This window comes from Pseudomonas entomophila L48 (assembly GCF_000026105.1).
GTDB classification, from domain to species: domain Bacteria; phylum Pseudomonadota; class Gammaproteobacteria; order Pseudomonadales; family Pseudomonadaceae; genus Aquipseudomonas; species Aquipseudomonas entomophila.
In genome coordinates, this window is sequence record NC_008027.1 from 950833 (window position 1) to 1066175 (window position 115343).

The 115343-nt window shown below is 65.0% G+C and carries 95 protein-coding genes, 1 tRNA gene and 3 pseudogenes (1 of these 99 running past the window's edge); 71 read left to right on the plus strand and 28 right to left on the minus strand.

The annotated features are described in order from the left end of the window. The first annotated feature begins 225 nt into the window (after positions 1-225). Positions 226-870 (plus strand): MBL fold metallo-hydrolase, encoded by a 645-nt coding sequence (locus PSEEN_RS04240; RefSeq protein WP_011532247.1) that lies wholly within the window; start codon positions 226-228, stop codon positions 868-870. A 95-nt stretch (positions 871-965) separates the two neighbouring features. Continuing rightward, a complete protein-coding gene (locus PSEEN_RS04245) occupies positions 966-1685 on the plus strand; it encodes a YiaD family glycine zipper/OmpA-like lipoprotein (protein ID WP_011532248.1) in 720 nt (239 codons plus the stop codon). A 148-nt stretch (positions 1686-1833) separates the two neighbouring features. Here PSEEN_RS04245 and pta read toward each other — a convergent pair whose 3' ends face one another. After that, entirely contained in the window at positions 1834-3924 is a 2091-nt protein-coding gene (gene pta / locus PSEEN_RS04250) for a phosphate acetyltransferase (RefSeq protein ID WP_011532249.1), read from the minus strand. Between the two features lie 32 nt (positions 3925-3956). Continuing rightward, positions 3957-4259 (minus strand): DUF3565 domain-containing protein, encoded by a 303-nt coding sequence (locus PSEEN_RS04255; protein WP_044487693.1) that lies wholly within the window; start codon positions 4257-4259, stop codon positions 3957-3959. Here PSEEN_RS04255 and PSEEN_RS04260 point away from each other — a divergent pair. The 3 genes from PSEEN_RS04260 to PSEEN_RS04270 all read left to right on the plus strand — a co-directional run bounded on the left by PSEEN_RS04260 (position 4258) and on the right by PSEEN_RS04270 (position 6610). Beyond that, on the plus strand, positions 4258-4743 hold the full coding sequence (locus PSEEN_RS04260; protein ID WP_011532250.1) for an FKBP-type peptidyl-prolyl cis-trans isomerase: 486 nt from the start codon (positions 4258-4260) through the stop codon (positions 4741-4743). The genes PSEEN_RS04255 and PSEEN_RS04260 overlap by 2 nt on opposite strands. Before the next feature lie 146 nt (positions 4744-4889). Beyond that, positions 4890-5372, plus strand: coding sequence for a glutathione peroxidase (locus PSEEN_RS04265; RefSeq protein WP_011532251.1), 483 nt, complete (start codon positions 4890-4892; stop codon positions 5370-5372). Positions 5373-5506: 134 nt separating this feature from the next. Continuing rightward, positions 5507-6610 (plus strand): NADH:flavin oxidoreductase, encoded by a 1104-nt coding sequence (locus PSEEN_RS04270; RefSeq protein WP_011532252.1) that lies wholly within the window; start codon positions 5507-5509, stop codon positions 6608-6610. Here the strand turns inward: PSEEN_RS04270 and PSEEN_RS04275 are convergent. Further along, complete coding sequence (locus PSEEN_RS04275; protein WP_011532253.1) at positions 6579-7781, minus strand: glycosyltransferase family 4 protein; 1203 nt, start codon at positions 7779-7781, stop codon at positions 6579-6581. The genes PSEEN_RS04270 and PSEEN_RS04275 overlap by 32 nt on opposite strands. Before the next feature lie 269 nt (positions 7782-8050). Between PSEEN_RS04275 and PSEEN_RS27225 the strand changes: the two are divergent. Next, positions 8051-8683 (plus strand): annotated as a pseudogene (locus tag PSEEN_RS27225) (PAS domain-containing protein); the annotation flags it as partial. Between the two features lie 168 nt (positions 8684-8851). Beyond that, positions 8852-9277: pseudogene (locus tag PSEEN_RS27230) on the plus strand (methyl-accepting chemotaxis protein); the annotation flags it as partial. 96 nt (positions 9278-9373) lie between these two features. Here PSEEN_RS27230 and cysZ read toward each other — a convergent pair. Continuing rightward, the gene (gene cysZ, locus PSEEN_RS04285) at positions 9374-10102 is read right to left on the minus strand and encodes a sulfate transporter CysZ (protein ID WP_011532255.1); all 729 of its coding nucleotides are present in this window, start codon (positions 10100-10102) and stop codon (positions 9374-9376) included. A 328-nt stretch (positions 10103-10430) separates the two neighbouring features. On the opposite strand from cysZ, the gene trxB reads away from it, so the two are divergent. After that, on the plus strand, positions 10431-11393 hold the full coding sequence (gene trxB, locus PSEEN_RS04290; RefSeq protein ID WP_011532256.1) for a thioredoxin-disulfide reductase: 963 nt from the start codon (positions 10431-10433) through the stop codon (positions 11391-11393). 122 nt (positions 11394-11515) lie between these two features. Here the strand turns inward: trxB and nadC are convergent, their stop codons facing one another. Continuing rightward, positions 11516-12364, minus strand: coding sequence for a carboxylating nicotinate-nucleotide diphosphorylase (gene nadC, locus PSEEN_RS04295; protein ID WP_011532257.1), 849 nt, complete (start codon positions 12362-12364; stop codon positions 11516-11518). 242 nt (positions 12365-12606) lie between these two features. Between nadC and PSEEN_RS04300 the strand changes: the two genes are divergently transcribed. From PSEEN_RS04300 to PSEEN_RS04315, 4 genes are all read left to right on the plus strand, one after another. Continuing rightward, complete coding sequence (locus tag PSEEN_RS04300; protein ID WP_011532258.1) at positions 12607-14763, plus strand: DUF1631 domain-containing protein; 2157 nt, start codon at positions 12607-12609, stop codon at positions 14761-14763. A 162-nt stretch (positions 14764-14925) separates the two neighbouring features. Next, positions 14926-15492, plus strand: a complete 567-nt coding sequence (gene ampD / locus PSEEN_RS04305; RefSeq protein WP_011532259.1) for a 1,6-anhydro-N-acetylmuramyl-L-alanine amidase AmpD — start codon at positions 14926-14928, stop codon at positions 15490-15492. After that, positions 15489-16319 carry a regulatory signaling modulator protein AmpE gene (gene ampE / locus PSEEN_RS04310; protein WP_011532260.1) on the plus strand — a complete coding sequence of 277 codons (831 nt, stop codon included), beginning with the start codon at positions 15489-15491 and terminating at the stop codon, positions 16317-16319. Before ampD ends, ampE begins: the two co-directional genes overlap by 4 nt. A gap of 226 nt (positions 16320-16545) precedes the next feature. After that, on the plus strand, positions 16546-18558 hold the full coding sequence (locus PSEEN_RS04315) for a methyl-accepting chemotaxis protein (RefSeq protein WP_011532261.1): 2013 nt from the start codon (positions 16546-16548) through the stop codon (positions 18556-18558). Positions 18559-18655: 97 nt separating this feature from the next. On the opposite strand, the gene PSEEN_RS04320 is transcribed toward PSEEN_RS04315, so the two are convergent. The 3 genes from PSEEN_RS04320 to PSEEN_RS26555 form a co-directional block, all read right to left on the minus strand. Beyond that, positions 18656-19432 carry a TatD family hydrolase gene (locus PSEEN_RS04320; protein WP_011532262.1) on the minus strand — a complete coding sequence of 259 codons (777 nt, stop codon included), beginning with the start codon at positions 19430-19432 and terminating at the stop codon, positions 18656-18658. Between the two features lie 2 nt (positions 19433-19434). Next, positions 19435-20430 (minus strand): catabolite repressor/activator, encoded by a 996-nt coding sequence (cra, locus tag PSEEN_RS04325; protein WP_011532263.1) that lies wholly within the window; start codon positions 20428-20430, stop codon positions 19435-19437. Between the two features lie 151 nt (positions 20431-20581). Continuing rightward, the gene (locus tag PSEEN_RS26555) at positions 20582-20728 is read right to left on the minus strand and encodes a hypothetical protein (protein ID WP_158020229.1); all 147 of its coding nucleotides are present in this window, start codon (positions 20726-20728) and stop codon (positions 20582-20584) included. On the opposite strand from PSEEN_RS26555, the gene ptsP reads away from it, so the two are divergent. From ptsP to PSEEN_RS04340, 3 genes are read left to right on the plus strand one after another with little or no spacing between them, the layout of a single operon-like run. Further along, positions 20727-23579, plus strand: a complete 2853-nt coding sequence (gene ptsP / locus PSEEN_RS04330) for a phosphoenolpyruvate--protein phosphotransferase (RefSeq protein WP_011532264.1) — start codon at positions 20727-20729, stop codon at positions 23577-23579. The two genes, PSEEN_RS26555 and ptsP, sit on opposite strands and share 2 nt — an antisense overlap. 1 nt (position 23580) lies before the next feature. Beyond that, entirely contained in the window at positions 23581-24528 is a 948-nt protein-coding gene (pfkB, locus tag PSEEN_RS04335; protein ID WP_011532265.1) for a 1-phosphofructokinase, read from the plus strand. Continuing rightward, a complete protein-coding gene (locus PSEEN_RS04340; protein WP_011532266.1) occupies positions 24528-26243 on the plus strand; it encodes a PTS fructose-like transporter subunit IIB in 1716 nt (571 codons plus the stop codon). Before pfkB ends, PSEEN_RS04340 begins: the two co-directional genes overlap by 1 nt. 54 nt (positions 26244-26297) lie before the next feature. Here the strand turns inward: PSEEN_RS04340 and PSEEN_RS04345 are convergent, their stop codons facing one another. Then, positions 26298-26519 (minus strand): DUF3820 family protein, encoded by a 222-nt coding sequence (locus PSEEN_RS04345; protein ID WP_011532267.1) that lies wholly within the window; start codon positions 26517-26519, stop codon positions 26298-26300. A 204-nt stretch (positions 26520-26723) separates the two neighbouring features. On the opposite strand from PSEEN_RS04345, the gene PSEEN_RS04350 reads away from it, so the two are divergent. Continuing rightward, the gene (locus PSEEN_RS04350) at positions 26724-27200 is read left to right on the plus strand and encodes a ferritin-like domain-containing protein (protein ID WP_011532268.1); all 477 of its coding nucleotides are present in this window, start codon (positions 26724-26726) and stop codon (positions 27198-27200) included. A gap of 118 nt (positions 27201-27318) precedes the next feature. Here PSEEN_RS04350 and PSEEN_RS04355 read toward each other — a convergent pair whose 3' ends face one another. Beyond that, on the minus strand, positions 27319-28815 hold the full coding sequence (locus PSEEN_RS04355; protein WP_011532269.1) for a sensor domain-containing diguanylate cyclase: 1497 nt from the start codon (positions 28813-28815) through the stop codon (positions 27319-27321). Between the two features lie 572 nt (positions 28816-29387). On the opposite strand from PSEEN_RS04355, the gene PSEEN_RS04360 reads away from it, so the two are divergent. Further along, the gene (locus tag PSEEN_RS04360) at positions 29388-29627 is read left to right on the plus strand and encodes a hypothetical protein (protein WP_044487697.1); all 240 of its coding nucleotides are present in this window, start codon (positions 29388-29390) and stop codon (positions 29625-29627) included. Then, a complete protein-coding gene (locus PSEEN_RS04365; RefSeq protein ID WP_011532271.1) occupies positions 29624-29875 on the plus strand; it encodes a DUF3077 domain-containing protein in 252 nt (83 codons plus the stop codon). The genes PSEEN_RS04360 and PSEEN_RS04365 overlap by 4 nt, the downstream gene beginning before the upstream one ends. Before the next feature lie 224 nt (positions 29876-30099). On the opposite strand, the gene PSEEN_RS04370 is transcribed toward PSEEN_RS04365, so the two are convergent. The 6 genes from PSEEN_RS04370 to PSEEN_RS04395 form a co-directional block, all read right to left on the minus strand. Then, positions 30100-31410 (minus strand): OprD family porin, encoded by a 1311-nt coding sequence (locus tag PSEEN_RS04370; RefSeq protein ID WP_011532272.1) that lies wholly within the window; start codon positions 31408-31410, stop codon positions 30100-30102. A 206-nt stretch (positions 31411-31616) separates the two neighbouring features. Beyond that, positions 31617-31832, minus strand: a complete 216-nt coding sequence (locus PSEEN_RS04375) for a hypothetical protein (RefSeq protein WP_011532273.1) — start codon at positions 31830-31832, stop codon at positions 31617-31619. Positions 31833-31962: 130 nt separating this feature from the next. Continuing rightward, positions 31963-33378 carry a heavy metal sensor histidine kinase gene (locus PSEEN_RS04380; protein ID WP_011532274.1) on the minus strand — a complete coding sequence of 472 codons (1416 nt, stop codon included), beginning with the start codon at positions 33376-33378 and terminating at the stop codon, positions 31963-31965. A gap of 123 nt (positions 33379-33501) precedes the next feature. Further along, positions 33502-34173: a heavy metal response regulator transcription factor gene (locus tag PSEEN_RS04385; RefSeq protein WP_011532275.1), complete on the minus strand. Its 672-nt coding sequence runs from the start codon at positions 34171-34173 to the stop codon at positions 33502-33504. A 9-nt stretch (positions 34174-34182) separates the two neighbouring features. Beyond that, a complete protein-coding gene (locus PSEEN_RS04390) occupies positions 34183-37275 on the minus strand; it encodes a multidrug efflux RND transporter permease subunit (RefSeq protein WP_011532276.1) in 3093 nt (1030 codons plus the stop codon). Beyond that, positions 37272-38435 carry an efflux RND transporter periplasmic adaptor subunit gene (locus PSEEN_RS04395; RefSeq protein WP_011532277.1) on the minus strand — a complete coding sequence of 388 codons (1164 nt, stop codon included), beginning with the start codon at positions 38433-38435 and terminating at the stop codon, positions 37272-37274. Before PSEEN_RS04395 ends, PSEEN_RS04390 begins: the two co-directional genes overlap by 4 nt. A 218-nt stretch (positions 38436-38653) precedes the next feature. Here PSEEN_RS04395 and PSEEN_RS04400 point away from each other — a divergent pair, with 218 nt between their 5' ends. Continuing rightward, complete coding sequence (locus PSEEN_RS04400; RefSeq protein ID WP_011532278.1) at positions 38654-40237, plus strand: methyl-accepting chemotaxis protein; 1584 nt, start codon at positions 38654-38656, stop codon at positions 40235-40237. Between the two features lie 87 nt (positions 40238-40324). On the opposite strand, the gene PSEEN_RS04405 is transcribed toward PSEEN_RS04400, so the two are convergent. Both PSEEN_RS04405 and PSEEN_RS04410 read right to left on the minus strand, forming a co-directional pair. Next, on the minus strand, positions 40325-41059 hold the full coding sequence (locus PSEEN_RS04405; RefSeq protein WP_011532279.1) for a YkgJ family cysteine cluster protein: 735 nt from the start codon (positions 41057-41059) through the stop codon (positions 40325-40327). Beyond that, positions 41056-41367, minus strand: coding sequence for a hypothetical protein (locus PSEEN_RS04410; RefSeq protein ID WP_044487701.1), 312 nt, complete (start codon positions 41365-41367; stop codon positions 41056-41058). Before PSEEN_RS04410 ends, PSEEN_RS04405 begins: the two co-directional genes overlap by 4 nt. Before the next feature lie 180 nt (positions 41368-41547). Here PSEEN_RS04410 and PSEEN_RS04415 point away from each other — a divergent pair, with 180 nt between their 5' ends. Continuing rightward, the gene (locus PSEEN_RS04415) at positions 41548-43275 is read left to right on the plus strand and encodes an anti-phage dCTP deaminase (RefSeq protein ID WP_011532281.1); all 1728 of its coding nucleotides are present in this window, start codon (positions 41548-41550) and stop codon (positions 43273-43275) included. Positions 43276-43496: 221 nt separating this feature from the next. Here the strand turns inward: PSEEN_RS04415 and PSEEN_RS04420 are convergent, their stop codons facing one another. Both PSEEN_RS04420 and norR read right to left on the minus strand, forming a co-directional pair. Then, positions 43497-44396: a chemotaxis protein gene (locus PSEEN_RS04420; RefSeq protein WP_011532282.1), complete on the minus strand. Its 900-nt coding sequence runs from the start codon at positions 44394-44396 to the stop codon at positions 43497-43499. Positions 44397-44558: 162 nt separating this feature from the next. Beyond that, positions 44559-46109: a nitric oxide reductase transcriptional regulator NorR gene (gene norR / locus PSEEN_RS04425; RefSeq protein ID WP_011532283.1), complete on the minus strand. Its 1551-nt coding sequence runs from the start codon at positions 46107-46109 to the stop codon at positions 44559-44561. Between the two features lie 155 nt (positions 46110-46264). On the opposite strand from norR, the gene hmpA reads away from it, so the two are divergent. The 16 genes from hmpA (at position 46265) to PSEEN_RS04505 (ending at position 76234) form a co-directional block, all read left to right on the plus strand. After that, positions 46265-47443: an NO-inducible flavohemoprotein gene (hmpA, locus tag PSEEN_RS04430; protein ID WP_011532284.1), complete on the plus strand. Its 1179-nt coding sequence runs from the start codon at positions 46265-46267 to the stop codon at positions 47441-47443. 512 nt (positions 47444-47955) lie between these two features. Continuing rightward, positions 47956-48462 carry a disulfide bond formation protein B gene (locus PSEEN_RS04435; RefSeq protein WP_011532285.1) on the plus strand — a complete coding sequence of 169 codons (507 nt, stop codon included), beginning with the start codon at positions 47956-47958 and terminating at the stop codon, positions 48460-48462. Between the two features lie 558 nt (positions 48463-49020). Continuing rightward, positions 49021-49965, plus strand: coding sequence for a ubiquinol oxidase subunit II (gene cyoA, locus PSEEN_RS04440; RefSeq protein ID WP_011532287.1), 945 nt, complete (start codon positions 49021-49023; stop codon positions 49963-49965). A gap of 3 nt (positions 49966-49968) precedes the next feature. Next, on the plus strand, positions 49969-51990 hold the full coding sequence (gene cyoB / locus PSEEN_RS04445; protein ID WP_011532288.1) for a cytochrome o ubiquinol oxidase subunit I: 2022 nt from the start codon (positions 49969-49971) through the stop codon (positions 51988-51990). A gap of 3 nt (positions 51991-51993) precedes the next feature. Then, positions 51994-52617, plus strand: a complete 624-nt coding sequence (gene cyoC, locus PSEEN_RS04450; protein WP_011532289.1) for a cytochrome o ubiquinol oxidase subunit III — start codon at positions 51994-51996, stop codon at positions 52615-52617. Continuing rightward, the gene (gene cyoD, locus PSEEN_RS04455) at positions 52617-52949 is read left to right on the plus strand and encodes a cytochrome o ubiquinol oxidase subunit IV (protein ID WP_011532290.1); all 333 of its coding nucleotides are present in this window, start codon (positions 52617-52619) and stop codon (positions 52947-52949) included. The genes cyoC and cyoD overlap by 1 nt, the downstream gene beginning before the upstream one ends. A gap of 11 nt (positions 52950-52960) precedes the next feature. After that, on the plus strand, positions 52961-53848 hold the full coding sequence (gene cyoE, locus PSEEN_RS04460; RefSeq protein ID WP_011532291.1) for a heme o synthase: 888 nt from the start codon (positions 52961-52963) through the stop codon (positions 53846-53848). A 131-nt stretch (positions 53849-53979) separates the two neighbouring features. Then, positions 53980-55107 (plus strand): hypothetical protein, encoded by a 1128-nt coding sequence (locus tag PSEEN_RS04465; protein WP_011532292.1) that lies wholly within the window; start codon positions 53980-53982, stop codon positions 55105-55107. A gap of 199 nt (positions 55108-55306) precedes the next feature. Next, on the plus strand, positions 55307-56293 hold the full coding sequence (locus PSEEN_RS04470) for an isocyanide synthase family protein (protein ID WP_011532293.1): 987 nt from the start codon (positions 55307-55309) through the stop codon (positions 56291-56293). Continuing rightward, positions 56293-56997 (plus strand): HAD family hydrolase, encoded by a 705-nt coding sequence (locus PSEEN_RS04475; RefSeq protein ID WP_011532294.1) that lies wholly within the window; start codon positions 56293-56295, stop codon positions 56995-56997. Before PSEEN_RS04470 ends, PSEEN_RS04475 begins: the two co-directional genes overlap by 1 nt. Before the next feature lie 23 nt (positions 56998-57020). Next, on the plus strand, positions 57021-58781 hold the full coding sequence (locus PSEEN_RS04480) for an isocyanide synthase family protein (protein WP_011532295.1): 1761 nt from the start codon (positions 57021-57023) through the stop codon (positions 58779-58781). Positions 58782-59088: 307 nt separating this feature from the next. Then, positions 59089-60297, plus strand: coding sequence for an alanine transaminase (gene alaC, locus PSEEN_RS04485; RefSeq protein WP_011532296.1), 1209 nt, complete (start codon positions 59089-59091; stop codon positions 60295-60297). A gap of 200 nt (positions 60298-60497) precedes the next feature. Next, positions 60498-60881, plus strand: a complete 384-nt coding sequence (locus tag PSEEN_RS04490; RefSeq protein WP_011532297.1) for a YkgJ family cysteine cluster protein — start codon at positions 60498-60500, stop codon at positions 60879-60881. 427 nt (positions 60882-61308) lie between these two features. After that, positions 61309-75285: an autotransporter-associated beta strand repeat-containing protein gene (locus tag PSEEN_RS04495; protein WP_011532299.1), complete on the plus strand. Its 13977-nt coding sequence runs from the start codon at positions 61309-61311 to the stop codon at positions 75283-75285. Between the two features lie 533 nt (positions 75286-75818). After that, on the plus strand, positions 75819-75986 hold the full coding sequence (locus PSEEN_RS04500) for a hypothetical protein (RefSeq protein ID WP_158020227.1): 168 nt from the start codon (positions 75819-75821) through the stop codon (positions 75984-75986). Next, positions 75983-76234, plus strand: a complete 252-nt coding sequence (locus PSEEN_RS04505) for a DUF3077 domain-containing protein (RefSeq protein ID WP_011532300.1) — start codon at positions 75983-75985, stop codon at positions 76232-76234. The genes PSEEN_RS04500 and PSEEN_RS04505 overlap by 4 nt, the downstream gene beginning before the upstream one ends. Before the next feature lie 144 nt (positions 76235-76378). Here PSEEN_RS04505 and PSEEN_RS04510 read toward each other — a convergent pair whose 3' ends face one another. Next, positions 76379-76696 carry a hypothetical protein gene (locus tag PSEEN_RS04510; RefSeq protein WP_011532301.1) on the minus strand — a complete coding sequence of 106 codons (318 nt, stop codon included), beginning with the start codon at positions 76694-76696 and terminating at the stop codon, positions 76379-76381. A 1203-nt stretch (positions 76697-77899) separates the two neighbouring features. Between PSEEN_RS04510 and PSEEN_RS04515 the strand changes: the two genes are divergently transcribed. The 15 genes from PSEEN_RS04515 to PSEEN_RS04585 all read left to right on the plus strand — a co-directional run bounded on the left by PSEEN_RS04515 (position 77900) and on the right by PSEEN_RS04585 (position 92150). Next, entirely contained in the window at positions 77900-78811 is a 912-nt protein-coding gene (locus tag PSEEN_RS04515; RefSeq protein ID WP_011532303.1) for a dihydrodipicolinate synthase family protein, read from the plus strand. A 14-nt stretch (positions 78812-78825) separates the two neighbouring features. Beyond that, positions 78826-79206 (plus strand): L-rhamnose mutarotase, encoded by a 381-nt coding sequence (locus tag PSEEN_RS04520; protein ID WP_011532304.1) that lies wholly within the window; start codon positions 78826-78828, stop codon positions 79204-79206. Further along, positions 79203-80225: a beta/alpha barrel domain-containing protein gene (locus PSEEN_RS04525; RefSeq protein ID WP_011532305.1), complete on the plus strand. Its 1023-nt coding sequence runs from the start codon at positions 79203-79205 to the stop codon at positions 80223-80225. Before PSEEN_RS04520 ends, PSEEN_RS04525 begins: the two co-directional genes overlap by 4 nt. A gap of 6 nt (positions 80226-80231) precedes the next feature. Continuing rightward, positions 80232-80954 (plus strand): HAD family hydrolase, encoded by a 723-nt coding sequence (locus PSEEN_RS04530; protein WP_011532306.1) that lies wholly within the window; start codon positions 80232-80234, stop codon positions 80952-80954. Next, on the plus strand, positions 80951-81652 hold the full coding sequence (locus PSEEN_RS04535; RefSeq protein WP_011532307.1) for an SDR family oxidoreductase: 702 nt from the start codon (positions 80951-80953) through the stop codon (positions 81650-81652). The genes PSEEN_RS04530 and PSEEN_RS04535 overlap by 4 nt, the downstream gene beginning before the upstream one ends. A gap of 26 nt (positions 81653-81678) precedes the next feature. Further along, positions 81679-82404, plus strand: coding sequence for an SDR family oxidoreductase (locus tag PSEEN_RS04540; protein ID WP_011532308.1), 726 nt, complete (start codon positions 81679-81681; stop codon positions 82402-82404). Then, a complete protein-coding gene (locus PSEEN_RS04545) occupies positions 82404-83399 on the plus strand; it encodes a hypothetical protein (protein WP_011532309.1) in 996 nt (331 codons plus the stop codon). The genes PSEEN_RS04540 and PSEEN_RS04545 overlap by 1 nt, the downstream gene beginning before the upstream one ends. A gap of 107 nt (positions 83400-83506) precedes the next feature. Beyond that, on the plus strand, positions 83507-84826 hold the full coding sequence (locus PSEEN_RS04550) for a lysine N(6)-hydroxylase/L-ornithine N(5)-oxygenase family protein (RefSeq protein WP_011532310.1): 1320 nt from the start codon (positions 83507-83509) through the stop codon (positions 84824-84826). Beyond that, entirely contained in the window at positions 84810-85880 is a 1071-nt protein-coding gene (locus PSEEN_RS04555; protein WP_011532311.1) for an NAD(P)/FAD-dependent oxidoreductase, read from the plus strand. Before PSEEN_RS04550 ends, PSEEN_RS04555 begins: the two co-directional genes overlap by 17 nt. Before the next feature lie 11 nt (positions 85881-85891). Next, a complete protein-coding gene (locus PSEEN_RS04560; RefSeq protein WP_044487711.1) occupies positions 85892-87895 on the plus strand; it encodes a class I tRNA ligase family protein in 2004 nt (667 codons plus the stop codon). Continuing rightward, on the plus strand, positions 87892-88728 hold the full coding sequence (locus PSEEN_RS04565) for an ABC transporter substrate-binding protein (RefSeq protein WP_011532313.1): 837 nt from the start codon (positions 87892-87894) through the stop codon (positions 88726-88728). The genes PSEEN_RS04560 and PSEEN_RS04565 overlap by 4 nt, the downstream gene beginning before the upstream one ends. A gap of 123 nt (positions 88729-88851) precedes the next feature. Next, positions 88852-90264 carry a pyridoxal phosphate-dependent decarboxylase family protein gene (locus PSEEN_RS04570; RefSeq protein WP_158020230.1) on the plus strand — a complete coding sequence of 471 codons (1413 nt, stop codon included), beginning with the start codon at positions 88852-88854 and terminating at the stop codon, positions 90262-90264. Positions 90265-90351: 87 nt separating this feature from the next. Next, the gene (locus tag PSEEN_RS04575) at positions 90352-90915 is read left to right on the plus strand and encodes a GNAT family N-acetyltransferase (RefSeq protein WP_011532315.1); all 564 of its coding nucleotides are present in this window, start codon (positions 90352-90354) and stop codon (positions 90913-90915) included. A gap of 51 nt (positions 90916-90966) precedes the next feature. Continuing rightward, on the plus strand, positions 90967-91512 hold the full coding sequence (locus PSEEN_RS04580) for a hypothetical protein (protein WP_044487713.1): 546 nt from the start codon (positions 90967-90969) through the stop codon (positions 91510-91512). Between the two features lie 98 nt (positions 91513-91610). Beyond that, positions 91611-92150 carry a hypothetical protein gene (locus PSEEN_RS04585; RefSeq protein ID WP_044487715.1) on the plus strand — a complete coding sequence of 180 codons (540 nt, stop codon included), beginning with the start codon at positions 91611-91613 and terminating at the stop codon, positions 92148-92150. A 321-nt stretch (positions 92151-92471) separates the two neighbouring features. Here PSEEN_RS04585 and PSEEN_RS04590 read toward each other — a convergent pair whose 3' ends face one another. Next, positions 92472-92939, minus strand: a complete 468-nt coding sequence (locus tag PSEEN_RS04590; RefSeq protein WP_011532318.1) for a DMT family transporter — start codon at positions 92937-92939, stop codon at positions 92472-92474. A gap of 144 nt (positions 92940-93083) precedes the next feature. On the opposite strand from PSEEN_RS04590, the gene PSEEN_RS04595 reads away from it, so the two are divergent. Further along, entirely contained in the window at positions 93084-93470 is a 387-nt protein-coding gene (locus PSEEN_RS04595) for a lysozyme inhibitor LprI family protein (RefSeq protein ID WP_011532319.1), read from the plus strand. A 103-nt stretch (positions 93471-93573) separates the two neighbouring features. Here the strand turns inward: PSEEN_RS04595 and mnmH are convergent, their stop codons facing one another. Next, a complete protein-coding gene (mnmH, locus tag PSEEN_RS04600; RefSeq protein ID WP_011532320.1) occupies positions 93574-94689 on the minus strand; it encodes a tRNA 2-selenouridine(34) synthase MnmH in 1116 nt (371 codons plus the stop codon). Beyond that, entirely contained in the window at positions 94689-95723 is a 1035-nt protein-coding gene (selD, locus tag PSEEN_RS04605; protein WP_011532321.1) for a selenide, water dikinase SelD, read from the minus strand. Before selD ends, mnmH begins: the two co-directional genes overlap by 1 nt. 166 nt (positions 95724-95889) lie before the next feature. Here selD and PSEEN_RS04610 point away from each other — a divergent pair, with 166 nt between their 5' ends. The 4 genes from PSEEN_RS04610 to phnE are packed head-to-tail and all read left to right on the plus strand — an operon-like array spanning position 95890 to position 99120. Beyond that, positions 95890-96744: a putative selenate ABC transporter substrate-binding protein gene (locus PSEEN_RS04610; protein WP_011532322.1), complete on the plus strand. Its 855-nt coding sequence runs from the start codon at positions 95890-95892 to the stop codon at positions 96742-96744. Beyond that, the gene (locus PSEEN_RS04615; protein ID WP_011532323.1) at positions 96741-97535 is read left to right on the plus strand and encodes a phosphonate ABC transporter ATP-binding protein; all 795 of its coding nucleotides are present in this window, start codon (positions 96741-96743) and stop codon (positions 97533-97535) included. The genes PSEEN_RS04610 and PSEEN_RS04615 overlap by 4 nt, the downstream gene beginning before the upstream one ends. After that, positions 97529-98356 carry a PhnE/PtxC family ABC transporter permease gene (locus tag PSEEN_RS04620; protein ID WP_011532324.1) on the plus strand — a complete coding sequence of 276 codons (828 nt, stop codon included), beginning with the start codon at positions 97529-97531 and terminating at the stop codon, positions 98354-98356. The genes PSEEN_RS04615 and PSEEN_RS04620 overlap by 7 nt, the downstream gene beginning before the upstream one ends. Continuing rightward, entirely contained in the window at positions 98353-99120 is a 768-nt protein-coding gene (gene phnE, locus PSEEN_RS04625) for a phosphonate ABC transporter, permease protein PhnE (protein WP_011532325.1), read from the plus strand. Before PSEEN_RS04620 ends, phnE begins: the two co-directional genes overlap by 4 nt. A 93-nt stretch (positions 99121-99213) precedes the next feature. On the opposite strand, the gene PSEEN_RS04630 is transcribed toward phnE, so the two are convergent. Beyond that, on the minus strand, positions 99214-100110 hold the full coding sequence (locus tag PSEEN_RS04630) for a bestrophin family protein (RefSeq protein WP_011532326.1): 897 nt from the start codon (positions 100108-100110) through the stop codon (positions 99214-99216). Between the two features lie 191 nt (positions 100111-100301). Between PSEEN_RS04630 and PSEEN_RS27160 the strand changes: the two are divergent. After that, positions 100302-100442 (plus strand): annotated as a pseudogene (locus PSEEN_RS27160) (helix-turn-helix domain-containing transcriptional regulator); the annotation flags it as partial. A 118-nt stretch (positions 100443-100560) separates the two neighbouring features. Here PSEEN_RS27160 and PSEEN_RS04635 read toward each other — a convergent pair. Both PSEEN_RS04635 and PSEEN_RS04640 read right to left on the minus strand, forming a co-directional pair. Continuing rightward, positions 100561-101040: a GNAT family N-acetyltransferase gene (locus PSEEN_RS04635; protein ID WP_011532327.1), complete on the minus strand. Its 480-nt coding sequence runs from the start codon at positions 101038-101040 to the stop codon at positions 100561-100563. 283 nt (positions 101041-101323) lie between these two features. Continuing rightward, positions 101324-101408, minus strand: a tRNA-Leu gene (locus PSEEN_RS04640). Positions 101409-101516: 108 nt separating this feature from the next. On the opposite strand from PSEEN_RS04640, the gene queA reads away from it, so the two are divergent. From queA to PSEEN_RS04670, 6 genes are all read left to right on the plus strand, one after another. Then, positions 101517-102566 (plus strand): tRNA preQ1(34) S-adenosylmethionine ribosyltransferase-isomerase QueA, encoded by a 1050-nt coding sequence (queA, locus tag PSEEN_RS04645; protein WP_011532328.1) that lies wholly within the window; start codon positions 101517-101519, stop codon positions 102564-102566. A gap of 14 nt (positions 102567-102580) precedes the next feature. Then, positions 102581-103696: a tRNA guanosine(34) transglycosylase Tgt gene (gene tgt / locus PSEEN_RS04650; protein ID WP_162042942.1), complete on the plus strand. Its 1116-nt coding sequence runs from the start codon at positions 102581-102583 to the stop codon at positions 103694-103696. A gap of 41 nt (positions 103697-103737) precedes the next feature. Next, positions 103738-104073 carry a preprotein translocase subunit YajC gene (gene yajC, locus PSEEN_RS04655; RefSeq protein WP_003259111.1) on the plus strand — a complete coding sequence of 112 codons (336 nt, stop codon included), beginning with the start codon at positions 103738-103740 and terminating at the stop codon, positions 104071-104073. Positions 104074-104137: 64 nt separating this feature from the next. Further along, positions 104138-106000: a protein translocase subunit SecD gene (secD, locus tag PSEEN_RS04660; RefSeq protein WP_011532329.1), complete on the plus strand. Its 1863-nt coding sequence runs from the start codon at positions 104138-104140 to the stop codon at positions 105998-106000. Positions 106001-106010: 10 nt separating this feature from the next. Then, positions 106011-106919, plus strand: coding sequence for a protein translocase subunit SecF (gene secF, locus PSEEN_RS04665; protein WP_044487731.1), 909 nt, complete (start codon positions 106011-106013; stop codon positions 106917-106919). Between the two features lie 121 nt (positions 106920-107040). After that, on the plus strand, positions 107041-107589 hold the full coding sequence (locus tag PSEEN_RS04670) for a glycine zipper 2TM domain-containing protein (protein WP_011532331.1): 549 nt from the start codon (positions 107041-107043) through the stop codon (positions 107587-107589). Between the two features lie 202 nt (positions 107590-107791). Here PSEEN_RS04670 and suhB read toward each other — a convergent pair whose 3' ends face one another. Next, positions 107792-108610 (minus strand): type III secretion system regulator SuhB, encoded by an 819-nt coding sequence (suhB, locus tag PSEEN_RS04675; RefSeq protein WP_011532332.1) that lies wholly within the window; start codon positions 108608-108610, stop codon positions 107792-107794. Between the two features lie 152 nt (positions 108611-108762). Between suhB and trmJ the strand changes: the two genes are divergently transcribed. From trmJ to hscA, 8 genes are all read left to right on the plus strand, one after another. Then, a complete protein-coding gene (gene trmJ, locus PSEEN_RS04680; RefSeq protein ID WP_011532333.1) occupies positions 108763-109518 on the plus strand; it encodes a tRNA (cytosine(32)/uridine(32)-2'-O)-methyltransferase TrmJ in 756 nt (251 codons plus the stop codon). A 4-nt stretch (positions 109519-109522) separates the two neighbouring features. Beyond that, the gene (cysE, locus tag PSEEN_RS04685; protein ID WP_011532334.1) at positions 109523-110308 is read left to right on the plus strand and encodes a serine O-acetyltransferase; all 786 of its coding nucleotides are present in this window, start codon (positions 109523-109525) and stop codon (positions 110306-110308) included. 169 nt (positions 110309-110477) lie between these two features. Beyond that, entirely contained in the window at positions 110478-110969 is a 492-nt protein-coding gene (gene iscR / locus PSEEN_RS04690; protein ID WP_011532335.1) for a Fe-S cluster assembly transcriptional regulator IscR, read from the plus strand. 45 nt (positions 110970-111014) lie between these two features. Beyond that, positions 111015-112229, plus strand: a complete 1215-nt coding sequence (locus tag PSEEN_RS04695) for an IscS subfamily cysteine desulfurase (RefSeq protein WP_011532336.1) — start codon at positions 111015-111017, stop codon at positions 112227-112229. Between the two features lie 46 nt (positions 112230-112275). Continuing rightward, positions 112276-112662, plus strand: a complete 387-nt coding sequence (gene iscU, locus PSEEN_RS04700; RefSeq protein WP_011532337.1) for a Fe-S cluster assembly scaffold IscU — start codon at positions 112276-112278, stop codon at positions 112660-112662. 28 nt (positions 112663-112690) lie between these two features. Further along, complete coding sequence (iscA, locus tag PSEEN_RS04705; RefSeq protein ID WP_011532338.1) at positions 112691-113014, plus strand: iron-sulfur cluster assembly protein IscA; 324 nt, start codon at positions 112691-112693, stop codon at positions 113012-113014. Between the two features lie 8 nt (positions 113015-113022). Then, positions 113023-113544, plus strand: coding sequence for a co-chaperone HscB (gene hscB / locus PSEEN_RS04710; protein WP_011532339.1), 522 nt, complete (start codon positions 113023-113025; stop codon positions 113542-113544). 42 nt (positions 113545-113586) lie between these two features. After that, positions 113587-115343: the 5' portion of a Fe-S protein assembly chaperone HscA gene (hscA, locus tag PSEEN_RS04715; RefSeq protein ID WP_011532340.1), read on the plus strand. The gene runs 106 nt beyond the window's last position; the window shows 1757 of its 1863 coding nt (coding positions 1-1757); its start codon is at positions 113587-113589; its stop codon lies beyond the right edge, outside the window.

Below are 115343 nucleotides of genomic sequence, written 5' to 3' on the forward strand. Positions count from 1 at the left end.
GCGCTTGGCTTGAGCTTGGCGGGGCGGCGGCCGCGCCAGCCAAAAAAACGCGTCGTACCAACAAGGCGAACAACCATGGCCTATCGGTCATGGCCACGTTGCCACCGATGTAGGAGCGGATTCATCCGCGATGCGCCGCGCGGGCGGCGCTCGATCTCACAGGCACTGCAATGCTTTAATCGAGCAAATCTGTGTAAATAAGCGAAATACCCTCCTGGGCCGAACATGAACTCATTACCTGCCTCCCTCATCCGCGAAACCTTCCCCGTAGGTCCGTTGCAGTGCAACTGCACCCTGATCGGCGACCCCGTCAGCAAGAAAGCCATCGTCGTCGACCCGGGCGGTGACGAGCAGAAGATCCTCGCCCGCCTGCAGCACCACGGCCTGACGCTGGTGAGCATCATCCACACCCACGCCCACTTCGATCATTTCCTCGCCTCCGGCAAGCTCAAGGCGCTGACCGGCGCCACGTTGCACCTGCACAAGGCCGACCAGCCGCTGTGGGACAACCTCGAGATGCAGTGCCAGATGTTCGGCATGCCCTACACCCCCGTACCGTCGCCGGACCGCTGGCTGAGCGACGACGAGGAGTTAGCCTGCGGTTGCGGCGTGGCGCTGCACACCCCCGGGCACACACCGGGCTCGATGAGCTTCTGGTTCGCCGAGCACAAGCTGCTGATCGCCGGCGACACCCTGTTCCGCCGGGGCGTGGGCCGTACCGATTTGTGGGGTGGCGATCAGCGGGCTATCGTTCGTTCCATCAAGGAACGCCTGTACCGCCTGGATGAAGAGGCCATCGTGGTGACCGGCCATGGCCCGGACACCCGCCTCGGCGACGAGATGCGCGAGAACCCGTTCGTGCGCGCCTGAGGTTTCATGGAATTTTTCCGCTGCGCTGCAATCCAAGGCTGGCACAGATCCGTGAGTGATCCGCCGCACTTTTGAATTTCAGTAGGAGCTTGTCCATGTTCACCATGCGTCGTCTGATTATCGTCGCTACCGCCGCTGCCCTGATGTCCGGTTGTGCCAGCCCCAACCCATATGACAACCAGGGCCAGTCGCAGGAATCCACAGGGATGAGCAAGACCGCCAAGTACGGTGGGCTGGGCGCGCTGGCCGGCGCCATCGCCGGTGCCGCCATCGACCACAACAACCGTGGCAAGGGCGCGCTGATCGGCGCCGCCGCGGTGGGCGCCGCCGCCGCCGGCTATGGCTACTACGCCGACAAGCAGGAAGCCGAGCTGCGCGCGAAGATGGCCAACACCGGCGTCGAGGTGCAGCGCCAGGGTGACCAGATCAAGCTGATCATGCCGGGCAACATCACCTTCGCCACCGACTCGGCGAACATCTCCCCGAGCTTCTACTCGCCGCTGAACAACCTCGCCAATTCGTTCAAGCAGTTCAACCAGAACACCATCGAGGTGGTCGGCTTCACCGACAGCACCGGCAGCCGCCAGCACAACATGGACCTGTCGCAGCGCCGCGCCCAGGCCGTCAGCACTTATCTGACCTCGCAGGGCGTGGATGCGTCGCGGGTGACTGTTCGCGGCATGGGCCCGGACCAGCCGATTGCCAGCAACGCCGACGCCAATGGCCGCGCGCAGAACCGTCGGGTCGAGGTCAACCTGAAGCCGATTCCAGGCCAGCAGTATGACCAGCAGGGTACCGTTCAGCAGTATCCCTAAGTCGCCAAGACGCTGAGTCGGTGGGGCCGCTACGCAGCCCATCGCGGGTAAACCCACTCCTACAGGTACAGCGCAAGCCTTGAGGTTTGTACTGTACCTGTAGGAGCGGGTTTACCCGCGATGGGGCGCGTAGCGGCCCCATCTGCATTCAGCGCACGGTGCTGGCCTGAATCGCCGTCAACGCGATGGTATGCACGATATCGTCCACCTGGGCCCCGCGCGGCAGGTCGTTGACCGGCTTGCGCAGCCCCTGCAGCATCGGCCCAAGGCTGACGCAATCGGCGCTGCGCTGTACCGCCTTGTGGGTGGTATTGCCGGTGTTCAGGTCGGGGAACACGAACACCGTGGCGCGCCCGGCCACCGGGCTCGACGGCGCCAGCTGGCGGGCGATCTCGGGGTTGGCGGCGGCGTCGTACTGCAGCGGCCCGTCGATCAGCAGGTCATGCTCGGCCTGCTGGGCCAGGCGCGTGGCTTCGCGCACTTTTTCCACTTCTTCGTCACTGGCCGCTGAATCGCTGGAGTAGCTGAGCATCGCCACCCGTGGCGCGATGCCGAACGACTCGGCCGACTCGGCGCTCTGCCGGGCGATTTCGGCCAGTTCCGCGGCGCTGGGGTGCGGGTTCATCACGCAGTCGCCATACACCAGCACCTGGTCGGGGAACAGCATGAAAAACACCGATGAGACCAGGCTTGAGCCCGGCGCGGTCTTGATCAGTTGCAGGGCCGGGCGAATGGTGTTGGCGGTGGAGTGCACCAGGCCCGAGACCAGGCCATCGACTTCGCCCAGGGCGAGCATCATGGTGGCGATCACCACCGGATCCTCGAGTTGCTGTTCGGCCATTGGCGCGTTGAGGTTCTTGCTCTTGCGCAACTCGACCATGGGCTCGACATAACGGCCGCGAATCAGTTCCGGGTCCAGCACCTCCAGGTCGGGCGGCAGGGTGATGCCCTGGGCGCGGGCGACGGCTTCCACCGCCTCCGGCTTGGCCAGCAGCACGCAGCGGGCTATGCCGCGGGCCTGGCACAGCGCGGCGGCCTGGACCAGCAACGGCTCGGCGCCCTCGGGCAGGACGATGCGCTTGTTGGCCTGTTGGGCACGCTGGATCAACTGGTAACGGAACACCGCTGGCGACAGGCGCAGCTCACGCGGCGTGCCGCAGCGCTGATGCAGCCAGTCGGCGTCCAGGTGGCTGGCGACGAAGTCGGTGATGAATTCGGCGCGCTCACGGTCATCCACCGGGATCTCGCGGTTCAGCGAATTGAGCTGGTTGGCGGTGTCGTAGGAGCCGGTGCTCACGGAGAGAATCGGCAAGCCGGCCTGTAAGGCGCCGCGGCACAGGCCGAGGATGCGCGGGTCGGGCTTGCTGTCGCTGGTCAGCAGCAGGCCGGCCAGGGGCACGCCGTTGATCGCCGCCAGGCTCACCGCGAGGATGATGTCGTCGCGATCGCCCGGGGTCACCACCAGCGTGCCGGAGGTCAGCAGCGGTACCGTGTTGGCCACGGTACGGGCGCAGATGATGATCTTGTTCATGCGCCGCTGCTCATAGTCACCGGCATTGAGCACCTGGGCACCGAGCAACTCGGCGACATCGCGGGTGCGCGGGGCGTTGAGGTCGGCCTGGTAGGGGATGCAACCCAGCAGGCGGAAATCGTTGCCGCGCAGCAGCGGTGAATGCTCGCGCAGGCGGGTGGCGAAGTCGGCCATGCTTTCGTCGGTACGCACCTTGTTGAGGATCACCCCCAGCACCTTCGGGTCGCGCGGGCCGCCGAACAGTTGGGCCTGCAGCTCGACCCGGCCGGACAGCTCGCTCAGCACCTCGTTTTCCGGCGCTGATACCAGGATCACCTCGGCATCCAGGCTCTTGGCCAGGTGCAGGTTGACCCGTGCCGCGTAGCTGGCGTGCCGGGTCGGCACCATGCCTTCCACCACCACCACGTCTTTGCCGACGCAGGCTTGCTGGTAGAGGCGAATGATTTCTTCGAGCAGTTCGTCCAGTTGCCCGTCGCCGAGCATGCGCTCGACATGGGCCAGGCTCAGCGGGGTGGGCGGCTTGATGCCATGGGTGCGGGCGACCAGTTCGCTGGAGCGCTCCGGGCCGGTATCGCCGGGATGCGGCTGGGCGATCGGCTTGAAGAAGCCGACCTTGAGCCCGGCGCGTTCCAGGGTGCGGACCAGGCCCAGGCTGATGGAGGTCAGGCCGACACCAAAGTCGGTCGGCGCGATGAAAAATGTCTGCATGCGTGCTTCTCGAAATAAGCGGTGCAAGGAATTCAATGGCCAAGGGTATCGCTAACGGCACCCTGGGCGCACCAGCCGCAGGCAAATGCCTGGCCGACCCGTTGCGCTCGCTGGGCAGGGTCGAGCACCCAGGGGCGCGATTGCCACGGGGGCTGGTGGCGCAGGTGCTGGGTGTGGCCGCAGGACAGATCGGCCACCCAGTGGCCTTCCTCGTCCTGGTGAAAGCCGAGGATCTGACTGACGGGCGACTGTTCGTCCATGGCGCGTTCGCAATCGGACGATGCCTTGGTTACACTTCCCGGTTCTACATTCTTTTGCAAAAGGTCTTGCCCCATGCTGATCGCCGCCAACAAGGCTGTCTCCATCGACTATACCCTGACCAACGACGCTGGTGAGGTCATCGACAGCTCCGCCGGTGGTGCGCCGCTGGTCTACCTGCACGGTGCCGGGAACATCATCCCGGGCCTGGAAAAAGCCCTGGAAGGCAAACAGGCCGGTGACGAACTGACCGTTGCCATCGAGCCGGAAGATGCCTACGGCGAATACTCCGCCGAACTGGTAAGCACCCTGAGCAGCAGCCTGTTCGAAGGCGTCGACAAGCTGGAAGTCGGCATGCAGTTCCACGCCTCGGCGCCGGACGGCCAGATGCAGATCGTCACCATCCGCGACATCGACGGCGACGACGTGACCGTCGACGGCAACCACCCGCTGGCCGGCCAGCGCCTGAACTTCAAGGTGAAAGTGGTCACCGTGCGTGACGCCAGCGAAGAAGAAATCGCTCACCGTCACATCCACGGTGAAGGTGGCCATCACCACTGATTTTCTGCGCTAAGCTCAGAGAGTCGCCAGGCGCTCGGGCAAGCCGGACTTGCCCTCCTCGGGAGGGTAGACGGTTTGACCGCGCGCCTTTTTAGTGGGCGGGATTCGCCCCCAGCGGCACATGGGAACCTGAGAGGGGAATCAACATGAGTGCATTTCACGACCTGACGTTGCAGGCGCTGGATGGCAAGGAGCTGCCCCTTGCACCGTTCAAGGGCCAGGTGGTGCTGGTGGTCAATGTTGCGTCCAAGTGTGGCCTGACGCCGCAGTACGCTTCGCTGGAAAAGCTCCATCAGCAGTTCAAGGGCAAGGGGTTCAACGTGCTCGGCCTGCCGTGCAACCAGTTTGCCGGGCAGGAGCCTGGGAGCGAAAAGGAGATCAACGACTTCTGCCGCCTCAACTATGGCGTGAGCTTCCCGATGGGGGCCAAGCTCGAGGTCAACGGCCCGCATCGTCATTCGTTGTATCGTTTGCTGGCGGGTGAGGGCGCCGAATTCCCGGGTGATATCACCTGGAATTTCGAGAAGTTCCTGGTGGGCAAAGATGGCCGTGTGCTGGCGCGTTTCGCGCCACGGACCGCGCCGGATGATCCGACCGTGCTGCAGGCGATCGAGAAAGCGCTGGCCTGAATAGCCCAGGGGGCCGCCATGCGGCCCCTGCAATCTCTCGCGATACCCCGCAATCACTCAAATCAATGATGCTGTGCCCGCCACCAGGCTCCCCCTACTCTTTGGCGCATTTCCTCACCCGTCGGGAGCGCCGCATGTCCAGCAACCCTCTGTTCCAGCCCTTCACCCTTGGCTCCCTCGACTTGCCGACCCGCGTGGTCATGGCGCCAATGACCCGTACCTTCTCGCCGGGCGGCGTGCCCCATGACGGGGTGGTCGAGTACTACCGCCGCCGCGCCGCCGCCGGTGTTGGGTTGATCATCACCGAAGGCACCACGGTCGGCCACCTGGCCGCCAATGGCTACCCCAACGTGCCGCGTTTTCACGGCGAGGATGCCCTGGCTGGCTGGAAGAAGGTGGTCGACGCGGTGCACGCCGAAGGCGGGCGCATCGTGCCGCAGCTGTGGCATGTAGGCAGCGTGCGCCGCCTGGGCACCGAGCCGGACGGCAGCGTGCCGGGCTATGGCCCGAGCGGCAAGGAGAAGGATGGCAAGGTGATGGTCCATGGCATGACCCACGAGGATATCCGTGACGTCATCGCAGCCTTTGCCCAGGCCGCCCGTGACGCCCAGGCCATCGGCATGGACGGCGTGGAGATCCACGGTGCCCACGGTTATCTGATCGACCAGTTCTTCTGGGAGGCCAGCAACCGCCGTGATGATGAATATGGTGGCGACCTGGCAGGTCGTTCACGTTTCGCCATCGAACTGATCCAGGCCGTGCGCGCTGCAGTCGGCGCGGACTTCCCGATCATCTTCCGTTTCTCGCAATGGAAACAGCAGGACTACAGCGCGCGTCTGGTGGAGACACCCGAAGCCCTGGCGGCGTTCCTCAAGCCGCTGTCCGAGGCGGGTGTGGATATCTTCCATTGCTCCACCCGGCGCTTCTGGGAGCCGGAGTTCGCCGGCAGCGAGCTGAACCTGGCCGGCTGGACCCGCCAGCTCACTGGCAAACCGACCATCACCGTGGGCAGCGTCGGCCTGGACGGCGAGTTCCTGCAGTTCATGGTCGACACCGACAAGGTGGCCAAGCCGGCCAGCCTGGAAGGGCTGCTGCGCAGGCTCGAGGACGAAGAATTCGACCTGGTTGCCGTGGGCCGGGCCCTGCTGGTGGACGCGCAGTGGGCGCAGAAAGTGCGCGACGGGCGTGAAGCCGACGTGCTGCCGTTCAGCCGTGAGGCACTGACGACCCTGGCTTGATCGCCAGCGTGGCGGCAGGAACTCCGCTTCCTGCCATCGCGCCGTGCAGGTACCCCTCGAACTGCTCGACGATGGCCGGCCAGCCCTGGCGGCTGGCATGCTGCCGGGCATTGAGGCGCACCCGGCGCAGGGTTTCGCCTTCTTCGAGCAGCCAGCAGGCGGCATCGATGAAGGCGGCCTGGTCGCCGGGCATGGCCAGGGCGCCGCTGTGGCCGTGGCGGATGTGCTGGGCGGCGGCGGCTTCGTCGTAGGCGACCACCGCGAGCCCCGAGGCCAGGGCTTCCAACACCACGTTGCCGAAGGTCTCGGTGAGGCTGGGGAACAGGAACAGGTCGCCGCTGGCATAGTGTTCGGCCAGCGCCTCGCCACGCTGCGCACCACAGAACACCGCCTGCGGCAGTTGTTGTTCCAGGCTCGCACGCTGTGGTCCGTCGCCCACCACGATCAGGCGCAGGCGCTTTTGTGGATAACTTCTTGCCAACGCTTCCATGCAAGGGCGCAGCAGGGCCAGGTTCTTTTCCGGGGCCAGGCGCCCGACGTGCAGCACGGCAATGTCATCCGCACCCAGGCCCCACTGTTCACGCAGCGTCTGGCTGCGCCGGGCCGGGTTGAACAGGCCGGCATCGACGCCACGGGCCATCAGGCCCAGCCGCTCGAAGCCGCGTCGTTCCAGTTCCAGCCGTTGGCTGGCGCTGGGGACCAGGGTGATGGCGGTGCGCCGGTGGAACCAGCGCAGGTAGTGGGTGAGCATCCGCGCCAGCAGGCCCAGGCCGTATTGCCCGGAGTACTGCGGGAAGTTGGTGTGGAAGCCGCTGACCACGGCGATACCCAGGCGCCGGGCGGCGCGCAGGGCGCTCAGGCCGAGCGGGCCTTCGGTGGCGATGTACAGCACGTCCGGCCGCTGCCGGCGCCAGCGACGCAGCAGGCGGTGCATCGACACTTCGCCCCATTGCAGCCCAGGATAGCCAGGCAACGGCCAGCCCCGGCAAAGTAGCAGCGTTTCATCGGGCGTGACCGTGGCTTCGCCCGTCTGGCGTGGGCGAACGATTTCCACGTGGTGACCCCGTTGCCGCAGCCCATCGCCCAGGCGGCCAAGGGTGTTGGCCACGCCGTTGATTTCGGGTGGAAAGGTTTCACTGACCAGGGTGATGCGCAGGGGCGGTGTATTCATGACAAAAAGTCTCCGATGCCCCGATTGCGCTCATATGACGCCTTTGTGACGTGCAGATGACGCCTGATTTCCGGCGATTTCCGGCACATGAATAATTCCTTGCAGCGAGCTCAAGAACTGCGTGGACGCAGCCGATGCAAAGGCATTCGTCTACGGGAATTCGCTCCAGGAGAGCGGTCATGTTCAACAGCAAACTGAAGAAAGAAATCCAGCAACTGCGCGAAGAGTTGATGTCCATCGAGCAGGTCAAGAACAGCCTCGACAGCGAGATGCTGGTGCTCCAGCTCGACCCCCAAGGGCGTATCGAGTCGGTCAACGGCAATTTCGAGACCGAGATGCTCTACCGCGCCGAACAGCTGATCGGGCGCAACATCGAGGATATCGTCCCGCCCCATGTGAAGAAACTGGACTTCTACCAGCGCATGAAGCACGCGATCACCCGTGGCGAGCACCTCAACGGCGCCTTCCGCCTGCTGCGTGGCAATGGCGAGGAGGCCTGGTTGCGCTCGATCCTGCAACCGGTGAAGAACAGCGAAGGGCGGATCAAGTACTTCTCCCTGCATTCCAGCGACCTGACCCGCACCATCGAGACTTCCCGTGAGCACGAGAGCCTGATCAAGGCGCTGATGCGCTCCACCGCGGTGATCGAATTCAACCTCGATGGCCAGGTGCTCGCGGCCAACGACCGTTTCCTGCAGACCATGGGCTACAACCTGGAGCAGGTGCGTGGCAAGCATCACCGCATGTTCTGCGACCCGGAAGAAGCCAGCTCGGTCGGCTACCAGCAGTTCTGGGACAAACTGCGCCGTGGCGAGTTTGTCGCCGACCGCTTCAAGCGCATCGACGCCCATGGCCGGGTGGTGTGGTTGGAGGCCTCCTACAACCCGATCATCGACGCCCACGATGTGCTCTACAAAGTCGTCAAGTTCGCCACGGTGATCACCGACCAGGTCAACCAGGAGCTGGCCGTGGCCCAGGCCGCGGACATCGCCTACACCACCTCCCTGGAAACCGACAGCAGCGCGCGCAAGGCCACCGACGTGGTGACCCAGACCGTCGAGGTGATGCGCGGCCTGGAGGGCTCCATGCAGGATGCCGCCGACGGTATCCAGGCGCTGGACAAGCAGTCCAAGGTGATCGGCGCGATCATCAAGACCATCAGCGACATTGCCGGCCAGACCAACCTGCTGGCGCTCAACGCCGCCATCGAGGCGGCCCGGGCGGGTGAGCAGGGGCGTGGTTTCGCGGTAGTCGCCGACGAAGTGCGCCAGCTCGCCTCGCGCACCAGCAGTGCTACCGAGGAGATCGCCAAGGTGGTGCAGCAGAACGAGCAGTTGGCCCAGGCGGCGGTGGACATCATCGACACCAGCAAGCGCCAGGCCGAGCAGGGCTTGGCCCTGGCTGCCGACACTGGTGGGGTGATCGTGGAGATTCAGGAAGGGGCGAAGAAGGTGGTGGATGCGGTGGGGCAGTTCTCCAGTCAGCTCAGCTCCTGACTTGAACAGGTAGGAGCCAGCTTGCTGGCGAACCGGAGCGACGCGGTGCGCCCGGTTCGCCAGCAAGCTGGCTCCTACAGGGATAGCGTGTGCGGGTCAGCCGCGCTCACGCACCCAGAACAGCGTGGCGCCCGCCACCGCCGCCGGCATCATCAGCACGTTCACGCCCGGGATCATCAACGCCAGGTACGTGATCCCGCCAAACCCCATCGACTGCCAGCGCTTCTGCCGCAACCAGGCCAGCATGTCCTGCCAGCTCATCTTGTTGTTGTCCGCCGGGTAGTCGATGTACTGGATGGCCATCATCCAGACACCGAACACCAGCCACAGCGGCGCGGCGATTACGTTCACCACCGGAATGAACGACAGGATGAACAGGCCGATGGCCCGTGGCAGGAAGTAGCCGAGCTTGCGCATTTCCCGGCTCAGGGTGCGCGGCACCATGGCCACCAGCTCCGCCCAACTGAAGGGTGGGAAGGTGTCCTGGCCGCGCACCACCACCTCGACCTTCTCCGCGAGAAACCCGTTGAACGGCGCGGCGATCACGTTGGCCAGCAGCGTGAAGGTGAAGAACACCATCAACAGCACCAGGGCGACGAACAGCGGCCAGAGGATGTAGGTGAGGAAGCTCAGCCAGTCGGGCAGGGTGGGCATCAGGCTGTCGACCCACAGGCTGAACTGGTGCCCGGCGAAGTAGATCAGGCCGCCGAACAGCAGCAGGTTGACCGCCAGGGGCAGCAGCACGAACAGCCGCAGGCTCGGGCTCAGGACCAGCTTCAGCCCCTCGCGCAGGTACTGGGGGCCGGAAAGGACGGGGGCTTGCATCGGAATGCTCCGCAGAAGGAAAACGCGCTGACCTTACCGAGTTTGTCGCGGCGACGAAAGGCGCCCGATGGTCGGGAAACGGCCTGTAACAAAGCGCCTGGGCATCGCCTATCGGTTTCTTCCCAGGATAGAGACTGCCTATGAGGTGGATTGTCGAAGGATATTTCCTTACTCTCTGCGGCCTCGCTACAGTGCGCTCAACTTTTTTGGTTTCAGGACCTGCGCGTTGTAGCCTTCCCCAAGTGCTGCGTGGGTCCCTTTTAATTCCAGCTGGCGCAGCCGGTACACAGGTACCGGCCCGGTGCGGCCGGCTCGACAGGAGTTCGACATGTCTGAAGTACGTCATTCGCGCGTCATCATTCTCGGTTCCGGCCCTGCCGGTTACAGCGCCGCGGTCTATGCCGCCCGCGCCAACCTCAAGCCGCTGCTGATCACCGGCATGCAGGCTGGCGGCCAGCTGACCACCACCACCGAGGTTGACAACTGGCCGGGCGACCCCCATGGCCTGACTGGCCCGGCCCTGATGCAGCGCATGCAGGAACACGCCGAGCGTTTCGAGACCGAGATCGTCTTCGACCACATCAACGCCGTGGACCTGGCCAACAAGCCGTTCACCCTGCGTGGTGATAGCGGCACCTACACCTGCGACGCGCTGATCGTCGCCACCGGCGCCAGCGCTCGCTACCTGGGCCTGCCGTCGGAAGAGACCTTCATGGGCAAGGGTGTGTCGGCCTGCGCCACCTGCGACGGTTTCTTCTACCGCAACAAGCCGGTCGCGGTCGTTGGCGGCGGCAACACTGCCGTGGAAGAGGCGCTGTACCTGGCCAACATCGCCAGCAAGGTGACCCTGGTGCACCGTCGCGACACCTTCCGCGCCGAGAAGATCCTGATCGACAAGCTGCACGCCCGTGTGGCCGAAGGCAAGATCGAGCTCAAGCTCAACGCCACCCTGGACGAAGTGCTGGGTGACAACATGGGCGTGACCGGTGCACGCCTGAAGAACAACGACGGCAGCTTCGACGAAATCAAGGTCGACGGCGTGTTCATCGCCATTGGCCACACCCCGAACACCTCGCTGTTCGAAGGCCAGCTGACCTTGAAGGACGGCTACCTGGTGGTCCAGGGCGGCCGTGAAGGCAACGCCACCGCCACCAACGTCGAGGGCGTGTTCGCCGCCGGCGATGTGGCCGACCACGTCTACCGCCAGGCCATCACCTCGGCCGGTGCCGGCTGCATGGCCGCGCTGGACGTCGAGCGCTACCTGGACGGCCTGGCCAACGCCGCGCACTAAGCGTTGCGTTGGTTCGCCGGCAAGCCGGCTCCTACACAACCCTGTAGGAGCCGGCTTGCCGGCGAACAGGATCGACAAAAAAACCGGCCATCTGGCCGGTTTTTTCATACCTGTGATTCAGCTCACAGGCTTAGGCGCATCGACAGGTCCACCGCCTTCACATCCTTGGTCATGGAACCGATGGAGATGTAGTCCACGCCCGTCTCGGCGATCACCCGCAGGGTGGTCTCGTTCACACCGCCGCTGGCTTCGAGCTTGGCCTTGCCGTCGTTGATGCGCACGGCTTCGCGCATCTCGTCGAGGGTCAGTTCGTCGAGCATGACGATATCGGCCCCCGCCGCCAGCGCCTGGCGCAACTCGTCCAGGCTTTCCACCTCGATTTCCACCGGCTTGCCCGGCGCGATGCGGTGCGCCGCCGCCACGGCCTGGGCCACGCCGCCGCTGGCGGCGATATGGTTTTCCTTGATCAGGAAGGCGTCATAAAGGCCGATGCGGTGGTTGTGGCAGCCGCCGCAGGTGACCGCGTACTTCTGCGCCAGGCGCAGGCCGGGCAGGGTCTTGCGGGTGTCGAGCAAGCGCACCTGGGTGCCTTCCACCAGGTCGGCGAGCAAGCGCGCGCGGGTGGCCACGCCCGAGAGCATCTGCAGGAAGTTCAGCGCCGAGCGCTCGCCGCTGAGCAGCGAGCGCGCGGGGCCTTCGAGGTGGAACAGCGCCTGGTTGGCCGTGGCCCGTTCGCCGTCCGCGACCTGCCAGTGCACCGCCACCCGCGGGTCGAGTTGGCGGAATACCGCATCCACCCAGGCGGTGCCGGCAATCACGCAGTCCTCGCGGGTGATGATGGTCGCCTTGGCCAGGCGCTCCGCCGGAATCAGCTGGGCGGTGATGTCGCCGCTGCCGATGTCTTCCAGCAGCGCGCGGCGCACGTTGGCTTCGATTTCGGCGGTCAAGTCGGCGAGGCGTAGGTTCGGCATGGTCGGCTCCACAAGCTAGGTGCCGGCGATTATAGGGCAGGGGGGCAGCCTGTACAGCTGTCGCGCCGACGACCTTTGGTCAGGTGGTGCGAGCAATCGGGCGAATGCACTGTCAGTGAGGCGTGCGAATGGCGTGCTAGCAGCTGTCAGAATTTTCATCGATAATGGCGCCTTGTATTTGGCGTCATAGCTTTGACGACCCCTTCCAGTCGAACAACGTTACATCCAGCAAGGAGTCCGGGATGCATAAAGAAGGCAAGGTGGTGCCCTTGGCGGCCGCCATCGACCGGGGCGCACGCACGCCCTCGCCGAGCCTTCCCGTGTTGCTCCTGCAGGTGCGCGACAAGGCAGCCCTGCAGCTGCGCGAAGGCTTGCAGGCGCTGTTCGACAATGCCGACGACACCCTTTTCGAGATGGCCGACAAGGCTGGCGCCCGGGTCGACCAGAACCTCTACTTCGAAGCCATGCGCGACCTGCGGTTGAAGCGCAAGAGCATTGAGCGCGGCTTCCTCGACCTGTTCTACGAAGCCTTTGCGCTGATCGGCCAGAATAATCTGTTCGATTCGCTGATGCCGACGCCGCTGGCCTGCGGCGAGACCGAGCTCGAGCGTGCCATCGTTGTACAGGGCATGGTCGACCGGGTGCTGTCGCGCGACGGTTTCTTTCTCCAGCAGCTGAATCAGCGCTTTGCCGCGCTGCTCGATCGCGACCTGGACGAGCGGCGCAATCCGCTTGGCCCTGCCAGCCTCTGTGATTATTTCCTGGCGGCCGGGCGCAACCTGGGCGTGGGTACGAGCGTCAAGATGGTCTTGCTCAAACTTTTCGAACGCTATGTGCTGCGTGACCTTGACCTGCTGTATGGCGAGGCCGGTCAACTGCTGGCCAGCGCCGGTGTGCTGCCCGACCTGCAACCTGCACCACGCCGCCGCGCCGAGGACCTGCGCGACATTGCCCGGCGTGTGCCGGCCAACCCCGTGCAGGCTGGCGGGGCCGGGGCGGATGCTGCCGGCCAGGCCTTCTTCGCCTCGGTGCAGGGGCTTCTGGCACCTTCCCGGGGCTGCATCGCGCCGCGCCTGCAGGCCGTGGGCTCGGCGCAGCCGATCGGCACGAGCGACCTGCTGCGCCTGCTCACCCACCTGCAGCATTACGTGCCTGCCGCTGGCGAGCCGGATGACTTCAACCTCGGCCAGCAGCTGGAGCAATTGCTGCTGCGGGTCAGCGTGCGTAGCGGTACACGCCGGCGTATCGCCACCGACGACGAGGACATGATCAACCTGGTGGGCCTGCTGTTCGGCTACATCGAGGTCGACGACAACCTGCCCATCAGCCTGCGTGGGCTGATCGGGCGCCTGCACATTCCTTTGCTCAAGGTGGCCTTGATCGACAAGGCGTTGTTCTGCCGCGCCACCCATCCGGCGCGGCGCCTGCTCAACGAAATCGCCACCACGGCCATCGGCTGGGAGAGCGACGCAGACGGCCTGCGCGACAGCTTGCACCTGCGGGTGGAGCGCATCGTCCAGCGGCTGCTCAACGATTTCTCCGAAGATTGCGGGCTGTTCAGCGAGCTGCTCGACGAGTTCCTGGCCTTCAGCCAGGACGAGCGGCGGCGTAACGAGCTGTTCGAGCAACGCACGCGCGACGCCGAGGAAGGTCGCGCCCGCACGCTGCTGGCCCGCCAGCAGGTGCAGCATGAGCTGAACCTGCGCCTGCGGGGGCGAGTGTTGCCCGAGGGGGTGCTGCGGATGCTGGTGCAGTCCTGGAGCCAGGTGTTGCTGCTGGCCTGGCTCAAGCAGGGCGAGGCCTCAACGGCGTGGACCGAGGGCTTGGCGACCATCGACACCCTGCTCGTCAGCATTGTTCCGGCCCCTGAACCGAGTCGGTTGCTTGAGCAGGTGCCAGGCCTGCTCAAGGCCTTGCGCGAGGGGCTGGCGGGGGTGGCGCTGGACTCGGCGGCCACCCGTGAGTTTTTCCTGCAACTGGAGCGGCTGCACCTGCAGGCGTGCACGGGGCAGGTGGAGCAGACCGATGGGGCGTTGGCCCTGGTACGTGTCGAAGACGATATCGTACTGGCCATCACCGACGAGCCGGCCTGCGGGCCACGCCCGTGCCTGGATGACCAGGAGCCAGCGTTGCGCCAGGTGCAGCGCCTGCGTATCGGCACCTGGGTCGAGGTGCTTGACGATGATGAACCGTTGCGCTGCAAGTTGGTGGCGCGGGTGGACATCAATGACCGCTTTGTCTTTGCCAACCGCACCGGGATGAAGGTGCGTGAATGGAACCGTGCCGGGCTGGCCATGGCGCTGCGTCTGGGGGAGGTTCGCCTGCTCGATGACGGCTTGCTGTTCGAACGGGCGCTGGAGGCGGTGCTTGAGGATCTGCGTCGGCAGCAGGGGCGCTGAAGCCCTAGGAAAGCTCCTGTGGCCCTTTCGCCGGCAAAGCCGGCTCCTACAGGTGGTCCAACCCTTGCGCGCCATTGCAGCCCTTACAATGATTCACATGCAATCGGTCGCCCCCGCGAGGCATACTGCGGTCCTGTACCCGGTGTTATCAGGATCTGCTCCATGCAATTGGACCGTGCGACCGGTTGGTTCTCCGGCGTGAGCCACTGCCCCTCGCCGAACTTCAACGCCCGCCCCGACGGCGAGGCCATCTCGCTGCTGGTCATCCACAACATCAGCCTGCCGCCGGCCTGCTTCGGCACCGGCAAGGTCCAGCAGTTCTTCCAGAACCGCCTGGACCCAGGCGAGCACCCTTACTTCGCCACCATCAACCACCTCACGGTGTCCGCCCACCTGTTCGTCGAGCGCGACGGCCGGGCGACGCAGTTCGTCTCTTTGCTCGACCGCGCCTGGCATGCCGGCGTGTCGCGCTTCGAGGACCGCGAGGGCTGCAACGACTTTTCCATCGGTATCGAACTGGAGGGCACCGACGAGTTGCCCTACACCGATGCCCAGTACGCCACCCTGGAGCAGCTGACCCGCGAGATCCGCAGTGCCTGGCCGGTGATCGGGCCCCAGCGCATCTGCGGGCACAGCGACATCGCCCCGCAGCGCAAGACCGACCCGGGTCCGGCATTCGACTGGCCGCGCTACCGCGCCGCCCTGCAGCGTAACGAGGACAAGGCATGAGTTTCCTGGTGTTGGTGCTGGCGCTGTGGGTCGAGAAGTTTTCCGCCCTGCGCCACCGTGTGCAGCGTGATGGTTTCTTCCTCGGCGAGCTGGTGCGCCTGGAACGTAGCGGCAAGGTCCACCCCTGGTGGACCCTGGCCATCCTGGTACTGGCCCCAGTGGCGGTGCTGGCCCTGCTGCTGCACGTGCTGGAGCCGGTCGCCTATGGCCTGCTAGCCTTGCCGGTGCATTTGCTGGTGCTGGTGTACAGCCTGGGGCGCGGCGATGTGAAGGCGGCCTTGGGGCCGTTTCGCGATGCCTGGCGCCGGGGTGACGACCAGGCCGCGCTACATGTGGCCGAGCGCGACCTGGGCCTGGCAGCCGATGATGCCCAGGGCCTGATCAAGCGGGTCCAGGGGCATCTGCTGTGGCAGGCCTACCAGAGCTTCTTCGCGGTGATCTTCTGGTACTTCCTGCTTGGGCCGGGCGCGGCACTGGCCTACCGCCTGCTCGCCCTGACCACCGACCACAGCCGCCAGCCGGCGCTGCAGACCCTGGCCGGGCAACTGCGCCATGCCCTGGACTGGCTACCGGTGCGGGTCATCGCGGTGAGTTTCGCCCTGGTCGGCAACTTCGTCGCGGTCACCCGGGTGATGCTGCATGAGTTGCTCGACTGGCATATCAGTGCCGGGCACCTGGTGGCCAAGGTCGGGCGGGTGGCCGACGATATTCCCGAGGAAGAAGACCACCAGCGCGGGCTGGAGCGGCTGGACAGCCTGTGGGAGCTGCTGTTGCGTTGCGCGGTGCTGTGGTATGCCTGCTTCGCGCTGTGGACCGTGCTGGTCTGAGGTGACGCGGCGCCTGGTTCGCCTTGTAGGAGCGGCTTCAGCCGCGATCACCCGCGAAGCGGGTGCCACACACCGTATCGCGGCTGAAGCCGCTCCTACAGGCGAACACGCTTCACGCTTAACCATAAGTTACAAACCTTGATTCCAATCTGCGCTATACAAAGCCTTGGGCCATAGATGGCCTAGTGCTACCCCGCAGAACAACAAGAATTCAAGGAGGTGACCTGTGAAGCAGCTGCTCTATCCGGCCATCGCACTGATGAATCGCCTGAGCTTCGGCATGAAGTTCAGCTTGATCAGCGTCCTGTTTTTCCTGCCCATGCTCGCCACCAGCTTCTATCTGGTGCGCGATGCCTATAACCAGTTCCAGACCACCCACGTCGAGCTACAAGGCCTGGGGCCGCTGGGCGACAGCCTGGCCCTGCGTGGCGACCTGGAAACCCTGGGCAATCTCCTGCAGATCAATGCCGTGCTCGGCCAGTCGGGCCAGGCCGGTGATGTGGAGACGCGCATCACCGCCTTGCAGGACAAGGTCCAGGCCCAGCTGGACGCGCTCAAGGGCAGCGACCCAGTGATCGAGGCCAAGCGCGGCGAGCTGGCCGATGCCTTCGCCCAGGCCCGTGGCGAGACGTCGCTGCAGAACAAGGTGGCGCTGTTCGACAAGCTTCTGGCGCAGGCCCAGGTGCTGGGCAAGCAGATCGCCAGCCAGGCGGGCCTGAGCCAGGACAGCCAGGCCTCGGTACGCCAGTTAGGCGAACTGGTCGGCAGCGCCACCGCGCAGGTTACCCAGGCGCTGGGCGAGGGGCGGGCGATGGGATCGGTGGCCCTGGGGCGCGGCTTCATGGATTCCTCCGGCAGTGCTCGTTTCGAAGACCTGCTTCAGCGCCTGGAACGGTTGTCCGCCGACTATGCCATCCGTCTCGACGATGCCCTGGCCAGTGACGCCAGCGCCAAGGCGGCTCTCGCTACTGTTGCCCGGGCCAGCCAGGCCACGGTCAAGCAGGCGTCGACGCTGTTCGAAGATCAGGTGGTGGTGGCTGAAAGCCTGGACACGCCGTGGGCCGGCTTCTACCAGCAGACCAGCGACCTGATGGCCCAGACCTACCGCCTCAACGACGCGGTGCTGACCCACCTGCACGGGCAACTCGAGGAGCGCCTTGGCGAGCATCGTCTGCGCATGGTCGGCCTGGTGGTCGCGTTGGCCTCGGTATTCGTGTTGATCATCTACCTCTACAGCGGTTTCTACGTCTCCACCCGCGAAACCCTCGGCAACCTGGGCAGTGCCATGGACAAGGTGGCGGCCGGCGACATGACGGTCAGCTTCCAGGCTCGCAGCCAGGACGAGCTCGGCGAACTCGGGCGGGGTTTCAACGAAACCGTACGGCGTATCCGCGGGCTGATCGAGCAGGTGGGGCATACCGTGGCCACGGTCGAGGAACAGGCCGGCCAGGTGCTGTCGGTGTCGGCCCGCAGCAACCAGGCGGTCAGCGGCCAGCGCGAGCAGATCGAGCAAGTCGCCACGGCGATGAACCAGATGAGCGCCACTTCGCTGGAGGTCGCGCGTAGCGCGGCGTTGGCTGCCGAGGGCGCACAGCGGGTCAACCATGAAAGTGCCTCCGGCCGGGATCTGGTGGAGAGCCAGCAGGGCAGCATCGCCCGCCTGGCCGGCGAGATCGACCAGAGTGTGGCGGCGGTCAACCAGCTGGCGGGCGACAGCCAGGCGATCGGGCGTGTGCTGGAGGTGATCCGCAGCATCGCCGAGCAGACCAACCTGCTGGCCCTCAACGCCGCCATCGAGGCCGCCCGGGCGGGTGAGCAGGGCAGGGGCTTCGCCGTGGTCGCCGACGAAGTGCGTACCCTGGCCAGGCGTACCCAGGACTCCACCGAGGAGATCGCGCAGATGATCCAGCGTTTGCGCGAGGGTGTCGGGGCGGCGGTCAAGGTGATGGGCAGCAGCCACCAGATGGCTGCTGGCACGGTCGACGAGGCGCGCCAGGTGCAGCAGGCGTTGGGCAACATTCTTGGCGCGGTGGGCGGGATCGTCGAGCAGAACCAGCAGATTGCCGCCGCCGTCGAGCAGCAGACGGCCGTGGCCCATGATATCGACTTGAACATCGTGGCGATCAACCGCGCGGCCCAGGACACTACCGAGGGGGCTTACCAGACCGAGGACGCCAGCCGGGCGCTGTCGGCGCAGGTGGTGGAGCTCAAGCGTCTGATCGGGGCGTTCAGGGTGTAGCCACCCCGGTTCGCCGGCAAGCCGGCTCCTACACGGATTGTGCAACACCTGTAGGAGCCGGCTTGCCGGCGAAGAGGCCGGTACAGACAGCGCCGCCTTACCAGCCAAACACCTCACAGGCATTCCGGCTGCTGGCCTCGGCCAACGCTTCGACCTCGACCCCCATCACCTGCGCCAGTGCCCCGGCAATCTCCGGCAGATGCTCCGGGCTATTGCGCTGCCCGGGGAACATCGCCGGGGCCATGTCCGGCGCGTCGGTCTCCAGCACCACGCTCTCCAGCGGCAAGCGCGGCAGGGTCTTGCGCAGGCGCAGTGCCTGGGGCCAGGTGGCGGCGCCACCAAGCCCCAGCTTGAAACCGAGCTTGATGTACTCCCGCGCTTCTTCGTAACTGCCGGCAAAGGCATGGATGATCCCCGCCCGCGCCGGCTTGTAGCGCTTGAGCGTGGCGATCACCTGGGCATGGCTGCGGCGCACGTGCAGCAGCGAGGGCAGGGCGAAGTCGCAGGCCAGTTGCAGTTGGGCCTCGAACAGCGCCTGCTGGCGCGCCGGGTCCAGCTCCGGCAGGTAGAAGTCCAGGCCGAACTCGCCCACCGCGCAGAGGCGTGGATCACCGTGCAGGCGCTCCAGCCATTCGCGCAGTTGCACCAGGTGCTCGGGGCGATGCTGGTCGAGGTAGATCGGGTGCAGCCCCAGCGCGGCGTAGACACGTTGGTCGCGACAGGCCAGGTCCCATACCCGCTGGAAGTTCTCCTGATACACCCCCAGCACCACCACCCGTTCCACTCCGCGCGCCGCCGCGTTGGCCAGCAACGGCTCGCGGTCGGCGTCGAAGTCGGGGAAGTCGAGGTGGGTGTGGGTGTCGATCAGGCGCATGGTCAGGCCAGGGCGATACGTTGCTTGAAGGTACGGCCGATGGCATGCACGCCGGGTTCGTAGCGCTTGTCCTCGATGGCGGCCAGGGCCAGCTCCAGCGCGGTGGCGGCGATCAGGCCGTGCTGCTGGGCCATGGCGTTGACCGGCAGCGGCAGGAAGTCGAGCAACTGGTTGTCACCGAAGGTGCCCAGCTGCAGCTGGCGCGAATCGGCAGGGCGAGCCTGGAGCGTGTCGAACACCCCTTGCAGCAGCACGTAGGAGGTGGTGACCAAGGCATCCGGCAGGCCACCCAGCTCGTCGATCAGTTGCTGCATCAGGCGCTGCCCGCATTCGCGGCTGAACGCTTCGCCCTGGTAGCGGCGCACGTCACCGGCAAAGCCTTGCAGGGCCTCGTCGAAGCCGCCGGCACGGGCCTGGCTGACCGACAATTCCGGGCGCGCGCCGATCAGGGCGATGCTGCGCGGTTGGGTCTTGAGCAGGCTCTGGGCCAGCTGGCGGCTGGCGTCGCGATCGTCGCTGATCACCGAGCAGAAGTGCGCTGGGTCCAGGCGTCGGTCGATGGCGATCACCGGCAGGCCCTTGGCCTGCAACTCACGGTAGCTGTCGTCCTCCGCTGGCAGGCAGCTGGCGACGAACAGCGCGTCGCAGCGGCGGGCGCGGAACAGCTGCTGCAACTGGCGCTCGCTGTCGGGCTGGTCATCGCTGCTGGCGATCAGCAACTGGTAGCCACGGGCCCGGGCCCCTTGTTCCAGCTGCTTGGCGATACGGGCGTAGCTGGGGTTCTCCAGATCCGGGAGAATGAAGCCCAGTGTGCGCGTGTGCCGGCTGCGCAGGCCGGCGGCCTGGGGGTTGGGGGTGAAGCCATGGGCCTCGACCACCGCGCGCACGCGCTCGACGGTGCTGTTGCTGATGCGCTGCTGTTCGGCCTTGCCATTGATGACGTAGCTGGCGGTGGTCACGGACACACCAGCCAGACGGGCGATATCGCTGAGTTTCACCGAATTTTCCTTGTTATTTCCGGGGCTGACTGCTTGCCTGACCGGGTAGTTTCACCCATCGGCAGGCCCGCGCGCAGACGACCATTGTCGCAATTGTCCGACAGGATGGGGCTTTTTCGTCGGAAGATTATCGAGTAACGTGGCCACTTGGTCAGATTAAACGATTCAGCAGCTTAATTTTTTCTGCCGTGAAAGCGTCGGGTTGCCCGTCATGCTGATCGTTCGAGCGGTATTTGACCGCCAAATCCACAACAATACCTGGGTCGCCGACGTGGGCGCCGCAAAAGGAGAAGGTCATGCTCGAGCTCGCCGTGGAGCAGATTGCCATGGGCCAACAGGCCGCCGACAAGGGCGAGGCGCTGGCCTTGCTGGCCGCGCGGCTGGTGGCTGATGGGCTGGTAGCCGAGGGCTACCTCGAAGGGCTGCGCGCCCGCGAGGTGCAAGGCTCGACCTTTCTCGGCCAGGGCATCGCCATCCCCCATGGCACGCCGCAGACCCGCGACCAGGTATTCGCCACCGGCGTGCGCCTGATGCAGTTTCCCGAGGGGGTGGACTGGGGCGATGGCCAGATCGTTTATCTCGCCATTGCCATCGCTGCGCGCTCCGATGAGCACCTGCGCCTGCTACAACTGCTGACCCGCGCCCTGGGCGAGACCGACCTGGCCGAGGCCCTGCGCCGTGCCAGCTCCGCCGAGGCGCTGCTCAAGCTGCTGCAGGGCGCCCCCCGCGAGCTGGCGCTGGACGCGCAACTGGTCGGCCTGGGCCTTGCGGCCGAGGATTTCGACGAACTGGCCTGGCGCGGCGCCCGCCTGCTGCAACGCGCCGGGTGCGTCGACAGCGGTTTCGCCGCCGTGCTGCAACAAGCCGAACCGCTGCCATTGGGCGAGGGCCTGTGGTGGCTGCACAGCGAGCGCCAGGTGCTGCAACCGGGCCTGGCCTTCATCACCCCGCAACAACCCCTGCGCTACCGCGACCAGCCGCTCAATGGCCTGTTCTGCCTGGCCAGTCTCGGCGCGGCTCACGAAGCGCTGCTCGAGCGCCTGTGCGAAGTGCTGATCGAAGGCCGTGGGCAGACGCTCTACCAGGCCACCAGCAGCCGCGCCGTGCTCGAAGTGCTCGGGGGCGAGGCGCCCGCCGACTGGCCCAGTGCCCGGGTGGTGCTGGCCAACCCCCACGGCCTGCATGCCCGCCCGGCCAAGGTGCTGGCGCAACTGGCCAAGGGCTTCGAAGGCGAAGTGCGGGTGCGCCTGCTCGACAGTGCCCAGCCCGCGGTATCGGTGAAGAGCTTGAGCAAGCTGCTCAGCCTGGGTGCGCGCCGTGGCCAGACACTGGAGCTGATCGCCGAGCCGGCCATCGCCGCCGATGCCTTGCCGGTGCTACTGGCGGCCATCGAGCAAGGCCTGGGCGAGGACGTCGAGCCGCTGCCGGAGACCGTGCCGCCGACCGCCGAGCCAGCGGCCGAAGCCCTTCAGGCACCGGCTCCAGGCAGCCACCTTCCAGGTGTCGCCGCATCGCCGGGCATCGCCAGCGGCCCGGCCCACGTCTGTGTCGAGCGCGAGATCGACTATCCACTGCGCGGCGAATCCCCCGCGCAGGAGCGTCTGAAGCTGCGCCACGCCATCGAAGCCGTGCACGGCGATCTTCAAGCGCTGGTGCAGCGCAGCGACAAGACCATCGGCGAGATCTTCGTCACCCACCAGGAAATGCTCGCCGACCCGGCCCTGACCGACGAAGTCGAGTTGCGCCTGGCCCAAGGCGAGAGCGCTGCCGCAGCCTGGATGGCGGTGATCGAAGCCGCCGCACGCCAGCAGGAGGCACTGCACGACGCCCTGCTGGCCGAGCGCGCCGCCGACCTGCGCGATATCGGCCGCCGGGTGCTGGCGCAGCTGTGCGGCGTGCAGGACACCCCGGCGCCCGAACAACCCTACGTGCTGGTGATGGCCGAGGTCGGCCCGTCGGATGTGGCGCGGCTGGACCCGGCCCGGGTCGCCGGCATCGTCACCGCCCAGGGCGGCGCCACCGCCCACAGCGCCATCGTCGCCCGTGCCCTGGGCATCCCGGCCGTGGTTGGCGCCGGGGCTGCGGTGCTGTTGCTGGGCAGCGGCACCCCCCTGTTGCTCGACGGCCAACGTGGCCGGGTGGTGGTGGCACCGCCTGCCGATGAACTGCAGCGGGCCCTGGCCGAGCGCGATGCCCGCGAGCAGCGCCTGCAAGCCGCCTGGGCCAATCGCCATGAGCCGGCGGTCACCCGTGATGGCCACCGCGTGGAAGTGGTGGCCAACATCGGCGAAAGCAGCGGTATCGACAAGGTGGTGGAGCAGGGCGCCGAAGGCGTCGGCCTGCTGCGCACCGAACTGATCTTCATGGCCCACCCCCAGGCGCCCGACGTGGCCACGCAAGAAGCCGAGTACCGCCGCGTGCTCGATGGCCTGGCCGGTCGGCCGCTGGTGGTGCGCACCCTCGATGTGGGGGGCGACAAGCCCTTGCCCTACTGGCCTATCGCGGCGGAGGACAACCCGTTCCTCGGCGTGCGCGGCGTGCGCCTGACCCTGCAGCGGCCCCAGGTGATGGAAGACCAGCTGCGCGCCCTGTTGCGCGCCGCCGGCGATCGGCCGCTGCGGATCATGTTCCCCATGGTCGGCCAGGTCCACGAGTGGCGCGCGGCCAAGGCCATGGTCGAGCGCCTGCGCCAGGAGATACCTGTTAGCGACCTGCAGGTCGGCATCATGGTCGAGGTGCCCTCGGCGGCCTTGCTGGCGCCGCAACTGGCCCGCGAAGTGGACTTCTTCAGCATCGGCACCAATGACCTCACCCAGTACACCCTGGCCATCGACCGTGGCCACCCGAGCCTGTCGGCCCAGGCCGACGGCCTGCACCCAGCGGTGCTCAACCTGATCGACATGACCGTGCGCGCTGCCCATGCCCAAGGCAAGTGGGTGGGCGTGTGCGGCGAACTGGCGGCCGACCCGCAGGCAGTCGCCGTGCTGCTGGGCCTGGAGGTGGACGAGCTGAGCGTGTCCGCCCGCAGCATCCCTGAAGTCAAGGCACTGGTGCGCCAGGCCGATCATTCTGCGGCCCGCGCCCTGGCGCGCGAGGCCCTGCAACAAGACAGCGCCGAAGCGGTTCGGGCGCTGGTGGAGCGTTACTGAGATGGCCAAGATCCTCACCCTCACCCTCAACCCCGCGCTGGACATCACCGTCAGCCTCGACCACCTGCGCCCCGGCCAGGTCAACCGCAGCCAGGCCCAGCACAGCCACGCCGCCGGCAAGGGCTTGAACGTCGCCCAGGTGCTGGCCGACCTGGGGCACGATGTCACCGTCGGCGGTTTTCTGGGGGGCGACAACCTGCAACCCTTCGAGGCGCTGATCGAGCGACACGGTTTCGCCGATTGTTTCGTGCGCGTGCCGGGCGAGACCCGCAGCAATATCAAGCTGGTGGAAGCCGATGGCCGGGTCACCGACATCAACGGCCAGGGGCCGCAGGTGGACGAAGCCGCCCAGGCACAGCTGCTGCGCAGGCTTGCGCAGATCGCGCCTGGCCATGACGCGGTGGTGGTGGCGGGCAGCCTGCCACGCGGCATCAGCCCGCAGTGGCTGCGCACACTGCTGGATACCCTCAAGGCCCAAGGCCTGAAGGTGGCGCTGGACAGCAGTGGCGAAGCCCTGCGTGCCGGCTTGCAGGCGATGCCGTGGCTGGTGAAGCCGAACACCGAGGAACTGGGTGAGGTGCTGGGGCTGGCGGTGAACACCCTGACCGAACAGCGCGCCGCCGCCCAGCAGTTGCTGGCGACCGGCATCGAACATGTCGTGGTGTCCCAGGGCGAGCAGGGAGTGAACTGGTTCGCCAGTGGCCTGGCGCTGCATGCCCAACCCCCTCAGGTGAGCATCGCCAGCACCGTGGGCGCGGGCGACTCGCTGGTGGCCGGGATGGTCCATGGCCTGCTGCAACGCGAGCCCGTTGTAGATACCTTGCGCCGTGCCACGGCCATCGCCGCCCAGGCGGTGACTCAGGTCGGTTTCGGCATCAACGACCATGACCAGCTGGCGCGCTTGCAAGCCAGCGTCCAGCTGACAGAACAACAAGAAGAGGGCTGCTGATGAACATCGCCATTGTCACCGCCTGCCCCAACGGCCAGGTCTCCAGCGTGCTCAGCGCCCGCCTGCTGGCCGCCGCCGCCCAGCGCCGCGGCTGGAGCACCAGTGTCGAAGTGCAGGACGCCGAACACCCGGAACGCCGCCTGACCCCGGCGCAGATCGCCGAGGCTGACTGGGTGCTGGTGGTCAGCACCGGCCCGGTGGACCTGGCGCGCTTCGCTGGCAAGCGCCTGTACCAGAGCACCCCGGCCCAGGCCCTGGCGGACCGCGAAGGTTTCCTCGACGAGGCGGCGGCCAAGGCGCAGGTTCAGGAAGTGGCCCCGGCTGTGGCCAGCGCTGCTGTGAAGATCGTCGCTGTGACCGCCTGCCCCACGGGCGTGGCGCACACCTTCATGGCCGCCGAGGCCCTGCAGCAGGCCGCCCAGGCACTGGGCTACCAGCTCACCGTCGAGACCCAAGGCTCGGTCGGTGCGCGCAATCCCTTGTCTAGCGAAGCCATCGCCGAAGCCGACGTGGTGCTGCTGGCCGCCGATATCGAGGTGCCCACGGCCCGCTTCGCCGGCAAGCGCATCTACCGCTGCGGCACCGGCATCGCCCTCAAGCAGGCCCGCGCCACCCTGGACAATGCGCTGAACCAGGCCAAGGTCGAGAGCGCCGGCGCCAATACCCCGCAAAAGGCCGAGAAGACGGGCATCTACAAGCACCTGCTGACCGGCGTGTCGTTCATGCTGCCGATGGTGGTGGCCGGCGGCCTGTTGATTGCCCTGTCGTTCGTGTTCGGCATCGAGGCCTACAAAGAGGCTGGCACCTTGCCCGCCGCGCTGATGCAGATCGGCGGCGAGGCGGCATTCAAGCTGATGGTGCCACTGCTGGCGGGCTATATCGCCTGGTCCATCGCCGACCGCCCAGGCCTGGCCCCGGGCATGATCGGCGGCCTGCTGGCCGGCACCCTGGGCGCGGGCTTCATCGGTGGCATCGTCGCCGGCTTCCTCGCCGGTTACAGCGCCAAGGCTATCGCCCGTTGGGTGCGCTTGCCATCGAGCCTGGAGGCGCTCAAGCCGATCCTGATCATCCCACTGCTGGCCAGCCTGTTCACTGGCCTGGTGATGATCTACGTGGTCGGTCAGCCGGTGGCGGCGATGCTCGCAGGGCTCACACAGTTTCTCGACAGCATGGGCACCACCAACGCCATCCTGCTCGGGCTGTTGCTGGGCGGCATGATGTGCGTCGATCTCGGTGGGCCGATCAACAAGGCGGCCTATGCGTTCTCGGTGGGGTTGCTGGCCTCGTCCAGCTACGCGCCGATGGCCGCGACCATGGCCGCCGGCATGGTGCCGCCGATCGGCCTGGGCATCGCCACCTTCCTGGCCCGGCGCAAGTTCGCCCAGAGCGAGCGCGAGGCCGGCAAGGCGGCGCTGGTGCTGGGGTTGTGCTTCATCTCCGAGGGGGCGATCCCGTTTGCTGCCAAGGACCCGTTGCGGGTGATCCCGGCGAGCATTGCCGGGGGCGCGCTGACCGGCGCGCTGTCGATGTATTTCGGCTGCAAGCTGATGGCGCCCCATGGCGGGCTGTTCGTGCTGCTGATCCCCAACGCGATCAACCACGCGCTGCTGTACCTGCTGGCGATCCTGGCGGGGAGCCTGGTGACGGCGGTGGTGTATGCCGTGATCAAGAAGAGCGAGCAGGTGGAAATGGTGGTGGCGCCGGCGAAGGGCTAGGTCGGGCCTGTTCGCCGGCAAGCCGGCTCCTACAGGGAAACTGGACTGCTCCCTTCAACCTCGGGCTTTACTGCGCAACGGCTTCAACAGGTCACCCAGCCCGTTGTGGTCGATCTCATGCATCAACGCCAACAACCCGCCCAGCTCCCCGGGCGGGAACCCCTTGCGGGCAAACCACGCCAGGTAGTCGCCCGGCAGGTCGGCGATCAAGCGGCCCTGGTACTTGCCGAAGGGCATGGTGCGGGTGACCAGCAGTTGCAGCGATTCGGGTTTCATCGGGCTCGGGCCTGGGCAGGATTGGACCGCGAACCATACTGCAATCTGCACGACGACCCAAGCGGCGATCATGCAGAACGCTGCTTTTCGGGTGTTGGTGAGTTCTTCTAAGCAATTGATATTTATTGAATATTTTTACGGGAAAGAGCTGGCATGAAGCCTGCTCCGTTACAGGTGACTTCCACCTGCCAAGGAGTAGTTGCCATGAGCAATCCCAACAAAGACGTGATTGATGTACTCAACGACCTGATCGAATACAGCAAGGATGGCGAGAAAGGCTTCAAGGCGTCCGCCGACGATGTGAAGAACCCCGAGCTCAAGGCGTTCTTCGTCCAGCGCGCGGGCGATTGCGCCAGTGCCGCAGGCGAGCTGCAAGGCGAAGTGCGGCGGCTGGGCGGCGACCCGGAAACCAGCACCAGCATCAGCGGTGACTTGCACCGCGGCTGGGTCAACCTCAAGTCGATGGTCACCGGCAAGGATGAAGCCGCCGTGCTCAATGAAGTGGAGCGGGGCGAGGACCATGCCCTCAAAGCCTACAAGGAAGCGCGCGAGAAATTGGTCAAGCTGGGGCGCACGGCCAACGACCAGAGCTATGTGCTGGTGGAGAAACAGCTGCAGGGGGTACAGCGTAATCATGACCAGGTGAAGGCGCTGCGTAACGCGGCACGTGCTCGGTCTTGAACCTGGGGGCCGCTTTGCGGCCCATCGCGGCTGAAGCCGCTCCTACAGGGGATCCGCGGTGCCTGTAGGAGCGGCTTCAGCCGCGATGGGCTGCACAGCAGCCCCAAAGGCACATGGCCTAATCTCGGGGCCCTTCCACCCGGTTGCGACCATTGGCCTTGGCCCGGTACAACGCCTCGTCCGCATCACCCAGCAGCGCCGCCAGGTCTTGTTGGGTGCCGGGGATATGCAAGCCAATGCCCACACTCACCGTCACCGAACGCTCATCGTCACCGAACGGTGGCATCGCCTCGACGCTGCCACGGATACGCTCGGCCAGGAGCTGGGCGCCAGCCAGGTCGGTTTCCGGCAGCACCACCTGAAATTCCTCCCCGCCATACCGTGCGGCCAGGTCGGCCGGGCGCCTTATACACAGCTCGATGGTCTTGGCCACCTCGCGCAGCACGTTGTCCCCACCCGCATGGCCATGGCGCTGGTTGAATGCCTTGAAGTGATCCACATCCACCATCAACACCGCCAGCGGCCGGCGATTGCGTTGAGCACGCGCCCATTCCTGGCGCAGCACCTGGTCCAGGCGACGGCGGTTGGCCAAGCCCGTGAGGCTGTCGGTGGCGGCCAGGGTGGCGAGGCCTTGCTCGGCCTCATGGCGACGGCGCAGTTCGCGGCCCAGCAGCAGGGTGAGCCAGAGAATGCCGATGCACAGCACGCCGGTGGCCACGCTGACCAGGATCGCCGTGCGCCGCCACGACTGGAACACCTCGTCCGAGGAGTGCACCACCAGCACGATCAGCGGCAGGTCGGCGACCCGGGCGAAGGTGTAGATGCGCTGGACGTCGTGGGTGCTGGAGCGGGCCGTGAAGCTGCCGCTGCGCTCGCTGAGGATGCGCTTGAAGTTGGGGCGCTCGCTGAAGCTGGCGCCGATCAGCGGGTCCTGTGGGCGGGTCGGTTGGCGCGCCAGTAACTGCCCGTCGGTGTTGAGCAGGTTGATGCTGCTGTCCACGCCGATGTCCAGGCGTTCGAACAGCTGGTTGAAGTACGACAGCCGCAAGGCGCCGGCGGCCAGGCCGAGGAATTCGCCGTTGGTGCCGGTGATTCGCCGGCTGAAGCTGATGCACCAGTCCAGGTCGCCCAGGCGCGCCTTGAACGGCGGGCTGATCAGCAGGCCCATGCCGGGGTGGTCGCGGTGGGTCTGGAAGGGCACGGTGTCGGCGAAGTTGGCCTGGCGCGGGATGACGCTGGTGGAGTCGCCGACCACATCGCCTTTGCTGTCGAGCCAGAGGATGTCGCCACGGATGGGCGCGGTGAACGCCTGGTTGAACAGGATCTGCTGGCGCAGCTTGGGCGGCACGTTGAGCAGTTCCGGGTGGCGCACCGCCCAGACCAGGCCCTTGAGCGACTGGTCGTAGAGCTCGACGTTGCGCAGGATGTCGCTTTCGATCAGCTGGACGATGTTGCTCGACGAGCGCATGGCCGATTGCTCGACGCTGTCACGCTCGCGGGCCAGCAGGTAGCTGACGATGGCCACGATGGCGAGCACGGCGAGGCAGCTGCCCAGGTTGAGGATCAGCTCGGGGTGCGACTTGTACAGGGCGGATCGTGGTGATCGGGTGGGCAACGTCATGCTCGCAACTGCATAAGCCCCGGGATCCATGGGGAGTGGGCCGGAAAGCGGCGGGCGATATTCTAGGGAAGCGGGGATTGTCGGACAAGATTAAAGGTGTTCCGCCCGACGGAAATGATTCAGTAGGGCTTGGGACCGCAGGTTTCCTGTAGGAGCGGATTCATCCGCGATGCGCTGCGCGGGCGGCGCTCGATCTCATGCCCGCTGTAAATCTCCCGTCGAACACCTTGAAAGGCCGACGCTGAATCTCCGTCAGACATTTCCGAATCTGCAACCGAATGCTTCAGCCGAACATCGCTTCGGACCTATCCTACGCCACTGCCGGAAGGGTCCGGATATGCCGGGGAATTCATCAGGGCTAACGTCGTCGGGTCGCCAAATGGGTGACCGGGTGTGAGAACCCGACGAGATGACTGTTAGCCATCTTCATGGCAGCCGTGTTCGGGCAGACCTCTGGTCTGGCCGGGTTTCATGTCCTCGGTTTCTCACCCCGTACACGGTTGCCACCCAATCCCGTGAGAAAGGTTCAAGTGGCGATTTCTTTGAATCGACATGAGCGATTCAGAATGAAAAAGCGCGTACCTGACCCACCCATCCCCTACATCTCCATCATCAGCCACCTCACCGTCGACGAAGTCCGCGATCACGCCGCGGTCCTGATGTCGACGATCCACAAGACTGCCGGTGTCTACCTGGCGTTCAAACCCGAAGACCGCCCCGAAGTGCTGGTGGATAACCTCTGCATCCTCGCCCAACTGCTCCAATGCCTGTTCGAACACGCCAGGTCGCAGGAGGTGGCGCCATGAGCGAAAAGCCCGAACCCGCCTTCACCGCAGGCGAGGAGACCTTTCTCGAATGTTTTCGTGTGCAGCCCGGTGTGCCCTTCAGCCGGGCGTTCGATGAAATTTCGGTGTTGCAGGGCTGCATCCTGCACCTGACCACCGAGGCGGAGTTCGAAGGGGATTTGCTGGCGGGGAGTGCGGCGCGGATGCTCAGTGCCATGGCCAAGGCGCTGATCAATGATCTGGAGATCGGGTTGAACAGAAACCGTTGAGGCGGGAAACGCTGTCGATGTGGGAGCGGCCTTGTGTCGCGAAAGGGCTGCGAAGCAGCCCCAACATTCAGTGCATCGCTTTGGAACCTGGGGCCGCGTTGCGGCCCTTTCGCGACGCAAGGCCGCTCCCACATGGACCGCGCTAAGCCTGAGCTTCACTGCAAACTTGTAGGAGCCGGCCTTGCCGGCGAAACGAGGGCGAAGCCCTCGCCCCCGATCCCGGATCAGAACACGTTCAGCGGATAATCCACGATCACCCGGAACTCGTCGTTGTCCGCCGTCGACGAATACGCCGCGTTGGCCCGGTGCGTGGCATAGCGCAGCAGCACCGACAGGTCCTTCAGCTGGCCCTCCTGGAACACGTACTTCACGTCGAAGTCACGCTCCCAGTGCCGGCCGTTCTCGCCCTCGGCGTTGTAGAAGTTGTAGTACTGGGTGTCCTGGCTGGCCTTGGTCAGGTCGGCCTTGCCGCGCGAGTACGACAGCGTCGAAGTCAGGCCAGGGATACCGAGGCCCGCGAAGTCGTAGTTGTACTGCAGCTTCCACGAACGCTCGTTCGGCGCGTTGAAGTCCGAATACATGCGCGAGTTGTCCAGGTAGATGCTGTCGCCCAGGTTGATGTAGTCGAACGGCGTGTCGCCGTTGACCCGCTGGTAGGCGGCGGTGACGCTGTGGTACCCGGCGGCCACGGTGAAGTGCACGCTCCAGGTGTTGTTGTCGATGTCGCCCAGCTTCGACTGGCCGGTGTCCTGGGTGTGGTAGAAGTGCACGCCCGGGTTCAGGCTGACCAGGTCGTTGACCTGGTAGGTGTAGTCGAAGTCGGCGTAGTACTGGTTCCAGATGTCCTTCAGCTCGGCGGCGTAGACGTTGGCGGTGACGCCCTCGGTGCCGCTCCACGACGCGCCGGCCCAGCTCAGGTTCTGGCTGTCCTGCTCCGCGGTCTGCTGGCTGTAGTAGGTGTTGATGCGGCGGTGGCCGCTCTGGTTGTACGGCTTGGTGAAGCTGACCTTGCCGCCTTCGAGCATCAGCCCGTCGATGCTGCGGTTGGTCACGGCGACGCCGCGGAAGGTCTGCGGCAGCATGCGGCTTTCGCCACCGGCGATCACCGGGTTGGTGAGGAACAGGTCACCGGCCTTGAACTCGGTGTCGAAGCCCTTGAGCTTGATCGCGCCACCCGCGGTGGAGAAGGCGTGGCGCGCTTTGTCGCCAGGGGTGCTCGGCAGGATCGAGGTGCCGGCGTGGCCGGAGCCACCGTCCAGCTTCAAACCGACCATGGCGTGGGCGTCGAGGCCGAAACCGATCACGCCCGGCGTGTAGCCGGACTCGAAGCGGGCGACGGCGCCTTGGCCCCACTCGCGCTTGTCCTTGATCTGGGCATTCTTCTCGTTGCGGTTGAAGTAGGCATTACGGAAATGCAGGTTCAGCGTGGAACCTTCAATGAAGCCATCAGCCTTGGCTTCATCGGCCTGTGCGGCCACGGGCATCGTTGCGGTCAATGCAACGAACAACGGGGTGAAGCGAAACACAAAAGACACCGGTACAAACTCCTTTGGTCAAGCGATGAGGCAGATTTTTATTGTCGTGTCTGCAAGTTTCTTATTAGAGACGTAACAGCCGGGCTGATATTTTCGACACATAAAAAAAGCCGCTGCGGGGCAGCGGCTTTGAAAGGCTAACATATCGTCACAGGCGGTGCCCATGGTGTAGCCAAGGGAAATCTGGAGACGCGGGCGTGGCCCGATCAGCTGTCGGCGTTGTCGTCGACCGACACCTTGGAAGCGGTCTGCTGCACGTCTTTGGCAGCGTCGGCCTGGCGTGCGGCGAAGGCATCCTGGTGAACAGTGGCCAGTTCGGCGTTACGGGCGACGAAGGCCGGGGATTCTTCCGCCATGGCCAGGGGCGACAACAACAGGGAAGACAGGACGAACACGCTGGCAATACCCATACTGTTGGACATTTGATGCAACCTTCTTGCGGGGCAAGTGCTAATGGAGACAGGGCTTAAGTTAGTCCCGTAAACACATGGGAAACAGAGGCTGTTTAGATAAGCACTGTTGCGCAAAAAGTAATGATCACGATGAATAACTTCAGATTTTTACCGCAAACGCGCGTAGTTGAGCGTTCGGCAGGTTGATACCAAAGGTATTGGCGCCGGCCTCACTTCGCACGAAAACAGTGCCGCCATGCATCACGGCGATGGCCTTGACGATGGCCAACCCCAACCCATGGTTGCCGCCACCGCTGTTGCTGCGCGCCGCATCCACCCGATAGAACCGCTCGAACAGCATCGGCAGGTGCTCCTCGGCAATTGCCGGCCCCGGGTTGCTCACGGCAATGCTCACCTGCTCCTCACCCGCCTCGATGCGCACCTGGATCACCTGGTGCGGCGCGGTGTGCTGCACGGCGTTGTTCAGCAGGTTGATCAGCGCCCGGCGCAGCTGGGCCTTTTCGAAACAGGCCTGGGCGTCGCCGCTGACGCTGACGCTGACCTGGGCGTCCTCGAGGATGTAGTCGAGGTAGTCGAGGGTGGTGGCCACTTCCTCGGCCAGCGAGGCGCTGGTCAGCGAGGTGGCCTTGCTGCCCTGGTCGGCGCTGGCCAGGAACAGCATGTCGTTGATGATGCTGCGCAGGCGCTCCAGCTCTTCGAGGTTGGATTGCAGCACTTCGAAGTAGTGCTCGGCGCTACGGCCGCGGGTCAGGGCGACTTGGGTCTGGCCGATCAGGTTGGTCAGCGGCGAGCGCAGTTCGTGGGCGACATCGGCGTTGAAGGCTTCAAGCTGTGAATAGGCTTGGGTGACGCGGTCGAGGGCGGCGTTGAAGGCACCGGCGAACTGCGCCAGCTCCGGGGGCAGGTCGCGGGTTGGCAGGCGGCCGTCCAGGCGTGGTGGGGCCAGGGCCTGGGCTTCGTCCGACAGGGCTTGCAGGGGCTTGAGGCCGATGCGCGCCACCCAGTAGCCGAGCAGCGAGGCCAGCAGTACGCCGAAAGCGGCCAGGCCGACGATGGCCACCAGCAGGCTGTGCTGGGCTTGCCAGAAGGTCTCTGTGTCGATGCCGATCAGGAAGCGCAGTGGCGGTCGCTCGCCCAAGGCAGGCAGTTCGCTGACCAGCACTTTGTACGGGTAGGGGCTGCTGGCCAGGCGCAGGTCGCGCATGCCCGGCGCGCCCTCGGCGAAGGCGCGCACCTGTTCGGTGGGGTGGCCGTATTCGAAGGCCGGGTCGCTGCTGACCACCCAGAAGCGGATGCGCCGGTCTTCTTCGCTGAGCAGGTTGAGCTTGTTGTTGACCTTGGCCCAGTGCTCGGGGGTGCCGAAGCGGTTGAGAGTGGATTCGAGCACGCTGAAACGGGCGTCCAGTTCGGCGGCGGGCAGCAGGTCGAGGCTGCGGTCGACCTGGCGGTACAGGGCGCTGCCGATGAGCACGAACACGGCCAGGGCGACCAACGTGAACAGCGCCGAGAGGCGCAGGGCGATGGAGTTGCCGGGCTTGCTTCGGAAAAGGGTCATGGGCTGTCGCTCCCTGGGGCTGCTCTGCAGCCCTTTCGCGACACAAGGCCGCTCCCACAGCAGACCGCGCGTCCCTGTGGGAGCGGCCTTGTGTCGCGAAAGGGGCGCGCAGCGCCCCCAGGGCTACCCACGGTGCTCCAGGACATAACCCATGCCTCGAATGGTATGCAGCAGCTTGTTGTCGAACGGCCCGTCGAGCTTCGCCCGCAGGCGCTTGATCGCCACCTCGACCACATTGGCGTCGCTGTCGAAGTTGATGTCCCAGACCAGCTCGGCAATAGCTGTCTTGGACAAGATCTCGCCCTGGCGCCGCGCCAGCACACTGAGCAGCGAGAACTCCTTGGCGGTCAGGTCCAGGCGCTGCCCCGCACGGGTGGCCTTGCGTGCCATCAGGTCGATCCACAGGTCGGCCACCTGAATCTGCAAGGGTTCGTGAATGGCGCTGCGCCGGGTCAGCGCCTGCAGGCGGGCCACCAGTTCGAGGAACGAGAACGGCTTGCCCAGATAATCGTCGGCGCCTTCGCGCAACCCATGGATGCGGTCCTCGACCCGCTCGCGGGCGGTGAGCATGATCACTGGCGTCTGCTTGCGCGCCCGCAGTGCGCGAAGTACGCCGTAACCGTCCAGGCCTGGCAGCATCACGTCGAGGACGATCACCGCGTAGTCGCCCTCCAGCGCCAGGTGCAGGCCGTCGATGCCGTCACGGGCCAGGTCGACGGTGAAGCCCTGTTCGCTCAGACCGCGATGCAGGTAGTCGGCGGTTTTCTCTTCGTCTTCGATGATCAGCACACGCATGGTCTTGTCTCAACTGGCGCTTGGCGCGGCGGCCGGGGTGGCCCGGCGGCGGTGGAACAGGTGTTCCAGGGCCAAGTATATGACCGGGGTGGTGAACAGCGTCAGGGCCTGGCTCACCAGCAGGCCGCCGACCACGGCGATGCCCAGCGGTTGGCGCAGCTCGGCGCCGGTACCGAAGCCGAACATCAGCGGCACCGCGCCGAGCAAGGCGGCGAGGGTGGTCATGATGATCGGGCGGAAGCGCACCAGGCACGCCTGGCGGATCGCCTGCTCGGGCGTCATGCCCTGGTGGCGCTGGGCCTCGAGGGCGAAGTCGATGAGCAGGATGCCGTTCTTCTTGACGATGCCGATCAGCAGCACCACGCCGATCAACCCCATGATGCTGAAGTCCTGGCCGCTGGCCCAGAGCAGGAGGATCGCGCCCAGGCCAGCGGACGGTAGCGTGGAGATGATGGTCAGCGGGTGGACGAAGCTCTCGTAGAGCACCCCGAGGATGATGTACACCGCCACCAGCGCGGCGAGGATCAGGTACGGCTGGCTCGACAGCGAACTCTGGAACGCCTGGGCCGCGCCCTGGAAGTTGCCGGCGATGGAATCGGGCATGCCCAGCTCGCGCTGGGTGCGTTCGAGGATCTGCACCGCGTCGCCCAGGGCCACGCCCGGGGCCAGGTTGAACGACAGGTTGGCGGCCGGGAACAGGCCGTCGTGGCTGATCGACAGGGGGCCGGTGCTGGGCGGCGCGACATGGGCCAGGGCCGACAGCGGTACCATCTCGCCGGACAGCGGCGAGCGCAGGTAGAAGTAGTTGAGGCTCTCGGCTTTGCCGCGCTGGCGGGCGTCCAGTTCGAGGATCACCTTGTACTGGTTGGTTTCGGTCTGGAACTCGCTGATCTGCCGCTGGCCGAAGGCGTCGTACAGGGCCTGGTCGACGTCGGTGGTGGTCAGGCCGAAGCGCGCGGCGGCCTGGCGGTCGATGTCGATGCGGGTGACGCTGGCGCCCAGTTGCAGGTCGTTGGACAGGTCGCGGAACGCCGGGTTCTCGCGCAGGCGCTCAGTCAGGCGTTGCGTCCACAGGTTCAGCGCCACGCCGTCGTTGCTCTTGAGCACGTACTGGTACTGGGTGCGCGACGGGCCGGAGCTGAGGTTGATGTCCTGGCCGGCGCGCATGTACAGGACGATGCCCGGCACCTGGGCCAGTTTCGGGCGGATCCGGTCGATCCACTCGCTGGCCGATACATCGCGCTCGCCCCGTGGCTTGAGCGAGATCCAGAAGCGGCCATTGGCGATGGTCTGGTTGCTGCCGGTGACCCCGACCGAGTGCGAGTAGGCGCGCACGGCCGGGTCTTCGCCGATGATCTTGGCCAGGGCCAGGTGCTTGTCGATCATCGAGGAGTACGAGACATCCGCCGCCGCTTCGGTGGTGCCGAGGATGAAGCCGGTGTCCTGCAAGGGGAAGAAACCTTTGGGGATCCCCGCATAGCCGGCCACGGCCAGGGCCAGGGTAAGGCCGAACACACCGAGGGTGATGCGCCGATGGGCCAGGGCGCGGTCCAGGCCCTTTTCATACCAGCGCAGCAGGCGCGGGCCGAACCCGCCCTCATGCTCGCCGGGCGGGCGGCGCATGAACAGGGCGGAAAGGGTCGGGGCCAGGGTCAGCGACACCACCACCGAGATCAGGATGGTGGCCGTGGCGGTCAGCGCGAATTCCTTGAACAGCCGGCCCACCACGCCGCCCATGAACAGCAGCGGGATGAACGCGGCGATCAGCGAGAAGCTGATCGACACCACGGTGAAGCCGATCTCGCCGGCGCCCTTGAGCGCGGCGGTGCGGCTGTCGTCGCCGGCTTCCAGGTGGCGGTGGATGTTCTCCACCACGACGATGGCGTCGTCGACCACGAAGCCCACGGCGATGACGATGGCCACCAGGGTCAGGTTGTTGAGGCTGAAGCCGGCCACGTACATCAGTGCGCAGCTGGCGATCAGCGACACGCCCAGCACGCTGGAGACGATGAAGGTTGCCGACCATTGGCGCAGGAACAGCGCCATCACCCCGATCACCAGGGCCACGGCGATCATCAGGGTCAGTTCCACCTCATGCAGCGAGGCGCGGATAGTCTGGGTACGGTCCTGCAGCACCGACACCTCGACCGAGGCCGGCAGCATTTCCTGCAAGCGGGGCAGGGCATCGAGCACCCGGTCCACGGTGTCGACGATGTTGGCGCCGGGCTGGCGGAAGATCACCAGGTTCAGGCCGGGCTGGTCGCCGGACCAGGCTTTCACATAGGCGTTCTCGGCGCCGTTGATCACCTTGGCCACGTCAGCCAGGTGCACCGGTGCGCCGTCGCGGTAGCTGACGATCAGCCTGGCGTAGTCCTCGGGGTGGAACAGCTGGTCGTTGGCGGCAATGGTCGACACGCTGTGCTCGCCATAAAACGCGCCCTTGGCCAGATTGAGGCTGGTCTGCTGGATGGCCTGGCGCACGTCGGCCAGGGTCAGGCCGATGGCGGCGAGTTTTTCGGGTTGGGCCTGCACGCGGATGGCCGGGCGCAACTGGCCGGTGATGTTGACCAGGCCGACCCCGTCGATCTGGCTGAGCTGGCGGGCCAGCAAGGTCTCGGCGTAGTCACTGAGCTCGTTGCCGGGCATCTGCGCGGAACTGACGGTGAGGATCAGTACCGGGCTGTCGGCCGGGTTCACCTTGCGCCAGGTGGGTGGGCTGGGCAGGTCCTGGGGCAGGCGCGCGGTGGCGGTGTTGATCGCCGCCTGGACTTCCTGGGCAGCGGTGTCGATGTTCTTGTCGAGGGTGAACTGCAGGATCAGCGTGGTCGAGCCCAGGGCGCTGCTGCTGGTCATCTGGGTCATGCCGGGGATGGCGCTGAACTGCACCTCCAGCGGCGTGGCCACCGACGAGGCCATGGTCTCGGGGCTGGCGCCGGGCAGCGCGGCGGTGACCTGGATGGTCGGGAAGTCGGCCTCGGGTAGCGGCGCCACGGGCAGCCGCGGGAAGGCGATGGCGCCCAGCAGCACCAGGGCGAAGGTCAGCAGCAGGGTGGCGATGGGGTGGTCGATGCACCAGGCCGAGACGCCGTTGCGGGTGTTCATGGCTGGCTCCTGCGGTCGGCCATCTCGGCTGGCGCCGGCGCATTCGGCGTGACCTCGACCTTCGACCCTGGCTTGAGGCGCGACTGGCCATCGAGCACCAGCTGGTCGCCGGCCTTGACCCCGGCGACGATGTTCAGCGTGCTGTCCTGGTACAGCACCTTGACCGGCACGCTGGTGACCTTGTCACCGTCCACGCGGTAGACGAAGTGGCCGTCGATACTGCGCTGCACCACGGGCGGCGGCACCACCAGGGCGTTTTCATCCACCGCCGTGCGCAGGCGCACGGTGACCAGCTGGCCGGGCCACAGGCGGCCGTCCTGGTTGTCGAACTCGGCCTTGACCCGCACCGTGCCGGTGGTGGCCGACACCTGGTTGTCGATCAGGGTGAGGTGGCCCTTGGCGAGCAGGCTGCGTTCGCCGTCGGCGTCCATATAGGCTTCGACCTCAGCTGGCGTGGGTGTTTTCAGCAGGCTTTGCAGGGTGGGCAGCTGTTGCTGGGGCAGCGAGAACTCCACGGCGATCGGGTCGATCTGGGTGACGCTGAACAGGCCCTGTGTATCGGTAGTGCGCACAAGGTTGCCGGGATCGACGTTGCGGATGCCGACGCGGCCGGTCACCGGCGAGGCGATGCGGGTGTAGGAGAGCTGCACCGCCGCGTTGTCGATGGCGGCCTGGTCGCCGGTAATCGTGGCCTGAAGTTGGTTGACCAGCGCCTGTTGCTGGTCGAGGGTCTGCTTCGACACGCCGTCGTCGGTGCTGAGCAACTGGTAGCGCTTGAGGTTGACCCTGGCCACCTGCAATTGCGCCTGGGTCTGGCCGAGCTGGGCGCGGGCCTGGTCGAGGCTGGCGCGGATCGCCCGGTCGTCGAGGGTGGCCAGCAGGTCGCCCTGCTTCACCCATTGCCCTTCCTTGACCAGAACCTGAGTGAGCACGCCCTCGACCTGGGGGCGCACCTCGACGCTGTGCAGCGACAGCACCGAGCCGATGGCGCCGAGGTAGCGCGGCACGTCCTGCTGGGTGACCGCGACCACCCGCACCGGCACGGCGCTCGCGCCACGGCTGGCGGGGGCCGACGGCCGTTGGGCCAGCCACAGGCCGGCAGCGGTCAAGGCAAGCAGGGCCAGTGCGGCGAGAACGAGGGGGCGGGACGGACGTCGCATCGGGCGGGCACCTTGGCCAGGAGGTGGAAACAGTTTTCGGTTATCCAGGGTTATAGCGCGCCGACCGGGTCGCCAGCGTGACGCCTGGCTGTCACAGCTGTCAGTTTCGAGGCTTGATGGCCAAATGCCAATATCCTGCCGTGGATCAATATTGCCCCGTCATTTGCTTCTAGAGTCGAACGCCCTGCCGATTTCCCGAACAACAACGAGAGCCTCCGATGAAGTGCAATTTGCCCGTTACCGGTCGCGAAGTGGATTACCCCGGCGACGCCAATATTCTCTCCACCACCGACCTGGACAGCCGCATTACCTACGCCAATGACGACTTCCTGCGGGTGAGTGGTTTCACCCGTGATGACTTGTTGGGCCAGCCCCACCATGTGGTGCGCCACCCGGACATGCCGCCCCAGGCCTTCGCCCAGATGTGGCAGGCGCTCAAGGCCGGGCGTTCGTGGATGGGATTGGTGAAGAACCGTTGCAAGAATGGCGATCACTACTGGGTCAGCGCGTTCGTCTCGCCGATCAGCAGCGGCGGGCAGACGTTGGAATACCAGTCGGTGCGGACCAAACCCAGCGCCGCGCAGGTCGAGGCGGCCGAGCGCTGCTATGCAAGGCTGCGCGAGGGGCGGCGTGGTTGGCGCGAGCGGCTACCGGTGCCGGGGCTGGCGATGCGGTTGTCGCTGGGAATCGCGGGGCTGTTGGCGGTGGTGATGGGGGCCGGGCACTGGTGGCTTGAGCGCCCGCTGTTGGCGTCGCTGGTGGAGATCGGCGTCGCGGCGGGCCTCAGCGCCGGGGTGATCCTGCTGTTGCTGCGCCCGTTCGAGCGCCTGCGCCGCCAGGCGCTGGCCATCGCCGACAATCCCTTGAGCCAGCAGCTGTACACCGGTCGCCGCGACGGCCTGGGCCAGATCGAGTTCGCCATGCGCATGCTCAAGGCGCAGCTGGGGGCGGTGGTGGGGCGCATCGGCGACACCTCTTCGCGCCTGGCCGGGCATTCCGGTTCGCTGGTCGATGCGCTGCACAGCAGCCATGCCAACAGCCTGGAGCAGCAGAGCGAGGCCGACCAGGTGGCCACGGCAATCCACCAGATGAGCGCCAGTGTCGCCCAGGTCGCCAGCAGCGCGCAGATGGCGGCCATGGCCGCCGACCAGGCCGAGGACGAGACGCAGTCCGGCCATCAGTTGGTCGACCGCAACCGCTGCGCGATCCAGGATCTGGCCGGGTCGCTGGTGGAAGCCAGCGAAGTGATCCAGCAGTTGGAGAACCACAGCAGCGAGATTTCCGGAGTGCTTGACGTCATTCGCGGCATTGCCGAACAGACCAACCTGCTGGCGCTCAATGCGGCTATCGAAGCGGCGCGGGCCGGTGACCAGGGACGCGGTTTCGCGGTGGTCGCCGACGAGGTGCGCGGCCTGGCCCAGCGTACCGCGCAGTCCACCCACGATATCCAGCGCATGATCGCCGCGTTGCAGGACGGCGCCCGCGCGGCGGTGCAGGTGATGCAACAGAGCAGCGCCCATGCCGGGCACAGTGTCGAGCAGGCGCAACTGGCCAGCGATGCGCTGGACAGCATCAGCGTGCGGGTCAACCAGATCAACGAGATGAGCCTGCAGATCGCCGCGGCGGTGGAGCAGCAGAGCCAGGTGAGCGAGAACATCAACCGCAACATCATCAGCATTCGCCAGGCCAGCGAGGCGACGGTCAGTGTCGGGCAGCGCAGCCACAGCAGCGCCAGTGACGTGGCGGACCTGGCCAAGGACTTGCGGCGGCTGGCGGATGAGTTCTGGCGGCGGTGTCAGTAGGGGCGGCTTTGGCCGCGATGCAGGCGGCGCCGTTCTGGCACCCGCTTCGCGGGTGATCGCGGCTGAAGCCGCTCCTACAGAGATCGCCTAGAAACCGATGAATGCGTAGTAGACCGGTGCTTCGCCGGTCACCTGCAAATGATGATCCGTTAGCTCGGTGGCAAGCACCTCGTCCTGGACATGCACCACCCAGGGGGCATCGACCGTCCGTGGCGCCTGCTCCAGCACCGCGGCAAACGCCGCCATATCCGGCAACCATGCGGTAAACCCATTGCCCTTCAACGCGCTGGTGGTCATCCCCAGCGCCTGGCAGATCGCCACCTTGGCGGCGATATCGTCCCGGTCCGCCTGGCGCGACGCGTCGATCAACGCCCGCAGCCTCGCATCCACCGGCAGGCTGCCATGGATCAGCGCCGGCCCTTGCTCCCAGGCCTCGGGCGGGCAGTCCTTGTTCTCCGGGCGCAGCGGCAGGTGCGGGTTGATCTCGGCCGGGTAGATCCGGCATACCAGCGGACGGGTGTCGTAGATGGTGCACAGGTCGTTGGCGTCGAGGTTGCGGCAACGCCCCGGGTTGAAGGCGGCGAAGGTCACCGAAACACGCAGCTCGCCCGCGCCGCAATGCACGGGGTGGGACCGGCGCAACACATGTTCGCGTTGATCGGCCGGCATGCCGGGCCCATCGACGATGAAACCCTCGATCAACACTACTACTTGGCCACCGGAGGCAGCCCACTGGCGCGATTCATCGAGGGTCAGCGGCACATGGTGGCCGGTGCAGCACTTGCCGCAGCCGGTACAGGCGAAACGAATGCTGTCACTCACGGCTTGCCGGCTTCCCACTCTGTGACGAACGCCTGCTGGCGCTGGCGATCGTACAGGCACAATTCTGTGCCGGTGCGCTGTTGCATGTGCTTCTGTGGGTAGGTGCCTTCGACCAGCAGCGCGCTGTAGCCGACCTGGTCGTCGAACTCGGCGGGCTTGCCCAGCACGTGGGCGTCCTTGAACTGGCTGGCGGCCAGGCAGGCCTTGAGCATGTGCTGGCGCTGGTCGCTCCAGGCCTGGGGCGTCGAGGCTTGGGCGTAAACGGTAATCAACGAAAGGCTGAGCAGTATCGGACGTAGCATGGGCATCACCTCAACAGGAGAGGGAATTATGCCTTTCCATTGAAGCCGCGCAAATTGCGAATTTTCCTACGTTTTCGGCAGGAAGCCGAAGCTTTATGAGCAATCGTTGCTCGCGCTAGAAATCGATTGAATCATGGCTATACCTGTATGGGTTCGAATACCCAGTGGCAACTGTGAGGTCATGGAATGCGTTTCGAGGGATCATTCACGCAGCTGCAGGAGCGCCTGGAATTATTGGCGCAAGTTGGGGCATGGAAAAAACTTAACCCGAACCAGTATGAGTTTCGCACTCGCAGCGGTGGTGTGATGTCCTGGTATCCAGGTACGGGTGAACTGAGCTTTCAGGGGAAGACGGAGTCGTCCCGGGAACTGGAGCAGTTGGTAAGCGTGGTGCTGTCAAAGGACGGTGACGCGACGCCCGATACCGGGCCGCTCATGGAAAGCCTTGCGCATGCTCCAGGCTTTATGAATATGTCGTTCCTGGATGATTCCTATGCGGATTCCGAACTGGTTCTTGGGTTTGTCGGGGCACTGGGAACTGACCTCAAGGTGGTTTGCCAAATTGTCGAGGAGCGGCTCAAGGCGTTTCGCTATACCTCGTACCCCATTCGTATATCCAGCGATGTGATCGCAAAAATCGGAAACATTCCAGACACCGAACATCGCGCTGAGCGTATCGACAGGTACATGCGTGAAGGCAATCGATTAAGGGAGGTATCGGGAGATCATTCGATATTGGCATTAGGCGCTGCTGTCGCCATCAGCCAATTGAGATCCCAGGAAAGTCAGGCGGAGCCTGGTAGAAATGCCTATCTGATCAATTCCTTGAAAACACCTTTTGAGGTGCAGCGGTTACGGAAGATTTATGCCGGGGGGTTCTTCCTGATCGGGGTGCATGCGGACCATGAACGTCGAAGCCGTTATCTTCTCGAAGACCTGCGATTGACCAAGGAGCAGGCGGCGGATCTGATTTCACGGGATGAAAACGAAAAAGAGCCACACGGGCAGCACACACGAGACACCTATCATTTGTCTGATTTCTTTGTCAGCTATGACGGGAATCTTGATGCTCTCAAGAACCAGATCTGGCGGATTCTGGATCTATTGTTCGGGAAGCCTTATGTCACTCCCACCTTCGATGAATACGCGATGTTCATGGCCTTCTCCGCCTCACTGAGGTCCGCTGACCTGTCACGCCAGGTCGGCGCTGTATTGACCAAGCATGACTGTATCATCGCAACGGGGGCTAACGACGTACCCAAGGCAGGTGGCGGCCTGTACTGGCCAACCAAGAACGACGCATATGAAATTGTAGATGAACAGGATGGAAGGGATTACAAACGAGGCGAAGACTCCAACGCCATGCAAAAGAAGGAAATTATAGAGAATATCATTCGCTCATTACCCGAGCACTGCAGGGACGAAGTGGCGCCCTTGATAAAAGATAGCGGCATAAAAGATATCACTGAATATGGGCGGGTTGTCCATGCGGAAATGGAAGCGCTGTTGTCATCTTCCAGGGTTGGGGTAAGTGCAGTCGATAGCACGTTGTATTGTACCACCTACCCTTGCCACAATTGCGCGAAGCACATTATTGCCGCAGGTGTCGAGCGTGTGGTCTATGTCGAGCCCTATCCAAAGAGCAAAGCGCAGAAATTTCATTCGGACTCAATTTCCCTGGAGCGTTCGCGTAAAGGAGTATTTTTTGATGCCTTCATCGGCGTTGGGCCAAGAAGTTTCTTTGATCTATTCTCCATGAATCTAGGCAGTGGCTACGCTGTCATACGTAAGACGGATGATGGGCAAGCGGTTGACTGGACTGAAGCAAATGCTAAATTGCGCACCCAGATGCAGCCTTGCTCGTACATCGATCGCGAATATATGGCTGGGCATACGTTGTCAACGTACTTATAGGGTGATTCCGATGAGCGGAAGTAAAGAGGAATTTCTTCGCTATCTTGATGAGTGCCGCGAAAAGGTCCAGCAATGGCCGGCCTGGAAGCGAGAGGCTGTGAAGGCTCCGAACCGAGAGCCTGTCGTTTCCAAGGCGGCTTCACAGCCCCGCCCTCAGTCGACGAATAGCCGCTGAGTTGTCATGGAGCCATGCACCCGCATGGCTCTTCACTTTCTGGCGTTCAGCGCTCCTCGAACACCACCGCCCGCGCCGCCGTCACCAGGCAGTTGGTCAGCTCCGGCGAGGAGAACTTGGTGAGGATGGCGTTGGCCCCCGCCAGCTTGGCCTTGTCGCCGCTCATCGCGCTGTCCAGCGAGGTGTGCAGCAGGATGTACAGGTGCTGGAAGTCCGGCGTCTCGCGCAGGGTGCGGGTGAAGGCGAAACCGTCCATCTCCGACATCTCGATGTCGGAGACGATGATGTTGATCTCCTTGTCGGTGCCTTGCAGCTCCAGCAGCACGTTGATTGCATCCTTGGCGCTGCGCGCGGTGTGGCACTCGATGCCCAGGTTGCGCAGGGTGTGCACCGACTGTTGCAGCGCCACCTGGCTGTCGTCCACCACCAGGATGTTGGCGGCGGCCAGCAGGCTGGCGTCCTCTTCGCTGACTTCGCCCGGGTGCGGCTCATGCTGCGGCGGGGCGATGCCGTGGATGACCTTTTCGATGTCCAGCACCTGCACCAGGGTGTTGTCGACCCGGGTCACGCCGGTGATGAACGAGCGGTTGCCGGAACCGAACGGCGGCGGCTTGATGTCGGTGCTCAGGCAATGAACGATGCGGCTTACCGCCTGTACATGCAGGCCCTGGCGCGAGCGGCTGATCTCGGTGACGATCAGGCAGCCGCCGTCCGGGTCGGCCAGGGGCATCTCACCAATGGCGCGGGACAGGTCGATCACCGACAGCGAGTTGCCGCGCAGGGTGGCCACGCCTTTGACGTGCGGGTGGGCCTCCGGCAGCTTGGTCAGCGGCGGGCAAGGGATGATCTCGCTGACCTTGAGCAGGTTGATTGCCATCAGCTTGCCGCTGCGCAGGGTGAACAGCAGCAGGGACAGCGAGTCCGCGCGGGCTTTTTGCGTGGCCATGGGCAACCTTTGGTTCGAAATGGGGAGGATGCCGGGTTATCGGCTTTTTGGCGTCGGGCTTTAGCTTAGTTTGCGATTATGGAGTGCGCTTTGCGGCGGGTTCGCCGGCAAGCCGGCTCCTACCTGACGTGTAGGAGCCGGCTTGCCGGCGAACAGGTCCAGTCAACGCAGCCCCAGGCGCTTGGCCAACCGGCTCAGGTTCGCCCGGTCCAGGCCCAGTTCCCGTGCTGCGGCCGCCCAGTTGTCCCCGTGGCGCTTCAGGCACGCTTCGACGATCTGGCGTTGATAATCATCCATGGCTTCGCGCAGCCCGCCCTCCGGCAACGGCGCGTCGACGGGCGGCATCTCTGCCTCGGCACGGATGGCTGGCGCCACATTGCGCAGATCCAGGTCCGCCGCCTCCAGCGTCAGAATCTTCGGTCGCTGCCCATGTTGCCCCAACGCCTTGAGCGCTGAACGGCCGATGAGGTGCTCCAGTTCGCGCACATTGCCCGGCCAGTCGTAGGCCAGCAGCGCGGCCTGGGCGTCGCTCGAAAGCCTCAGGCTGCCCAGCCCGAGCCGTGAACGGTTCTGCTCCAGGAAGTACCCGGCCAGCAACAGCACATCGCGGCCTCGTTCACGCAGGGGCGGTACCTGCAGGGGATAGACACTCAACCGGTGATAGAAGTCGGCGCGGTAGTTACCGTTGCGCACTTCCTCCGCCAGGTCGCGGTTGGTCGCGGCGATCAGGCGCACATCCACCTGGTGCTCGCGGTCCGAACCCAATCGCTGCAGTTGGCCGCTCTGCAGCACCCGCAACAGCTTGGCCTGGACCGCCAGCGGCAATTCGCCGACTTCATCGAGGAACAGCGTGCCGCCGTTGGCCAGCTCGAACTTGCCACGCCGTTCACCATGGGCCCCGGTGAAGGCGCCGCGCACATGGCCGAACAACTCGCTTTCCACCAGGGTGTCGGGCAGCGCGGCGCAGTTCAGGCTGATCATGGGTTTGTCGGCGCGGTTGCTGGCACGGTGCAGTGCCTGGGCCACCAACTCCTTGCCGACGCCGGTCTCGCCGGTGATCAGCACGGTCAGGTCGCTGCCGCCGACCAGGCGGATTTCCTCGACCAGGTGCTTGTGCGCCTTGCTCTGGCCGATCAGCTCCTGGGCCTGGCTGCTGGCCTGGCGGTACACCTCGGCGCGTTGGTGTTCGTCCTCGGCACGCAGGGCCAGGTGCTCGATGCGCTCGGCCACGGTGACGGTGGCGGCGGCCAGGCTGGCGAAGGCTTGCAGGGCATCGAGCTCCAGGCTCTGGAACTGGCCGGGGGTGAGGGCGTCGAGGGTCAGCAGCCCCCAGGGGCGTTCGTCGACCATCAACGGGCAACCCATGCAGTCATGCACTTCAAGGTCGGCGTGGGTGGCGTTGACCAGGCCGTCGTAGGGGTCGGGCAACGGGCTGTCGCTGGCGAAGCGGGTCGGTTCCGGGCGACTGAGCAGCGCCTGGAAGCGTGGGTGTTCGCTGACCCGGAAGCGCCGACCGAGGGTATCTGCTGACAGCCCGTCGACCGCCAGCGGCACCAGCCACTCGCCATCGAGGCGCAGCAACGCCGCGGCGTCGCACGGCAGCAGGCCGCGCATGGCTTGCAGCAGGCGGCGGTAGCGCTCCTGATCGGGCAGGTCACAGGACAGGTCGCTGACCAGGGGGAGGAGGGCGGTGAGCAGGGGTTTTGCAGTCATATGGACTCCTGTTGGTCGGAATGACTATACGCTTGGGTGTGTCCTTATGACACCGCTAATGCTCAAGGCTCTGAATTCATTGGTTTTTAAAGTTGGCACGATTGCTGAAATGACCCTGGCAACTATTCGAAGCCACAGGCTCAGGAGTCGCTGCAATGCTCAATGCCGAACAACGTGCAATCATCAAGGCCACTGTTCCCCTGCTGGAAAGCGGTGGCGAGGCGCTGACCACCCACTTCTACAAGCTGATGCTCAGCGAATACCCCGAAGTACGCCCCCTGTTCAACCAGGCCCACCAGGCCAGTGGCGACCAGCCACGCGCCCTGGCCAACGGCGTGCTGATGTACGCCAAGCACATCGACCAGCTCGAGCAGCTCGGTGGCCTGGTCGGGCAGATCATCAACAAGCATGTGGCCTTGCAGATCCTGCCCGAGCACTACCCGATCGTCGGCGGCTGCCTGCTGCGCGCCATCGAGGAAGTGCTGGGCAAGGACATTGCCACCCCCGAGGTCATCGCCGCCTGGGCGGCGGCCTATGGGCAACTGGCCGATATTCTCATCGGTGCCGAAGAGAGCCTGTACAAGCAGAAAGAAGCAGCTGCCGGTGGCTGGCGCGGTGCCCGCGAGTTCCGGCTGGTGCGCCGTGAGCAGGAAAGCAGCGAGGTGGTCTCGTTCTACTTCGCCCCGGTAGATGGCAAGCCGGTCATCAAGGCCGAACCGGGCCAGTACATCGGTCTGCAACTGTTCATTGGCGGGGCCGAGCAGCGCCGCAACTATTCACTGTCGGCCCTGTGCGATGGTGAGCAGTACCGCATCAGCGTCAAGCGCGAAGCCGAGGGCAAGGTCTCCAACTACCTCCACGACGAACTGATGGTGGGCGCGACGGTGCAACTGTTCCCACCTTCCGGGGACTTCACCCTGGCCGCCAGCGACAAGCCGCTGGTATTGATCAGTGGCGGCGTGGGCATCACCCCGACGTTGGCCATGCTCGAAGCGGCGCTGAAGACCCAGCGCCCGGTGCACTTCATTCATTGCGCGCGCAATGGCGCGGTGCATGCGTTCCGTGACTGGGTCGACGGGCTGGCCGAGAAGCATCCGCAGCTCAAGCGCTTCTATTGCTACGCCGAGGACGACGGTAGCCGTGCTGCCGATGCGGTGGGCCTGCTGGATCAGGATTTGTTGGCCGAATGGATGCCGCGTGAACGCGATGTCGATGCCTATTTCCTCGGGCCCAAGGGCTTCATGGCGGCGATCAAGCGTCAGCTCAAGGGGTTGGGGGTGCCGGAAGGGCAGAGCCGTTATGAGTTCTTCGGGCCAGCGGCGGCATTGGAGTAATCGGTAGCGCTTACTGACGGTTCGCCGGCAAGCCGGCTCCTACAGGTTCCTTAGGGGCCGGCTTGCCGGCGAACGGCACTGCATCCCAATCGCTGCGGTTCGGCGTTCCGCCGTAGCGCTTCCTGCCAGGCTCCCGGCCGTGGGTAATCGAGAACGAAGCGGACGATTGCATTCGCATGGGGCGCTGCGGCCGAGCGCCGAACCGCAGCGATTGGGCCTAGCCCCCTCTCTATATAAGGAAAGATGAAAGCCGCTACAGCGGCCTTCATCTTTAATCCTCCTTTAATCACTGTATCCTTCACTCCCGAGTGTCGAGGGGCCTGGCCCTGGCTGGCGCTTGGGCCTCCGTGTTTTTCACGCACGGTGGTTGAACCGAAACCGACCCGCTCGGTCCTAGGTCAACAGTGGATAGCCGCACGCCCCGCCTCGACACATTCAAAGGTCATCTCCAGCGTGTAGACTTGGCGCCCCCGGGCAGCCAACGCTGCCACTCTCCATCGAAGGAATCGGCAATGAACGAACTCACATCGCGCCTGAATCGGGAACGGCGCTTTCTGGTGCTCCTCGGCGTGATCTGCCTGGCACTGATCGGCGGTGCGCTGTACATGCAGGTGGTGCTGGGCGAGGCGCCGTGCCCGCTGTGCATCCTGCAACGCTACGCGCTGCTGTTCATCGCGATCTTCGCCTTCATCGCCGCCGCCATGCCGGGGCGCAAGAGCCTGACCTTCTTCGAAGTGCTGGTGGTGCTCAGCGCCATCGGTGGCATCGTTGCAGCCGGCAACCATGTGTATATACTCGCCAACCCGATGGTCAGCTGCGGCATCGACACGCTGCAACCGATCGTCGATGACCTGCCGCTGGCCAAGCTCTGGCCGCTGGCTTTCCAGGTCGACGGCTTCTGCTCCACGCCGTACCCGCCGATCCTCGGGCTGTCGCTCGCCCAGTGGGCCCTGGTCGCCTTCGTGCTGACCACCGTGCTGGTCCCCCTGGGAATCTACCGCAACCGTCGTCGCGGTTAGACCAAAGTCCCTATTTGACCCAGGTCTATTGCAGGGCGTGAGAAGGCACAAACCCTGCCGAATGATTGACCAGGGTCAAGCTCGGGACCTTGCGCAATGCGGGTTTCAGGGCTATTCGGCGGGGTGCGACAAACTGTCGCGAAGTTGATTTTTTGAGCAGCATTGTTACGCATTCTGTAAAAGACTGTTGCTCAATAAGTCATAGTCAATGGGGGGCGACCTCACTACAATCGCCCCCAATTTCCGTTCGGCACTGCTTGCGAGTCGCAGGATTGAAGGAAGCCGCAGCGCTCCCTTTTGCTGACTTCGTCAAGTTTCGCCCAACGGCGATACCGGGCGGACCCCCCTCCGCGTTTTCCGCACCAAATGGACTTGGTCTGAAGTACAGGCCTGTTGCCTACGAAACCATAAGCACCGTTAACACGCTTGGCGCCAAGGTCCTGCAGTCGGACCCCGGGCAGGAGCGAGTACGGGCGCGAATTGCCGCACTTGGCAGGACGAAGTGTTGGCTACCAAAACACAAATTGCATTGAAGCAAGCTGATCTAGAGGTCGTGAGATGAGTAAAAAGCGTTACCCCAGACTGTTTGGCATATTGCCCTTTTTAGGCATGCTTTTACTCAGTGGGTGCAACTGGACCCTGCTCGACCCGAAGGGCCAGGTCGGCATTGAGCAGAAGAACCTGATCCTGATCGCCACCGGCCTGATGCTGCTGGTGGTCGTGCCCGTGATCATCATGACCCTGGCGTTCGCCTGGAAGTACCGTGCTTCCAACAAGGCCGCCACCTACACCCCCGACTGGTCGCACTCGACCAAGATCGAAGCCGCGGTGTGGATCATCCCGATCCTGATCATCATCGCCCTGGGTTACTTCACCTACCACTCCACCCACAAGCTGGACCCGTACCGTCCACTGGATTCCGATGTGAAGCCGGTGCAGATCGACGTGGTCGCGCTGGACTGGAAGTGGCTGTTCATCTACCCGGAGCAGGGCATCGCCACGGTCAACAAGATCGTCTTCCCGGCCAACACCCCGGTCAACTTCCGTGTCACCTCCGACGCCGTGATGAACTCCTTCTTCATCCCGGGCCTGGGTGGCCAGATCTACGCCATGGCCGGCATGACCACCAAACTGCACCTGATCGCCAACGAGAACGGTGAGTTCGACGGTATCTCCGCCAACTACAGCGGCGCCGGCTTCACCGGTATGAAATTCAAGGCTGTCGCCACTTCGCAAGCTGACTTCGATGCATGGGTCGCTGAAGTGAAGGCATCGCCGAAGAAACTGGACCAGGCCGAATATGACGCCTTGGCCAAAGCTAGCGAAAACAACCCAGTCGCGCTGTACAGCGAGGCTCCGGCTGACCAGTTCCAGCGCATCGTCGACAAGTACGAAGGCATGAACCGCGGTCGTCCGAACCACGAAGAAGCAGGCAGCAAAGACCTGGCCACTACCAAGGGTGTGGAATCGAGTATGCAACCAGCTGCCGGTGCAGAGGAGTAAGAGATGTTCGGTAAATTAACTCTGGAGGCGATACCGTATCACGAGCCGATAGTCATGGTGACGCTTGCCATGATCGCGCTCGGTGGTATTGCCGTCGTTGGTGCCATCACCTATTTCCGCAAGTGGACCTACTTGTGGACCGAGTGGTTGACCACGGTCGACCACAAGAAAATCGGCGTGATGTACATCATCGTCGCTATGGTCATGCTGCTGCGCGGCTTCGCCGACGCCATCATGATGCGTACCCAGCTGGCCGCCGCCACCGGTGGCTCCGAAGGCTACCTGCCGCCTGAACACTATGACCAGATCTTCACCGCCCACGGTGTGATCATGATCATCTTCATGGCGATGCCGTTCTTCACCGGCCTGATGAACCTCGCGGTTCCGCTGCAGATCGGTGCACGTGACGTTGCCTTCCCGTTCCTGAACTCCCTGAGCTTCTACCTGCTGCTGGCAGGCGTGCTGCTGGTCAACATCTCGCTGGGCGTTGGTGAATTCGCCAAGACCGGCTGGGTTGCCTATCCGCCGCTGGCGGGCATCCAGTACAGCCCTGGGGTGGGTGTCGACTACTACATCTGGGCGCTACAGCTCTCAGGCCTGGGTACGACACTGACCGGCGTGAACTTCCTCGTCACCGTGATGAAGATGCGCGCCCCTGGCATGAAGCTGATGGACATGCCGATCTTCACCTGGACCTGCACCTGGGCCAACGTGCTGATCGTCGCTTCCTTCCCGATCCTGACCGCCGCACTCGCCCTGCTGACCGTTGACCGTTATCTGGACTTCCACATCTTCACCAACGAGCTTGGTGGGAACCCGATGATGTACGTCAACCTGTTCTGGGCATGGGGTCACCCTGAGGTGTACATCCTGATCCTGCCGGCCTTCGGCGTGTTCTCGGAAGTTACCTCGACCTTCGCAGGCAAGCGCCTGTTCGGTCACCACTCGATGATCTACGCATCGGGCGCGATCGCCATCCTCGGCTTCGCGGTCTGGCTGCACCACTTCTTCACCATGGGTGCCGGCGCCAGCGTCAACACCTTCTTCGGCCTGGCGACGATGCTGATCTCCATTCCGACCGGTGTGAAGCTGTTCAACTGGCTGTTCACCATCTACCAGGGCCGTCTGCGCTTCACCGCGCCGATCATGTGGACCCTGGGCTTCATGGTCACCTTCTCCATCGGTGGCATGACCGGCGTTCTGCTGGCTGTTCCAGGTGCCGACTTCGTTCTGCACAACAGCCTGTTCGTGATCGCCCACTTCCACAACGTGATCATCGGTGGCGCGGTCTTCGGCTACATCGCCGGCTTCGCCTTCTGGTTCCCGAAAGCCTTCGGTTTCACCCTGAACGAGAAGTGGGGCAAGGCTGCCTTCTGGTTCTGGATCTCCGGCTTCTACGTAGCGTTCATGCCGCTGTACGCCCTGGGCTTCATGGGCATGACCCGTCGTCTGAACCACTCCGACAACCCGCTGTGGGAACCCTACCTGTACGTGGCCGTCGTCGGCGCCGTGCTGATCCTGTTCGGTATCGCCTGCCAGCTGATCCAGATCTACGTCTCGGTTCGCGACCGCAAGGACAACATGGACGTCACTGGCGACCCATGGGGTGGCCGTACGCTCGAGTGGTCGACTTCGTCGCCACCTCCGTTCTACAACTTCGCTCACATGCCTGAGCATGTAGGCCTGGACGCCTGGCACGAAGCCAAGCAAGCCGGTGCCGCGTACAAAGCTCCGGCCAAGTACGAAGCGATCCACATGCCGAGCAACACCTCGACTGGTCTGTTCATGGGCCTGCTGTTGACCGTGTTCGGCTTCGCCTTCATCTGGCACATCTGGTGGCTGGTGGGTGCGAGCCTGGTTGCGACCATCGCTGTCTTCGTTCGCCACGCCGCGCGTGACGACCAGGGCTACATGGTTCCGGCCGAAGAAGTGGCGCGCATCGAAGGCGAGCGCATGAAGGCGCTGGCCAAGGCTGGTGCACTGCCTGCCGGCGGCGCACGTGTCGAATCGTTTGAACGGGTGTAATCAATGTCCAGTCAAGTAATGCACGGTGCTGCTCATGGTCACGACCATGGGCATGATGACCACCACCACGACTCGGGCCAGATGACCGTCCTCGGTTTCTGGCTGTACCTGATGACCGACTGCATCCTGTTTGCGTCGCTCTTCGCCACCTACGCGGTGCTGTCCGGCAGTTTTGCCGGCGGCCCGTCGGGTCACGACATCTTCCAGCTCGACTTCGTGCTGGTTGAAACCGCGTTCCTGCTGCTGTCCTCGATCACCTTCGGCTTCGCCATGCTGAAGATGTTCGACGGCAAGAAGGCAGGTGTACTGGGCTGGTTGGCCGTGACCTTCCTGTTCGGTGCCGGCTTCATCGCGATGGAAATCTATGAATTCCATCACCTGATCGCCGAAGGCTTCGGCCCGCAGCGCAGTGGCTTCCTGTCGGCGTTCTTCGCCCTGGTAGGTACCCACGGTCTGCACGTGACCGCCGGCCTGATCTGGATGGCGATCATGATGTATCAGATCAACAAGCACGGCATCACGCCGACCGCCAAGACCCGCATGAGCTGCCTGAGCCTGTTCTGGCACTTCCTGGACGTGGTCTGGATCTGCGTGTTCACCGTCGTCTACCTGCTGGGAGTTCTGTAATGGCTAGCGCACACGACACTCATCACGAGGGTAACCACGGTAGCGTGAAGTCGTACATGATCGGCTTCGTGCTCTCGATCATCCTGACCGCGATCCCGTTCGGCCTGGTGATGTTCCCGAGCCTGCCGAAGAACCTGACCGTCCTGGTCGTGGTGGCCATGGCCGTCATCCAGGTGGTAGTGCACCTCGTGTACTTCCTGCACATGGACCGCTCGAAAGAGCAACGCTCCAACGTGTCGACGTTCCTGTTCACTGTTCTGGTAATCGCGCTGCTGGTCGGCCTGTCGCTGTGGATCATGTTCAGCATCCACTTCGAAATGCTGGCCAAGTGAGGTAAGACTGCATGTCCGTTAAGCACTTTATCCAAATCACCAAACCGGGGATCATTTTCGGTAACGTGCTTTCCGTGGCAGGCGGCTTCTTCCTTGCCTCGAAGGGCCATGTGGACTTCGCCCTGTTCCTGGCGGTGGTGATCGGTACTTCGCTGGTGGTCGCGTCCGGATGCGTGTTCAACAACTGCATCGACCGCGACATCGACCACAAGATGGAGCGCACCAAGAACCGCGTCATGGTGCAGGGCGGCATGTCGCTGACCCTCGCGCTGGCCTACGCCACCCTGCTCGGGGTGGCCGGCTTCAGCCTGCTGTATGTCCAGGCCAACCCGCTGGCGGCGTTCTGCGCGCTGGTCGGCTTCGTCGTCTACGTCGGCTTCTACAGCCTGTGGCTGAAGCGCAAATCGGTGCACGGCACCTTGGTTGGCAGCCTGTCCGGTGCCATGCCTCCGGTGATCGGCTACTGCGCCGTGAGCAACAGCTTCGACCTGGCGGCGGTGACGCTGCTGGTGATGTTCAGCCTGTGGCAGATGCCGCACAGCTTTGCGATCGCGATCTTCCGCTTCAAGGACTACAGCGCCGCCAACATTCCGGTCCTGCCGGTGGCGCGCGGTATCCTGGCGGCGAAGAAGCAGATCGTGCTGTACGTGCTGGCCTTCGTGCTCGCCACCGTCATGCTGACCCTGGGCGGCTACGCCGGCCTGGGTTACCTCGCCGTGGCGGCCGCCATGGGCCTGTACTGGTTGTACATGGCCTGGGGTGGCTACAAGGCCGAGGATGACAGCAAGTGGGCGCGCAAGGTGTTCGGCTTCTCCATCCTCACCGTCACCGCCCTGAGCGTGATGATGTCGGTGGACAGCCAGACCGCGGCCGATGTGCTGATGACCTACGCACGCTGACAGCGACGTTTGCTACACAAGAAGCCCGGCCCAGTGCCGGGTTTTTTATTGCCTCCGGGCAGGCTTTCCGGCTGATAGGGCTGACTCAGTGAAGGCATCTTTCCTACTCCTATCACTGAGGAGTCAGACAAATGAGTGTATTTACAGCGTACTTCTGCGGCACCGGTTCCCACCGCTTCGACACCAGCAACCCCAGCTACTGGAACGGTGAGCTGGTCTCGACCCTGGCTAGCCACGACAAGGGCTGGGAGTTTGCCGAATGGGTTGCGGTCGATGGACCTGGCAGTGGCAACATGCAGGACGACGATCTGTTCGTCGAACCTGGGGGCTACTTCAACTGGACCGGAGCGCTGTTCGGTAAAGGCTGGAATGAGAACGTCGCGCACGTCCTGCAGGTCATCAAAGGTGAACCCGCTTGGAGCCGTACCAAGCTCAGCGAGGCGGAGTACACGAAGCTGAAGGCGGCCGGGGTGGATATCCCCGACCTCAGCGCAAGTGGCTCGTGGTTCTGGCGTACCTACGATTACGGCGACCGCACGCCCACGCCTCAACAGCTGCAGGCAGGGATCATCGCCATGCACCGCAAGCCGAAGATTCCGACCCAGGTCAACCTTGTCGGTTGGAGCCGGGGCGGCATCAGTTGCCACATGCTGGCCAATGCCATGGCGAAGGACCCCGTGCTGAAGAATGTGCCGGTGAACATTTTCGTCATCGATCCGGTGCCTGGCCCGCTCAATGTGCAGGAGGAACGTGTGAAGTTGGCCAGCAACGTCAGGGAGTATGTCGGCTTCTTCTCCCGCGATGAGCGCTCCAAGGGGTTCGCCTGCGTGATCCCATCGATCGAGCGGGGCACCAGCATGTCCATCTTCCCGATGCCCGGTCGCCATGCCACGCTGGTGGGCAATGCCTCGCTCGAAGGGGTGGGCGCTGGCAAGCAGCTCATCGAGCCAGGTTTGGTCGTGCGCCATTACGCCGAGGTCTGCCTCAAGCGCTGGGGCGTGAGCCTGGACAAGTGCCTGAGCCTGACTGATGCCCAGGTGACGGCGTATCACAGCGCCATTGCCGCCCAGGATGAACGCTATGTCGCCATGCGCAGCAAGTCTTATTCGCTCGTCCTTGAAGGTGACAGGAACGACCGCTTCGTCCATCACGGTCTGCGTGAGACCAGCTTCAGCTTTTGCCGAGGCGAGCACCTTTATCCGAGCGACGGACTGAGCCTGCAGCACATCGATGCCAATACCTACAAAGTGTTGCGCTGATCTGCCGGATCTACGCACGCTGATCGCTGGCTGATACCGCGAAACGCCCCGGCTTGCCGGGGCGTTTATTTTTGTGTGGGGAAATACATAAGTATCCAGTTGACAGGGTCAGGCACTTTGCAGGATTTTATCCGCCGCAGGTCAGGATGACCTGGCGGCCGTGGGTTGGCCGTATACCCTCTAGACGAAGGACTGTACCGTGACCGAATCGAGCCTCGCTCTTTCGACGGGTGGCGTGTTTGCACGCCCGCTCGCTGCCCCCCTCGACACCGCGCTTGCCATCCTCGAATGCCTGTTCCGTCGCCGCAGCCTGGCCCCTGGGCAGGACCCCGCGCTGGGCGAGGCCGCCCTGGCGCCGCACCTGCCCAAGGTATTGGCCGCGCTCGAGCAAGGCCTGCCCATCGAGATGGTACTTCCAGCATTTCCTGGAAAATCACCGAACCGCCAGAAGACCCTCGGCCCGTTGCCCGATCTCGCCGAGCACCACGCCATCGACGAACTGCACAGGTTGTGTGAAGAGATCCGTGCGCTGCACGCGCCGGGTGCGGTGATCCACATCTGCTCGGACGGGTATGTGTTTTCCGACCTGGTGCGTGTGCCCGATGCCCATGTCCAGGCCTACACCGACGACATCCAGCGCTATGCCGACCAGCACTACCCCGGCAGCTTCACCCTGTTCGACCTGAAGGACGCCTACCCGCATCTGGGTTGCCTGGACTCGATGCGCGAAGAGCTGATGATCGAGCACGGCCAGTCGCTGCGGGTATTGCAGCAGCGCTTCGAAGCCGAAGACCACATGATGCTGATGTACTGTGGTATCCACCGTTTCCTGTCGGAGGACTATGCGGGCCTCGCGGACTTCGCCGGCATGAGCATGAACGCGGTGAAGAAGGTGGCCAAGCCCGCCTCGCAGCGGGTGATCCAGCGCAGCGAGGCGTGGAGCGCTTTGCTGCAGGCGCGTTACCCCCATTGCCTGCGCCTGTCGATCCACCCGCAGTTGGCGGTATCCACCAAGATCGGTATCCGCCTGGTCCCCACCAGCGACCTTTGGCGCACGCCCTGGCATTCGGTGGCCATCAAGCGTCGCGGCGTGGTCACGCTGGAGCGCCGCAGCAATGTCGACGAGCGCTACAGCCGTCTTGTGTTCAGCCGTGGCCGGCCGTGCCACTACGCCAGTGTGCAGTGATGGAACGACTGGCTGATGTGCATGCGGTGCTGTTCGACCTCGACGGCACCCTGGTGGATACCTTGCCCGATATCGCCTGGTGCCTGAACCATGTTCTGGGCCAGCACCGGCTGCCCCAGCTGGCTGTCGAGTCCGTGCGCAGCCTGGTCGGCGGCGGCGTGGCCGCAATGATCGAGCGGGTCGCGCAGGCGCACGGCGTAACTGACGCCCGGCACCTGCAGGAAGCCTACAGCGCCTGCTATCGCCAGCACCTGGTCAGGTTGTCGAGGCCTTACGCGGGTGTCGAGCAGCTGCTCGAGGCGCTTGGTGCGCGAGGCCTGCCCATGGCGGTGGTGACCAACAAGGCCCATGCGCTGGCGTTGGAGGTGGTCAAGTACCTGTTGCCGATGAATGCCTTCGCCGTGGTACTTGGCCATCAACCGGGGCAGCGGCTCAAGCCCGCGCCAGATGCCGCCCTGCAAGCCGCCAAGCGGCTCGGCGTGGCGCCCGCTGATTGCCTGTTCGTCGGTGATACACCCATCGACCTGCGCACGGCGCAAGCCGCCGGCATGCCAGTGGCGGCGGCGGGCTGGGGCTATGGCGAGCCTGGCGTGCTGCGCGATCACAAGCCGCAGCTGTATTGCGAACACCCCCATCAGTTGCTCGCGGCCTTGTGTCCGGCAGCTGTGCGACCCCCGCGAGCCGAACTGACAGGTTCGCTGTAGCTTCCACTCAAGGACGACAGAAGATGCAAGACAAAGACAGCTGGGTCTCGGCCGTCAGCCAGGTGCTGGACGGTTATCTGCTCAAGGCCGAGGGCGATTGCTTCGCCGAGGCCGGCAAGGCGCACCTGGCCGAGGACCTGGTACGTTGTTTCGAACGCGGTGAGCCCGTGCGCATGGTGCTGCCGGGCTTCCCTTGCAAGTCGCCGAACGACCGCGACAAGACCTTTGGCGTGCTGCCGGACTACGGCGAGGTGATGGCCATCGAACGCCTCGACCGCCTTGGCCAGGAGATCGCCGCCCTGCACGCGCCGGGGTGCGAGATTGTCATCCTCAGCGATGGCACCACCTTCAACGACATCGTCGGCGTGCCTGACGACGTTCGCCGTCATTACAACCAGGCATTGCGCACCCTGTGCGTCACCCACAGCATCCGCTGGGTGAGCATGGAAGACCTGTTTCCCCAGGCCAGCAGCCCGGACGCGCTGCGTGCGACCCTGGTCAAGCAGGCCCGCCTGCCCTGGAAGAACGTCGAAGCATTGATCGAGCAGTGCCAGCAGGACGAAAGCCTGGCCCGTAGCCATGACAAGCTGTGCAGCCACCTCTACAACGACCTGCGTCTGTGCCGCCAGCCGGGGCAGGACGAGGACGAGCACCTGCGCCAGATCAGCCACAAGGCCTACCAGATGATGCTGCGTGGGCAGGCGTTGAACGCCGCGGTCGATCGCTTCTTCCCCGAGCACATTCGCCTGTCCGTGCACCAGTACGACAACGCCGGGCCCAAGTTCACCCTGGCCCTGGCCGACGGCCTGAGCCACGTGACCAGCCCCTGGCACGCGGTGCCGGTGCGCCAGCTCGATGGCGGCCAGTCCTTGCGCGGCCGCGCCGAGATCGATGGCAGCCGGCATGTGCAGGTGACCTGGCAGGGGCGGCCATGGCTGCTTCATGAAACCCAGGGTGAAGCGCTGCAAGGTTATCGCTTCGAGCTGCAGAAGCTGCCCCTGTTCGGCCTGGTGATCAGCGACCCCATGGGGCTGGGCTTCGAGCGATTGTCCACCGAGACCCTGCAAGCGTTGGTGCGCAGTTTCGGCTTCGTCTGCCTGAGGGGCTGCGAGTATGCCGACCAGGCCAGTTTCGCCGCCGACTGCGCGCGCTTTGGCACCATCTACCGTTGGGCTTTCGGCGAGGTACACGTGGTCAAGCCGGCCGACCAGCCGCAAGGGGTGGTGCATTCGCTGGAGAAGACGCCATTGCACTGGGACCTCAACCTGCTGCCCGACAGCGACCCGTTGGTGCAGCGCGACCCCAAGTTCTGCGCGCATACCTTCATGCTGTACTGCAAGACGCCGCCGCAGCCCGGGGAAGGGCAGACCACCATCGTCGACAGCCGCAATGCCCTGGCAAAGGTCGGCCTGCGGACCGCCCGGCAATGGCAGGGTATCGACATCACCTACTACACGCGCATGACCTATTTCGGCGGCTCACCGCGTTCTTATCCGCTGGTGGACCGCGATCCTCGCAGTGGCGAGCCGGTGTTGCGTTACCAGGAAGGTTGCGAGTCGTCGCTGCAGACCCTGGAGCAGCGCGTGGAGGGTGGTGACGAGGCCTTCCAGCGCGAGTTGATCGAGCAATTGGACGGGCTGGTCTACGACCCTCATTGCCTGATCGCCCATGAATGGGCGGCGGGTGACCTGGTGCTGATCGACAACTACCAGACCTTGCACGGGCGCCTGCCCATGAGCCCGGCCTCGGCGTCCCGTGAGCTGTGGCGGGTGCAGGTGTACTGACTGGCCAGGTGTGTTCTGTGGGAGCGGCCTTGTGTCGCGAAAGGGCTGCGCAGCAGCCCCAGCATTTATGGGGTGTTGCTTAAACCCTGGGGCCGCGTTGCGGCCCTTTCGCGACACAAGGCCGCTCCCACAGGGTTTGTGTTGTTCTGTTTTTATTGATTTTTCAATGCATGCGCCTGAAAAATTCTAATAAAACAGAAAATTATCCTTTACGAAATTTGCTCTGCGGGATTATCTTCTGATTCGGCCGCCGCAGCGGCCAACGTCGCTCGGACGGTTCCGGGCGCTTACGTCTGCAGAGGAACACATGGCCAATCCCGGTTCGCCGCGCCGCTTCGCGCGCATCGATCGTCTCCCCCCGTACGTCTTCAACATCACCGCCGAGCTCAAGATGGCCGCCCGCCGCCGTGGCGAGGACATCATCGACCTGAGCATGGGCAACCCCGATGGCGCCACCCCGCCGCACATCGTCGAGAAGCTGGTGCAGGTCGCCCAGCGTGAAGACACCCACGGCTATTCCACCTCCCGAGGTATCCCGCGCCTGCGCCGCGCCATCTCGAACTGGTACAAGGAACGCTACGACGTCGCGATCGACCCGGAGAGCGAAGCCATCGTCACCATCGGCTCGAAAGAGGGTCTGGCGCACCTGATGCTCGGCACCCTCGACCATGGCGACACCGTGCTGGTGCCCAACCCCAGCTACCCGATCCACATCTATGGCGCGGTGATCGCTGGCGCCCAGGTTCGCTCCGTACCGCTGATTCCAGGCGTGGACTTTTTCAACGAGCTGGAGCGGGCGATCCGCGAATCGATCCCCAAGCCGAAGATGATGATCCTCGGTTTCCCGTCCAACCCCACCGCCCAGTGCGTCGAGCTGGACTTCTTCGAGCGCGTGGTGGCCCTGGCGAAGCAGTACGATGTGCTGGTGGTGCACGACCTGGCCTACGCCGATATCGTCTACGACGGCTGGAAGGCCCCGTCGATCATGCAGGTGCCGGGGGCCAAGGACATCGCGGTGGAGTTCTTCACCCTGTCCAAGAGCTACAACATGGCCGGCTGGCGCATTGGCTTCATGGTAGGAAACCCGGAGCTGGTCAGCGCCCTGGCGCGGATCAAGAGCTACCACGACTACGGCACCTTCACCCCGCTGCAGGTGGCGGCCATCGCCGCCCTGGAAGGCGACCAGCAATGCGTGCGCGACATCGCCGAGCAGTACCGCCAGCGCCGCAACCTGCTGGTCAAAGGGCTGCATGAACTGGGCTGGATGGTCGAGAACCCCAAGGCCTCGATGTATGTCTGGGCCAAGATCCCCGAGGCCTACGCGCACCTGGGCTCGCTGGAGTTCGCCAAGAAACTGCTGGCCGAGGCCAAGGTCTGCGTCTCGCCGGGTATCGGTTTCGGTGACTACGGCGACGACCATGTGCGTTTCGCCCTGATCGAGAACCAGGACCGGATTCGCCAGGCCATCCGCGGCATCCGCCAGATGTTCCGCGCTGACGGCCTGATCAACAAGTAACCCCCGATCCTGTAGGAGCCAGCCTTGCTGGCGAACCCCCGCCAGCGCGTTCGCCAGCAAGGCTGGCTCCTACCGGTCAATCGCCGCCGATGGGCGGCGATCTTTTTTGCATGCCCCCTCTTCTCAGCCGTTCGCGCTTGGATTACAAATGGCGCCGCGGGCGCTCGCCCTCATAACAACAACCTCCCTCCCTGGCCATCATGTCCGAACAGAACCCTTGCCTGACCTGCGGCGCCTGCTGCGGCTACTTTCGTGTGTCTTTCTTCTGGGGTGAATGCCAGTCCGCCGGCGGCCTGGTGCCCGACGATCTGGTGGTACAGATCAACCCGACCCGCGTCGCCATGATCGGCACCGACGCCAAGCCCTGCCGCTGCGTCAGCCTGGGTGGCGAGATCGGCACGCAGGTGGCCTGCACCATCTATGAGAACCGCTCCAGCCCGTGCCGCGAGTTCGATGCTTCGTGGGAAAACGGGGTGCACAACCCCAGCTGCGACGATGCCCGAGCGGCCTATGGCCTGCCACCGCTGACACCGCCAGGGGCCAACGAGCCGCACTGGCCGGATGACGGCGCCGAGGTGGCCTGACCCAGCGTATGAAACCTCTGTAGGAGCGGCTTCAGCCGCGATGTGGACATCGCGGTAGGTGGCACCCGCTTTGCGGGTGATCGCGGCTGAAGCCGCTCCTACAGAGGATCGTGCCTGGCCGTATCACGCGCGCACCGAAACGTCTAACCTGTTCACGCTTTGGCAAAGTGACATGACCGTTCGTCGGATGGATCCAATCAGGATCCCCTTGAAACCCGCGAAACACGTGCCGCCTTGAAAAAGTATTAACACCATTTGATCCCCACCTGCGCCGTACTGCCCGCCCTACAGCGGCTACACATTCCCTCAAAGGAAATTCGTAGCCATTGATCAGGCGTTTCGGCCGTCGCGTGTTTCGCTGCTCTTTCTCGCCCCCGCTGCACACGCATTCAAGGACTGAATTGCCTGATCCACGAAGGAGCTCTCCGTGGACAGACGTGCCGCCTCCCGTTTCCCCTCCCGCTTCTCGCACCTGTCCCTGGCCATCAGCCTGGGCGTCGGCGCCCTGGCCTTCGGCCTGACGAGCGAGCAGGCGCTGGCCGTCTGCAGCGCGGCCGGGTCCATCATTACCTGCAACGGCGCGGCCAACCCCCTGGCACCCAGTTACACCAACGGTGGCAGTGGCCTCACGGTCAACGTCAACCCGGGTGCCTCGCTGGGCACCCTGCTGGGCGTGGGCGGCACGTCCCTGTCGGTAGCCGGCAACAACAACACGCTGAACAACTCCGGCACCATCGACCCGACCTTGCTGGGGCTCTTGAGCATTCAGTCTTCCGCCGTGCTGATCGGTAACACCGGCACCGGCAGTACCCTCAACATCAACAACAACGCCACGGGCGTGATCAAGGGCACCGGCGCCTTGCTCGGCGCCAACCTGCTGAACCTCACGGGCATGGCGCTGGACGCGCGCAACGGGGCCGCGGGCACCACCACGATCAGCAACGCCGGCAGCATCGGCTCCTCGGCGCTGGCCAGCCTCACCCTGGTGAGCGAGGACACCCCGGTCATCGCCGTGACCGGCGGCAGCACGGTGAACTTCACCAACACCGGTACCATTCTCGGCCGGGCAGCGTTCGAGGCCTCCGCGGCGGGCAACACCTTCACCAACGCCGGGACCCTGACCGGCAGCCTGTCGATGGGCGCCAACAGCACCAACCGCTTCAATGCCATCACCGGCTCCAGTGTCAGTGCCGGGCTCGGGGTCGGCGTGGCCTTGCTGGTCACCAGCAACCCCAACCTTGCCTACGCGGCAGCCGGCAAGATCGATGGCGGTGCCGGCGGCACCAACACCCTGGCGCTGCGCAACGCCATCGGTGGCGGCAGTGGCACCAGCGGCAGCGGCACCATCAATGCCACCAACTACATCAACTTCAACCGCCTGATCGTCGACAGCGGCACCTGGAGCCTGATCGGCCAGGTGCTCAACGGCACCACCCAGACCACCCTCAACGATGGCCTGGTCAACTTCGACAACGCCAGTGCCTTCGGCAGCGGCGCCATCACCGTCAATGGCGGCGGGCTGGCGGGCACTGTCGGCGGCCTGAGTCTGGCCAACAACTTCACCCTCAATGCTGGCCTGAGCGTCGGCGGGGCCACCGACATGGCCCTCAATGGCGTGGTCTCGGGTGTCGGCAGCCTGACCAAGACCGGTGCCGGCCTGCTCACCCTCGGCGGCACCAACACCTACAGTGGCGGCACCACCCTGGCCGCCGGTGGCCTCAACCTGACCAGCGCCGCGGCGCTCGGCAGCGGCGGCCTCACCGTCAGCGGTGCCGGCAGCCTGCAAGGCAGCGTGCCACTGGTGCTGAACAACAACGTGGCCTTGAACGCGGCGTTGACCTTGCCTGGCAGCAACGCCCTGACCCTGGGCGGCGTGCTCAGCGGCACCGGTTCGCTGGTCAAGAGCGGCAGCGGTGGCCTGACCCTGAACGGCGTCAACACCTACAGCGGCGGCACCACGCTCGCCAGCGGCACCCTCACGCTGGGCAATGCCAGCGCCCTGGGCAGCGGCGCGCTGGGGTTGACCGGCAACGGCACCCTGGACACCACGGCGACCATGACCCTGGCCAACGCCATCAACCTGGGCAGCAGCACCTTGACCTTGCCGGGCAACAACGCCCTGACGCTCAACGGCGTGATCGGCGGTACCGGCAGCCTGGTCAAGAACGGCGCCGCCGACCTGACCCTCAATGGCGTGAGCACCTTCAGCGGCGGCACCAGCCTGGGCGCGGGCAAGCTCACTGTCGGCGACAGCGCCGCGCTGGGCACAGGCGCCCTGGCGCTGACCGGCAACGCCAGCCTCGATGCCAGCACCGGCGTCAGCCTGGCCAACGCGATCAACCTCGGGGCCAACACCCTCAACCTGCTGGGCACCAGCGCCACCACCCTGGGTGGCGTGATCAGCGGTACCGGCGCGCTGATCAAGAACGGCGCCGGCGACCTGACCTTGAACGGCAACAGCACCTTCAGCGGCGGCCTGACGCTCAACACCGGCAAGCTCACCGTCGGCCACAGCAACGCCTTGGGCGGCGGCGCCCTGACTCTGGGCGGCAATGCCAGCCTCGATGCCAGCACCGCGGTCAACCTGGGGAATGCCATCAACCTGGGCGCCAACACCCTGAGCCTGCTGGGCACCAGCGCCACTACCCTGGGTGGCGTGATCAGCGGCACCGGCGCACTGGTGAAAAGCGGTAGCGCCGGCCTGACCCTCAATGGCAGCAACACCTTCAGTGGCGGCACCACCCTCAATGCGGGCATCCTGACCGTGGGCGACAACAATGCCCTGGGCACCGGGGCGCTCAGCCTGGGCGGCAATGCCAGCCTCGATGCGGGCGCGACGGTCAACCTGGGCAACGCCATCAACCTGGGTGGCAATACCCTGACCCTGCCCGGTAGCAATGCCGCTACCCTAGGCGGCGTGATCAGCGGTACCGGCGCATTGGTCAAGAACGGCGGCAGCAACCTGACCCTGACCGGCAGCAACACCTTCAGCGGCGGCCTCAACCTCAACGCCGGCACCCTGACCCTGGCCAGCGCGGCCGCCCTGGGGACTGGCGCATTGTCCGTCGGTGGCGCGTCGACCCTGGCCAACACCACGGCATTCACCCTGAACAACGGCGTCAACCTCGGCGCCAACCTGACCCTGGCCGGTGGCAACAACCTGGTCCTGGCCGGCAACCTCAGCGGCACCGGCGGGCTGACCAAGAACGGCAGCGCCAGCCTGACCCTGTCGGGCAGCAACACCCAGAGCGGCGCCACCAACCTCAACGCCGGCACCCTGGTAGTGGGCAGCGCCACCGCGCTGGGTACCGGGGCACTCAACGCCGCAGCGGGCACCACCCTCGACACCAGCCTCGCCGGGCTGAACATCGGCAACGCCCTGAACCTGGCCGGCAACCTCACCCTCGCCGGCAGCAACGACCTCACCCTGGGCGGCGTGATCGCGGGTGTCGGCGGCCTGATCAAGAACGGCAGCACCACACTGACCCTCACTGGCGCCAACACCCAGGTCGGCGCCACCAACCTCAATGCCGGCGCCATCGTGGTCGGCAGCAACACCGCGCTGGGCAGTGGCGCGCTCAATGCCGCCGCGGGCACCAGCCTGGACGCCAGCAGCGCGGTCAACCTCGGCAACGCCGTCAACCTGGCCGGCGCACTGACCATTGGCGGCAGCGCCAACCTCGGCCTCGGCGGCCTGGTCAGCGGCGCAGGCAGCCTGGTCAAGAACGGCAGCGCGACCCTGACCCTGTCCGGGCCCAACGCCTACCTGGGCGGCACCACCCTCAACGCCGGTGGCCTGGTGCTGGGCAACGCTGCCGCGCTGGGCGTGGGCAAGCTCACCGTGGCGGGCGCGGGCAGCCTGGACAGCACGGCGGCGCTGAGCGTCGGCAACGCCGTCACTCTCGATGCCGACCTCACCCTGGCCGGCAGCAACAACCTGAGCCTCAATGGTGTGATCGACGGTACTGGCCGGCTGATCAAGAACGGCGCCACCACGCTGACCCTCGGTGGCCTCAACAGCTATGCCGGTGGCACCTTGCTCAATGCCGGCGGCCTGGTGCTTGGCAATGGTAGCGCGCTCGGCACCGGCACCCTGACCGTGGCCGGCGCCGCAAGCCTGGACAACAGCGGCGCCATCAGTGTGGGCAACAACGTTGCGCTCAACGCCAACCTCACCGTGGGCGGCAGCAATGCGTTGGCCCTCGGCGGGGTGCTCAGCGGGGCAGGGCAGTTGGTCAAGAACGGCACCGCCACCCTGACCCTCAACGGCGTCAACACCTACGCCGGTGGCACCACCCTCAATGCCGGTGGCGTGGTCGTCGGCAACGGCAGCGCCCTGGGCAATGGCGCGTTGAACGTGACCGGGGCAGCAAGCCTCGACAACAGTGCCGTGCTGACCCTGGCCAACGACATCGGCCTGGGCGCCAACCTCACGGTGGGGGGCAGCAACGACCTCACCTTGAGCGGCGTCCTCAGCGGCACGGGCGGCCTGATCAAGAACGGCCTGGCTGACCTGACCCTCACCGGCAACAACACCTTCAGTGGCGCCATCGACCTGCTCGGCGGCAGCCTCACCACCGTGGGCACTGGCGCGCTGGGCAACGCCTCGTCGCTCGCTGTCGGTGCCGGCGCCAGCCTCAACCTGGGTGCCAGCGCGGGGGTTGGCAGCCTCAGCGGCGCGGGTACGGTGAACGTGGCCGGTGGCGGCAACCTGACCGTGGGTGGCAACAACTCGAACAACGTCTTCAGCGGCGCCCTGGCCGGCACCGGCGGGCTGGTGAAGAACGGCACCGGCAGCCTGGAGCTGTCGGGCGTGAGCGTGCTGGCGGGCAACACCACGGTCAACGCTGGCCTGCTCAACGTCACCGGCTCCCTGGCCAGCGCCAACGTGCAGGTCAACAGCGGCGCCAGCCTGGGCGGTACCGGCAGCCTGCTCGGCGCCCTGGACATCGCCAACGGCGCGCACCTGCTGGCCAACAGCGGTGCGACCCTGGCCACCGGCGCCCTGACCCTGCACAGCGGCTCGATCCTCGATTTCGGCCTGGGTTCGCCGGCCTCCGGGGGCACCGCGCTGGTCAACGTCAACGGCAACCTGACCCTCGACGGTACCCTCAACGTCACCGATATCGGCGGCTTCGGCACCGGTATCTACCGGCTGTTCGACTACACCGGCGCCCTGGTCGACAACGGCGTGGTGATCGGCAGCGTGCCGGGCAGCGTGCTGCCGGGCGACTTGCAGGTACAGACCTCCATCGGCAGCCAGATCAACCTGCTGGTGGGCGGCGCCACCGGCACCGTGCAGTTCTGGGACGGCGGCCAGAACGTCCCCAACGGCGTGATCGACGGCGGCACGGGGACCTGGAACGGCGCCAACACCAACTGGACCGACGTCAACGGCGTGCTCAACACCACCTGGGCCAGCGACTTCGCGGTGTTCCAGGGCACCGCGGGCGATGTCACCGTGGTCGGCACCCAGGCCGCCACCGGCCTGCAGTTCGTCACCAACGGCTATCGCCTGATCGGCGCGGGTGGCCTGGACCTGGTCAACGCCAGCAACGGCGCCTTCAGCGTGCGCGTCGACCCGGGTGTCACCGCGACGGTGAACGTCGGTCTCTCGGGCAGCGGCCAACTGGCCAAGCTCGACATCGGTACCCTGGTGCTCAACGGTGCCAACAGCTACACCGGCGGTACGGTGTTCAACGGCGGCAGCATCGTCGTTGGCAACAACACCGCGTTCGGCACGGGCGCGGTCAGCGCCGCCGCCGGTACCAGCCTGGACAGCAACACCGCCGTCACCCTGGGCAATGCCTTTGCCCTGGGCGGCGCCTTGACCGTCGGTGGCAGTGCCGACCTGGGCCTGGCTGGCGTGGTTTCGGGTGCTGGCAGTGTGATCAAGGCCGGTGGCGCGAACCTCACGCTTGGCAATGCCAACACCTACAGCGGCGGCACCAGCCTCGGGGCCGGTATCCTGACCCTGGGCAATGCCCAGGCACTGGGTACGGGCGGCCTGACCGTGACGGGCGCCGCCAGCCTGGACACCAGCGCTAACGTGGCATTGGCCAATACCGTTGCCCTGAACGCCAACCTCAGCCTGCCGGGCAGCAACGACCTCACCCTCAATGGTGCGCTCAGTGGCACCGGCGGTTTGATCAAGGCCGGCGCCAGCACCCTGACCCTCAACGCCAGCAACAGCCAGCAGGGCAGCACCAGCCTCAACGGCGGCACCCTGGTGGTGGGCAGCAACACGGCGCTGGGCAGCGGCGCGCTGAACGCCGTAGGTGGCACCACCTTGAGCAGCAACGCCAACGTCACCTTGGCCAACCAGCTCAACCTGGCCGGCAACCTGACCATCGCCGGGGCGCAGAACTTGACCCTGGGCGGCAACGTCAACGGCGTCGGCGGCCTGACCAAGACCGGCAGCGGCACCCTGACCCTGAACGGCACCAACGGCAACCTGGGCAATACCAACCTCAATGCCGGCACCCTGGTGCTCGGCAGCGCCAGCGCCCTCGGTCTCGGCCAGCTCAACGCGGCGGCCGGCACCACACTGGACAGCAACACCGCGCTGAACATCGGCAACACCGTGAACCTGGGAGGCAACCTCACCCTTACCGGCAGCAACGACCTGGGCCTGGGTGGCCTGGTCACCGGCGCCGGCAGCCTGACCAAGAACGGCGCCAGCAACCTCACCCTCAGTGGCGCCAATACCCTGACCGGTGGCGTGACCCTCAACGCCGGCACCCTCACCCTGGGCAACAACCAGGCGCTGGGCACCGGCACCCTGACCGTCGGCGGCGCCAGCAACCTGGCCACCACCGGCGCCCTGACCCTGGCCAACCAGGTGGTGCTGAACGACACCTTGAGCCTGCTGGGCAACAACAACCTGGCGTTGAACGGTGTGATCAGCGGCACCGGTGGCCTGACCAAGGCCGGTAGCGGCAACCTGACCCTGGGCGCCGCCAACACCTACCAGGGCACCACCACCCTGGGGGGCGGTACCCTGACCTTGGGCAACAACACCGCCCTGGGTTCGGGGAGCCTGTCGGTGACCGGCAACAGCACCCTGGCGACCACCGGAGTCCTGCAGGTGGCCAACGCCATCGGCCTTGGCACCGGTACCACCCTCGGCGTCAACAACACCCAGACGCTGACCCTCGACGGGGTCATCAGTGGCGGCGGCAGCTTGAACAAACTGGGCAGCGGCCAACTGATCCTCAACGGCAACAACACCTACGGCGGTGGCACCTCGCTGCAGGCCGGCAGCCTGATGTTGGGCAATGCCGGCGCCCTGGGCAGCGGCGCGCTGACCGTCAACGGCGCCGCCACCCTCGATACCAGCCAGGCGCTGGCGCTGGCCAACGGCGTCAACCTGGCCGGTGGCAATCTCACCCTTGGTGGCAGCCAGGCGCTGACCCTCAATGGCGTGGTCAGCGGCAGCAACGGTCTGGTCAAGAACGGCACAGCCAGCCTGACCCTCAACGGCAGCAACACCTACAGCGGCGGCACCACGCTCAATGGCGGCACCCTGGTGGTCGGCAGCAACACCGCCCTGGGCACTGGCGCCCTCAGCACAGGCGCCAACACCAGCCTCGATGCCAGCGGCGCGGGCATCACCCTGGCCAACGCCGTGCACCTGGGTGGCACGCTCAACGTGCCGGGCAGCGCCAACCTCACCCTCAATGGCGTGCTCGATGGCGTCGGCGGCCTGAACAAATCGGGCGCTGCCACCCTGACCCTCAACGGCGCCAACAACTACCTGGGCGGCACCACCCTCGGTGCCGGCCAGCTCGTGGTCGGCAACGACAACGCGCTGGGGCAGGGCGCCCTGACTGTCGCCGGGGCCTCGACCCTGAGCGCCGGCAGCAACGTCACCCTGGCCAACAACGTCACTCTCAACGCCGGCCTGACGGTCGCAGGCGGCAACGACCTGACCCTCAACGGCGTGATCAACGGCACTGCAGGGTTGGTCAAGAACGGCAGCGGCAACCTGACCCTGAACGGCAACAACGGCTACCAGGGCGGCACCCAGCTCAATGCCGGGCGCCTCACTTTGGGCAGCAGCGGCGCCCTGGGCACCGGCACCCTGGCGGTCACCGCCGACGCCACCCTGGCCAACAGCGCGCCCATGGCCCTGGGCAACACCATCGCCCTGAGCAACGGCGCCAACCTGACCGTCGAAGCCGCCAACGCGCTGATCTTCAGCGGCGACCTGGGCGGCAGCGGCAACCTGGTCAAGACCGGCGTCGACGACCTCACCCTGGTCGGCGTCAAGACCTTCACCGGCAACGTCGATATCCAGGCCGGCTCCGTCACCACCCTGGGCAGCGGCGTGCTGGCCAACGTCGACACCCTCAACGTCGGCGCCAGCGGCCAGCTCAACCTCAACGGCAATGCCAGCCTCGGCAGCCTGATCGGCAGCGGCCAGGTCGATGTCGGTATCGGCAGCGTGCTGAGCCTGGGCAGCAACAACCTCAGCAGCACTTTCGCCGGCGGCCTCAACGGCCTGGGCGGCCTGACCAAGGTCGGTACCGGCACCCTGACCCTGACGGGCACCGGCAACCTGGCCGACAACACCCAGGTCAACGCCGGCACCCTGAAAGTCGACGGTACCCTGGGCAGCAACCTGCTGACCGTCGGCAGCGGCGCCACCCTGACCGGTGGCGGCACCGCCAATGCCACGGTGGTCATCAACAACGGCGGCCACCTGGCCGGGCAGAGCGGCAGCACCCTGGGCCTTGGCAGCCTGGTGCTCAACAGTGGCTCGATCGTCGACGTCGGCCTGGGCGCGCCGTCCACGGGCGGCACCGCGCTGTTCAACGTCGGCGGCAACCTGACCCTCGACGGCACCCTCAACGTCGGCAGCATCGGCGGCTTCGGCAACGGCGTGTACCGGATCTTCGACTACACCGGCTCGCTCACCGACAACGGCCTGGACTTCGGCAGCCTGCCGCTGGGCGTGGGCCTGGGCGATGTGAGCCTGCAGACCGTGCTGGCCAACCAGGTCAACCTGCTGGTCAGCGCATCGGGCCTGAACATCCAGTTCTGGGACGGCAGCCAGAGCGTGGCCAACGGCCAGGTCGATGGCGGCGCAGGCGTGTGGAACGCCGCCAACACCAACTGGACCGACCTCAACGGCGTGACCAACAGCACCTGGGGCAGCACCTTCGCGGTGTTCCAGGGCACGGCGGGCGACGTCACCGTCGATGGCAGCCAGACCGTCAACGGCATGCAGTTCGTCACCAACGGCTATCGCCTGCTGGCCGGCACGGGCGGGGTGCTCGACCTGATCAACGGCACTGGTGGCGACACCAGCGTGCGTGTCGATCCTGGCGTGACGGCCACCCTCGATGTCGGCCTGACCGGCGTCGGCAAGCTGAACAAGCTCGACACCGGCACCCTGGTGCTCAACGGCAGCAACAGCTACAGCGGCGGTACCACCCTCAGCGGCGGTACCCTGGTGCTGGGCAACAACAGCGCCCTGGGCAGCGGCACGCTCGACACCGCCGCAGGCACCACCCTCGACAGTAATGCGGCGGTGGCCATGGGCAACGCTGTCGTCCTGGGCGGCCCGCTGAACATCGCCGGCAGCAACAACCTCGCGCTCAACGGCGCCATCAGTGGTGCCGGTGGCCTGCTCAAGGCCGGCGCCGCGCGCCTGGCGCTGGGCGGCAACAACACCTTCGCCGGCAATACCGCGCTCAACGGCGGCACCCTGGTACTGGGTTCCAACACCGCGCTGGGCACCGGCAGCCTGAACGCCGCCAGCGGCACCAGCCTCGACAGCAGCCAGGCCGTTACCCTGGCCAACAACGTCAACCTGGCTGGCCCGCTTACGGTGCTGGGCAGCAACGACCTGACCCTCGGCGGCACCGTCGCGGGTACAGGGCGCCTGCTCAAGGCCGGCGCCGCGCGCTTTGCGCTGATGGGCGCCAACACCTACAGCGGCGGCACCGACCTGCAATCCGGCACCCTGGTGGTCGGCAACAACGCCGCCCTGGGTACCGGCGGCCTGGACGTTACCGGCAACGCCAACCTCGACAGCGCCAGCGCCGTCAGCCTGGCCAACCCGGTGAATGTCAGCGGCATCCTCAACGTGCTGGGCAGCAACGACCTGCAACTGGATGGCGTGCTCAGCGGTGGCGGCACGCTCAATAAAAGCGGCCTGGCCGACCTGACCCTGTCGGGCAACAACACCTTCAGCGGCGTGCTCAACATCCTCTCCGGCAGCCTGAGCACCATCGGCACCACCGCCCTGGGCACCCAGAGCGCGCTGAATGTCAGCACCGGGGCCAATCTCAACCTCGACGGCAACACCAGCCTCGGTGATATCGGCGGCACCGGCGCGATCCAGATCGCCACCGGCAACAGCCTGAACGTCGAAGGCGGGGTGTTCGATGGCACTATCGCGGGCACTGGCACCCTGAACAAACTGGGCACCGGCACCCTGTCACTGAGCGGCAGCAACAGCCACACCGGCAACACCAACGTGCAGGCTGGCCGGTTGCGGGTGAACGGCTCGTTGGCCAGCAGCGCGGTCAACGTCGCCAGCGGTGCCATCCTGTCCGGCGCCGGTAGCCTCGGTGGCGCGGTGACCGTGGCCAGCGGCGGTGCCCTGGCGGCCACCAGCGGTGCCACCCTCAGTGCGGGCAACCTGGTCCTGGATAACGGCTCCAGCTTCAACGCCGCCCTCGGTGCGCCTGTCGGAGGCGGCGCCGCGTTGGTCGACGTGGCGAACAACCTGACCCTGGGCGGCACCCTCAACGTCAGCGACATCGGCGGTTTCGGCGCCGGGGTGTACCGCCTGTTCGCCTATGGCGGGAGCCTGGTCAACAACGGCCTGGCCATCGGCAGCGCACCTGTGCCGGTCACCGACCTGACCGTGCAGACGGCGGTCGCCAACCAGGTCAACCTGGTGGTCGGCGGGGCCAGCAACGTGTTGTTCTGGGACGGCAGCCAAAGCGTCGCCAATGGCCTGATCGACGGCGGCAGCGGCACCTGGAACGCGGTCAACAGCAACTGGACCGACGCCAACGGCGTGCTCAACCAAACCTGGAACGACACCTTTGCCGTGTTCCAGGGCGCCCCGGGTACCGTCACCGTAGATGGCAGCCACACCATCACCGGCTTGCAATTCAGCACTGATGGCTATGTGCTCAATGCCGGTGCCGCAGGTGAGCTGCTGGGTAACGGCGCCACCAACCTGCGGGTCGACACGGGTGTTACCGCCACCCTCAACGTCGCCCTCAACGGTACTGGCAGCCTCGCCAAGCAGGATGCCGGCACCCTGGTGCTCAACGTCGCCAACGGCTACAGCGGCGGCACCGCGCTCAACGGCGGCACCCTGGTGGTAGGCAGCGACAGCGCGCTGGGCAGCGGTACCCTGACTGCCGCGGCCGGCACCACACTGGACAGCAACAAGGCGGTCACCCTGGCCAACGCCGCTGTGCTCAATGGCGCCCTCGCCATTGGTGGCAGCAACGCCCTGACCCTCAACGGTGCCATCAGCGGCACGGGCAGCCTGGTCAAGAACGGCACCAGCCAGCTGACCCTGGGCGGCGCCAACAGCTACACCGGCGGCACCCAGATCAACGCCGGCAGCGTGGTGGGCAACAGCACCAGCCTGCAGGGCGCCATCCTCAACAACGCCGCGCTGACCTTCGAACAGAACGCCAACGGCAGCTACACCGGCAACCTCACCGGCAATGGCACCCTGACCAAGAACGGCAGCGGCGAACTGCTGCTGACCGGCGTCAACGGCTTCACCGGTGCCACCACCGTCAACGCCGGCAGCCTGCTGGTCAACGGCCGCCTCGACAGCGCCACCGTGCAGGTCGCCACCGGCGCCCGCCTGGGCGGCAGCGGCACCTACGGCGGTACCGTGCAGATTGCCGACGGCGCCACCCTGGCCGCAGGCCAAAGCGCCACGCCGCTGACCGTGGGCAACCTCAACCTGAGCTCGGGCAGCGCGCTGGACTTCAGCCTCGGTGCCCCGGCCGCGTCCACCACCGTGGTCAAGGTCAACGGCAACCTGGTACTCGACGGCACGCTGAATATCACCAATCTCGGTGGCTTTGGCACCGGCGTCTACCAGCTGTTCAGCTACAGCGGCAGCCTCACCGACAACGGCCTGGTGTTCGGCGCCATCCCCGGCGGCGTGGCCCTGGCCGATCTCGGCCTGCAAACCGCCATCGCCAACCAGCTCAACCTGGTGGTGCAGAACTACGGTGAAGAGCTGCAGTTCTGGAACGGCGGCAAGACCAACCCCGATGGCAGCATCGGTGGCGGCAGTGGCACCTGGGGCCCGAACACCAACTGGACCAATGCGTCCGGCACTACCTCCACCGGCTGGAGCGGCCAGTACGCCGTGTTCGGCGGTGCGCCGGGCACCGTCACCGTGGTCGGCAACCAGTCGTTCTCCGGCATGCAGTTCCTCAGCGATGGCTACCAGGTGGTCCCGGGCGCGGGCGGCAGCCTGACACCGGTCAACGAGGCTGATGGTGGCCTGGCGCCGGCGCGGGTCAATGCCGGCGCCACCGCCGTGGTCAGCGCGCCATTGGTCGGTACCGGCGGCATCGAGAAACTCGACGCCGGCACCCTGGTGCTCAGTGGCGCCAACACCTACAGCGGCGGTACCACCGTCAGCGGCGGCACCCTGGTGGGCAACACCACCAGCCTGCAGGGCAACATCCTCAACAACGCCAGCCTGGTGTTCCAGCAGTCGGCCAACGGTACTTTCAATGGCACCCTGAGCGGCACTGGCACCACCACCAAGCAAGGGGCCGGTACGCTGCTGCTGATTGGCAACCAGCCCACCACCGGCGCGTTCAACGTCAACCAGGGCGTGCTCCAGGTCGGCGACGCGGCCCACCCGGGTACCACCCTCGGCGCCCAGGTGACCGTGGCCAACGGTGCCGCGCTGAGCGGCAACGGTACTGTCGGCGGGCTGGTCAACAACGGCACGGTGATGCCTGGGCCTGGTGGCAACCTTAACGTGACCGGCAACTTCACCAACGGCCCCAGCGGCACCCTGGTGATCGACCTTGGCGTCGAACCGGTGAACTACCTGAATGTGGGCGGCACCGCCAACCTGGGCGGCAGCCTGCAGGTGCTGAACGTCGACGATGACGATGGGGTGTATACCGTGGTCAACGCGGCCGGTGGCATCAATGGCACCTTCGCCGGCACCAACCTGAGCAACTCGGCGTTCCTCAACAGCGTGCTGGCCTATGGCACCAACCAGGTGACCCTGTCGGTCAGCCGCAACGGCACTTCGTTTGCCGACGTCGCCGCTTCCGGCAACCAGCGTGGTGTCGCCACCGCCCTGGAAAGCACCGGGGCCCCGGCGGCGCTGCGCAACACCATCGTGACCATGGACCGCGACTCGGCGCGCAATGCCTTCGACAGCCTGTCCGGCGAGATCCACGCCAGCACCGCGACCGTGCTGATCGAGGACTCGCGCTACATCCGCGACGCGGTCAACGACCGCCTGCGCCAGGCCGACTGCACCCGTGAGAACGACCCACGGCGCACCCTGGCGCCCACCGCCAACCAACAGCTCACCAGTGAAGGCTGCCAGGGCCAGGCCGTGGGCTGGATCCGCGCCATCGGCGGCTGGGGGGACTACGACGGCAACAGCAACCATGCCAGCGTCGACCGCGACCTGTCGGGCTTCATGCTCGGTGTGGACCGTGCGCTGGATGATGAATGGAAGGTCGGTGTCGCTGCGGGCTACACCCGCTCCAGCATCGACGCCCACCGCCGCCGCTCGGACGCTACCGTCGACAGCTACCACCTGACCACCTACCTGGGTTACCAGCTGGACGCCTTCGCTGCACGCCTGGGCGTGGCTTACGCCTGGCACGACATCGACACCAAGCGCGATGTCGCGGTGGGCAGCTACGACGACCAGCTCAAGGCCAAGTACAAGGCGCGCAGCGCCCAGGTGTTCGGCGAGGTGGGGTATGCCATCGATGCCGGTGGTATCGCCCTGGAGCCGTTCGCTGGGTTGGCCTACGTCAATTACGACAGCGACACCGCCCATGAGAAGGGCGGGGCAGGGCGGTTGGAGGGCAAGGTCGATCAGGACGTGACCTATTCCACCCTCGGTGTGCGGGCGGGCAAGCACATCAAGCTCGACAGCGGCGGCACCATCACGCCACGGGTGTCTGTGGGCTGGCGCCATGCCTTTGGGGATGACAAGCCGGATGCCGACCTGCGCTTTATCGATGGGGGTTCCGGGTTCAGCACCGAGGGTGTGCCGATTGCCAAGGATGCGGCGGTGGTCGAGGCCGGGCTGGACTTGAGCGTCGGGGCCAGTGGCAAGCTGGGGGTTGGGTATTCCGGGCAGTTGTCCAACGAGAACCGCGACCATGGGGTGGTGGTGAGCTTCAGCATGGGGTTCTGAAGTAGAGCGCCGGGGCCGCAGCGCGGCCCTTTCGCGGCACAAGGCCGCTCCTACAGGGAGATCGCATTCCCTCTGTAGGAGCGGCCTTGTGCCGCGAAAGGGGCGCAAAGCGCCCCCGGCTTCCTGACGCCGTCAGACATTTCCGAATCTGAAACAAAATCCTTCAGCCGGTCAGCGCTTGGGACCTATCCTACGCGCCTGCCGGAAGGCTCCGAATTGGCTGGAAATTACTCCGAGGGTAACGTCGTCGGGTCGTCAAATTTGGCGACCGGGTGTGAGAAGCCCGCAACGTGGTACACAGTCATGGCTTTGCTTTCATGGCAGCCGTGCGTGGGCGGACTTTGGTCCGACCGCGTTTCTGTGTCCGCGGACTTCTCACCTCGCGCACGGCTGCCACCCACATCTGTGAGAAGGATTCGGGCGGTGTTTTCTTGGTTTTGACACAGAGAACACAGATGAAAAAGCATGTACCTGACCCACCTTACCCAATCCCCTTTGTCACCATCATTAGCGACCTCCCTCCCGAGGAAGCCGTGGCCCACGCCAACAAGCTGATGCACACCCTCAGCGACACCATCCACGCCTACACCCACTGCCCACGCGATGAACGCCTGGACGTGCTGATGGACAGCGCCGAAATCCTCGCTCAACTGGTCATCGCGTTGGTCCGCCACGCCCGGGCCAAGGGGGCGCCGGTATGAGCGACGACTTCAAGCCCGGCTCGACCCAGGGCACGACCACCTGCCTCGAGATCTTCCGTATCCAGCCCGGCATCCCTTTTGACCACGCCTTCAGCGACCTGTCGATGCTGCTCGGCTGCGTGGCGCATTTCACCACCGAGGCCGAGATGGAAGGTGACCTCATGGCCAGCAGCGCCGCGCGGATTTTCAGCGGGCTGGCCAAGGGGCTGATCGATGATATGGAGTTGGGGCTGAGCAAGGGCAAGTAAGCGCATCCCTTATCGAGACTGCCGGGCAGTCTCGATAAGGCAAGGTCAATAAGGGCTGATCAGGATGGCTAGGAGTGTGACCAAGGCGATAGGCGCGAAGAGCACCATCAACACGAGTATCAGGTGAATGAAGGCTTCCATGGTTTATCGTTGCGTGCCTCCGAAAAATGCCCAGCTGTGGAAAAACACCATGAAGAAACAGAAGACCAACGAGGCGGGCCAAAGCCACTCGTACAGCTCTGTGATGTCAAACACCAGTAGGAACTGCCGGTGGAGCGCCATGTCGAGATACAGTGCGCCGATCTGGGTGTTGTAGAGATAGCTGGTAATGGCACCCGCCCAGAAAAAACCTCTCTGTGCCAGGTAACGCCTGAGCATTATTGAAATGACAATGTCCACCGTGACGAACGCGGTGAGGGCAACCGCCATTTCAGAAAATATTCCAGGATCAAGTGATGCCATAAGGGTTAGTCCTGCCCGTCGAACGACAAGATCCTAAGCCATGGTCTGCTTCGCGTATGCCGGACCGGTCCGATGCCCCGCTCGGACGTTGCCTAGTGGGAAGTCTCTCCATGCCTACACGTGGGTGTGTGACATAAACATTTTCAGGTACCAGGCTTTTCAAGGTGTTGGGCGTTAGCGTTGCAGCGTCTATGAGATCGAGCGCCGCCCGCGCGGAGCATCGCGGATGAATCCGCTCCTACAGATAGCGTGCGTAACTGTAGGAGCCAGCTTTGCTGGCGAACACCGGCAAGGCCGGTGCCAGACACCGCAGCGCCTGCTTCGCGGATGAATCCGCTCCTACAGGTAGCGCGCACAACCGTAGGAGCCAGCTTTGCTGGCGAACACCGGCAAGGCCGGTGCCAGGCACCGCGGCGCCTGCTTCGCGGGTAAACCCGTTCCCACAGGTACCGCGCGCAACCGTAGGAGCCAGCTTTGCTGGCGAACACCGGCAACGCCGGTGCCAGACAGCGCGGCGCCTGCTTCGCGGATGAATCCGCTCCTACAGGTACCGCGTTCAACCGTAGATGCCAGCCGGCACGAGAGTGGGCCAGCCGCCCAACTTCAAGCACGTCAAGCCCCTACTGACGGCGAACTTTTCTTCACATAGCCAAATGGATGAAGTGCAAAGGTGAATTTCAGGCCCTTTGGATTCATTCAATCAGCAGAACTGTCATTGCCCTTGGGCTTCAAATGCATACCTTGCGCGAGACCTTTCTTTTCAAGCGCTCTAGTACGGCGCTTTTGCGGGCATAGAAATATTCAAATTTAGTTACATCTCTGAAACAAACTGAAATATAGAAAACAGTTTAAACGTGTGTGTCTTTGTAAATTCATATTTGTATTATTTTGATACAAATGCTGGATCGACAAAAAAATCCCCCGGCCATTTACTTGCCCCCGACTTCGGCGTGCACCAAGTGACTAGTGAGAAAGTTGCGCGGACACCCCGCACGCCCGAATAAGTCCGTAGTTGAACACCCGACTTTTACGAATAAAGTCGGCGCCTTGCGCTTAACACTTTCAGACGTATCCGCCTTGTTGCGGGTCGCCAGGCATGCTTGCCAAAAATAGAGGGCGTATGTGCCGTCTTAGAGGGTGGGCGTGGTGTAAGTAGCGAGTCTGCTAGTTGTTAACGTCAAACTTTGATAAGGAATATCAGGCATGACGCAACTCCCCATCCAAGGTGTCCTTCCGGTCGCCATCCTGCCTTACAACAACGACCTCTCCCTGGATACCTCGGCCCTGCGCCTGCAGGTCGAACACATCCTGCACACCGGCTGCGACGGCGTGGTCATCGGGCAGATTTCCGAGGTCTCGCGGCTGACCACCACCGAACGCTTCCGCGTGGCCGAACTGATCGCCGAACAGACCGGCGACAAGGGCCTGGCCATCATGAGCACCGGTGGCGAGAGCATCGCCCAGGCCATCGAATATTCGCGCCAGGCCGAGCAGGCCGGCTGCGATGCGCTGCTGGTGATGCACCCGTCGATGTGGGCGCTCGATGACGAGCAGATGTACACCTACTTCGCCAATGTCGTCGAAAGCGTGCAGATACCGGTGCTGGTGCACCACGCCAAGTCGCTGGCCAAGCGGCCGCTGTCGATCGACGTGCAGGCCCGCCTGCTCAAGGCGTTCGGCCCGCAGAAGGTGCAGTTCAAGCCCGAGTCCGCGCCCACCGCGCCCAAGGTTTCGCTGCTGCGCGACGCCACCGGCGGCCAGGCGCGGATCTTCGAGGGCGACGGCGGCATGATGCTGGTCGATACCTACCAGCGCGGCCTGGCGGGGGTGATCCCGGCCACCGAGATCGCCGAGATCACCGTGGCCCTGTGGCGCGCACTACAGGCCGGCGACGAGCGCACCGCCCGGGCCATCGCCTACCCGCTGTCCTACCTGATGTGCCACATGATGGCGAGTATCGACTGTTACTTGCAGTTGTCGAAACACCTGCTTAAACGCCGCCGCTTGATGAGCAATACCTTGATCCGCCCACCCGTGGATTTCACCATGGATGTGGAAACCCTGAATGAAGTTGAAAAAGTCTACGACCAACTTTTCGAATTCGTGACCCAGTAATAAGGAAGTTACTCATGAAACGTATTGGTTTCTCCATTGAATTGACCAGCCTCGAAGCCGCCGAACTGTATAAAGCCATGCACCGTGATGTTCCCGTGCAAATTTCCGGTGAACACGGCGTACTGCGTGAAATCGGTTTGCAGCGTATGTCGATCTACTTGTTGCCGCCACGCACGTTGTTCATGCAAGTCGAAGCCCACGATCAGTTCGACCCGCTGCGCGACTTTACCCACGCCTTGTCGGTACACCCGGTGATCCAGGCCTGGGACGACCGCATGCACGGTGACGACAACCCGCTGCTCAAACGCATCGAAGGTAACCGCACCGACCTCAACTGGTGGCGCCTGGAGCAGGTGTACGACTGGACACTTGAAACGGCGGGCCAGCAAAAATGACCGGGCAAACACAGTCATTCGTGTTGATGGATTGCACCTTCCGTGATGGCGGGTTCCAGACCGACTGGCGGTTTTCCGATGCCATGGTCGGGCGCTATTTCGGTATGTGCCAGGCCACCGGCGTGGACATTGTCGAGATGGGCTACCTGAACCTGGACCCCGCCGCTGGGGTCAGCCACCTCGGGTCGTTCAAGGCATTGCCCGAGTCGCTCAGCGACGTGCAGCGCCAACAGGTCGACCTGGGGCCGATGCGCGCGGCGGTGATGATCGATGCCTGGCGCATCCTCGATCAGCCGGCGCAGGCTGCCGCCGAGGTGATCATGGCGGCGATCCGGCGTTCGCCGTTCCCCATCGCCATCCTGCGCATCGCGGCCATGAGCAGCCAGCTCGCGGGCAGCCTGGCGCTGGCCAAGGCGCTGGCAGGGCAGGAGCTGGCGGTGATGATCAACCTGATGCAGGCCGCCGAGCTGACGCCGGAGCAACTGGCCCAGGACCTGCCTGCGCTGGCCGTCGAGCCGGTCACGGCGCTGTATTTCGCCGACAGCTTCGGGCGCATGCTGCCGGAGCAGGTCCATCGCCTGTTCAGCCGGGCGCGCGAGCTGACCCCGTTGCCGCTGGGCTTCCATGCCCACGACAACTATGGCCTGGCGGTGGCCAACACCCAGGCAGCGCTGGATGCCGGCGCCCGCCATGCCGACGGCACATTCGCCGGGATCGGGCGGGGGGCCGGCAACGCGCCGACCGAAACCCTCGGCCTGCTCAAATCGGGGACGCGGGAAATGGCTGAGTGCGAGGCGTTCCTGGCGGAGCACATCGAACCGCTCAGGCTCACGGCGAACTGGGGTTACTCGCCCACCTACCGCAGCCAGGCCAGGCACAACGTGCATCCGACCTACGCCCAGCGGTTGTTCGAAGGCACGCCGCTGACCGGCCTTGAGCGTATCGACATCCTCGGCAAGATCGCCGGGCATGCCGGGGCGCACAAGTTCGACGCGGGCATTCTCAGCCACTACCGGTGAACGAACATGGTCAAGCTCGGTGAACTGCTGGCGGACTGCAAATTGGTGTTCTTCGACTGCGACGGTGTGCTGCTCGACTCCAACGGGGTGAAGCTGGCCGCGGTCGATCACGCCCTGGCCGCCTACCCGGCGGTGCTGCGCGAGCGTTGCAAGGAGAGCTTCCGGCTCAATTTCGGCCGCCCGCGGCGCTGGCACTTCGAGGCCTTCCAGCGCTTGGTCGGGGTGGCCCAGGAGGAGGACTTCGTGGCGGCCAGCATCGACCGCTACGAGCAGTACCTGCAAGCGCACTATCGGCATTCGCCGGCAGTGGCCGGTGCACCACATCTGCTAGCGCGGCTGGCGGCCCGTGGGGTCATCTGCACGGTGGTCAGCGGCGGCGTGGAGGCGGAGATCAATGCCGCGCTGGCCGAGTGCGGGATGGACCGGCTGCTGGCACGGGTGGTGGGTTCGCCGGTGACCAAGATCGCGGCCATCAATGCGCTGCTCGAGCAGTATGACTGCAGCGCCGCGCAAGCCGTGTTCCTCGGCGATGCCAGCGCCGACGCCGAAGCCGCCATCGCCTGCAAGGTGCCGTTCATCTTCGTCAGCGGGCATGCGCTGATCGCCCGCTCGGCCCTCAGCGCGAGCTGGCCGGAGGGCCACTGGGGTGGCGAGGTGCCCAACCTGCTGGCGGACAACGCTGTATCGCGCTTTTGCGTGAGCAACCAGACGATCAAGGAGGAATCATGAACACAACCACGCAGCGGCCGCTGCGCATCGCCATCACCGGTGTGAGCCGTGGCCTGGGGCTGGCCTTGAGCCAGGCGCTGGCCGCCCGCGGCCACCAGGTGTTCGGCTGCCAGCTGTCGGCCGACGCCGCGCCGGCGGCCCAGGCCAACCCGGCGCTGTTCAGCGCCTCGGTGGCGGTGCCCGAGGACATGCGGCGCTTCGCCGAGGCGGCAGGCCGCGAGGGGGCGATGGATATCGTGGTGTGCAACGCCGGGGTGATCAATGCGCGCAAGCCGGCCTGGGAAATCAGCCAGGAAGAATGGGCGCAGGTGATGGAGGTCAATGTGCTGGGCGTGGTCAACACGCTGCACGCCTTCCTGCCGGCGATGCTCGACCGTGGCCAGGGCCTGTTCGTTGCCATCAGCTCCGGCTGGGGGCGCTCGGCGTCCTGGGGGCTTGGCCCGTACTGCGCCAGCAAATTCGCGGTGGAGGGGCTGATCGGCTCGCTCAGCGCCGACCTGCCGGAGGGCTTGCATGCGGTGGCGCTGGACCCGGGCAATGGGGTGAACACCAAGATGCTCGCCCAGTGCCTGCCAGATGACCATACGCAGTACATCGCCCCAGGACTGTGGGCCGAGCATGCGGCGGACTACATCGTTGACCAGCTCCATGGGCAAAAGCTCTCGGGCAGCCGCACGGTGCCGCACCCCGGCTGTTGACGGATTTCATGACAGGGAAGCAGACAATGCTGAAGAACAAACGTGTAGTGGTCACCGGCGGTGGCCGTGATTTCGGCCAGGCGGTTTCGGTCTGGCTGGCCCGCGAGGGCGCCCATGTGGACCTGTGTGCGCGCCAGCTGGACAGCGCCCGGGCCACCTGCGAGATCATCCAGGGCGAAGGCGGCTCGGCCCGTGCCTATGCCTGCGACATCGCCGACGCCCGCTCGGTGCGTGCGTTCGCCGAGCAGTTGCAGGCCGACGAGCGGCCGGTGGATATCCTGGTGCTCAGTGCCGCGCAATGGCTCGAAGGGCCGCTGGGCGAGGGTGACAGCGATGAAGAGATCGTCAGCACCATCAATTCCGGGCTGACCGGCTCGATCACCCTGACCCGGGCCCTGCTGCCCAGCCTGCGCCGCTCCGGCGCGGCGGACATCATGGCGATGGTCTCGGTGTGCGGCGTGCCGCAGTTTACCAACTCCATCGCCCACCCGGCGTTCTTCGCGGCCAAGCATGGCATGAGCGGCTTCTGCCAGAACATGACCCATCACCTGGCGGCGGAAGGCATCCGGGTCACCGGTTTCTACCCGCCCGATTTCGAGGTGACCAGCCTCGATGAAACCGTCGACCCGGCAGGCCGGTTGCTCAACGGGCGCTCCATCTGGGAAACCATGCGCTTCGTGCTCGCCCAGCCACGCAGCTGCCATATCGACGCGGTGCATTTCCGTGGCCCGACCCGGCAGGACTTGACGTGATGCGTGCGGCCAACGCCCAGGCGCCAGCGGCGTATCAGTTGGCGGCCGATGACCAGCAACTGCGCCAAGTCATGGCCGCCAACATCGCCGCGGGCTACTTCAGCGCCGATTGCGATCCGGCGGTGTTCTACGACAAATGCGCGCAGCATCGCGCTGTCAGCCAGATCGATCCAGGCCTGGCTTTCAGTGGGCAGTCGCTGATGTCGTTGGACGCATTGCCGGGCGATGCCGGGCGGACCTGGGTGGTGCGCCCGTCGATCTCGCCAGCCTCGCGAGGCTCGGCATTGCTGCTTGGGCTCGGTGGCATCGATGCGCCGGCGCTGGCGGGGGCGATGCAGGGCGTATCGGGGCCGTTCCTGCTGCATGAGCACGAGCCGGGCGAGCCGCTGTTCATCAATGGCGTGTTCGCCCAGGGCCAGTTCATCGTCAGCGATGCCTGGCACTGCTACACCCTGGACCTGGAGGGCCGCAGGATTCTCACCGCCGTCACCAGCCTGCCCACGTCCCGGCTGCCCGACGGGCTGGTGCCACGGCTGGCTGCCGTGGCCAGTGGGCTGGGCATGCTGCACGGCCCGCTGCATGCCGAAGTGGTGGTCACCCAGCACGGGCCGCGCCTGGTCAAGCTGTCGCCGCGCCTGGCCAGCACGCCGCTGCCCGAGCTGTGCCGGTTGGGGGGTTGGCCTTCCCAGGAGGACAGCTGGCGCCAGTTGCCGCGCATCGGCGCTGGCGCTGAGCAGCCCGTGGCGGACTACTCCTTCGTGGTGACCCGCCCGGGGCGTGTCAAAGCGTTTCGCTTCGACCGTGAGGTACGTGGCCTGGCCAGTTTCAGCCACTACTTCGTCGCGCCGCCGCTGGGCGAGTACATGGCGATGACCACCGATGGCACCACCTACGGGTGCACCGTGTTCCTGCGTCATCGCAGCCTGGCGGTGCTGGAGGAGGACATCGCCCGGCTGCAGGCGCTCAACCTGGCCGACGCGTTCGAGTTCGACTAGCCCACAGGCACTTTGCAACACCCAAACCGGACCGCCCGGGGCCGTCATCGTGCGATGACGACCCCGTGGCCCCGCTCAGCCTGAAATTCAGTAGAAAGGGAGTTCACATGAGTTTTGCAACAGATGTGTCCAGAAGCCCTTGCGAGCGCAAGGTACATGACGTGGTGGGCATTGGCTTCGGCCCGTCGAACATCTCGCTGGCCATCGCCCTGCAGGAGTTGGCCCCGGAACTGTCGGTGGCCTTCGTCGACAGCGCCCCGGGCTTTGCCTGGCACAAAGGCATGCTGTTCAAGAACGCCACCATGCAGGTGTCGTTCCTCAAGGACCTGGTGAGCTTCCGCAACCCGCGCAGCCACTTCACCTTCGTCAACTACCTGCACAGCAAGGGCCGTATCGCGGCGTTCTGCAACAAGAAGGACTTCTTCCCCGGGCGCGTGGAGTTCCATGACTACCTGAGCTGGTGCGCGGCCGAGTTCAGCGAGCAAGTGTTCTATGGCCACCGGGTACTGCGCATCGCCGAAGGCGGTGTGGCAGACGACGGCGCGCCGCTGTTCCGGGTAGAGATGCAGGTTGGCGATACCACCACCTCGCTGCTGACCCGTTCGGTGGTGCATTCGCTGGGGCTGGAGCCGCAGATGCCGGACGATGTCCAGCCAGGCGAGCGCGTCACCCATGTGCACCACCTGCTGGCGCGGCTGCAGGACGCCGACTTGCCGGCGGACGGCCATTGCGTGGTGGTCGGCGGCGGGCAGAGCGCCGCCGAGGCGGTGGAGTACCTGCTCGAGACCTACCCGGCATTGCGGGTAACGGCGATTCACGCCCGCTACGGCTACACCCCCGCCGACGACAGCCCGTTCGTCAACGAGATCTTCGATGCCGAGGCCGTGGACGGCTTCCATGCGGCGCCGGCCCATGTGCGCAAGCACGTGCTGCGTACCCATGCCTCCACCAACTACGCCGCGGTCGACCTGGCGCTGATCGAGAAGCTCTACCGCCAATGGTACGACGACGAGGTCAGCGGCCAGCAGCGCCTGACCCTGGAGCGCCTGAGCCGGTTCCAGAAGGTGCAGGTGCAGGGCAACGGGTTGCAGGTGACGTTCGACCGGCAGCTGAGCGGCGAGGCGCATCAGGTCCACTGTGACTACCTGGTGTGCGCCACGGGCTTTCGCCCACGCAACATCGCCGACCTGCTGTGCGCGCCGCTGGCGTCGCGGCTGGTCAAGGAGGAGGGCGGCGCGCAGTTGTCGCGCCATTACCGCCTGGCCTTCAAGGGCGAGGCCGCGCCGTTGCTCTATTCCACCGGTGTCGCCGAAGGCTCCCACGGGCTGAGCGCGACGCTGATCTCCAACATGGCCATCCGTGCCGGCGAAATCGTCGGTGACCTGAAGACCACCTTGAGGCACAGGCAGTATGAAAAAGCCGTTTGATGTGATCATCGTGGGCGCAGGCATCGTCGGTGCGACCTGCTTCCATGTGCTGAGCCAGGCGGGCAAGCGCTGCCTGCTGCTCGACGAGAAACAACTGGCCTGTGGCATCACAGGGGCGTCGGGCTGCATCGTGCGGGTCACCCACGCCTCGCGCGAAGCCACGGCCGCGGCGGCCGAGGGTTACCGCTTCTACCAGCGACTGAGCGCAGGCTCGCAGGGGCGGGTGCCGTTCGCTCGCACGGGCTATCTGCACTTCGCCGAAGTGCCCGACCTGGACCGCATGCACCGTTGGCTGGCGGAGGAGGGCATCGGCGCCGAACTGCTCGATGCCCAGGCGCTGGCCACGCGTTTCCCGGCGTTGCCGATCAACGCCGAGCTGGCGCTGCTCGAACCTGGCTCGGGTTACATGGACGCCAGGCCGACCCTGGAGTACCTGGTAAAGGCAGGTATCACGCTGGGCGGTGTCTACCAAGACGCGGTCACCTTGCATGGCCTGCGGGTCGATGGCAGCGGCAGCCGGGTGGCCGGCGTGGACACTTCCAGCGGGGTCTTCGAGGCCGAACATGTGGTGCTGGCCATGGGCAATGGCACCCCTGACTTCCTCGCCCGCCACTTTGGCGATGCCTTCGGCCTGTGGAACCAGCACATCCAGGTCACCCGCTTCAAAGGCCCTGCCGCGCTGGCCACCGCGCCGTGTTTCATCGATGACGTCAACGACCTCAATGGGCGCTGGTGCCCGCTGACCGGTGGCTTCTACGTGGGCACCCCCACCGGCCTGCGAGTGCCGGCCAGCCAGGCCTATGCCGCGGCCAGCCCGGCCCATGCGCAACTGACCCGTGAACGTGGCGAGCGGCGCTTCCCCTGGCTACGCACGGCCAGTGCCGAAGGCGCGCTGTGCCACAGCGACTGCTACAGCGCTCAGCCCATCGCCCTGCTCGGCGAGCAGCCCGGGTTGCCCGGCGGTGTGCAGGTGGCGTCGGGCTTCAGTGGCGGTGGCTTCAAGATGGCGCCTTACGCCGCCATGCGTGTTGCCCGTGTGATCACTCAAGGATAGAGACCAGAACAATGAAAAAAATCAGCATGTTCGCGCCGGCCAAGCGCTTCTACAACGTCGACTCGCGTGCCGTTGATCTTGAAGGCACCAATATCAACCTGATGGGCTGCACGCTGGCACCGGGCCAGGAGAGCCAGCCGCACAACCACTTCGAGGACGAGCTGTTCGTCTTCACCGCGGGCCACGGCCTGGTGCGCACCGCCCAGGAAGTGCTCGAAGTGCACGCCGGTGATGCGGTGCATTGCCAGCGTTTCGAGCCCCATACCATTCGCAACCTGAGCGCCAGCGAGCCGTTGCAGTTCCACTCGCTGTACTGGGATGCCGGGCAGATGAACCCGGCCGAAGCGGAGCCGGTGCTCGACACGCTGATCTTCGCCACCCCGCCTACCCCTAATGGCGACCTGCACCTGGGGCACCTGTCGGGCCCCTACATCGCCGGCGACGTGCTCAAGCGTGTGCTGGCTGGCGCGGGCGCGCAGGTGTTCTACGGCAGCGGCCGCGACGACAACCAGACCTACGTGGTGACCTGCGCGGCCCGGGAAGGCTTCAGCCCCAGCGAGTGCGCCGACCATTACGCCGAGGCGATCCGCGAGACCTGGCAGGGTTACGGCATCGACATGGACTTTTTCATCACCCCGGACAACCAGGGTGAATATGCCGACTTCGTCCACCACTACCTGCAACGCTTGTACGACCAGGGTTTGATCTACGCCAAGGACACCCCGGTGTTCGTCGACAACCAGGGCAACGCGCTGCACGAAGCCTTCATCCACGGCGGTTGCCCGCATTGTGGCGAGAGCAGCGATGGCAATGCCTGCGAGGCCTGTGGCCAGCCGAACCAGTGCGTCGACCTGACCCAGCCGCGGGTCAAGCAGGATGGCCGGCAGCCGCAACTGAAGATCGAGACACGCTTGTTCTTCCGCCTGAGCGCGTTGGCTGATGAGCTGGCCAGCTATGTGCAGACGGCAAACATGCCGGCGCACGTCTACCAGCTGTGCCACACCATGCTCAGCCAAGGGCTGCCGGATATCTGCATCAGCCACCGCAGCGACTGGGGCATCCGCCATCGCCTGCCAGGGATGCAGGACCAGGTGGTGTACGTGTGGTTCGAGATGGCCTTCGGTTACCTGTGGGCCGCCAGCGAACTGCCGGGCGCCGAGGGTGATCGTGTCGCCAGGGCCGCGCAGCGTTACGCGGGGGCCATGGACATCGTCCACTGCTACGGTTTCGACAATGCCTACTACCACACCCTGCTGTTCCCGGCGGTGTACCTGGCGCTGGGGCTGACGCCGCCGCGTCACCATGTGGTCAATGAACTGCTCGACCTCAACGGCAGCAAGTTTTCCACCAGCCGCCGGCACCTGATCTGGGGCAAGGACTTCCTCACCGAGGCCGGGGCGGATTATGCCCGCATGGCGTTGATGCTGACCCGCCCCGAGGGGGTGCGGACCAACTTCACCGTGGACCAGGTCTGCGAGCGGATCAACGACTTGTTCGCCGACAAGCTGACCCACTGGGTGCAGCGCCTGCAGCAGCACGTCGCCCGGCAGGGGGGCCAGGTGCCTGAATCGGGAGCCTGGCTCAGCGACCAGAAGATCTACCACGGCGAACTGATGCAGTGGATGGCGGGCTACCGGCAGGCGGCAGCGACCCAGACCTTCTCGCCACGGCGCATGGCCGAGCAGGTGGCCCAGGTGATCGACCGGGCGTGGCGCTTCGGCCTGGCGCAGGAGCACCTGCTGGCGCCCGGGCAGCCCTTGTCCAACCATGCGCGCACCGCCGTGGCGCTGCTGGCGCTCACCGCGCGCTGGCTGGCTCACGCCACCACCCCGTTGATGCCGGGGCTGAGCCGCCAGCTGAACGAGGTGCTGAACATCGAGGCACAGGCCAACGACGCGGCCCAGGCCTGCACGTTCTTTGCCGGCAACCACGTACTGGCCCAGGGCGCCACGCTGGCGCTGCCCAAGCTGTCGCCAGAGGCACTGGCGCAACTGATGCCAGGCCGAGCGGGATGAGCCAGGTCTCGTCATTGCGCCCCGTCGGTATCGTCGGGCCGCTGAGCGGCGCGCGCGCGGCCTATGGGCAGTGGCTGCGTCGAGCCGCCGAAGGCACGACCTTGCCGCTGTTGTGGGCCGACGACGGTGCCGACCCGGCCATGGCGCAGGTGGCTGCGCGCTACCTGCTCGATGCCGGCGTGGAGGTGGTGATCGGCCACTTCAACAGCGAATGTGCCCGGGCGGCCGGGCGCCTCTACCAGGCGGCCGGCGTGCCTCTGCTGTTGCCCGCCGCCACGGCGCCGGACTTGTGCCGTGCCGTGGGGGCCTGGCGCCTCTGTGCCAGCGAGGAGCGGCAGGTGGTGGTGATGCTCGAGTACCTCGCCCGGCATGCCGGGCAGGTCGAGCCACTTTGGGCGCAGCCCGGGGCCTATGGCGAGCGGTTGGCCGGGGCACTGGGCGAAGGGTTGGGCGGGTTTAGCCTGTCGCGTGCCGGGCCCGTGGTCCACGGGCTGATGGGCTCGCACGTGGCGGTGGCGCGGGAGATCCAGCGCCGCGCCCAGCCCGGCGCGGTCTACCTGGTACCCGACGATTGCCTGATCGACGAGTTCGACAGCCTGCTGGCGGGCACCGGCGTGGTGACGTTGTGCCCGCACGCCACGCCGGACTTTGGTGAGTGCGTGGGCCTGGCGCTGCGCCTGGTCGAGGCGGCGCGGGCCGGCGGCCACGACCTGGACGGTTACCTGGACGCCCACCCCGACTTCGACCAGCGCCAGTACCGGCATGCCGACTACCGCATGGTGCGGCGTGAATACCCCATTGAATTGCCCCAGCATTTGGCCCGGCCATTGTAGGAGCGGCTTCAGCCGCGATCACCCGCAATGCGGGTGCCATGCACCGCGGTGCCTGCATCGCGGCTAAAGCCGCTCCTACAGAGGCAGTCGGCCTGGACCCTCACCCAGCAGGACACTTTGAACATGCAAATGCGCAAACCAATCACCATGGACCCGCCACGGCTTCTACCTGCCATCGGCGAGGGCAACCTTGCCACCGCCGATATCGACCTGATGCTGGAAGCGCTGCGCCAGGCGCTGAGCCGACCACGGGGCGAGCTGTCGGCCCCGGACGAAGCGTCGGCCATCAGCCGCGCCGTCGAACAGCGCGTTGGCCATTCCATCAGCGAGGCCGGCCTGGGGCTGCCGGCCGCGCTCGATGTGTTCGGCAGCCTGCTGGCACAACAGGGCGTGCCCACCGACCATCCTGGCTACCTCGCCTATATAGGTTCCGCGCCGACCCCGGCCGCCGCGCTGATGGACGGGCTGCTGTCGACCACTGGCATGATCGGCTCCGGCTGGCTGGGGGGCGCCGGGCTGATCTGGGCCGAGAACCAGGCCTTGCGCTGGCTGGCCGACCTGGCGCAGCTGCCGGGCGAGGCGGGCGGCTGTTTCGTCAGTGGCGGAACAGCCGGCAACTTCTCCGCGCTGGCGGCCGCCCGGCAGCGCTACCGCGAGCGCACGGGGCGGCGCGGCGGGCTCGTGCTGGCGGGCTTGGCCGCCCATGCCTCGATCGACGTCAGTGCCGGGCTGCTGGACCTTGAAAGGGTCGGCGTGGCTTGTGACGAACAGGGGCGGATGACGGCGGCGGGCCTGGCGCAAACCCTGGGCGAACTGGCCGCCGATGGCCGGCTGGAGCAGGTCGTGGCGATCGTTGCGGTGGCCGGTTCGACCAACGCGGGTCAGATCGACGACCTGCCAGGCGTAGGTACCATCGCGCGTCAGCAGGGCATCTGGTTCCACGTCGATGCCGCCTACGGTGGCGCGTTTCTTTGCGTCCCGCAGGTGCGCCCGCAGTTCCAGGGCATCGAACTGGCCGACTCGCTGATCATTGACCCGCACAAAGGCCTGTTCGTGCCCTATGACTGCTGTGCGCTGCTGTATGCACAGCCGCAACAGGCCATGCCGGCCTTCACCCAGGATGCCTCCTACCTGGACCAGATCAACGAGTCGCAACAGTTCAACCCCATGCACTACGCGTTTCACCTTTCCCGCCGCGCGCGGGGCGTGCCGTTGTGGTTCTCGCTGGTGGTGCATGGCAGCGACGCCTACCGGCATACCCTGGAACGCATCCTGGCGCTGACCGATAACTTGCGCCTGCGCATCGCCCGGCACCCACGGCTGGAGCTGATCGAGGCATCGGGGTTGAGCGTGATCCTGTTCAAGCGTCGTGGCTGGCAGGCGGCCGAGTATGACGCCTGGGCGCAGGACTGCCTGCGCGAAGGCATTGCCCTCGTGGTGCCGACGCGATGGCAGGGGGAAACGGTGATGCGCCTGTGCATCATGAACACCGGCCTGGACGAGGCGCGCTGCGATCGCTTGTTGGCGGGGTTGTAAGCAGAGGGCGTCTTCGTCATCGGCTATGCCCGCCCCGGCACTGACGCTAGACTGTCATCTTCTTCACAATCGGACAGGAGTCCCGGCGTGTCTCACCCCCGCAGTTTCCCCAGCGACCTGTGCCTCGACAGCCCACGCCTGCAGCTGCGCCCCATGCGCCATGGCGATGCGCAGCAGTGGCTGACCATCATGGCCGACCCGGAAGTGATGCGTTACTGGTACCACGCCCCCTGGCAGACCCTGGCCGAGGCCGAGAGTGCCCTGGCCGCCGACCGTGAAGCCTATGCCGCCGGCCAGATGCTCAAGCTGGGCATGTACCGCCGCGACAACGGCGAGCTGATCGGCATGGTCCAGTTGTTCAACCTGGAGGAGGGTTCGCGCCGTGGCGAGATCGGCTACTGCCTGGCCAAGTCCGCCCAGGGTCGCGGCTATATGGACGAGGCCCTGACCTGCTTCATCGACTACCTCGCTCATACCCTGCACCTGCGCCGTCTTGAAGCGGAGATCGACCCGCGCAACCTGGGTTCGGCGCGCACCCTCGAGCGTCAGGGCTTCGTCCTCGAAGGCACCTTGCGCGCGCGCTGGTGCGTGGCAGGGGAATTGTCCGATTCGGGGCTCTACGGGTTGCTGCTCGAACCGCCTGTGGCCTGATGCCCGATTGCGTCATGGACGCGCTTTTTGCTGTTGGATGGAGCCTTCGCTTTGCCTGCTTTCTATGTAACGTCCACGCTGTTGCTGTTCTTGCTGTGCCTGTGTTTCGACGCAATCCTGATGGGGGCCGACGGGCACATGCCGGCGCTGCAAGTCCTCCTCATGGGCCCTTGGGGGATCGCTTTCGGGCAATACCAGTGGTTCGCCAACCCACTGTTGGGGCTGGCAGTACTCGCCCATCGGCGTTTTCGCCGGCTGGCGCTCGGCGCCGGGGTCATCGCGCTGGGCCTGGCGCTCAGTTGCCTTGGCATCGAGCGGGTGCCGGACAACCGCAGCTATGACTTCCTGCCCCTGACCGGCTTTGGCGCCGGGTACTATCTGTGGACGCTGGCGATCCTGGTGTTCTGCCTGGGGCAGGCCTGGTGGTGCCGGAAGGTGCACTCGGCAATGGATGTACCGCGCTTGCGCTGGTTCGATGGCGTGCTGATCGTGGCCCTGGTGGCGACGATCTATGCGGGGACGCAGATGCCGAGCCTGCGCGTCCAGCCGACCAGTCATGCCGAGGCGATCGAGCAGGCCGAGGCGCACGGATCGTGAAGGCCTTGGTACCTGCAGCAGGGCCTTCATCGGGTTTGGAAAGCCAGGGGGGGCTGGGTTAAGGTCGCACCTTGTCCCGCTTCCACCAGGTGCCTCACTTGCCCGCTTTCTACCTGACCACCAGCCTGGCCCTGTACCTGCTGAGCCTGGCCTTCGATGGTGCCCTGATGGGCGCCGGGCGGCACATGCCGGCGTTGCAGATGCTGCTGTACGGCCCCTGGGGCATCGCCTTCGGGCTGTACCAGTGGTTCGCCAACCCGCTGCTGGCGCTGGCAATCCTTGCCCATCGGCGCTTCCGTCGGCTGGCGCTCATGTTCGGCCTGCTGGCGCTGTATCTGGCGGCCAGCAGCTTCGGCATCACTCGATTGCCAGACAACCAGAGCTACGCCTTCCAGGATGTGATCGGATTCGGTGCAGGCTTCTACCTGTGGTTACTGGCGTTCGTGCTGTTCTGCGTAGGGCAGGCCTGGTGGTGCTGGAAAGCACGTACGGCCGCTGACGTGCCGGGCTGGCGCTGGCTGGATGTGGTGTTGATCGCGGCGTTGGGCACGGCGCTGTATGTCGGCACCCAGATGCCCTCGCTGCGTTTCGAGCCGCACAAGGTGATCGCGCCGCCGGAGCAGCCGCGGGCGTTGTGACCGTGGTCAGGCGTGGCAAATTCCTTGACGGCACCGGCCTCTTCGCCGGCAAAGCCGGCTCCTACAGGTGCGGTGCCGTTCTTGAGGTTGTCGCGGTCCCTGTACCGACCATGCCCACCTCAAGCCTTGCGCGGTCTTTGTGGGAGCGGCCTTGCGTCGCGAAAGGGCTGCGCAGCGGCCCCAGGATCCCCGATTCGATGCAATGATCGCTGGGGCCGCTTTGCGGCCCTTTCGCGACGCAAGGCCGCTCCCACGGGGCAAACGTAAACTACAAATACTCTGCTAGACAGTTGCACCCACAGTGCTTGCGGCGCAACCGGCTCAGCGCGCCGTCCCCCATTGCACCACCAGCATCCCCACCACGATCAGCCCCACCCCCGCCAGGCGCGCCAGGTTCACCGGCCGCTCCGGCAACCCCATCAAGCCGAACTGGTCGATCAGCAGCGACGACAGCACCTGCCCGGCAATCACGCAGACGATGAACCCCGCCGCCCCCAGGCGCGGCGTGAGCACCAGCGCGGCGGTAATGTAGAGCACCCCGGCGACGCCGCCGAACCAGGCCCACCACGGTGCGTTCGCCAGCTGCTGCACCTGCGGCACGGGCGCGCGCATCAGCAGCAGGGCCGGCACCAGCATCAGCAGGCTGACCAGCAGTGACACCCCCGCCGCCCACAGCGGATGACCCAGAAGGCGCCCAAGGGCGGCATTGCTGCCTGCCTGGAACGGCACGGCGGCACCGGCCAGCAAGGCCACGAGCAAGGGCAGGGCGGCAAAGAGGGTAGCGGGCATGGGATGACTCCTGTTCAGTACCTGGCCCGAGTCTCGGTCATCCACTTGGATGATGGAAATTCGAATACCGTACAGGCTGTATTCGTGTGATGGATAGCGTTGCAGTGCTAGGCTGTGCGGCGTTCCCCGCGATAAGGAAGAGCCATGTTCAAGCATCACCTGATCGGCGCCGCCGCCCTGCTGGCCATGGCCGGCGCCCAGGCCGACGACTATTCGCCCACCTACACCCAATGCATGGACAAGGCCTCCAGCACCCTGGCCATGGGCGCCTGCATCCAGGCCGAAACCAAGCTGCAGGACGATCGGCTCAACCGGGTGTACAAGCAATTGATGAGCAAACTTGAACCTCAGCAGCAGAAGGATCTGCGCGAGGTGCAGCGCAGCTGGGTGAAGTACCGCGACGGCAACTGCGCATTCCACGGCACGCTGAGCAACGGCAGCCTCTACCGCATCGAAGGCGCGATGTGCCTGATGGACATGAGCAAGGACCGGGCCGCGGAGCTGGAGCGGGTGCTCAGCCCCGGTCAGTGATCGGGGCTATCCCTACCCCAACCTGTAGGAGCGGCTTTAGCCGCGATCACCCGCGAAGCGGGTGCCTGGCACCGTGTTGCCTGCATCGCGGCTGAAGCCGCTCCTACAAGTCGACGCGGTGCTGGCGGCGTGCCCTAGCCTTGAGGTACTCCCGCACCTCCACCCCATCCCCGGCAAACTCGATCCGCCCCGCCTTGGCCTCGCGCTGGTAGGCATACATCGGGTCGTAATACTCCTTGAGCAACCCCTCGATCCAGCCACGGTGCAGGCTGACATCGCCGCTGCGCAGCTGCTCGTCCAACGCCTGCCCCAGCAGCTCGGACAAGCGCTGGAAGCGTTCGCCACCCAGGCGCTTGTAGATATTGGCCATGCTCTGGCGCATGCGCTCGGCGAACAGTCGACGGCCGTCCTCTTCGCCATGCACCGCAACGAACTCGGCGCACAGGTTGGTCACGTAGTCGCGCAGGATGCGCTCGACGCGGTTGTCGAAAGCATCCTCCAACCACACCAGCGGATAGCGTTGCATCCCCTGGTACAGCCCCAGCGGCACCGTGCAGCTACCGACGATGCGCCCTTCGTCCTCCAGCACGAATTGCCCGATGCCCCGTGCACGCTTCTTCAGCATGTCGATGGCCAAGCCGTTCTCGAAATCGATCTGCGCCGGTTGCGCAGTGGCGCGTTTGCCGAAGCTCGAGCCACGGTGGTTGGCGTGGCCTTCGAGGTCCAACACGTTGTCCAGCTGCTGCAGCACGTCGGTCTTGCCGGTACCGGTCAGGCCCCCCAGCAGCACGAAGTCGCACTGCTCGACCGCCTGTTGCGTGGTGTCCAGCAGGAACGTGCGCATGGCCTTGTAGCCACCGACCACCTTCGGGTACTGGATGCCAGCCTCCTTGAGCCAACCCTGAACGATCTGCGAACGCAGCCCGCCCCGGAAGCAGTAGAGGTAACCGTCGGGATGGGCCTGGGCGAAGGCCGCCCAGGCCTCCAGGCGCTGCTGCTTGAGCGCGCCGTTGACTAGTTGATGGCCCAGGGCGATGGCGGCGGACTGGCCCTGCTGCTTGAAGCAGGTGCCGACCTTCTGCCGCTCCTGGTCGTTCATCAGCGGCAGGTTGACGACGCCGGGGAAGGCGCCCTTGGTGAATTCGATCGGCGCGCGCATGTCCATCATGGGCACGTCGTCGAGGAACAGCGTGTTGAAATCGGTGCAGTCGGGGCGCATCAGATCACCTCGACCGCGTGGCTCTGTCGCTCGACCAGCGCGCCGATCGGCGCAAGGGCCAGGCCCAGTTCTTTTGCCACGGCGAGGAATTCGGCCTCGCCCTCCGGGGTGACCGCCACCAGCAGGCCACCGCTGGTCTGCGGGTCGCACAGCAGGTGTTTCTGGTCGTCGGTCAGGGCACCGAGCTTGTGGCCGTAGCTGTCGAAGTTGCGCAGGGTACCGCCGGGGATACAGCCCTCGGCCAGGTAGTAGTCGACGCTGGGCAGGCGTGGCACGGCATCGAACTCAAGGCGCGCGGTCAGGCCGCTGCCTTCGGCGACTTCGACCAGGTGGCCGAGCAGGCCGAAGCCGGTGACGTCGGTCATCGCGGCCACGCCGTCGAGCTTGCCAAAGCGGCTGCCGGGGGTGTTGAGGGTGCACATCCAGTCGCGGGCCAGGCCCTGGTCCTGCTCGCGCAGCTTGGCCTTCTTCTCGGCAGTGGTGAGGATGCCGATGCCCAGCGGCTTGGTCAGGTAGAGCTTGCAGCCGACGCTGGCGGTGTCGTTGCGCTTGAGGTGGCGCTTGCTCACCACGCCGGTCACGGCCAGGCCGAAGATTGGTTCGGGGGCGTCGATGGAGTGCCCGCCCGCCAGGGGGATGCCAGCTTCGGCGCACACTGCACGGCCGCCACGGATCACCTCGCGGGCAACCTCCGGCGGCAGCACATTGACCGGCCAGCCGAGGATGGCGATGGCCATCAGCGGGTCGCCGCCCATGGCATAGATGTCGCTGATGGCGTTGGTGGCGGCGATGCGGCCGAAGTCGTACGGGTCGTCGACGATGGGCATGAAGAAGTCGGTGGTAGAGACCACCCCGCGCTCGTCATCCAGGGCGTAGACCGCGGCGTCGTCGCGCGAGGCGTTGCCCACCCACAGCTTGGGGTCGAGTGCCTGGGTGCCGCTTTCGGCGAGGATCACATCCAGCACTTTCGGGGAAATCTTGCAGCCGCAGCCAGCGCCGTGGCTGTACTGTGTCAGACGAATCGGCTCGCTCATACGCACCTCGGATTTTCGTGATGGGCGATTGTAGCAAAGCTGGCCTTTGCGCCTGTGCCTCTTATACTTGCCCCGATCAGCGCATTGGCTGCGGGGCGCTGTGGGCGCGGGCTTGCCCCGCGATGCAATCTCGACTTCTTCCCCGCCCTTGAATCGGAGACACCCCATGTTCAAACGCCCACTGGCACTGGCTGCCGGCCTCGTGCTGTCATGCTGCGCCGTTGTCGCCCAGGCCGCCGACGTACTGCGTGTCAGCGCCATTCCCGACGAAGCGCCGACCGAGCTGCTGCGTAAGTTCAAGCCGTTGGGCGAGTACCTCTCTGAGCAGTTGGGCATGGAGGTGAAATTCGTACCGGTGGCCGACTACCCGGCCGTGGTCGAGTCGCTGGCCAGCGACCGCCTCGACCTGGCCTGGCTGGGCGGCTTCACCTTCGTCCAGGTGCACTTGAAAGACCCCAAGGCCACGCCGCTGGTGCAGCGTGAGCAGGACGCCAAGTTCACCTCCAAGTTCATCACTGCCAACCCGGACGTGAAGAGCCTGGCTGATCTTAAAGGCAAGACCTTCGCCTTCGGTTCGATCTCGTCCACCTCCGGCAGCCTGATGCCGCGTTACTTCATGCTCAAGAACGACAACATCAAGCCCGAGGCGTACTTCAGCCGCGTCGCCTACTCCGGCGCCCACGACGCTACCGCCGCCTGGGTCCAGGCCGGCAAGGCCGATGCCGGCGTGCTCAACGCCAGCGTCTGGGACAAGCTGGTCGCCGCCGGCAAGGTCGACACCAGCAAGGTGAAAGTCTTCGCCACCACGCCGGAGTACTTCGACTACAACTGGACCGTGCGCGGCAACATGGACCCGGCGCTCAAGGAGAAGATCAAGCAGGCATTCCTGCAGCTTGACCCGGCCAACCCCGAGCACAAGGCGATCCTCGACCTGCAGGCTGCCAGCCGGTTCATCGAAACCAAACCGGAAAACTACGCAGGCACCGAACAGGCCGCGCGCGAGGCCGGCCTGCTCAAGTGAGTATCCGTCTCCAGGAGGCCGGCCTGCGCCATGGCCAGGTCCAGGCCCTGAACAACGTGGACCTGCAAATCGGCAAAGGTGAGCGGGTCGCGATCATCGGCCCTTCGGGGGCCGGCAAGTCGAGCCTGCTGCACCTGATGGCCACCGCCGTGCGGCCCAGCGCCGGGCAACTGGACCTGCTGGGCGAACAGCCCTGGTTGCTGACGTCCGGCGCTCGCCAGCGCTTGCGGGCTCGGGTTGGCCTGGTGCACCAGGCGCCGCCGTTGCCGCCCCGCCAGCGCGTGGTCACCGCGGTGCTGGCGGGGCGCCTGGGGCAGTGGGGCACGCTTCGTGGTTTGCTCAACCTGATCCACCCCAGCGACGTGCCCGGCGCCCGCGAGGTGCTGGCCGAGCTGGGCATGGTCGACAAGCTGTTCGTGCAGTGTGGGCAGCTGTCCGGTGGCCAGTTGCAGCGGGTCGGCATCGCCCGTGCGCTGTACCAGCAGCCTGAAGTGCTGCTGACCGACGAGCCGGTCTCGGCCATGGACCCGGTGCTCGCCGACCACAGCCTGGCTTTGCTCAATCGTCATGCCCAGGCCCATGGGGTGACGCTGGTGGCCAGCCTGCATGCGGTGGAGCTGGCCCTGGCGCACTTCCCAAGAATCATTGGTATTCGCGCCGGTGAAGTCGCCTTCGATTGTCCCGCCGAGGCTGTCACCCCAACCATGCTCGATGCGCTCTACGCCAATGAGCAACTGGGCTCTCCGGTCGTGCCGACAGCGACCGTGCTGGTGCAGATTCCAAGATGCTGAGTGCCGACCGCCGCGACCCTGCGGCACTCCCGAGATTGCTGTTGACGTTGGTATGCCTGGCCCTGTTGTGGCCGGGGTTGCAGTTGAGCGAGCTCGACCCCGGCGTGCTGTTTCATGCCGAGAACCGCAAACAGATGGCCAGTTTCGTCGGCGCGTTCTGGCCACCGGCCCATGATGCCGACTTCCTCGCATTGCTGTTCGAGGCCACGATGCAGACCTTGGCCGTGGCCACGGCGGGCATGACCCTGGCGCTATTGCTGGCCGTGCCCGCGAGCCTGCTGGCCAGCCGCGCGCTGTCGCTGCGGGCGGCGTCGACCGCTGGCCGGTTGGGGTTGTGGTCGCGAACCTTACGCCTGCCGGTGCGTGGCGTTTTGATCTTCCTGCGCAGCGTGCCCGAGATCGTCTGGGCGCTGCTGTTCGTGCGCGCCGTGGGCCTGGGGCCGACGGCCGGGGTGCTGGCCATCGCCATTACCTACAGCGGCATGCTCGGCAAGGTGTACGCAGAGATCTTCGAATCGGTGGACCAGCGCCCGGCCCATGCGTTGTTGCAGGCGGGCAGCGGGCGGTTGTCCGCGTTCTTCTATGGGATCCTGCCCCAGGCTTCGACCGAGGTGGTGTCCTACACCGTCTACCGCTGGGAATGCGCCGTGCGCGCCTCGGTTGTGATGGGCTTCGTTGGTGCTGGCGGCCTGGGCCAGCAGATCGACCTGTCGATGCGCATGTTCGCCGGTGCCGAGGTGGCGAGCATGTTGCTGACGTTCCTGTTGCTGGTGGTGCTGGCCGACCTGCTCAGCCGCTTCTTGCGTGGGAGGCTGGCATGAACCGGGTGATCAACGGGCTAGTGATCGTCGCGATCCTGATGGCGGTGGTGGCATCGTTCGCCTATCTGGAGCTCGACCTTGCCGCGGTGGTCGGTAATGGCGGGGTGGCGCAGATGGGCGAGTATGCCGCGCGTTTCCTGCATCCGGACCTGTCCGCCGAGCACTTGCGTGCGGTCGGGCGCGGGGCGTTGGAGACGCTGGCGATGTCCGGGCTGGGCACGTTGCTGGCGATGGTGCTGGGAATGCTGCTGGCGCTGCCCGCCGCAGGCCGTTTCGGCTGGCCGCTGCAAGGGGCGGCGCGGTTGCTGCTTAACGGGTTGCGGGCGATTCCCGAGCTGGTCTGGGCGGCGTTGACCGTGCTCGCGGCCGGCCTTGGGCCCAACGCCGGTACCCTGGCGCTGGCGCTGCACACGGCTGGTGTGCTGGGTCGCTTGTTTGCCGAAGCGTTGGAGAATGCGCCACCGGAGCCGGCCGAGGCTATTCGTTTACAAGGTGGTAGTCAGGTCGCGGCGTTCTGTTTCGGCACCTTGCCCAACCTCTGGCCGCAGTTGCTGGCGTACAGCTTGTATCGGTGGGAGAACAACATCCGCATGGCCAGCGTGCTGGGCTTTGTCGGCGCGGGTGGGTTGGGGCAGATGCTGTATGCGACCCTGAGCCTGTTCCAGGAAGCGCAGGCCAGCACGGTGATCATCGCCATGCTGGTGTTGGTGCTGGTGGTGGATGCGCTGAGTGATGTATTGCGCCAGCGCTTTGTAAGGGCCTAGGTGTTATCCCTGTAGGAGCCGGCTTTGCCGGCGAACACCGGCGTCAGCCGGTGCCATGCACCGCGCTGCCGGGTTCGCCAGCAAGGCTGGCTCCTACGGTATGGCGTTTGCCGCAGACACCTGCTCCCCCCGCTGCATCGATTCCAGGTTGCGCTCGATGGTCTCGCAGATCGTATCCATTGGAATCTGATGCTCACTGAAGCGGAACGGACTCTGCAGGTCGGTGCCGATCCGCTCGATGGCCAGCAGCATGAACCCCACCACCGTCGACGCCAGCGGCGTGAACCACCCCAGCGACTCCACCAGCCCCACCGGCACGATCAGGCAGAACAGCGTGATGAACAGCCGCGGAAAATACACATAAGGGTAGGGCAGTGGCGTGTTGGCGATCCGCTCCATGCCGCCCTGGGCATTGGACAGGTCCACCAGCGTCGCCTCCAGCCGCGCCAGGCGGATGCTGTCCAGGCGTCCGGCCTGGTACTCCCGGGCCAGCAACGCCGCCGAGCCACTGAGGAGGTCGTTGGCGAAGTTGTTCGAGCGATTGCGCCGCTCGAACTCCTGAGGCGGGATGAAGGCCATCAGTTCATCCGGGCACGGCTCCCCCTTCAAGTGAGCCGCCAGGCAGTTCACATAGGCGATATGGCGGCGCAACAACGTCGCCTTGACGGGGTTCGGCCCATCGGCCGGGTCATCGACCAGCGTCAGCACCTGCCGGGCGAAGCTGCGTGAACCGTTCACCAGCGCCCCCCACAACGTGCGCGCCTCCCACCAGCGGTTGTAGGCGCTGCTGTTGCGAAAACTCACCAGCACCACCAGTGCCGACCCCAGCAGGGTGAGCGGGATCAGCGGCAGGGTGAACTTGCTGTTGAAGAACAGCATGAAGTCGATGGTGACCAGCACGTCCCAGATCAGCAGCCAGAACAACGACCAGCCGATGTAGCCGATGGTCTTGACCACCAGGCGGTATTTGCGGGCGAGGAGGGCTTTCACGTGGGGGGAATCTCGAAGGGAAGATGTAGGTTCCGACGTTCGAGCAAGGGCAAGGTTCGGTAGGTGTCTTAGCAGGGTGTAACGTAAGTTTTCTGACCGAACGTTGAGAATAGGCCTATGGCAAGCGGTACAGAGTCTCAGACGGTGATGGCCTAGGCTCGTTGCTCATTCATTGTGCACGGTAGGCAACCATGGCTTGCGAACCGACCCCTTTCGACATAGTTGATCTGCTGGACTCTGACGAGGCGATACAGGAATACCTGTCACAGGTCCTGGCCGACGGTGACGTGGAAGAAATCATCCAAGCTCAGGCTCATGTTCAGACTGCCCGTGCGCGAAACGCTGGCTCCTAGAAGAAACGCGATCCCTGTAGGAGCGGGCTTGTCCCGCGATGGGCTGCAAAGCAGCCCCAGCCCAGGCGGTATTGAACATAGGCAACCCGCATCAGTGTCAGCTCAACATTTGCCTCATCTGCACCAGCGCCACTCTGGCCCCGTCCGGTGCCCGTCGTTCCTCGATCCCAAATGGCACGAAACCCAGCTGTGGATAAAGCAGCAATCCCGCCGTGTTGTGGTTGAAGCATGACACCCATACCTCCCGAGCCGCGAACTGTTCACGCGCCAGCCCGATCATGCTCTGCACCAGGTATCGAGCCACGCCCCGGCCCCGGGCCGTCGGTGCCACCACGACATTGCCCAGCGCGCAGATACCGCCTTGTTCAGCCTTGTAGAAATTGGCGAAGCCAACGATCACACCATCGGCCTCAACGACCGTGGAACCGCTGCGCTGGGCAATGGCTTCGCTCAATTGCTCGGGTGTCAGTGGGTAGGTGGCTTTGGGAAACATGTAGAACAGCTCGTCCGAGCCTTGAGGAAAGCTGCAGATGGCGGGGATATCTGTGGCTTGTACTGGGCGATGGGTCAGAGACATGGCAGGCCGTATTTTTGAGGTTTTGCGCCAGCTTAGCCTTGGTGCTTGGCTTCTGGTACCTGCCGAGTTTCGCGCTGGACGGAGATCACCTGTCCCCTCAAGCTCATTTGAGCTGCATTGAGCTGCATTGAGCTGCATTGAGCTGCATTGAGCTGCATTGAGCTGCATTGGTGGTCCGAACCATCATTCGCCAGCAAGGCTGGCTCCTACAGGTGGCGGGCGAGGGGGAGGCTGGAAGCCGGGCACAAAAAAACCGACCATAAGGTCGGTTTTTTCTGGATCTTGGTGCCCCGAGGGAGACTCGAACTCCCACTCCTTTCGAAAACGGATTTTGAATCCGCCGCGTCTACCAATTCCGCCATCAGGGCTTGTGGCGCCGCAGTATAGAGAGGTCGCACAAGCCGGTCAATCGGCTTTCATGGTCAATTTTCACGCATTGGGCTAAACTTCCCGGCCCTGTCGAACCGAACATCATCATGCGCGTCGCCGATTTCTCTTTCGAACTCCCTGACTCACTCATCGCCCGCCACCCACTGGCCGAGCGCCACGGCAGCCGCCTGCTCGTGCTCGACGGCCCCAGCGGCGAGTTGGCCCACAAGCAGTTCACCGACCTGCTCGAGTACCTGCGCCCGGGCGACCTGATGGTGTTCAACAACACCCGGGTGATCCCGGCGCGGCTGTTCGGCCAGAAAGCCTCCGGCGGCAAGCTGGAAGTGCTGGTCGAGCGCGTGCTCGACAGCCACCGCGTGCTGGCCCACGTGCGCGCCAGCAAGGCGCCGAAAGAGGGCGCGCAGATTCTCATCGACGGCGGTGGCGAAGCTGAAATGGTCGCCCGCCACGACACGCTGTTCGAACTGCGTTTCAGCGAAGAGGTGCTGCCGCTGCTCGAACGCGTCGGCCACATGCCGCTGCCGCCGTACATCGACCGCCCGGACGAAGGCGCCGACCGCGAGCGTTACCAGACCGTCTACGCCGAGCGCGCCGGCGCCGTGGCCGCGCCCACCGCCGGCCTGCACTTCGACGAGGCGCTGCTGGAAAAGATCGCCGCCAAGGGCGTCGAGCGCGCCTTCGTCACCCTGCACGTGGGCGCGGGCACCTTCCAGCCGGTGCGGGTCGACAAGATCGAAGACCACACCATGCATAAAGAGTGGCTCGAAGTGAGCCAGGACGTGGTCGACGCGGTCGCAGCCTGCCGTGCCCGCGGTGGCCGGGTGATCGCCGTCGGCACCACCAGCGTGCGCTCGCTGGAGAGCGCGGCGCGCGATGGCGTGCTCAAGGCCTTCAGCGGCGACACCGACATCTTCATCTTCCCGGGCCGCCCGTTCCACGTGGTCGATTGCCTGGTCACCAACTTCCACCTGCCGGAGTCCACGCTGCTGATGCTGGTCTCGGCCTTCGCCGGTTACCCCGAGACCATGGCCGCCTACGCGGCGGCGGTCGAGCAGGGCTACCGCTTCTTCAGTTACGGTGATGCCATGTTCATCACCCGCAATCCGGCGCCACGCGGCCCAGAGGATCAAGCATGAGTCGCACCTGTCGAATGTCGTTCGAACTGCTGGCCACCGACGGCAAGGCCCGTCGCGGCCGGCTGACCTTCCCCCGTGGCACCGTCGAGACCCCGGCCTTCATGCCGGTGGGCACCTACGGCACGGTCAAGGGCATGCTGCCGCGCGACATCGAGGCCATCGGCGCCGAGATCATCCTCGGCAACACCTTCCACCTGTGGCTGCGCCCGGGCACCGAGGTCATCAAGAAACACAACGGCCTGCACGATTTCATGCAATGGAAAGGCCCTATCCTCACTGATTCCGGTGGTTTCCAGGTGTTCAGCCTGGGCGCCATGCGCAAGATCAAGGAGGAAGGCGTGACCTTCGCATCGCCCGTCGATGGCTCGAAAGTGTTCATGGGTCCGGAAGAGTCCATGCAGGTGCAGCGCGACTTGGGCTCGGACATCGTGATGATCTTCGACGAGTGCACGCCGTACCCGGCCGAGCACGACGTGGCGCGCACCTCCATGGAGCTGTCGCTGCGCTGGGCCCAGCGCTCGAAGAACGCCCACGGCGACAACACCGCGGCACTGTTCGGCATCGTCCAGGGCGGCATGTATGAAGACCTGCGCATGCGCTCGCTGGAGGCACTGGTCAACATCGACTTCGACGGCCTGGCCATCGGCGGCCTGTCGGTGGGCGAACCCAAGCACGAGATGATCAAGGTGCTGGACTACCTGCCGGCGCAAATGCCGGCTGACAAACCTCGTTACCTTATGGGGGTAGGCAAGCCGGAGGATCTTGTAGAGGGTGTGCGCCGCGGCGTCGACATGTTCGACTGCGTGATGCCCACGCGCAATGCGCGCAACGGCCATCTGTTCGTCGATACCGGGGTGATCAAGATCCGCAACGCGTTCCATCGCCACGATGATTCGCCGCTGGATCCGACCTGCGATTGCTACACCTGCACCAACTTCTCCCGCGCTTATCTGCATCACCTGGACAAGTGCGGCGAAATGTTGAGCAGCATGCTGAATACCATCCACAACTTGCGCCATTACCAGCGCTTGATGGCCGGTTTACGCGAGGCTATTCAACAGGGTAAATTGGCCGCCTTTGTCGACGCCTTCTATGCCAAGCGCGGGCTGCCTGTGCCGCCTTTGGACTGACTGTTCGCACCCATTATTAGAAATTCCATTAGGAGAGCCCAATGAGCTTCTTGATTCCCGCCGCCTACGCGGACGCTGCAGCCCCAGCCGCCGGCCCTGCCGGTACCGGCTTCGAGTGGATCTTCCTGGTCGGTTTCCTGGTCATCTTCTACCTGATGATCTGGCGCCCGCAGGCCAAACGCGCCAAAGAGCAGAAGAACCTGCTGAGCAACTTGCAAAAAGGTGACGAAGTTGTCACCAACGGCGGCATCGCCGGCAAGATCGTCAAGGTTTCCGATGACTTCGTGGTCCTGGAAGTGTCGGACAACGTCGAGCTGAAGTTCCAGAAGGGCGCCATTGCCGCGACCCTGCCAAAAGGTACGCTCAAGGCTATCTGAGTTACCGGTTTCATTTTTCCAGTCGGGGCGCGCAAAGCGCCCCGCGTCTTGAACGGGCGGCGTGATGCTGAACAAATACCCTCTGTGGAAATACCTGCTGATCGTGGTGGTACTGGCGGTCGGCTTCATTTATTCCGCACCCAACCTCTACCCGGATGATCCGGCGGTGCAGATCAGCGGCGCCAGTTCCGCCCTGCATGTCAGCCAGGCCGACCTCGACCGCGTCACTAAGGCGCTGACCGATGCCGGCATCACCGTGAAAGGCGGCAGCCTGGGCGAGAAGGGCAGTGCGCTGGTGCGCCTGACCAACCAGGAAGATCAGTTGCCGGCCAAGGATGTGGCGCGCAAGGCACTCGGTGACGACTATGTCGTGGCCCTGAACCTGGCCCAGACCACCCCGCAGTGGCTGCGCAGCCTGGGTGCCAGCCCGATGAAGCTGGGTCTGGACCTGTCCGGTGGTGTGCACTTCCTGTTGGAAGTGGACATGGACAAGGCCATGACGGCCCGCATGAAAGTCTACGAAGGCGAGGTCAAGACCTTGCTGCGCAAAGAGCGCGTCCGCTACCGCAGCCTGCCCCAGCAGGACGGCGGCATCATGCTGGGCTTCGCCGACGACGCTACCCGCGAGCAGGCACGTGCCCTGATCCGCAAGAATTTCAATGATTTCGACCTGACCACCACCGAGCGCAACGAGCTTGCCGTGCTGCGTCTGGCGCTGACTCAGGCGAAAGTCGCCGAGATCCGCGAATACTCGATCAAGCAGAACCTGACCACCGTCCGCAACCGTGTCAACGAGCTGGGCGTGGCCGAGCCGCTGGTGCAGCGCCAGGGCGCCAACCGCATCGTGGTCGAGCTGCCGGGCGTGCAGGACACCGCCGAAGCCAAGCGTATCCTCGGCAAGACCGCCAACCTGGAGTTCCGCTTCGGCGCCGAACCCGGCGCGTCGAAAGCCACCACCGAGGTGTTCGAGTTCCGCGAAGGCGGCCGCTCCGCCGCGGTCGAGCGCGGCCTGATCATCACCGGTGACCAGGTCACCGACGCCCAGGCCAGCTTCGACGAACACGGTCGCCCACAGGTGAACATCCGCCTGGATGGCCACGGTGGCGAGCTGATGAGTCGCGCCACCCGCACCAACGTCGGGCGCAGCATGGCGGTGATCTTCATCGAGCAGAAGCCGGTCACCCGTTACGTCAAGCAGACCGTCGACGGCGTCGAGAAAGAAGTCGCGGTGCAGACCTTCCAGGAAGAGAAGAAGATCATCAGCCTGGCGACCATCCAGTCGCCGCTGGGCAGCCAGTTCCGCATCACCGGCCTGAACGGCCAGGGCGAATCGTCCGAACTGGCCCTGCTGCTGCGTGCCGGTGGCCTGGCCGCGCCGATGTACTTCGCTGAAGAGCGCACCATCGGCCCGAGCCTGGGTGCCGATAACATCACCAAGGGTATCGACGCGTCCCTGTGGGGCATGTTGTTCGTCTCGCTGTTCATCATCGCCATCTACCGTGGCTTTGGTGTGCTGGCCACCATCGCCCTGGCGGGCAACATGGTCCTGCTGCTGGCGCTGATGTCGCTGCTGGGCGCCACGCTGACGCTGCCGGGTATCGCCGGTATCGTGCTGACCATGGGTATGGCGGTGGACGCCAACGTGCTGATCTTCTCGCGTATCCGCGAAGAGATCGCTGCCGGCATGTCGGTGCAGCGCGCCATCCACGAAGGTTTCAACCGCGCCTACTCGGCGATCGTCGATGCCAACCTGACCACCCTGCTGGTCGGCGGTATCCTGTTCGCCATGGGTACCGGCCCGGTCAAGGGCTTCGCGGTCACCATGTCCCTCGGGATTTTCACCTCGATGTTCACCGCCGTCATGGTGACCCGTGCACTGGTCAACCTGACCTGTGGCGGGCGTGACATCAAGAAGCTGTGGGTTTGAGGGAGCTGCGATGAAAACCATCAACTTCATGGGCGTGCGCAATGTCGCGTTCGCCATCACCTTGCTGCTCACCGTGCTGGCGCTGTTCAGCTGGTGGCACAAGGGCCTGAACTTCGGCCTGGACTTCACCGGCGGCACGCTGATCGAGCTCACCTACGAGCGCCCGGCGGACCTGGAGAAGGTGCGGACCGAACTGGTCAGCTCCGGCTTCCACGAGGCGGTGGTGCAGAGCTTCGGCGCCACCACCGACCTGCTGGTGCGCATGCCGGGCGACGACCCGCTGCTGGGCAACAAGGTGGCCGAGGCCCTGCAGAAGGTGGGCGGCGACAACCCGGCCACCATCAAGCGGGTCGAGTTCGTCGGCCCGCAGGTGGGTGAAGAGCTGCGCGACCAAGGCGGCCTGGGCATGCTGCTGGCCCTGGGCGGCATCCTGATCTACCTGGCGTTCCGCTTCCAGTGGAAGTTCGCGGTGGGCGCGATCATCTCGTTGATCCACGACGTGGTCGTTACCCTCGGTATCCTGTCGTTCTTCCAGATCACCTTCGACCTGACGGTGCTGGCGGCGGTGCTGGCGATCATCGGCTACTCGCTGAACGACACCATCGTCGTGTTCGACCGGGTGCGTGAGAACTTCCGCGTACTGCGCAAGGCCTCGCTGATCGAGAACATCAACATCTCGACCACCCAGACCCTGCTGCGTACCGTCGCCACCTCGGTGTCGACCTTGCTGGCCATCGCCGCGCTGCTGTTCTTTGGTGGCGACAACCTGTTCGGCTTCTCCCTGGCGCTGTTCATCGGTGTCATGGCGGGTACCTACTCGTCGATCTACATCGCCAACGTGGTGCTGATCTGGCTGAATCTGAGCAGCGAAGACCTGATCCCGCCGGCCAAGACCGACGGTGTGGACGACCGTCCGTAAGGGTTTTTCCCACGCCATTTGGCGTAAAGAGAGGCGCGAGTGTTGAACTCGCGCCTTTTTTTTTGCTCCAAGGCTGGGAAGAAGGCGGGCCGGAGCCCGCAGGTACGATCAGGAGGTTCACGTGAACAAATCAATGCTGGTGGGTGCGGTTCTGGGTGCTGTCGGTGTCACCGCCGGAGGTGCTGTGGCGACCTACAGCTTGGTGAACAAGGGGCCTGAATACGCCCAGGTCACCGACGTGCAGCCGATCAAGCAGCAGGTAAAGACGCCGCGTGAGGTCTGCAAGGATGTCACCGTGACGCGCCAGGCGCCGGTCAAGGACCAGCACCAGATCGCCGGTACGGTGGTCGGTGCCATCGCCGGTGGCTTGCTGGGTAACCAGATTGGCGGCGGTACCGGCAAGAAGATTGCCACCGTGGCCGGTGCGGTCGGTGGCGGCTATGCCGGTAACAAGGTGCAGGAAGGCATGCAGGAGCGTGACACCTACACCACCACGCAGACGCGCTGTAACACGGTCAATGACATCAGCGACAAGGTCGTGGGTTACAACGTGACCTATACCATCGGTGACCAGGTGGGCAAGGTGAAGATGGATCACGAGCCGGGCTCGACCATCCCGCTGGACAAGAACGGCAAGCTGGTCCTGAGCCAGAACCAGCCGGGGCAGTAAGCCGTTTGCAGGCTGCTCTTGTGTGGGAGCGGCCTTGCGTCGCGAAAGGGCTGCGAAGCAGCCCCGACAATCTCGCGGCAGACCGCAGATCCTGGGGCCGCTTCGCGCCCCTTTCGCGACACAAGGCCGCTCCCACAAAGCGATGGGCGCGGACATAAAAAAAGCACCCCGAGGGGTGCTTTTTTGCGCGTGCAATCGGCGCTTAGCGCTTCATGTACTCGGGCAGGTGCGGCTGGATGGCAGTCAGCACGGCCTTGAAGCACTTGATGTTGCCCGCGACGATGTGACCCTTCTCGAGGAAGTCGTGGCCACCGTTGAAGTCGCTCACCAGGCCACCAGCTTCCTGGATCAGCAGCACGCCTGCAGCCATGTCCCAGTCGGACAGGCCCGACTCCCAGAAGGCGTCGAAGCGGCCGGCGGCTACATAGGCCAGGTCCAGGCTGGCGGAGCCGGCGCGGCGGATGCCGGCGGTCTGGCCGGTCAGGGCGCGGAACATGCCCAGGTAGTTGTCCAGGTCGGCCATCTGGTTGTCACGGAACGGGAAGCCGGTGCCCAGCAGCGCGCCTTCCAGGCTGGTGCGCGAGCTGACGCGGATGCGGCGGCCGTTCAGTTGGGCGCCACGGCCACGGCTGGCGGTGAATTCTTCCTGGCGAACTGGGTCGAGGACCACGGCGTGCTCGAGGCGGCCGCGGTATTTGCAGGCGATGCTGACGGCGAAGTGCGGCACGCCACGCAGGAAGTTGGTGGTGCCGTCCAGCGGATCGATGATCCACAGGTAATCCTTGCCTTCTTCGCCTTTGCCGGCGTGCAGGCCGGTCTCTTCACCCTGGATCGAGTGGTTCGGGTAGGCTTTGCGCAGGGCGTCGACGATGACCTTCTCGGCGGCGCGGTCCACCTCGGACACGTAGTCCTTGGCCTGCTTTTCGTCGACTTTGATGCTGTCCAGGCGTTCGATGGAGCGGAAAATCAGTTCACTGGCGCTGCGAGCCGCGCGCAGGGCGATATTCAGCATAGGCTGCATGGGAAGGTCACCTGGAGATGTTAAAGAAGAAAGCCGACCATTCTAGCAGAAAACTTTAACGACTGAAGTGTCACATTTGCTTTCATGGCGTTACGCTGGTCGGTTCTGTAAGATCGAACCCTCATATTATCTGCATCCGAGAGCACGACACCTTGCTGCAAAATATTCGTGTTGTCCTGGTCAATACCAGCCATCCCGGCAACATCGGCGGCGCTGCGCGTGCCATGAAAAACATGGGCCTGTCGCGCCTGGTGCTGGTGCAGCCGAAGGCATTTCCCTCTGCCGAAGCCTCGGCGCGGGCCTCTGGCGCCGATGATCTGCTCGACAATGTCCAGGTGGTCGATACGCTTGAGCAGGCGCTGGTCGGCTGCAGCCTGGTCATGGGCACCAGTGCCCGCGAGCGCAGCATCCCCTGGCCGTTGATCGACCCCCGGGAGTGCGGGGCCAAGGCCGTGACGCATGCCGTCGGCGGTGAGGAGATCGCCCTGGTGTTCGGGCGTGAGCACGCCGGCCTGACCAACGAAGAACTGCAGCGATGTCACTTCCACGTGCACATTCCCTCGAACCCCGACTTCAGCTCGCTGAATCTGGCCGCCGCCGTCCAGGTGCTCTCCTACGAGGTGCGCATGGCCTGGCTGGCAGGGCAGGGCGCGGCGACCAAGGTCGAGAAGGTCGACGCCAGCGAGCTGGCGACCATGGACGAAATGGAGTTGTTCTATGACCACCTGGAGAAAACCCTGGTGGACATCGGCTTCCTTGACCCCGAGAAACCCAAGCACCTGATGGCGCGCCTGCGCCGGCTGTATGGGCGAAGCTCGGTCGAGCGTCCGGAAATGAGCATTTTGCGCGGCATCCTCACCGAGACCCAGAAAGTCGCACGGGGCGAGCCGCATAAACGGAAGGACTGAACCGATGTTCGAGCGTCTGCGTGAAGATATCCAGAGTGTTTTCCATCGTGACCCGGCGGCGCGCAATGCCTTCGAAGTACTGACCTGCTACCCCGGCATGCATGCGATCTGGCTGCATCGGCTGGGGCACGCCCTGTGGGTCCGCGACTTCAAGTGGCTGGCGCGCCTGGTGTCGAACTTCGGTCGCTGGATGACCGGCATCGAGATTCACCCCGGTGCCACCATCGGCCGGCGCTTCTTTATTGACCACGGCATGGGCATCGTCATTGGCGAGACCGCCGAGATTGGCGATGACGTCACGCTCTACCAGGGTGTGACCCTGGGCGGCACCAGCTGGAACAAGGGCAAGCGCCACCCCACGTTGGAGGATGGCGTGGTGGTGGGGGCTGGCGCCAAGGTGCTGGGGCCGTTCACTGTCGGTGCCGGTGCCAAGATCGGCTCCAACGCCGTGGTCACCAAGGCGGTGCCGGCCGGCGCCACCGCAGTCGGCATTCCGGGGCGGATCATCGTCAAGGTCGAAGACGACGCGGTCGAGGCCAAGCGCAAGGCGATGGCCGAGAAGATCGGCTTCGACGCCTATGGCGTCAGCGGCGACATGCCCGACCCGGTGGCGCGCGCCATCGGCCAGATGCTCGACCACCTGCAGGCAGTCGACGAGCGGTTGGAGGGGATGTGTGGCGCGATGACCAGGATGGGTAGCGACTACTGTGCCAAGGAACTGCCGGCACTGCCTGCCGACGACTTCGCTGAAGTGAAGCAGGTGGCCCGGGGCGACACTCAGTCGCATTGATTCCGCCGGCCCGACACAAGGGGCGTGTGCTTTGCGCCCCTTGTCTGCTACACTCGCGCCCGCCTTCCACATGCATACCCGACTAAAGCACTAGGTCTAATAGTTGACTTAAATGCTCGGGAATCGCATACTCGCACACATCTTGTAACTCCCGTGGTAACCACACGCCATGCGACTGACTACCAAAGGCCGATACGCCGTGACCGCCATGCTCGACCTGGCGTTGCACGCGCAGCATGGGCCGGTGTCTTTGGCCGATATTTCCGAGCGCCAGGGCATTTCCCTCTCTTATCTGGAACAGCTGTTCGCCAAGCTGCGCCGCAGCAGCCTGGTTTCCAGCGTTCGCGGCCCGGGCGGCGGCTACCAGCTGTCGCGCGGCATGGAAACCATCCAGGTGGCCCAGGTCATCGACGCGGTCAACGAATCGGTCGATGCCACCCGTTGCCAGGGCCTGGGGGATTGCCATGCCGGTGATACCTGCCTGACCCACCACCTGTGGTGCGACCTGAGCCAGCAGATCCACGAATTCCTCAGCGGCATCAGCCTGGCCGACCTCGTCATGCGCCGCGAGGTGCAGGAAGTCGCCCAGCGCCAAGACCTGCGCCGTGTCGCCGGCCGGGTTGCCCTGCTGGACAAGATTGAGACGTCCGCCGTCGACTGAAAACAGCAGCGACGAGCGACGCCACCGCCTGATAGGAGATACTCAATGAAGTTGCCGATCTACCTCGATTACTCCGCGACCACCCCGGTCGATCCCCGTGTCGCCCAGAAGATGGCCGAGTGCCTGCTGGTCGACGGGAACTTCGGTAACCCGGCCTCGCGTTCCCACGTGTTTGGCTGGAAGGCTGAAGAAGCAGTCGAGAACGGCCGCCGCCAGGTCGCCGAGCTGATCAACGCCGACCCGCGCGAAATCGTCTGGACCAGCGGTGCCACCGAGTCCGACAACCTGGCGCTCAAGGGCGTGGCGCACTTCTATCAGACCAAGGGCAAGCACATCATCACCTCCAAGATCGAGCACAAGGCGGTCCTGGACACCGCTCGCCAGCTCGAGCGTGAAGGTTTCGAAGTCACCTACCTGGAGCCCGGCGAAGACGGCATCGTCACCCCGGCCATGGTTGAAGCCGCCCTGCGCGACGACACCATCCTGGTCTCGCTGATGCACGTGAACAACGAAGTCGGCTCGATCAACGACATCGCCGCCATTGGTGAACTGACCCGTTCGCGCGGCGTGCTGTTCCATGTCGACGCCGCCCAGTCGGCGGGCAAGGTCGAGATCGACGTGCAAAAGCTGAAGGTCGACCTGATGTCGTTCTCGGCGCACAAGGTCTACGGCCCGAAAGGCATCGGCGCGCTGTACGTCAGCCGCAAGCCGCGGGTGCGCCTGGAAGCCATCATTCACGGCGGTGGCCATGAGCGCGGCATGCGTTCGGGCACCCTGCCAACCCACCAGATCGTCGGCATGGGCGAAGCCTTCGCCATCGCCAAGCAGGAAATGGCCGCTGAAAACGTGCGCATCAAGGCCCTGAGCGACCGCTTCTTCAAGCAGGTCTCGGACCTCGAAGAGCTGTACGTCAACGGCAGCCAGACCGCCCGCGTGCCGCACAACCTGAACCTGAGCTTCAACTACGTCGAAGGCGAGTCGCTGCTGATGTCCCTGAAGGATATCGCCGTATCGTCCGGTTCGGCCTGCACCTCCGCTTCGCTCGAACCGTCCTACGTCCTGCGTGCCCTGGGTCGCAACGACGAACTGGCGCACAGCTCGATCCGCTTCTCCTTCGGCCGCTTCACCACCGAGGAAGAAGTCGACTACGCCGCGCAGGAAGTCTGCAAGGCAGTCAACAAGCTGCGTGAATTGTCGCCGCTGTGGGACATGTACAAAGACGGCGTCGACATCTCCAAGATCGAGTGGGCCGCCCACTAAGCAGTCGCCGGCAAGAGCGGCTCCCTGATGAGGAAGGAATTGCACCATGGCATACAGTGAAAAGGTCATCGACCACTACGAAAACCCGCGCAACGTCGGCAAGATGAACGCCGATGATCCGGATGTTGGCACCGGCATGGTCGGCGCCCCGGCCTGCGGTGACGTGATGCGTCTGCAGATCAAGGTCAACGAGCAGGGCGTCATCGAAGACGCCAAGTTCAAGACTTACGGCTGCGGTTCGGCCATCGCCTCCAGCTCCCTCGCCACCGAGTGGATGAAGGGCAAGACCCTGGACGAAGCCGAGACCATCAAGAACACCCAGCTGGCTGAAGAGCTGGCGTTGCCGCCGGTCAAGATCCACTGCTCCGTGCTCGCCGAAGATGCCATCAAGGCCGCTGTTCGCGATTACAAGCAGAAAAAAGGCTTGATCTGAGTCGCCTGACGCAAGGTAAGGAGTTCTGATGGCTATCAGCATGACAGAAGCCGCCGCCAACCACATTCGCCGCTCCCTCGACGGGCGCGGCAAGGGTGAGGGCATTCGCCTGGGCGTGCGCACCACCGGCTGCTCGGGCCTGGCCTACGTGCTGGAGTTCGTTGATGAACTGGCAGAAGAAGACCAGGTGTTCGAGAACCATGGCGTGAAGGTCATCATCGACCCGAAAAGCCTGGTCTATCTCGATGGCACCGAGCTGGACTTCGTCAAGGAAGGGTTGAACGAAGGCTTCAAGTTCAACAACCCCAACGTGCGCGGTGAGTGTGGCTGCGGCGAAAGCTTCAATGTCTGAGGCTTGACGTGGGTACTCCTTGCCATTACGCCCTGTTCGACCTGCAGCCGGCCTTCCGCCTGGACCTCGACAAGCTGGCCGTTCGCTACCGCGAACTGGCTCGCGAGGTCCATCCTGACCGCTTCGCCGACGCCTCCGAGCGCGAGCAGCGGGTTGCCCTGGAAAAGTCCGCCGCGCTGAACGACGCCTACCAGACCTTGCGCAGCGCGCCGCGGCGCGCCCGTTACCTGCTGGCCATCGGTGGCCACGAAGTGCCCCAGGAAGTCACCGTGCACGACCCGGACTTCCTGCTGCAGCAGATGCAGTGGCGCGAAGAGCTCGAAGAGCTGCAGGACGAAGCCGATCTCGACGGTGTCGGTGTGTTCAAGAAGCGGCTCAAAGTCGCTCAGGACACGCTGAACGATGACTTCGCCGACTGTTGGGATGACGCTGCCCAGCGCGACAAGGCCGAACGCCTGATGCGCCGCATGCAGTTCCTCGACAAGCTCGCCCAAGAAGTGCGCCAACTGGAAGAGCGCCTCGACGATTAATCCCGGCGTTGCCGTGACGACGCCTAAGGTACTCAGATAAGCATGGCCCTACTGCAGATCGCCGAACCCGGTCAGAGCCCCCAGCCGCACCAGCGCCGCCTGGCGGTGGGCATCGACCTGGGCACCACCAACTCCCTCGTCGCCGCGTTGCGCAGCGGGCGCAGCGAACCGCTGCCCGATGCGCAGGGCAACGTTATCCTGCCGTCCGCTGTGCGTTATCTCGCCAATGGTGTGGAAGTCGGTCTGGGCGCGCGCGAAGCCGCCCCCAGCGACCCGCTCAACAGCATCCTGTCGGTCAAGCGCCTGATGGGGCGTGGCCTGGCGGACGTCAAGCAGTTGGGCGAGCAGCTGCCGTACCGCTTTGTCGGCGGCGAGTCGCACATGCCGTTCATCGACACCGTCCAGGGGCCGAAAAGCCCGGTGGAAGTGTCGGCCGACATCCTCAAGGTGCTGCGTCAGCGCGCCGAGGACACGCTCGGTGGTGAACTGGTCGGTGCGGTGATCACTGTGCCTGCCTATTTCGATGATGCCCAACGCCAGGCCACCAAGGACGCCGCCAAGCTGGCCGGCCTCAATGTCTTGCGCCTGCTCAACGAGCCGACCGCGGCAGCCGTGGCCTATGGCCTGGACCAGCATGCCGAAGGCGTCGTGGCGATCTTCGACCTGGGCGGTGGTACCTTCGACATCTCCATCCTGCGCCTGACCGCCGGTGTCTTCGAAGTCCTGGCCACCGGGGGCGACACGGCCCTGGGCGGTGACGACTTCGACCACGCGATCGCCGGCTGGATCATCGAGCAGGCCGGCTTGTCCGCCGACCTCGACCCGGCCACCCAGCGCCTGCTGCTGCAGACTGCCTGCGCCGCCAAGGAAGCCTTGACCGACAGCGAAGCGGTCAGCGTCCAGCATGGCGCCTGGCAGGGCGAGCTGACCCGTGGCGCTTTCGAAGCCATGATCGAGCCGATGATCGCCCGCAGCCTCAAGGCCTGCCGCCGCGCCGTGCGCGACAGCGGCATCGAGCTGGAAGAAGTCGGCGCGGTGGTGATGGTCGGTGGTTCGACCCGCGTGCCGCGTGTGCGCGAGGCGGTCGGTAGCCTGTTCGGGCGAACCCCGCTGACCTCCATCGACCCGGACCAGGTGGTCGCCATTGGCGCCGCGATCCAGGCCGACACGCTTGCTGGCAACCGCCGCGAGGGTGGCGAACTGCTGCTGCTCGACGTCATCCCGTTGTCCCTCGGTCTCGAGACCATGGGCGGCCTGATGGAGAAGGTGATCCCGCGCAACACCACGATTCCCGTGGCGCGCGCCCAGGAATTCACCACGTATAAAGATGGCCAGTCGGCCATGATGATCCACGTGCTGCAGGGTGAGCGCGAACTGATCAGCGACTGCCGCTCGCTGGCGCGCTTCGAACTGCGCGGTATCCCGGCCATGGTGGCGGGCGCGGCGAAGATCCGTGTCACCTTCCAGGTCGACGCCGACGGCCTGCTCAGCGTCGCGGCCCGCGAGCTGGGCTCGGGCGTGGAGTCGAGCATCCAGGTCAAGCCGTCCTACGGCCTGACCGACGGCGAGATCGCCCGAATGCTCAAGGATTCCTTCGAGCACGCCGGCGCCGACAAGCACGCCCGCCAGCTGCGCGAGCACCAAGTGGACGCCGAACGCCTGCTCGAAGCGGTGCAGGGCGCCCTGGACGCCGACGGCGAGCGCCTGCTCAGTGATGACGAGCGCGAGGCCATCGCGTTCCAGATGCAAGAATTGCGTGATTTGCTCACCGGCACCGATGGCGCCGCCATCGAGCAGCA

What these genes read in the sequence shown, in the direction of transcription:
- mnmH (WP_011532320.1), bottom strand. Translation starts at nt 94,689, where the DNA reads ATGCGCCCCGACTGCACCGATTTCAACACGCTGTTCCTCGACGACGTG.
- PSEEN_RS04570 (WP_158020230.1), top strand. Translation starts at nt 88,852, where the DNA reads ATGCAAATGCGCAAACCAATCACCATGGACCCGCCACGGCTTCTACCT.
- queA (WP_011532328.1), top strand. Translation starts at nt 101,517, where the DNA reads ATGCGCGTCGCCGATTTCTCTTTCGAACTCCCTGACTCACTCATCGCC.
- PSEEN_RS04415 (WP_011532281.1), top strand. Translation starts at nt 41,548, where the DNA reads ATGCGTTTCGAGGGATCATTCACGCAGCTGCAGGAGCGCCTGGAATTA.
- PSEEN_RS26555 (WP_158020229.1), bottom strand. Translation starts at nt 20,728, where the DNA reads ATGACCTTCTCCTTTTGCGGCGCCCACGTCGGCGACCCAGGTATTGTT.
- PSEEN_RS04255 (WP_044487693.1), bottom strand. Translation starts at nt 4,259, where the DNA reads ATGGGGCAAGACCTTTTGCAAAAGAATGTAGAACCGGGAAGTGTAACC.
- PSEEN_RS04420 (WP_011532282.1), bottom strand. Translation starts at nt 44,396, where the DNA reads ATGGCCACGCAAAAAGCCCGCGCGGACTCGCTGTCCCTGCTGCTGTTC.
- secD (WP_011532329.1), top strand. Translation starts at nt 104,138, where the DNA reads ATGCTGAACAAATACCCTCTGTGGAAATACCTGCTGATCGTGGTGGTA.
- PSEEN_RS04465 (WP_011532292.1), top strand. Translation starts at nt 53,980, where the DNA reads ATGAGTGTATTTACAGCGTACTTCTGCGGCACCGGTTCCCACCGCTTC.
- PSEEN_RS04545 (WP_011532309.1), top strand. Translation starts at nt 82,404, where the DNA reads ATGCGTGCGGCCAACGCCCAGGCGCCAGCGGCGTATCAGTTGGCGGCC.
- PSEEN_RS04515 (WP_011532303.1), top strand. Translation starts at nt 77,900, where the DNA reads ATGACGCAACTCCCCATCCAAGGTGTCCTTCCGGTCGCCATCCTGCCT.
- PSEEN_RS04595 (WP_011532319.1), top strand. Translation starts at nt 93,084, where the DNA reads ATGTTCAAGCATCACCTGATCGGCGCCGCCGCCCTGCTGGCCATGGCC.
- PSEEN_RS04340 (WP_011532266.1), top strand. Translation starts at nt 24,528, where the DNA reads ATGAACATCGCCATTGTCACCGCCTGCCCCAACGGCCAGGTCTCCAGC.
- PSEEN_RS04400 (WP_011532278.1), top strand. Translation starts at nt 38,654, where the DNA reads ATGAAGTGCAATTTGCCCGTTACCGGTCGCGAAGTGGATTACCCCGGC.
- PSEEN_RS04435 (WP_011532285.1), top strand. Translation starts at nt 47,956, where the DNA reads ATGAACGAACTCACATCGCGCCTGAATCGGGAACGGCGCTTTCTGGTG.
- pfkB (WP_011532265.1), top strand. Translation starts at nt 23,581, where the DNA reads ATGGCCAAGATCCTCACCCTCACCCTCAACCCCGCGCTGGACATCACC.
- PSEEN_RS04390 (WP_011532276.1), bottom strand. Translation starts at nt 37,275, where the DNA reads ATGAACACCCGCAACGGCGTCTCGGCCTGGTGCATCGACCACCCCATC.
- PSEEN_RS04240 (WP_011532247.1), top strand. Translation starts at nt 226, where the DNA reads ATGAACTCATTACCTGCCTCCCTCATCCGCGAAACCTTCCCCGTAGGT.
- iscR (WP_011532335.1), top strand. Translation starts at nt 110,478, where the DNA reads ATGCGACTGACTACCAAAGGCCGATACGCCGTGACCGCCATGCTCGAC.
- PSEEN_RS04530 (WP_011532306.1), top strand. Translation starts at nt 80,232, where the DNA reads ATGGTCAAGCTCGGTGAACTGCTGGCGGACTGCAAATTGGTGTTCTTC.
- ampE (WP_011532260.1), top strand. Translation starts at nt 15,489, where the DNA reads ATGAGTTTCCTGGTGTTGGTGCTGGCGCTGTGGGTCGAGAAGTTTTCC.
- secF (WP_044487731.1), top strand. Translation starts at nt 106,011, where the DNA reads ATGAAAACCATCAACTTCATGGGCGTGCGCAATGTCGCGTTCGCCATC.
- alaC (WP_011532296.1), top strand. Translation starts at nt 59,089, where the DNA reads ATGGCCAATCCCGGTTCGCCGCGCCGCTTCGCGCGCATCGATCGTCTC.
- cysZ (WP_011532255.1), bottom strand. Translation starts at nt 10,102, where the DNA reads ATGCAAGCCCCCGTCCTTTCCGGCCCCCAGTACCTGCGCGAGGGGCTG.
- PSEEN_RS04620 (WP_011532324.1), top strand. Translation starts at nt 97,529, where the DNA reads ATGCTGAGTGCCGACCGCCGCGACCCTGCGGCACTCCCGAGATTGCTG.
- PSEEN_RS04555 (WP_011532311.1), top strand. Translation starts at nt 84,810, where the DNA reads ATGAAAAAGCCGTTTGATGTGATCATCGTGGGCGCAGGCATCGTCGGT.
- PSEEN_RS04345 (WP_011532267.1), bottom strand. Translation starts at nt 26,519, where the DNA reads ATGAAACCCGAATCGCTGCAACTGCTGGTCACCCGCACCATGCCCTTC.
- cyoD (WP_011532290.1), top strand. Translation starts at nt 52,617, where the DNA reads ATGGCTAGCGCACACGACACTCATCACGAGGGTAACCACGGTAGCGTG.
- PSEEN_RS04260 (WP_011532250.1), top strand. Translation starts at nt 4,258, where the DNA reads ATGCTGATCGCCGCCAACAAGGCTGTCTCCATCGACTATACCCTGACC.
- selD (WP_011532321.1), bottom strand. Translation starts at nt 95,723, where the DNA reads ATGAGCGAGCCGATTCGTCTGACACAGTACAGCCACGGCGCTGGCTGC.
- PSEEN_RS04550 (WP_011532310.1), top strand. Translation starts at nt 83,507, where the DNA reads ATGAGTTTTGCAACAGATGTGTCCAGAAGCCCTTGCGAGCGCAAGGTA.
- PSEEN_RS04560 (WP_044487711.1), top strand. Translation starts at nt 85,892, where the DNA reads ATGAAAAAAATCAGCATGTTCGCGCCGGCCAAGCGCTTCTACAACGTC.
- PSEEN_RS04505 (WP_011532300.1), top strand. Translation starts at nt 75,983, where the DNA reads ATGAGCGACGACTTCAAGCCCGGCTCGACCCAGGGCACGACCACCTGC.
- PSEEN_RS04275 (WP_011532253.1), bottom strand. Translation starts at nt 7,781, where the DNA reads ATGAATACACCGCCCCTGCGCATCACCCTGGTCAGTGAAACCTTTCCA.
- iscU (WP_011532337.1), top strand. Translation starts at nt 112,276, where the DNA reads ATGGCATACAGTGAAAAGGTCATCGACCACTACGAAAACCCGCGCAAC.
- PSEEN_RS04245 (WP_011532248.1), top strand. Translation starts at nt 966, where the DNA reads ATGTTCACCATGCGTCGTCTGATTATCGTCGCTACCGCCGCTGCCCTG.
- PSEEN_RS04365 (WP_011532271.1), top strand. Translation starts at nt 29,624, where the DNA reads ATGAGCGAAAAGCCCGAACCCGCCTTCACCGCAGGCGAGGAGACCTTT.
- PSEEN_RS04385 (WP_011532275.1), bottom strand. Translation starts at nt 34,173, where the DNA reads ATGCGTGTGCTGATCATCGAAGACGAAGAGAAAACCGCCGACTACCTG.
- PSEEN_RS04565 (WP_011532313.1), top strand. Translation starts at nt 87,892, where the DNA reads ATGAGCCAGGTCTCGTCATTGCGCCCCGTCGGTATCGTCGGGCCGCTG.
- PSEEN_RS04300 (WP_011532258.1), top strand. Translation starts at nt 12,607, where the DNA reads ATGCATAAAGAAGGCAAGGTGGTGCCCTTGGCGGCCGCCATCGACCGG.
- norR (WP_011532283.1), bottom strand. Translation starts at nt 46,109, where the DNA reads ATGACTGCAAAACCCCTGCTCACCGCCCTCCTCCCCCTGGTCAGCGAC.
- ptsP (WP_011532264.1), top strand. Translation starts at nt 20,727, where the DNA reads ATGCTCGAGCTCGCCGTGGAGCAGATTGCCATGGGCCAACAGGCCGCC.
- phnE (WP_011532325.1), top strand. Translation starts at nt 98,353, where the DNA reads ATGAACCGGGTGATCAACGGGCTAGTGATCGTCGCGATCCTGATGGCG.
- PSEEN_RS04510 (WP_011532301.1), bottom strand. Translation starts at nt 76,696, where the DNA reads ATGGCATCACTTGATCCTGGAATATTTTCTGAAATGGCGGTTGCCCTC.
- PSEEN_RS04525 (WP_011532305.1), top strand. Translation starts at nt 79,203, where the DNA reads ATGACCGGGCAAACACAGTCATTCGTGTTGATGGATTGCACCTTCCGT.
- yajC (WP_003259111.1), top strand. Translation starts at nt 103,738, where the DNA reads ATGAGCTTCTTGATTCCCGCCGCCTACGCGGACGCTGCAGCCCCAGCC.
- cyoE (WP_011532291.1), top strand. Translation starts at nt 52,961, where the DNA reads ATGTCCGTTAAGCACTTTATCCAAATCACCAAACCGGGGATCATTTTC.
- PSEEN_RS04480 (WP_011532295.1), top strand. Translation starts at nt 57,021, where the DNA reads ATGCAAGACAAAGACAGCTGGGTCTCGGCCGTCAGCCAGGTGCTGGAC.
- PSEEN_RS04320 (WP_011532262.1), bottom strand. Translation starts at nt 19,432, where the DNA reads ATGCGCCTGATCGACACCCACACCCACCTCGACTTCCCCGACTTCGAC.
- PSEEN_RS04695 (WP_011532336.1), top strand. Translation starts at nt 111,015, where the DNA reads ATGAAGTTGCCGATCTACCTCGATTACTCCGCGACCACCCCGGTCGAT.
- PSEEN_RS04350 (WP_011532268.1), top strand. Translation starts at nt 26,724, where the DNA reads ATGAGCAATCCCAACAAAGACGTGATTGATGTACTCAACGACCTGATC.
- pta (WP_011532249.1), bottom strand. Translation starts at nt 3,924, where the DNA reads ATGCAGACATTTTTCATCGCGCCGACCGACTTTGGTGTCGGCCTGACC.
- PSEEN_RS04535 (WP_011532307.1), top strand. Translation starts at nt 80,951, where the DNA reads ATGAACACAACCACGCAGCGGCCGCTGCGCATCGCCATCACCGGTGTG.
- PSEEN_RS04410 (WP_044487701.1), bottom strand. Translation starts at nt 41,367, where the DNA reads ATGCCCATGCTACGTCCGATACTGCTCAGCCTTTCGTTGATTACCGTT.
- ampD (WP_011532259.1), top strand. Translation starts at nt 14,926, where the DNA reads ATGCAATTGGACCGTGCGACCGGTTGGTTCTCCGGCGTGAGCCACTGC.
- PSEEN_RS04520 (WP_011532304.1), top strand. Translation starts at nt 78,826, where the DNA reads ATGAAACGTATTGGTTTCTCCATTGAATTGACCAGCCTCGAAGCCGCC.
- PSEEN_RS04610 (WP_011532322.1), top strand. Translation starts at nt 95,890, where the DNA reads ATGTTCAAACGCCCACTGGCACTGGCTGCCGGCCTCGTGCTGTCATGC.
- PSEEN_RS04380 (WP_011532274.1), bottom strand. Translation starts at nt 33,378, where the DNA reads ATGACCCTTTTCCGAAGCAAGCCCGGCAACTCCATCGCCCTGCGCCTC.
- suhB (WP_011532332.1), bottom strand. Translation starts at nt 108,610, where the DNA reads ATGCAGCCTATGCTGAATATCGCCCTGCGCGCGGCTCGCAGCGCCAGT.
- PSEEN_RS04270 (WP_011532252.1), top strand. Translation starts at nt 5,507, where the DNA reads ATGTCCAGCAACCCTCTGTTCCAGCCCTTCACCCTTGGCTCCCTCGAC.
- PSEEN_RS04360 (WP_044487697.1), top strand. Translation starts at nt 29,388, where the DNA reads ATGAAAAAGCGCGTACCTGACCCACCCATCCCCTACATCTCCATCATC.
- PSEEN_RS04395 (WP_011532277.1), bottom strand. Translation starts at nt 38,435, where the DNA reads ATGCGACGTCCGTCCCGCCCCCTCGTTCTCGCCGCACTGGCCCTGCTT.
- PSEEN_RS04375 (WP_011532273.1), bottom strand. Translation starts at nt 31,832, where the DNA reads ATGTCCAACAGTATGGGTATTGCCAGCGTGTTCGTCCTGTCTTCCCTG.
- nadC (WP_011532257.1), bottom strand. Translation starts at nt 12,364, where the DNA reads ATGCCGAACCTACGCCTCGCCGACTTGACCGCCGAAATCGAAGCCAAC.
- PSEEN_RS04265 (WP_011532251.1), top strand. Translation starts at nt 4,890, where the DNA reads ATGAGTGCATTTCACGACCTGACGTTGCAGGCGCTGGATGGCAAGGAG.
- tgt (WP_162042942.1), top strand. Translation starts at nt 102,581, where the DNA reads ATGTCGTTCGAACTGCTGGCCACCGACGGCAAGGCCCGTCGCGGCCGG.
- iscA (WP_011532338.1), top strand. Translation starts at nt 112,691, where the DNA reads ATGGCTATCAGCATGACAGAAGCCGCCGCCAACCACATTCGCCGCTCC.
- PSEEN_RS04475 (WP_011532294.1), top strand. Translation starts at nt 56,293, where the DNA reads ATGGAACGACTGGCTGATGTGCATGCGGTGCTGTTCGACCTCGACGGC.
- PSEEN_RS04540 (WP_011532308.1), top strand. Translation starts at nt 81,679, where the DNA reads ATGCTGAAGAACAAACGTGTAGTGGTCACCGGCGGTGGCCGTGATTTC.
- PSEEN_RS04590 (WP_011532318.1), bottom strand. Translation starts at nt 92,939, where the DNA reads ATGCCCGCTACCCTCTTTGCCGCCCTGCCCTTGCTCGTGGCCTTGCTG.
- cyoB (WP_011532288.1), top strand. Translation starts at nt 49,969, where the DNA reads ATGTTCGGTAAATTAACTCTGGAGGCGATACCGTATCACGAGCCGATA.
- hmpA (WP_011532284.1), top strand. Translation starts at nt 46,265, where the DNA reads ATGCTCAATGCCGAACAACGTGCAATCATCAAGGCCACTGTTCCCCTG.
- PSEEN_RS04490 (WP_011532297.1), top strand. Translation starts at nt 60,498, where the DNA reads ATGTCCGAACAGAACCCTTGCCTGACCTGCGGCGCCTGCTGCGGCTAC.
- cyoA (WP_011532287.1), top strand. Translation starts at nt 49,021, where the DNA reads ATGAGTAAAAAGCGTTACCCCAGACTGTTTGGCATATTGCCCTTTTTA.
- trxB (WP_011532256.1), top strand. Translation starts at nt 10,431, where the DNA reads ATGTCTGAAGTACGTCATTCGCGCGTCATCATTCTCGGTTCCGGCCCT.
- cyoC (WP_011532289.1), top strand. Translation starts at nt 51,994, where the DNA reads ATGTCCAGTCAAGTAATGCACGGTGCTGCTCATGGTCACGACCATGGG.
- cysE (WP_011532334.1), top strand. Translation starts at nt 109,523, where the DNA reads ATGTTCGAGCGTCTGCGTGAAGATATCCAGAGTGTTTTCCATCGTGAC.
- PSEEN_RS04635 (WP_011532327.1), bottom strand. Translation starts at nt 101,040, where the DNA reads ATGTCTCTGACCCATCGCCCAGTACAAGCCACAGATATCCCCGCCATC.